This is a genomic window from Terrabacter terrigena, from assembly GCF_042676085.1.
Lineage (GTDB): Bacteria > Actinomycetota > Actinomycetes > Actinomycetales > Dermatophilaceae > Terrabacter > Terrabacter terrigena.
Map to the genome: position 1 here is coordinate 1 of NZ_JBHTKH010000014.1, position 93,825 is coordinate 93,825.

The 93,825-nt window shown below is 71.5% G+C and carries 89 protein-coding genes, 3 tRNA genes, 1 other RNA gene and 1 pseudogene; 42 read left to right on the top strand and 52 right to left on the bottom strand.

What is annotated here, in order from left to right; genetic code table 11:
* Positions 1-219: 219 nt before the first annotated feature.
* Positions 220-948, top strand: a complete 729-nt coding sequence (gene recO, locus ACFQ2V_RS16970) for a DNA repair protein RecO (protein WP_386054038.1) — start codon at positions 220-222, stop codon at positions 946-948.
* Between the two features lie 37 nt (positions 949-985).
* Entirely contained in the window at positions 986-1,774 is a 789-nt protein-coding gene (locus ACFQ2V_RS16975; RefSeq protein ID WP_386054039.1) for an isoprenyl transferase, read from the top strand.
* Here the strand turns inward: ACFQ2V_RS16975 and ACFQ2V_RS16980 are convergent.
* The 5 genes from ACFQ2V_RS16980 to ACFQ2V_RS17000 are packed head-to-tail and all read right to left on the bottom strand — an operon-like array spanning position 1,771 to position 5,398.
* Positions 1,771-2,175, bottom strand: a complete 405-nt coding sequence (locus tag ACFQ2V_RS16980; RefSeq protein WP_386054040.1) for a Fur family transcriptional regulator — start codon at positions 2,173-2,175, stop codon at positions 1,771-1,773. The genes ACFQ2V_RS16975 and ACFQ2V_RS16980 overlap by 4 nt on opposite strands.
* Positions 2,172-3,218, bottom strand: a complete 1,047-nt coding sequence (locus ACFQ2V_RS16985) for a metal ABC transporter permease (protein ID WP_386054041.1) — start codon at positions 3,216-3,218, stop codon at positions 2,172-2,174. Before ACFQ2V_RS16985 ends, ACFQ2V_RS16980 begins: the two co-directional genes overlap by 4 nt.
* Entirely contained in the window at positions 3,215-4,057 is an 843-nt protein-coding gene (locus tag ACFQ2V_RS16990; protein ID WP_386054042.1) for a metal ABC transporter ATP-binding protein, read from the bottom strand. Before ACFQ2V_RS16990 ends, ACFQ2V_RS16985 begins: the two co-directional genes overlap by 4 nt.
* On the bottom strand, positions 4,054-5,052 hold the full coding sequence (locus ACFQ2V_RS16995; protein ID WP_386054043.1) for a metal ABC transporter substrate-binding protein: 999 nt from the start codon (positions 5,050-5,052) through the stop codon (positions 4,054-4,056). Before ACFQ2V_RS16995 ends, ACFQ2V_RS16990 begins: the two co-directional genes overlap by 4 nt.
* 55 nt (positions 5,053-5,107) lie before the next feature.
* A complete protein-coding gene (locus tag ACFQ2V_RS17000) occupies positions 5,108-5,398 on the bottom strand; it encodes a DUF6703 family protein (RefSeq protein ID WP_386054044.1) in 291 nt (96 codons plus the stop codon).
* Positions 5,399-5,477: 79 nt separating this feature from the next.
* Between ACFQ2V_RS17000 and ACFQ2V_RS17005 the strand changes: the two genes are divergently transcribed.
* Entirely contained in the window at positions 5,478-6,872 is a 1,395-nt protein-coding gene (locus ACFQ2V_RS17005) for a glycine--tRNA ligase (protein ID WP_386054045.1), read from the top strand.
* A 169-nt stretch (positions 6,873-7,041) separates the two neighbouring features.
* Here ACFQ2V_RS17005 and ACFQ2V_RS17010 read toward each other — a convergent pair whose 3' ends face one another.
* Positions 7,042-7,881 (bottom strand): sulfurtransferase, encoded by an 840-nt coding sequence (locus ACFQ2V_RS17010; protein WP_386054046.1) that lies wholly within the window; start codon positions 7,879-7,881, stop codon positions 7,042-7,044.
* A 25-nt stretch (positions 7,882-7,906) separates the two neighbouring features.
* Between ACFQ2V_RS17010 and ACFQ2V_RS17015 the strand changes: the two genes are divergently transcribed.
* Together ACFQ2V_RS17015 and dusB are read left to right on the top strand one after the other, a co-directional pair.
* The gene (locus tag ACFQ2V_RS17015) at positions 7,907-8,638 is read left to right on the top strand and encodes an alpha/beta fold hydrolase (RefSeq protein ID WP_386054047.1); all 732 of its coding nucleotides are present in this window, start codon (positions 7,907-7,909) and stop codon (positions 8,636-8,638) included.
* A gap of 30 nt (positions 8,639-8,668) precedes the next feature.
* Positions 8,669-9,877, top strand: a complete 1,209-nt coding sequence (gene dusB, locus ACFQ2V_RS17020) for a tRNA dihydrouridine synthase DusB (protein WP_386054128.1) — start codon at positions 8,669-8,671, stop codon at positions 9,875-9,877.
* A 3-nt stretch (positions 9,878-9,880) separates the two neighbouring features.
* On the opposite strand, the gene ACFQ2V_RS17025 is transcribed toward dusB, so the two are convergent.
* Positions 9,881-10,594: a hypothetical protein gene (locus tag ACFQ2V_RS17025; RefSeq protein ID WP_386054048.1), complete on the bottom strand. Its 714-nt coding sequence runs from the start codon at positions 10,592-10,594 to the stop codon at positions 9,881-9,883.
* Between the two features lie 45 nt (positions 10,595-10,639).
* Between ACFQ2V_RS17025 and ACFQ2V_RS17030 the strand changes: the two genes are divergently transcribed.
* Positions 10,640-11,278, top strand: coding sequence for a YdeI/OmpD-associated family protein (locus ACFQ2V_RS17030; protein WP_386054049.1), 639 nt, complete (start codon positions 10,640-10,642; stop codon positions 11,276-11,278).
* A 12-nt stretch (positions 11,279-11,290) separates the two neighbouring features.
* Here ACFQ2V_RS17030 and ACFQ2V_RS17035 read toward each other — a convergent pair whose 3' ends face one another.
* Positions 11,291-11,425, bottom strand: a complete 135-nt coding sequence (locus ACFQ2V_RS17035) for a hypothetical protein (RefSeq protein ID WP_386054050.1) — start codon at positions 11,423-11,425, stop codon at positions 11,291-11,293.
* A gap of 145 nt (positions 11,426-11,570) precedes the next feature.
* Between ACFQ2V_RS17035 and ACFQ2V_RS17040 the strand changes: the two genes are divergently transcribed.
* The 4 genes from ACFQ2V_RS17040 (at position 11,571) to ACFQ2V_RS17055 (ending at position 15,483) form a co-directional block, all read left to right on the top strand.
* Positions 11,571-12,800, top strand: coding sequence for a deoxyguanosinetriphosphate triphosphohydrolase (locus tag ACFQ2V_RS17040; protein ID WP_386054051.1), 1,230 nt, complete (start codon positions 11,571-11,573; stop codon positions 12,798-12,800).
* A 51-nt stretch (positions 12,801-12,851) separates the two neighbouring features.
* The gene (dnaG, locus tag ACFQ2V_RS17045; protein ID WP_386054052.1) at positions 12,852-14,786 is read left to right on the top strand and encodes a DNA primase; all 1,935 of its coding nucleotides are present in this window, start codon (positions 12,852-12,854) and stop codon (positions 14,784-14,786) included.
* Entirely contained in the window at positions 14,786-15,304 is a 519-nt protein-coding gene (locus tag ACFQ2V_RS17050; RefSeq protein WP_386054053.1) for a hypothetical protein, read from the top strand. Before dnaG ends, ACFQ2V_RS17050 begins: the two co-directional genes overlap by 1 nt.
* Positions 15,305-15,410: 106 nt before the next feature.
* Positions 15,411-15,483, top strand: a tRNA-Asn gene (locus ACFQ2V_RS17055).
* A 113-nt stretch (positions 15,484-15,596) separates the two neighbouring features.
* On the opposite strand, the gene ACFQ2V_RS17060 is transcribed toward ACFQ2V_RS17055, so the two are convergent.
* The 6 genes from ACFQ2V_RS17060 to ACFQ2V_RS17085 all read right to left on the bottom strand — a co-directional run bounded on the left by ACFQ2V_RS17060 (position 15,597) and on the right by ACFQ2V_RS17085 (position 21,257).
* Positions 15,597-16,541, bottom strand: a complete 945-nt coding sequence (locus ACFQ2V_RS17060) for an amino acid ABC transporter permease (RefSeq protein ID WP_386054054.1) — start codon at positions 16,539-16,541, stop codon at positions 15,597-15,599.
* The gene (locus tag ACFQ2V_RS17065) at positions 16,538-17,215 is read right to left on the bottom strand and encodes an amino acid ABC transporter permease (RefSeq protein WP_386054055.1); all 678 of its coding nucleotides are present in this window, start codon (positions 17,213-17,215) and stop codon (positions 16,538-16,540) included. Before ACFQ2V_RS17065 ends, ACFQ2V_RS17060 begins: the two co-directional genes overlap by 4 nt.
* Positions 17,216-17,295: 80 nt before the next feature.
* On the bottom strand, positions 17,296-18,144 hold the full coding sequence (locus ACFQ2V_RS17070; protein ID WP_386054056.1) for a glutamate ABC transporter substrate-binding protein: 849 nt from the start codon (positions 18,142-18,144) through the stop codon (positions 17,296-17,298).
* A 67-nt stretch (positions 18,145-18,211) separates the two neighbouring features.
* Positions 18,212-18,940, bottom strand: coding sequence for an amino acid ABC transporter ATP-binding protein (locus ACFQ2V_RS17075; RefSeq protein ID WP_386054129.1), 729 nt, complete (start codon positions 18,938-18,940; stop codon positions 18,212-18,214).
* 194 nt (positions 18,941-19,134) lie between these two features.
* Positions 19,135-20,673, bottom strand: coding sequence for a M23 family metallopeptidase (locus ACFQ2V_RS17080; RefSeq protein WP_386054057.1), 1,539 nt, complete (start codon positions 20,671-20,673; stop codon positions 19,135-19,137).
* Between the two features lie 510 nt (positions 20,674-21,183).
* A tRNA-Ile gene (locus tag ACFQ2V_RS17085) sits at positions 21,184-21,257 on the bottom strand.
* A gap of 167 nt (positions 21,258-21,424) precedes the next feature.
* On the opposite strand from ACFQ2V_RS17085, the gene ACFQ2V_RS17090 reads away from it, so the two are divergent.
* The 5 genes from ACFQ2V_RS17090 (at position 21,425) to ACFQ2V_RS17110 (ending at position 25,233) form a co-directional block, all read left to right on the top strand.
* Entirely contained in the window at positions 21,425-21,766 is a 342-nt protein-coding gene (locus ACFQ2V_RS17090) for a bifunctional 3-phenylpropionate/cinnamic acid dioxygenase ferredoxin subunit (protein ID WP_386054058.1), read from the top strand.
* Between the two features lie 161 nt (positions 21,767-21,927).
* Entirely contained in the window at positions 21,928-22,443 is a 516-nt protein-coding gene (locus ACFQ2V_RS17095; protein ID WP_386054059.1) for a DUF3145 domain-containing protein, read from the top strand.
* A gap of 309 nt (positions 22,444-22,752) precedes the next feature.
* Entirely contained in the window at positions 22,753-22,899 is a 147-nt protein-coding gene (locus ACFQ2V_RS17100; protein WP_386054060.1) for a hypothetical protein, read from the top strand.
* Positions 22,900-23,002: 103 nt separating this feature from the next.
* Complete coding sequence (locus ACFQ2V_RS17105; protein ID WP_386054061.1) at positions 23,003-23,503, top strand: HNH endonuclease; 501 nt, start codon at positions 23,003-23,005, stop codon at positions 23,501-23,503.
* A gap of 521 nt (positions 23,504-24,024) precedes the next feature.
* The gene (locus ACFQ2V_RS17110; protein WP_386054062.1) at positions 24,025-25,233 is read left to right on the top strand and encodes an RtcB family protein; all 1,209 of its coding nucleotides are present in this window, start codon (positions 24,025-24,027) and stop codon (positions 25,231-25,233) included.
* Positions 25,234-25,306: 73 nt separating this feature from the next.
* Here the strand turns inward: ACFQ2V_RS17110 and fabF are convergent, their stop codons facing one another.
* From fabF to argG, 7 genes are all read right to left on the bottom strand, one after another.
* The gene (gene fabF / locus ACFQ2V_RS17115; protein ID WP_386054063.1) at positions 25,307-26,557 is read right to left on the bottom strand and encodes a beta-ketoacyl-ACP synthase II; all 1,251 of its coding nucleotides are present in this window, start codon (positions 26,555-26,557) and stop codon (positions 25,307-25,309) included.
* A 164-nt stretch (positions 26,558-26,721) separates the two neighbouring features.
* Positions 26,722-26,970: an acyl carrier protein gene (locus ACFQ2V_RS17120; RefSeq protein ID WP_385905824.1), complete on the bottom strand. Its 249-nt coding sequence runs from the start codon at positions 26,968-26,970 to the stop codon at positions 26,722-26,724.
* 114 nt (positions 26,971-27,084) lie between these two features.
* Positions 27,085-28,137, bottom strand: coding sequence for a beta-ketoacyl-ACP synthase III (locus ACFQ2V_RS17125; protein ID WP_386054064.1), 1,053 nt, complete (start codon positions 28,135-28,137; stop codon positions 27,085-27,087).
* Positions 28,138-28,293: 156 nt separating this feature from the next.
* Positions 28,294-29,223, bottom strand: a complete 930-nt coding sequence (locus ACFQ2V_RS17130) for an ACP S-malonyltransferase (protein WP_386054066.1) — start codon at positions 29,221-29,223, stop codon at positions 28,294-28,296.
* A 46-nt stretch (positions 29,224-29,269) separates the two neighbouring features.
* On the bottom strand, positions 29,270-30,592 hold the full coding sequence (locus tag ACFQ2V_RS17135) for a PucR family transcriptional regulator (protein ID WP_386054067.1): 1,323 nt from the start codon (positions 30,590-30,592) through the stop codon (positions 29,270-29,272).
* Positions 30,593-30,706: 114 nt separating this feature from the next.
* Positions 30,707-31,423 (bottom strand): class I SAM-dependent methyltransferase, encoded by a 717-nt coding sequence (locus tag ACFQ2V_RS17140; RefSeq protein WP_386054068.1) that lies wholly within the window; start codon positions 31,421-31,423, stop codon positions 30,707-30,709.
* A gap of 20 nt (positions 31,424-31,443) precedes the next feature.
* Positions 31,444-32,868 (bottom strand): argininosuccinate synthase, encoded by a 1,425-nt coding sequence (gene argG / locus ACFQ2V_RS17145; protein WP_386054069.1) that lies wholly within the window; start codon positions 32,866-32,868, stop codon positions 31,444-31,446.
* A gap of 205 nt (positions 32,869-33,073) precedes the next feature.
* Between argG and ACFQ2V_RS17150 the strand changes: the two genes are divergently transcribed.
* Positions 33,074-34,006 (top strand): type IV toxin-antitoxin system AbiEi family antitoxin domain-containing protein, encoded by a 933-nt coding sequence (locus ACFQ2V_RS17150; RefSeq protein ID WP_386054070.1) that lies wholly within the window; start codon positions 33,074-33,076, stop codon positions 34,004-34,006.
* A gap of 148 nt (positions 34,007-34,154) precedes the next feature.
* Here the strand turns inward: ACFQ2V_RS17150 and aceE are convergent, their stop codons facing one another.
* A complete protein-coding gene (gene aceE, locus ACFQ2V_RS17155; RefSeq protein ID WP_386054071.1) occupies positions 34,155-36,926 on the bottom strand; it encodes a pyruvate dehydrogenase (acetyl-transferring), homodimeric type in 2,772 nt (923 codons plus the stop codon).
* A gap of 436 nt (positions 36,927-37,362) precedes the next feature.
* Between aceE and ACFQ2V_RS17160 the strand changes: the two genes are divergently transcribed.
* From ACFQ2V_RS17160 to ACFQ2V_RS17195, 8 genes are all read left to right on the top strand, one after another.
* Entirely contained in the window at positions 37,363-37,779 is a 417-nt protein-coding gene (locus ACFQ2V_RS17160; protein ID WP_386054072.1) for a DUF3052 domain-containing protein, read from the top strand.
* 43 nt (positions 37,780-37,822) lie between these two features.
* A complete protein-coding gene (locus ACFQ2V_RS17165; RefSeq protein ID WP_386054073.1) occupies positions 37,823-38,347 on the top strand; it encodes a peroxiredoxin in 525 nt (174 codons plus the stop codon).
* A 34-nt stretch (positions 38,348-38,381) separates the two neighbouring features.
* Positions 38,382-38,454 (top strand) — tRNA-Val (locus ACFQ2V_RS17170).
* 1 nt (position 38,455) lies between these two features.
* A complete protein-coding gene (locus ACFQ2V_RS17175) occupies positions 38,456-39,358 on the top strand; it encodes a Nif3-like dinuclear metal center hexameric protein (RefSeq protein ID WP_386054074.1) in 903 nt (300 codons plus the stop codon).
* The gene (locus ACFQ2V_RS17180; protein WP_386054075.1) at positions 39,286-40,095 is read left to right on the top strand and encodes a zinc ribbon domain-containing protein; all 810 of its coding nucleotides are present in this window, start codon (positions 39,286-39,288) and stop codon (positions 40,093-40,095) included. The genes ACFQ2V_RS17175 and ACFQ2V_RS17180 overlap by 73 nt, the downstream gene beginning before the upstream one ends.
* A 7-nt stretch (positions 40,096-40,102) precedes the next feature.
* Positions 40,103-41,083, top strand: coding sequence for a reverse transcriptase-like protein (locus ACFQ2V_RS17185; protein ID WP_386054076.1), 981 nt, complete (start codon positions 40,103-40,105; stop codon positions 41,081-41,083).
* Between the two features lie 25 nt (positions 41,084-41,108).
* Positions 41,109-41,522 carry a rhodanese-like domain-containing protein gene (locus ACFQ2V_RS17190; protein ID WP_386054077.1) on the top strand — a complete coding sequence of 138 codons (414 nt, stop codon included), beginning with the start codon at positions 41,109-41,111 and terminating at the stop codon, positions 41,520-41,522.
* Positions 41,519-42,703: an O-succinylhomoserine sulfhydrylase gene (locus ACFQ2V_RS17195; RefSeq protein ID WP_386054078.1), complete on the top strand. Its 1,185-nt coding sequence runs from the start codon at positions 41,519-41,521 to the stop codon at positions 42,701-42,703. The genes ACFQ2V_RS17190 and ACFQ2V_RS17195 overlap by 4 nt, the downstream gene beginning before the upstream one ends.
* A 72-nt stretch (positions 42,704-42,775) precedes the next feature.
* Here ACFQ2V_RS17195 and ACFQ2V_RS17200 read toward each other — a convergent pair whose 3' ends face one another.
* Together ACFQ2V_RS17200 and ACFQ2V_RS17205 are read right to left on the bottom strand one after the other, a co-directional pair.
* Positions 42,776-43,870 carry an ArsB/NhaD family transporter gene (locus ACFQ2V_RS17200; RefSeq protein WP_386054079.1) on the bottom strand — a complete coding sequence of 365 codons (1,095 nt, stop codon included), beginning with the start codon at positions 43,868-43,870 and terminating at the stop codon, positions 42,776-42,778.
* A gap of 1 nt (position 43,871) precedes the next feature.
* Entirely contained in the window at positions 43,872-44,621 is a 750-nt protein-coding gene (locus ACFQ2V_RS17205) for a YaaA family protein (protein WP_386054080.1), read from the bottom strand.
* Between the two features lie 91 nt (positions 44,622-44,712).
* Here ACFQ2V_RS17205 and ACFQ2V_RS17210 point away from each other — a divergent pair, with 91 nt between their 5' ends.
* Positions 44,713-46,155 carry an RNB domain-containing ribonuclease gene (locus tag ACFQ2V_RS17210; RefSeq protein WP_386054081.1) on the top strand — a complete coding sequence of 481 codons (1,443 nt, stop codon included), beginning with the start codon at positions 44,713-44,715 and terminating at the stop codon, positions 46,153-46,155.
* A gap of 27 nt (positions 46,156-46,182) precedes the next feature.
* Here the strand turns inward: ACFQ2V_RS17210 and ACFQ2V_RS17215 are convergent, their stop codons facing one another.
* The gene (locus tag ACFQ2V_RS17215) at positions 46,183-47,094 is read right to left on the bottom strand and encodes a hypothetical protein (protein ID WP_386054082.1); all 912 of its coding nucleotides are present in this window, start codon (positions 47,092-47,094) and stop codon (positions 46,183-46,185) included.
* A gap of 215 nt (positions 47,095-47,309) precedes the next feature.
* On the opposite strand from ACFQ2V_RS17215, the gene ACFQ2V_RS17220 reads away from it, so the two are divergent.
* The gene (locus tag ACFQ2V_RS17220; protein WP_386054083.1) at positions 47,310-47,654 is read left to right on the top strand and encodes an STAS domain-containing protein; all 345 of its coding nucleotides are present in this window, start codon (positions 47,310-47,312) and stop codon (positions 47,652-47,654) included.
* Between the two features lie 68 nt (positions 47,655-47,722).
* On the opposite strand, the gene ACFQ2V_RS17225 is transcribed toward ACFQ2V_RS17220, so the two are convergent.
* Positions 47,723-48,145, bottom strand: a complete 423-nt coding sequence (locus tag ACFQ2V_RS17225) for an ATP-binding protein (RefSeq protein WP_386054085.1) — start codon at positions 48,143-48,145, stop codon at positions 47,723-47,725.
* 67 nt (positions 48,146-48,212) lie between these two features.
* On the opposite strand from ACFQ2V_RS17225, the gene ACFQ2V_RS17230 reads away from it, so the two are divergent.
* From ACFQ2V_RS17230 to ACFQ2V_RS17245, 4 genes and pseudogenes are all read left to right on the top strand, one after another.
* Positions 48,213-50,015: a SpoIIE family protein phosphatase gene (locus ACFQ2V_RS17230; protein WP_386054086.1), complete on the top strand. Its 1,803-nt coding sequence runs from the start codon at positions 48,213-48,215 to the stop codon at positions 50,013-50,015.
* 89 nt (positions 50,016-50,104) lie between these two features.
* An RNA gene (gene rnpB / locus ACFQ2V_RS17235) (RNase P RNA component class A) lies at positions 50,105-50,500 on the top strand.
* A 383-nt stretch (positions 50,501-50,883) separates the two neighbouring features.
* Positions 50,884-51,225 carry a hypothetical protein gene (locus ACFQ2V_RS17240; protein WP_386054087.1) on the top strand — a complete coding sequence of 114 codons (342 nt, stop codon included), beginning with the start codon at positions 50,884-50,886 and terminating at the stop codon, positions 51,223-51,225.
* A gap of 102 nt (positions 51,226-51,327) precedes the next feature.
* A pseudogene (locus ACFQ2V_RS17245) lies at positions 51,328-51,944 on the top strand (aldo/keto reductase); the annotation flags it as partial.
* A 516-nt stretch (positions 51,945-52,460) separates the two neighbouring features.
* Here ACFQ2V_RS17245 and ACFQ2V_RS17250 read toward each other — a convergent pair.
* The 10 genes from ACFQ2V_RS17250 to ACFQ2V_RS17295 form a co-directional block, all read right to left on the bottom strand.
* Positions 52,461-53,030, bottom strand: coding sequence for a hypothetical protein (locus ACFQ2V_RS17250; protein ID WP_386054088.1), 570 nt, complete (start codon positions 53,028-53,030; stop codon positions 52,461-52,463).
* Entirely contained in the window at positions 53,027-53,584 is a 558-nt protein-coding gene (locus ACFQ2V_RS17255) for a DUF6286 domain-containing protein (RefSeq protein ID WP_386054089.1), read from the bottom strand. The genes ACFQ2V_RS17250 and ACFQ2V_RS17255 overlap by 4 nt, the downstream gene beginning before the upstream one ends.
* Positions 53,581-54,021 (bottom strand): Asp23/Gls24 family envelope stress response protein, encoded by a 441-nt coding sequence (locus ACFQ2V_RS17260; protein ID WP_386054090.1) that lies wholly within the window; start codon positions 54,019-54,021, stop codon positions 53,581-53,583. Before ACFQ2V_RS17260 ends, ACFQ2V_RS17255 begins: the two co-directional genes overlap by 4 nt.
* Positions 54,014-54,193: a DUF2273 domain-containing protein gene (locus ACFQ2V_RS17265; RefSeq protein WP_386054091.1), complete on the bottom strand. Its 180-nt coding sequence runs from the start codon at positions 54,191-54,193 to the stop codon at positions 54,014-54,016. Before ACFQ2V_RS17265 ends, ACFQ2V_RS17260 begins: the two co-directional genes overlap by 8 nt.
* Positions 54,194-54,241: 48 nt before the next feature.
* Complete coding sequence (locus tag ACFQ2V_RS17270; protein ID WP_386054092.1) at positions 54,242-54,553, bottom strand: hypothetical protein; 312 nt, start codon at positions 54,551-54,553, stop codon at positions 54,242-54,244.
* Positions 54,554-54,558: 5 nt separating this feature from the next.
* Entirely contained in the window at positions 54,559-54,744 is a 186-nt protein-coding gene (locus tag ACFQ2V_RS17275) for a hypothetical protein (RefSeq protein WP_386054093.1), read from the bottom strand.
* Between the two features lie 173 nt (positions 54,745-54,917).
* On the bottom strand, positions 54,918-55,400 hold the full coding sequence (locus tag ACFQ2V_RS17280) for an Asp23/Gls24 family envelope stress response protein (protein WP_386054094.1): 483 nt from the start codon (positions 55,398-55,400) through the stop codon (positions 54,918-54,920).
* Positions 55,401-56,468: 1,068 nt separating this feature from the next.
* Positions 56,469-56,885 carry an ester cyclase gene (locus ACFQ2V_RS17285; protein WP_386054095.1) on the bottom strand — a complete coding sequence of 139 codons (417 nt, stop codon included), beginning with the start codon at positions 56,883-56,885 and terminating at the stop codon, positions 56,469-56,471.
* 279 nt (positions 56,886-57,164) lie between these two features.
* Positions 57,165-57,464, bottom strand: a complete 300-nt coding sequence (locus ACFQ2V_RS17290; RefSeq protein WP_386054097.1) for a putative quinol monooxygenase — start codon at positions 57,462-57,464, stop codon at positions 57,165-57,167.
* Between the two features lie 92 nt (positions 57,465-57,556).
* Complete coding sequence (locus tag ACFQ2V_RS17295) at positions 57,557-57,892, bottom strand: DUF4760 domain-containing protein (protein ID WP_386054098.1); 336 nt, start codon at positions 57,890-57,892, stop codon at positions 57,557-57,559.
* A gap of 462 nt (positions 57,893-58,354) precedes the next feature.
* On the opposite strand from ACFQ2V_RS17295, the gene ACFQ2V_RS17300 reads away from it, so the two are divergent.
* Complete coding sequence (locus ACFQ2V_RS17300; protein ID WP_386054099.1) at positions 58,355-59,680, top strand: glutamate--cysteine ligase; 1,326 nt, start codon at positions 58,355-58,357, stop codon at positions 59,678-59,680.
* A gap of 6 nt (positions 59,681-59,686) precedes the next feature.
* On the opposite strand, the gene ACFQ2V_RS17305 is transcribed toward ACFQ2V_RS17300, so the two are convergent.
* Entirely contained in the window at positions 59,687-60,340 is a 654-nt protein-coding gene (locus ACFQ2V_RS17305) for an O-methyltransferase (protein WP_386054100.1), read from the bottom strand.
* A 177-nt stretch (positions 60,341-60,517) separates the two neighbouring features.
* Between ACFQ2V_RS17305 and ACFQ2V_RS17310 the strand changes: the two genes are divergently transcribed.
* On the top strand, positions 60,518-61,792 hold the full coding sequence (locus ACFQ2V_RS17310; protein WP_386054101.1) for a COG4705 family protein: 1,275 nt from the start codon (positions 60,518-60,520) through the stop codon (positions 61,790-61,792).
* Positions 61,793-62,404: 612 nt separating this feature from the next.
* Positions 62,405-63,283: a HAMP domain-containing sensor histidine kinase gene (locus ACFQ2V_RS17315; RefSeq protein ID WP_386054130.1), complete on the top strand. Its 879-nt coding sequence runs from the start codon at positions 62,405-62,407 to the stop codon at positions 63,281-63,283.
* Between the two features lie 19 nt (positions 63,284-63,302).
* Here the strand turns inward: ACFQ2V_RS17315 and ACFQ2V_RS17320 are convergent, their stop codons facing one another.
* From ACFQ2V_RS17320 to ACFQ2V_RS17330, 3 genes are read right to left on the bottom strand one after another with little or no spacing between them, the layout of a single operon-like run.
* Positions 63,303-63,983 carry a response regulator transcription factor gene (locus tag ACFQ2V_RS17320; protein WP_386054102.1) on the bottom strand — a complete coding sequence of 227 codons (681 nt, stop codon included), beginning with the start codon at positions 63,981-63,983 and terminating at the stop codon, positions 63,303-63,305.
* Positions 63,984-63,985: 2 nt separating this feature from the next.
* Positions 63,986-64,501 carry a hypothetical protein gene (locus ACFQ2V_RS17325; protein WP_386054103.1) on the bottom strand — a complete coding sequence of 172 codons (516 nt, stop codon included), beginning with the start codon at positions 64,499-64,501 and terminating at the stop codon, positions 63,986-63,988.
* Positions 64,426-64,857: an ABC transporter substrate-binding protein gene (locus tag ACFQ2V_RS17330; RefSeq protein WP_386054104.1), complete on the bottom strand. Its 432-nt coding sequence runs from the start codon at positions 64,855-64,857 to the stop codon at positions 64,426-64,428. The genes ACFQ2V_RS17325 and ACFQ2V_RS17330 overlap by 76 nt, the downstream gene beginning before the upstream one ends.
* A 491-nt stretch (positions 64,858-65,348) precedes the next feature.
* Here ACFQ2V_RS17330 and ACFQ2V_RS17335 point away from each other — a divergent pair, with 491 nt between their 5' ends.
* From ACFQ2V_RS17335 to ACFQ2V_RS17355, 5 genes are all read left to right on the top strand, one after another.
* On the top strand, positions 65,349-66,929 hold the full coding sequence (locus ACFQ2V_RS17335) for a phospholipase C (protein ID WP_386054105.1): 1,581 nt from the start codon (positions 65,349-65,351) through the stop codon (positions 66,927-66,929).
* Between the two features lie 8 nt (positions 66,930-66,937).
* On the top strand, positions 66,938-68,458 hold the full coding sequence (locus ACFQ2V_RS17340; RefSeq protein ID WP_386054106.1) for a helix-turn-helix domain-containing protein: 1,521 nt from the start codon (positions 66,938-66,940) through the stop codon (positions 68,456-68,458).
* An 84-nt stretch (positions 68,459-68,542) separates the two neighbouring features.
* Positions 68,543-69,514, top strand: a complete 972-nt coding sequence (locus tag ACFQ2V_RS17345) for an ABC transporter ATP-binding protein (protein ID WP_386054107.1) — start codon at positions 68,543-68,545, stop codon at positions 69,512-69,514.
* Positions 69,511-70,887 carry an ABC transporter permease gene (locus ACFQ2V_RS17350; RefSeq protein ID WP_386054108.1) on the top strand — a complete coding sequence of 459 codons (1,377 nt, stop codon included), beginning with the start codon at positions 69,511-69,513 and terminating at the stop codon, positions 70,885-70,887. Before ACFQ2V_RS17345 ends, ACFQ2V_RS17350 begins: the two co-directional genes overlap by 4 nt.
* Positions 70,888-70,895: 8 nt before the next feature.
* Positions 70,896-73,712: an alkaline phosphatase family protein gene (locus tag ACFQ2V_RS17355; protein ID WP_386054109.1), complete on the top strand. Its 2,817-nt coding sequence runs from the start codon at positions 70,896-70,898 to the stop codon at positions 73,710-73,712.
* A 303-nt stretch (positions 73,713-74,015) separates the two neighbouring features.
* Here the strand turns inward: ACFQ2V_RS17355 and ACFQ2V_RS17360 are convergent, their stop codons facing one another.
* Positions 74,016-74,618: a phosphatase PAP2 family protein gene (locus ACFQ2V_RS17360; protein WP_386054110.1), complete on the bottom strand. Its 603-nt coding sequence runs from the start codon at positions 74,616-74,618 to the stop codon at positions 74,016-74,018.
* On the bottom strand, positions 74,615-75,319 hold the full coding sequence (locus ACFQ2V_RS17365; protein WP_386054111.1) for a DedA family protein: 705 nt from the start codon (positions 75,317-75,319) through the stop codon (positions 74,615-74,617). The genes ACFQ2V_RS17360 and ACFQ2V_RS17365 overlap by 4 nt, the downstream gene beginning before the upstream one ends.
* A 191-nt stretch (positions 75,320-75,510) precedes the next feature.
* On the opposite strand from ACFQ2V_RS17365, the gene ACFQ2V_RS17370 reads away from it, so the two are divergent.
* Positions 75,511-75,939 (top strand): BlaI/MecI/CopY family transcriptional regulator, encoded by a 429-nt coding sequence (locus ACFQ2V_RS17370; protein ID WP_386054112.1) that lies wholly within the window; start codon positions 75,511-75,513, stop codon positions 75,937-75,939.
* 13 nt (positions 75,940-75,952) lie between these two features.
* Positions 75,953-76,909 (top strand): M48 family metalloprotease, encoded by a 957-nt coding sequence (locus tag ACFQ2V_RS17375; protein WP_386054113.1) that lies wholly within the window; start codon positions 75,953-75,955, stop codon positions 76,907-76,909.
* A 137-nt stretch (positions 76,910-77,046) separates the two neighbouring features.
* Here ACFQ2V_RS17375 and ACFQ2V_RS17380 read toward each other — a convergent pair whose 3' ends face one another.
* The 3 genes from ACFQ2V_RS17380 to ACFQ2V_RS17390 form a co-directional block, all read right to left on the bottom strand.
* Positions 77,047-77,655 carry an SH3 domain-containing protein gene (locus ACFQ2V_RS17380; protein WP_386054114.1) on the bottom strand — a complete coding sequence of 203 codons (609 nt, stop codon included), beginning with the start codon at positions 77,653-77,655 and terminating at the stop codon, positions 77,047-77,049.
* Entirely contained in the window at positions 77,652-79,397 is a 1,746-nt protein-coding gene (locus tag ACFQ2V_RS17385) for a lamin tail domain-containing protein (RefSeq protein WP_386054115.1), read from the bottom strand. The genes ACFQ2V_RS17380 and ACFQ2V_RS17385 overlap by 4 nt, the downstream gene beginning before the upstream one ends.
* A 191-nt stretch (positions 79,398-79,588) precedes the next feature.
* The gene (locus tag ACFQ2V_RS17390) at positions 79,589-81,487 is read right to left on the bottom strand and encodes a potassium transporter Kup (protein WP_386054116.1); all 1,899 of its coding nucleotides are present in this window, start codon (positions 81,485-81,487) and stop codon (positions 79,589-79,591) included.
* 171 nt (positions 81,488-81,658) lie between these two features.
* On the opposite strand from ACFQ2V_RS17390, the gene ACFQ2V_RS17395 reads away from it, so the two are divergent.
* Positions 81,659-82,504, top strand: a complete 846-nt coding sequence (locus ACFQ2V_RS17395; RefSeq protein ID WP_386054117.1) for a DUF4118 domain-containing protein — start codon at positions 81,659-81,661, stop codon at positions 82,502-82,504.
* Here ACFQ2V_RS17395 and ACFQ2V_RS17400 read toward each other — a convergent pair.
* From ACFQ2V_RS17400 to ACFQ2V_RS17420, 5 genes are all read right to left on the bottom strand, one after another.
* Positions 82,457-83,326, bottom strand: coding sequence for an alpha/beta hydrolase (locus ACFQ2V_RS17400; RefSeq protein WP_386054119.1), 870 nt, complete (start codon positions 83,324-83,326; stop codon positions 82,457-82,459). The two genes, ACFQ2V_RS17395 and ACFQ2V_RS17400, sit on opposite strands and share 48 nt — an antisense overlap.
* 136 nt (positions 83,327-83,462) lie before the next feature.
* Positions 83,463-85,370 carry an asparagine synthase (glutamine-hydrolyzing) gene (gene asnB / locus ACFQ2V_RS17405; RefSeq protein WP_386054120.1) on the bottom strand — a complete coding sequence of 636 codons (1,908 nt, stop codon included), beginning with the start codon at positions 85,368-85,370 and terminating at the stop codon, positions 83,463-83,465.
* Between the two features lie 104 nt (positions 85,371-85,474).
* A complete protein-coding gene (locus tag ACFQ2V_RS17410; protein ID WP_386054122.1) occupies positions 85,475-86,521 on the bottom strand; it encodes an acyl-CoA dehydrogenase in 1,047 nt (348 codons plus the stop codon).
* Between the two features lie 133 nt (positions 86,522-86,654).
* Positions 86,655-87,866 (bottom strand): phosphoglycerate dehydrogenase, encoded by a 1,212-nt coding sequence (gene serA / locus ACFQ2V_RS17415; RefSeq protein ID WP_386054123.1) that lies wholly within the window; start codon positions 87,864-87,866, stop codon positions 86,655-86,657.
* Between the two features lie 151 nt (positions 87,867-88,017).
* Positions 88,018-88,713, bottom strand: a complete 696-nt coding sequence (locus tag ACFQ2V_RS17420; protein WP_386054124.1) for a GntR family transcriptional regulator — start codon at positions 88,711-88,713, stop codon at positions 88,018-88,020.
* On the opposite strand from ACFQ2V_RS17420, the gene ACFQ2V_RS17425 reads away from it, so the two are divergent.
* Complete coding sequence (locus tag ACFQ2V_RS17425) at positions 88,712-91,543, top strand: FAD-binding and (Fe-S)-binding domain-containing protein (RefSeq protein ID WP_386054125.1); 2,832 nt, start codon at positions 88,712-88,714, stop codon at positions 91,541-91,543. The two genes, ACFQ2V_RS17420 and ACFQ2V_RS17425, sit on opposite strands and share 2 nt — an antisense overlap.
* Positions 91,544-91,596: 53 nt before the next feature.
* Here the strand turns inward: ACFQ2V_RS17425 and ACFQ2V_RS17430 are convergent, their stop codons facing one another.
* Together ACFQ2V_RS17430 and ACFQ2V_RS17435 are read right to left on the bottom strand one after the other, a co-directional pair.
* On the bottom strand, positions 91,597-92,151 hold the full coding sequence (locus tag ACFQ2V_RS17430) for a hypothetical protein (protein WP_386054126.1): 555 nt from the start codon (positions 92,149-92,151) through the stop codon (positions 91,597-91,599).
* Positions 92,152-92,177: 26 nt separating this feature from the next.
* Positions 92,178-93,746, bottom strand: coding sequence for an Hsp70 family protein (locus tag ACFQ2V_RS17435; protein ID WP_386054127.1), 1,569 nt, complete (start codon positions 93,744-93,746; stop codon positions 92,178-92,180).
* Between the last annotated feature and the right edge of the window lie 79 nt (positions 93,747-93,825).

Consider the following 93,825-nt stretch of genomic DNA (forward strand, 5'->3'; position numbering starts at 1 on the left):
TACCGACTGCTGCAGCAAGCCGTCGACACCGACCCGCACCCGCTCAAGGACCTGCTGAAGCCAGAAACCGGCATACCGGACTTCACCTAAGCAGATATGCAGAACGGGTGTTCGACTGGCGCGCTCGGGCTCGGCGCTCTGCCGGTCGTCCCCGGTCACTTCCCGGCAACCCGGCGCGTGCGGTGCGACGGCGGCCGGGCGACGGGGGAGAATGGCGGTATGCCCCTCTACCGTGACGAGGCGATCGTCCTGCGCACCCACAAGCTGGGCGAGGCCGACCGCATCATCACGATGCTGACGCGCACCAGAGGCCGGGTCCGTGCGGTCGCCAAGGGCGTGCGGCGCACCAAGTCGCGCTTCGGGTCGCGGCTCGAGCCCGGGATGGTCGTCGACGTCCAGTGCTACGAGGGCCGCAACCTCGACACCGTCACGCAGGTCGAGACGCTCGCCCCCTACGGCGACGCGATCGCCCGTGACTACACCGCCTACACGTGCGCCACCTCGATGCTCGAGACGGCGCTGCAGCTCACCGAGGAGCACGAGCCGCAGACCCAGCAGTACCTCCTTCTCGCCGGCGCACTGCGCTCGCTCGCCGACCGCGCGCACGACCCGGGGCTCGTCCTCGACGCGTACCTCCTGCGTTCGCTCGCCGTCGCCGGGTGGGCGCCGAGCTTCGTCGACTGCGCGCGCTGCGGCGCGAACGGTCCGCACCGCGCCTTCAACGTCCAGTCCGGCGGTGCCGTCTGCTCCGTGTGCCGCCCGCCCGGGTCGAGCGCGCCCGCCCCCGAGACGTTCGAGCTGCTCGCCTCCCTGCTGGCCGGCGACTGGGAGGTTGCCGACGCGAGCGACGAGCGGCATCGTCGTCAAGGCAACGGCATGGTCGCCGCCTTCCTGCAGTGGCACATCGAGCGCGGTCTGCGTTCACTGCGCCTCGTCGAGCGTGCCTGAGCTGCAAGCGAACCCGACCTCACCGATCCGGAGACCCATGTACGCCAAGCCGTTCCCGCACCCGTCCGGCGCCACCCCGCCCTCGATCCCGAGCGAGCTGCTCCCGAAGCACGTGGCGATCGTCATGGACGGAAACGGCCGGTGGGCCAACCAGCGGGGGCTGCCGCGCACGAAGGGCCACGAGGCGGGCGAGGCGTCGCTGCTCGACGTCGTTGCGGGGGCCATCGACGTCGGTGTGACGCACCTGTCGGCGTACGCGTTCTCCACGGAGAACTGGCGGCGCTCGCCCGAGGAGGTCCGCTTCCTCATGGGCTTCAACCGCGACGTCATCCGGCGCCGGCGCGACCAGCTGCACGAGTGGGGAGTGCGCATGCGGTGGGTCGGCCGGACCCCGCGGCTGTGGCGGTCGGTCATCAAGGAGCTCGAGGTCGCCCAGGAGCTGACGCAGCACAACAGCGGGCTGACCCTCTACTTCTGCGTGAACTACGGGGGCCGCGCCGAGATCGCCGACGCCGTCCAGCGAATCGCCCACGACGTCAAGGGTGGTCGGCTGCGGCCGGGGTCCGTCGACGAGAAGACGATCAAGAGGTACCTCGACGAGCCGACGATGCCGGATGTCGACCTCTTCGTCCGCTCGTCGGGCGAGCAGCGCACGTCGAACTTCCTGCTGTGGCAGTCGGCCTACGCGGAGATGGTGTTCCAGAACCGGCTCTGGCCCGACTACGACCGGCGCGACCTCTGGTCGGCCATCGAGGAGTACGTCGCCCGTGACCGCCGCTACGGCGGCGCCGTCGACGCCCCGACCAGCCCGGGGGCTCGTCGCTAGCGGGTGCAGTCGGAGCAGGTGCCGAAGATCTCGAGGGTGTGCGTCACGTCCCTGAAACCGTGGTCCTCGGCGATCTTGTCGGCCCACCGCTCCACCGCCGGCCCCTCGACCTCGACGGTACGACCGCACGCCCGGCACACCAGGTGATGGTGGTGGTGCGTGGAGCACGCCCTGTAGACGGCCTCGCCGTCGTCGGTGCGCAGCACGTCGACCGTGCCGGCGTCGACCATGGCCTGGAGGGTGCGGTAGACGGTGGCGAGGCCGACGCCGGCCCCTGCCTCCCGAAGGCGCGCGTGGACCGTCTGGGCCGACGTGAAGTCGTCGGACTTCTCGAGCAGCTCTGCCACGGCTGCCTGCTGGCGGGTCGGTCTGCGCGTGGCGCCGCTGGCGCGGTCGGTCATGGTCTCGTTCCCGTCGTCGGTGCGGTGGTCCCGGACGCGTTCGCCCCGTCGCGTCCGGCGATGCTGTCCTCGTGGTGGTGCGCGCCGTGCTCGTCGTAGTGCCCCTCGTGGGCCGCGTGCAGGTGGCCGTCGTGCACGTAGTCGACGTGGTCGCCGTGTGGCACGGCCGGGTGGCCGCACCTCGCGTCGTGCTCGTGCTCGTGGCGTTCGGCGACGTCGTGCCGTCTGCCACCGACCCGGCCCAGGACGCCGCTGACGAGGGCTGTCACGACGAACAGGCCGACCGCGAGCAGCACGATCGTTCCGCCGGACGGCGTGTTGAGCGGGTAGGACAGCGCGACCCCGCCGACGGACGACACGAGTCCGAACCCGATGGCCCAGCGCAGCCCGCTGCTGAACGACCTCGCGACAAGCTGGCCCGCGGCGTTGGGCACGATCATCAGGGCGCTGATGAGGAGCAGGCCGACCACTCGCATGGCCACGACGACGGTGGTGGCCGTGAGCACGGCCAGCACGATGTTGAGGGGCAGCACCGGGATGCCGACGGCACGCGCGTACTCCTCGTCGTTGGCGACGGCGAAGAGGCGGGGCCGCAGCACCCAGGTGGTGACGGCGATGAGCAGGGCCAGCCCCGCGAAGAGGTAGAGGTCGGTGCGCTGCGTGGTGAGGATCGACCCGAAGAGGTACTTCATCAGGTTCGCGGGTGTGCCGTCCGGCGACTTGCTGATGATGACGACACCTCCCGCGATGCCGCCGTAGAAGATCACAGCGAGCGCGACGTCACCGTTGGTGCGGCCCCTCGTGCGGAGCAGCTCGATGACCACGGCCGCCACGAGCGCCGCCACGAGGGCCGTCAGCACCGGCGCCGTGCCCGTGACGAGGCCGATGGCGACACCGGCGAGCGCGACGTGGCCCATCCCGTCGCCGATCAACGAGAGCCGCCGCTGCACGAGGAAGATGCCCACCATCGGGGCGACCGTGCCGACCAGGAGCGCCGCGATGAGCGCCCGCTGCATGAAGTCGACGGTGAGCAGGTCGGTCATGGCCGCCGCCCTTCGGGGTGGGTCGAGTCGAGCGGGCCGTGCGCCAGTGACGGGTGCCCGTCGAGCTCGTGGTCGTGGTGGTGGCTGTCGTGGTCGTGGTGCACGCGGTCGCGGGCGTGCGCGTACTCCTGAGGGCTGCCGTCGAAGCGGAGGCGCCCGCCGTCGACGACCACGATGCGGGTGAGCAGCCGCTCGAGCGCCCCGAGCTCGTGGGTGACGATCACCATGGTGACGTCGCGCTCGACCAGGCGCCCGAGCACGTCGGCGAGGACGTGCTGGCTCGCGGCGTCCACCCCGGCGGTCGGCTCGTCCATGATCAGGACGTCCGGCTCGGCGGCGAGGGCGCGGGCGATGAGGACCCGCCGCTGCTGGCCGCCCGAGAGCGTGCTGACCTCGGCGGAGGCGCGGTCGGCGAGCCCGACGACCTCGAGCGCCCGGGCAACGACCTGCCGGTCGGCCGCGCGCAGCCGGCCGAGCCAGCCGATGCGGGCCAGGCGCCCAGTCGACACGATCTCCTCGGCCGTCGCGCGCACGGACGCCGACAACGTATGCCGCTGGGGCACGTAGCCGATTCGCGCGCGGTCGTGGAAGTCGCCGCTGTCGACCCCGAAGAGGCTGACGGAGCCGGCCGTCCGCTCGTTGAGGCCGAGCACACCCTTCATGAGGGTCGACTTGCCCGAGCCGTTGGGCCCGACGATCGCCACGATCTCGCCGCTGTGGATCGTCAGGTCGACGTCGGTGAGCACCGGCCGGTCGCCGTAGCCGAACGCTGCGCCGCGCAGCGTCACGACGGCGTCGAGGGCTTCGGGGTGACGGGGCACGAGCGGCGCGGACCTCATGAGCACCCCTGTCCTTCACGCAGCGTGGCGAGGTTGCTTCGCATGACCTCGAAGTAGTCGGAGCCTCTCGTGGCCGAGGTGATGCCCTCGATGGGGTCGAGCGTCGCGACCTTGGCCCCGGTGGACTGGGCGACCGTCTGGGCGAAGTGCGGCTCGACGAGGGTCTCCTGGTAGATCGTGGTCACCCCCGCGGACGACACGAGGTCGGAGACCGCCTTGAGGGCGGCGGCGCTCGGCTCGGCCTCGGGCGACATCCCGGTGATGCCCTGCTGGTGGAAGCCGTAGCGGGCGGCCAGGTAGGCGAAGGCCCCGTGGCTGGTGACGAGCTGCTTGGTGCGGCACTGCCGAAGGCCGACCCGGAGCTCGTCGTCGAGCTGCGAGAGCTTCTCGACGAAGACCGCGGTGTTGCGCGCATAGGTCGACGCCTTGGCCGGGTCGTCCGCCGACAGGCGCGCGCTGATGGCCTGGGCCACGGCGGCGTAGCGGGACGGGTCGAGCCAGAAGTGCGGGTCGTCGGCGCCGTGACCGTGCTCGTCGTGCTTCGCGTGCTCCTCGTGCTGCCCGGGCGACTCACCCTCGTGACCGGGCTCGTCGGCGCTCGCCGGCACGAGCTTGGCCGCGGCCGCCACGTCGAGCACCTTGGCGCCGTCGACGAGGCCGACAGCCTCGTCGACGGCCGGCTGGAAGCCGTCGGCATAGACGACGAGGCGCGCCCTGGTCATGCCGCCGATGTCCTGAGGCGCCAGCTCGAGGTCATGCGGCTCGGCGCCCGGCCTGGTGAGCACCGTGACCTCGGCCGCGTTGCCGACGACCTGCTGGGTCGCGAACTGGATCGGGTAGAACGACGTCACGATGGGGGAGCCGGCCTCACCCGCCGTGCTCGCGGCGCTGCAGCCACCGAGGGCGAGAGCTGCTGTGGCTGCGACGGCTGCGGCGGCTGCGGCGGTGGCAGCAGCCCTGCGGTGCCGGACGGGTGGTCGAAGGGGAGGCCTCACGACGACCATCCTCACCCAAAGTGAGAATGATTGTCAAAATCGAGTGTGGGCGACGTCAGCTCGCGGGGACGATCCGCACCACGGCGACCGCGAGCGCCAGCGCGAGCACGGCCGCCCGCATCAGCCGCTCCGGCAGCGTCAGCCGCTGCCAGGTGAGGAAGAGCAGCCAGCCCACGAAGGCGGCCACGACGAGGAAGGCGATGCCGGCCCAGGGCCGTGGGGCGAGGACGCCGACGCCGAGGAGGGCGACGAGGACGCCGACCGCCACGGGCCGCGGCACGGCGTTCATCCGCTCGACCCAGGGGGCCGAAGCGTGCTCGACACGGGAACGAAAGCTCAAGGACACCCGACGAGCGTAGGGGACGCGACGGCATACGCAGGACGCGTGGCAAGTGCACCGGCGCCCGCCCGATAGCCTGTCCCGCATGGCCAAGCAGACATCCACCGTGGACACCGTCGTCAGCCTCTGCAAGCGCAGGGGCTTCGTCTTCCCGAGCGGTGAGATCTACGGAGGCACCCGGTCTGCCTGGGACTACGGGCCGCTCGGCGTCGAGCTCAAGGAGAACATCCGCCGCCAGTGGTGGAAGTCCATGGTCACGAGCCGCGACGACGTCGTCGGGCTCGACTCCTCGATCATCCTGCCGCGCGAGACGTGGGTGGCCTCGGGCCACGTCGGCACGTTCACCGACCCGCTCGTCGAGTGCCTCAACTGCCACAGGCGCCGCCGCCAGGACCACCTCCAGGAGGCGCTCGCCGAGAAGAAGGGGATCGACGACCCCGACTCGATCCCGATGACCGACATCGTGTGCCCCGACTGCGGCACCAAGGGCCGGTGGACCGAGCCGCGCGACTTCCAGATGATGCTCAAGACGTATCTCGGCGTCATCGAGGACGAGTCGGGCCTGCACTACCTGCGTCCCGAGACGGCGCAGGGCATCTTCGTCAACTTCCTCAACGTCATGCAGGCATCGCGCCGCAAGCCGCCGTTCGGCATCGCCCAGACCGGCAAGAGCTTCCGCAACGAGATCACGCCGGGCAACTTCATCTTCCGCACGCGCGAGTTCGAGCAGATGGAGATGGAGTTCTTCGTCAAGCCGGGCGAGGACGAGCAGTGGCTCCAGTACTGGCTCGACGAGCGGACCCGCTGGTACGTCGACCTCGGCATCAACCCCGACAACCTGCGCCACTTCGAGCACCCCGCCGACAAGCTGTCGCACTACTCGAAGCGCACCGTCGACATCGAGTACCGCTTCAAGTTCGCGGGCTCGGAGTGGGGCGAGCTCGAGGGCATCGCCAACCGCACCGACTTCGACCTCGGCACGCACTCGAAGCACTCGGGCACAGACCTCGTCTACTTCGACCAGACGACGGGTGAGAAGTACACGCCGTACGTCATCGAGCCGGCCGCCGGCCTGTCCCGCTCGCTCATGACGTTCCTCGTCGACGCGTATGCCGAGGACGAGGCGCCGAACACCAAGGGCGGTGTCGACAAGCGTGTCCTGCTGCGCCTCGACCCGCGCCTGGCGCCGGTCAAGGCCGCAGTGCTGCCGCTCTCGCGCAACGCCGACCTGTCGCCGAAGGCGCGCGACCTGGCGGCCACGCTGCGCAGGCACTGGAACATCGACTTCGACGACGCCGGCGCCATCGGCAAGCGCTACCGCCGCCAGGACGAGATCGGCACGCCGTTCTGCATCACCGTCGACTTCGACACGCTCGACGACCACGCCGTGACCATCCGCGAGCGGGACTCGATGGCGCAGGAGCGCATCGCCCTCGACCAGGTCGAGGGCTACCTCGCGCAGCGCCTCGTCGGCTGCTGAGGCAGCGCACCCCCGATCACGGATGCCGTCCGCCACCCGGGCGGGCGGCATCCGTGCGTCCGGGCGCAGACGGACCGCCACGAGATGGGGCCGCACGCACGCGCCGCTCCTCTGTTCCGTTTCGTGGCGGTCCGTCGATCGTGACGGAGTGTTCTCGATCGCCGTGCCGTCAGCCGGGGAGGCGGCCGGTGGCGACGGGCCGGGACGGGTCGCGGATCCACTCGCTCCACGACCCCGGGTAGAGCACCGTGTCGACGCCCAGCTCGGCGAGTGCCAGCATCTCGTGGGTCGCGGTGACGCCCGATCCGCAGTAGACCCCGACGGGCCGGTCGGACAGGTCGGCGCCGTCGGTCACGTGTGCCCAGTGCTCGGCGAGGTCGCGGCGGAAGGTGCCCTCGGTCGTGACCCACTCGGTGGTCGGGCTGTTGACCGCCCCGGGGATGTGCCCTGCCACCGGGTCGATCGGCTCGGTCTCGCCGGCGTACCGCTCCAGGGCGCGGGCGTCCAGGAGCAGCCCCTCGCGAGCGAGCGTCGCGGCCGAGGAGGCGTCGAGGGTCGGCAGCTGCCCCGGTCGCACGACGACGTCGCCGTGTCGGTCAGCCGGCTCCTCGGTCGACACGGGCAGCCCGGCGGCCGTCCATGCTGCCCAGCCCCCGTCGAGCACCCGGACGTCGCTGACGCCGAGCCAGCGCAGCACCCACCAGGCCCGCGCGGCGGCATACGAGTCCTTGCCGTCGTAGGCGACGACGCGGCTGTGCTCGGTGATGCCCGCCCTCCGCAGGACTGCCTGGACCACCTCGGGGTAGGGCAGCGGGTGCCGGCCGCCCTCCCCGGCCGGTGCCGCGAGCTCGGTGTCGAGGTCGACGAAGAACGCGCCGGGCACGTGACCGGCCTCGTAGTCCTTCCGGCCTGCCGGCGTGTTCGCCGTCGTGAGGGCCCACCGGACGTCGAGGACGACGACGTCCTCGATCTCGTGGGCGAGGTCGGCGGCGCTGATGAGGTGGGTCACGCCGCCATCGTGGCATCCTCACCCTGTGCCCGCTCACCTGGTCCTCGTGCACGGCTCCCGCCTGTCGAGCACGCAGTGGGCGCCCCAGGTCCCGCTGCTCCGCGACCACGTGGATCTGACCCTCGTCGACCTGCCGGGGCACGGCGCCCGAGCCGACGAGACCTTCACGATGGACCGTTGCGTCGCGGTCATCGGCGAGGCCGTGGAGTCCGCGTCGGCGCACGGTGACCCCGTCGTCCTCGTCGGCCACTCGCTCGGCGGCTTCGCCGCGATGGCGTATGCCGCTGCCCGCCCCGACACGCTGGCCGGCCTCGTGCTGGCCGGGTCGAGCGCGACGCCGACGGGACCGGGTGCGACGGTCTACCGCGGTGTCGCCGCGCTCACCAACCGCCTCGGTGAGGCGCGCATGACCCGCGTCAACGACCGTGTGCTGCACCGGCTCTACCCTGCGGCCCGCATCGACCCGGTCATCGCCGGCGGCTACTACTTCGCCGCGACCCCGGCCGCCTGGCGTGAGGTGATGACGCACTGCCGTCCCGCGATGCTGCACGCCCTGCGCTGCCCCGTGCTGCTGCTCAACGGCCAGTACGACCAGTTCCGGTTCGGGGTCCGGGCCTACCTGAAGGCGTGCCCGACGGCGCGCGTCGAGACCATCCGCCGCGCGAGTCATCTGTCGAACCTCGACCAGCCGCAGGCCTTCGCCGCGGCCCTGCTGCGCTTCGCCCGTGAGGTCGCCGATTCGGCCCACCGCTCCTGATCGGGGACAATCGTGCGCGTGACCGACGTGATGACCCCTGCCACCGAGCCGACGGGTGCGGTGCTGCCACCCCTGCGCATCGGGCGACACGTCATCGAGTCGCCCGTCGTCCTCGCCCCGATGGCCGGCATCACCAACCGGGCCTTCCGCCGGCTGTGCCGCGAGTACGGCGACGAGGGCACGGCCATCGGTGGGGCGTCCGGCGCGACGAGCCTCTACGTCAGCGAGATGATCACGAGCCGCGCGCTCGTCGAGCGCACGCCCGAGTCGATGCGCCTCATCGAGCACGACCCCGACGAGAGCCCGCGCTCGATCCAGCTCTACAGCGTCGACCCGGCGACGGCCCGCGCGGCCGCGCGCATGCTCGTCACCGAGGACCGCGCCGACCACATCGACCTCAACTTCGGCTGCCCGGTGCCCAAGGTCACCCGCAAGGGCGGCGGCTCGGCCCTGCCGTGGAAGAAGGACCTCTTCAAGGCCATCGTCGGCGCCGTCGTCGAGGAGGGCGGCAAGCGCGACATCCCGGTCACCGTCAAGATGCGCAAGGGCATCGACGACGAGCACCTCACCTTCCTCGACGCCGGCCTCACGGCCGAGGCCGAGGGGGTCGCCGCCGTCGCGCTGCACGGGCGCACCGCGGCACAGGCGTACAGCGGCACCGCCGACTGGACCGCGATCAAGCAGCTCAAGCAGACGGTCACCACCGTGCCGGTGCTCGGCAACGGCGACATCTGGTCTGCCGAGGACGCCCTGCGGATGGTGCGCGAGACCGGCTGCGACGGCGTCGTCGTCGGCCGCGGCTGCCTCGGCCGGCCGTGGCTCTTCACCGACCTCGCCGCGGCCTTCGCCGGCACGAGCGCCCGCGTGACGCCGACGCTCGGAGAGGTCGCCGACACGCTCCGCACGCACACGGCATACCTCGTCGACTTCTACGGCGAGGAGGAGCGCGCCTGCCGCGACATCCGCAAGCACATCGCCTGGTACCTCAAGGGCTTCCCGGCCGGCTCGACGATCCGCAACTCGCTCGCGCTCGTCGACTCCATGGCCGCCCTCGACAGCCTCCTCGCGACGCTCGACCCCGACGCGCCGTGGCCCGGAGAGGCCGCCGAGGGCCAGCGCGGACGCGCCGGGTCGTCCAGCACCGTGGCGCTGCCCGACCGCTGGCTCGAGTCGCGCGAGCTCTCCGAGGAGCACCGGCGCACCATCGCCGAGGCCGAGCTGTCGGTCAGCGGCGGCTGACGCTCACTTCAGCCAGACGCTGAGCGGGCCGAGGCGCTCGCACCCTGCGGCGACGGCCGCATCGACGCCCACTCCGGCCTCCCAGCCGACCAGCGGTATGCCGTCCGCGACGGTGCGCGCGGCGGCCGACGCGGCTGCCCATGCCCGTTCGTCGTCGCCCTCGCGGGCGAAGACGTTGCCCAGCCCGGCCACCTCGCCCGTGACGTTGACGATCGCCCCGGCCACGACGGGGGCGTCGTCGGAGTCGGAGGCCCGGCCGGCGAGGACGTGGACGCCGGGGACGTCGAGCAGCGACGGGCGCAGGATCGCCTCCGCCTCGGGGTCGCTCGCCCAGGCGGCGACCCACGCGGCCATCGCCTCAGCAGTCTCGACGCGCCGCCACGTCGCGCCCGCGGGGGTGGAGACCTTCGCGGAGGGGTCGAGCCACACCCACTCGCCGACGACGAGGCGGGCGAAGTCCTCGTTCGACAGGTCGAGGCACGACCACGAGTCCTTGACGGAGCAGCCGTCGGAGTCGTCGACGCGCGCCAGCACGTCGTACTCGGCGACCGTGGGGGAGAGGGTGACGGCGTCGGGGTAGTACGGCGGGGTGCGCGTGGCGGCGGTCCACGCCTCGGCATCCGTCGTCGTCACGACACCGTGCGAGCGGGCGACGGCGTCGCACCACAGCGCGTTGTTGCGGGCGGCGAGGACGATCCGGTCGGTCAGGTCGGTCACACCGGTGATCCTCCCAGCGTCGGCGGCGGCTGGCAGGATCGGGGCATGCGACAGGGTGGATCCGCCGAGCGGCCGGCGACCTTCTTCGACGACGCCGACGACTTCCGGGCCTGGCTCGAGGCCAACCACGCGTCTGCCACCGAGCTCTGGATGGGCCTCAACAAGAAGCACGTCGAGCCGCGAGGCCTGCAGTGGGCCGACGCGGTGCGCGAGGCCCTCTGCTTCGGCTGGATCGACTCGGTGGCCCAGCGCATCGACGACGACGCCGTGCGCCAGCGCTGGACCCCGCGCAAGCCCGGCAGCAACTGGAGCACGATCAACATCGACGCCGTCGCCCAGCTGACGGCTGCGGGGCGGATGCACCCGGCGGGCCTCGCCGCCTTCGAGCGGCGCCGCGAGGATCGCTCGGGCGTCTACGCCTACGAGAACCGCGAGCGCACGTGGCCCGACGCCTACGAGGCGCTGCTGCGCGCCGATGCCCGGGCGTCGGCCTTCTGGGACGCCGCGACACCCTCCTACCGCAAGGTCGCGACCAACTGGGTCGTCACGGCCAAGCAGGAGGCGACCCGCGACAAGCGGATGGCCGAGCTGGTCGACGACTGTGCGAACCGCCGGCTCATCAAGACGCAGCGCTACGGCACCGAGCCGGCGTGGGTGCGCCGGGCGCGCGACCTGCTCACCTGAAGGCGCGGCCCGTCAGCGCTTGCCCTTGGGCGGGAGGAACTCGGGATGGGAGCTCTTCTGGTCCGCCTTCGCATGCTTCTCGGCACGCTTCTCCTTGATCGACTTCGACTTGCCCGTCATGTGGGACCTGGGCGACTTGTCGGCCATGATGTGCTCCTGCCTCTCGAGGACGGGCCCGGCCCGCCCCACCCCGCCAGTGTGCGCCGCCGTCGTGGTTCCTGCCATGGGTTTCTGCCCGGTCCCGCGGGCGGGCCTCGACCTGCCGAGGAGGTGAGCGCCCTAGAGTCGCCTCGTGGGCTACGAGGGTCGGGACGCAGAGCGCTGGGTCGCGGAGGACCCTGCCCAGAAACGCGCCGACCGTGACGACTTCGCCCGCGACCGTGCGCGGGTCGTGCACTCGTCGGCGCTGCGACGGCTCGCCGCCAAGACCCAGGTTCTGGCACCCGGCCACGACGACTTCGTGCGCAACCGTCTGACGCACTCGCTCGAGGTCGCGCAGATCGGCCGCGAGTTCGGCGCGGCCCTCGGGTGCAACGCCGACGTCGTCGACACGGCATGCCTCTCGCACGACCTCGGCCACCCGCCGTTCGGTCACAACGGTGAGACGGTGCTCGACGAGATCGCCTCTGGCATAGGTGGTTTCGAGGGGAACGCGCAGACCCTCCGCATCCTGACCCGGCTCGAGGCGAAGCGTGCACACCCCGACGGAACTCCGGCCGGGCTCAACCTCACGCGGGCCAGCCTCGACGCGGCCACGAAGTACCCCTGGGCCCGTGGTGAGGGGCCCTACGAGACAGGCAAGTTCGGCGTCTACCCCCCGGACCTGCCTGTCTTCGAGTGGATCCGTGACGGCGCCAGGGCGCGCGACCGCTGCCTCGAGGCCGAGGTCATGGACTGGTCCGACGACGTGGCCTACTCGGTCCACGACGTCGAGGACGCCATCGCGTCCGGCTGGATCGACCCGCGCGTGCTCCACGCGCGCGACCTGGCCGACGTCATCGACGTCGCCGGCCGCACCTACGCACCAGACCTCGGAAGCGACGCCCTCGGGGCCGCCCTCGAACGGATCATCGCCTCCGGGGCGATCCCCACGGCATACGACGGCTCGCGCGGCGACCTTGCCCGGCTCAAGGACATGACGAGCCGCCTCATCGGGCACTTCGTGTCCGTCGTCGAGCAGGCCACCCGGCAGCGCCACGGGCCGGGCGAGCTGTGTCGCTTCGAGGCCGACCTCGTCGTGCCCGACGACACTCGCGCCGAGTGCTCCGTGCTCAAGGCCATCGCCAACCACTTCGTCATGACCACCGACGAGCGCCTGAGCGTCATGTCGCGCCAGCGTGACGTCGTGCGCGACGTCGTGGAGGCGTATGCCGTCCGCCCCGAGGAGCGCCTCGACGCCGCGTTCCGCGCCGACCACGAAGCCGCGGCCGACGACGGCGAGCGGCTGCGCGTCGTGGTCGACCAGGTGGCCTCGCTGACCGACGTGCGGGCCCTCTCCCTCCACAGCCAGTGGTGCCGGTGACCGGTACCGGGTCGGTGACGAACTAGGATCACGGGCAGCGACAGGAGGCAGATGGCGGGGCTGATCAACAGCGAGGACATCGCGGCGGTCAAGGCGCGGTCGTCCATCGAGGACGTCGTGCGCGAGCACGTGACCCTGCGCTCTGCAGGCCCGGGATCGCTCAAGGGTCTCTGCCCGTTCCACGACGAGAAGACGCCCTCCTTCAACATCCGTCCCGCCGTCGGCGCCTGGCACTGCTTCGGGTGCCAGGAGGGTGGCGACGTCATCTCGTTCGTGCAGAAGATCGACCACCTGACCTTCTCGGAGGCCGTCGAGCGGCTCGCGCAGAAGCTCGGGATGGAGCTGCGCTACGAGGACGGCCAGCGTCCGCGCGAGGAGGGGCTCGGGCGCCGCAGCCGGCTCATCGAGGCCCACCGCGTCAGCGAGGAGTACTACACCGACCTGCTGCTCAACGACCGGGGCCCGGCCCGTCAGGGACGCGACTTCCTGCGCGCCCGCGACTTCAACGGCACCCACGTCAAGCAGTTCGGCATCGGCTTCGCGCCGCGCGGGGGAGAGGACCTCGTGCGCCATCTGCGGGCCAAGGGCTTCACCGACGACGAGCTCGTCACCGCCGGGCTCGCCGGCCGAGGCGCCCGGGGGCTGTACGACCGCTTCCGTGGCCGGCTGGTGTGGCCGATCCGCGACATCACGGGCGACACAGTGGGCTTCGGCGCGCGGCGCATCTTCGACGACGACCGCATCGAGGCGAAGTACCTCAACACGTCCGAGACGCCCATCTACAAGAAGTCGACCGTGCTCTACGGCCTCGACCTGGCAAAGAAGAAGATCTCGCAAGGTCGCCAGGCCGTCGTCGTCGAGGGTTACACCGACGTCATGGCCTGCCACCTCGCCGGCGTCGAGACGGCCGTCGCGACGTGCGGCACGGCGTTCGGTGCCGAGCACATCAAGCTGCTGCGACGCCTCATGCGCGACGAGGCAGGCCTGGCCCCGGCCAAGGTGATCTTCACCTTCGACGGCGACGCCGCCGGCCAGAAGGCCGCGATGCGTGCCTTCGCCGACGACGAGAAGTGGACGTCACAGTCGTTCGTCGCTGTCGAGAAGTCGGGCAAGGACCCCTGCGAGCTGCGCCAGGCCGGTGGTGACCCCGCGGTCCAGGCGCTCATCGAGGACGCCGTGCCGATGTTCGAGTTCGCGGCCCGCACCACGATCAAGCGTTTCGACCTCGCGACCGCCGAGGGCCGCATCCAGGCCGTCCGCGCCGTGGCCCCGATCGTCGCGTCGATCCGCGACCGCTCGCTCCAGCCGGAGTACACCCGCGAGGTGGCCGGCATGCTCGGCCTCGACGTCGAGCAGGTCGCCTCGGAGGTGGCGCGGGCCGGCAGGATCACCGTCGACGACGCACCGCGCACCGTCGAGCGGGGCGGCAGCGGCAGCCGCGACGAGGCTGTCGAACCGACGGCGGGGGAGTCCGGGGCCGGCATGCCCGTGCCCGACCGGCGCGACCCCGTTGTCCTGGCCGAGCGGCAGCTGCTCCAGGTGCTCCTGCAGTTCCCGACGGTGTTCAAGCCCGGCGCCATCGACCGGTTGACGCCCGACGCGTTCTCGGCTCCTGCCCACCGCGCCGTGTTCGACGGCGTGCGCATCGCGCACCACGACGGCGACCAGGCCAACGCGCGGGCCTGGACCTCGGCCGTGACCGAGGCCGCCCCGTCGCCCGTGGCGGGACTCGTGAGCGAGCTGGCGGTCGACACGCTGCCGACCCGGATGGACCCCAACACGGGCCTGCCGACCTCCCGCTACGTCGACGAGCTGTTCGACCGGGTGCGCACCATCGCCCTGACCCGCCGCATCGCCGACGCGATGAGCGAGATGCGCCGCCTCGACCACGCCGAGACGCCCGCGCCCGAGCGCACGAGGGAGCTCGGCATCGAGCTCCAGGCGCTGCAGCGCGAGCTCGCGGCCATCAAGGCAGGAATGGGCTGATGCCCCTCTTCGAACGCCGACGCCGCCCCGGGCTGCCGGCCGAGGTGCGTGCCGCGGTGCCGCTCGACGGTTCCGAGTCGGTGCTCGCGTGGGCCCGCGACGACCTCACGGGCGGGCACGTGGTCGCGACGACGCACCACCTCGTGTTCGTCGGCGCCGACGGCGCGCTCTCGTGGCGTCGACCCTGGCACGAGGCCGAGACGGGCACCTGGCAGGGTGAGAGCTCCCTCCTCACCGTGACCTGGGCCGACCGCACCCCGGCCGCCCAGTGGCGCCTCAGTGAGCCCTCCCTGCTGCAGCAGACGCTCCGCGAGCGCCTCCAGGCCAGCGTGGTGCTCTCCGACGAGTTCCGCGCACCGAACCGGCGGACCGTCCGCGTGGTCATCCGTCACAACCTCGCCACGGGCGACCTCGTCGAGCAGACGATCCCGGGCAAGGGCGTCGACCTCACCGACCCGCGCGTGGCAGCCGAGGCGGCTGAGCGACTCGCCCGACTGCGCTCGGAAGTGGGCCTCTGAGGCGCCGACGGGCGCCGGGCGCACCTGCCCCGGAGGGGCTTCCGGCGACCCGCGCATCCCGATTTCTTGTCGCCGCAGATGCTTTGCTATGGTTGCGCAGCAGCATTCCCCTGTAGCTCAATTGGCAGAGCAGCCGGCTGTTAACCGGCAGGTTATTGGTTCGAGTCCAATCGGGGGAGCACAGCACGAGAAGGGCCCCGACACCACCGGTGTCGGGGCCCTTCTCGTGCTGTGCGTCACCGTCCCGGAGAGCATCCGGGCGCGGCCAGGACGCGTCAGTGACGCGTCCGGGTCACCCGGCCTGGCTCGTCGCGCCGCCCGTGCGCACACCTCGTCCACCGAGGCTGCCGAGGCCGTCGCTCGGGCCGTCGACCGTGCCCGGGCCGGCCACGCCGGTGGCCGGGGCCGCCTTGCGGGGACCGCGACCGCGCCGGTTGAGGCGACGCTCGAGGCGACCCGCCAGCACCGTCAGGCCGAAGTTGATCGCGATGAAGACCGCGGCGGCCAGGATGTACGCGGGAATGACCGTGGCGTACGCCGTGCCCATGTCGCGCATGCTCTGGAGCAGCTCCGGGTAGGTGATCGCCGCACCCAGCGCGCTGTCCTTGAGGATGACGACGACCTGGCTCACGAGCGCCGGCAGCATGGCCGTCAGCGCCTGGGGCAGCTGGATCGAACGGAGCGTCTGCGACGCCGTGAGCCCGATCGACAGGCCCGCCTCGGACTGGCCCTTGGGCAGCCCGTAGACGCCCGAGCGCACGAGCTCGGCGATGACCGAGCCGTTGTAGAGCGTCAGCGCGATCACCACGGCCATGAACGAGTTCAGGCTGGCCACGAAGATGTTGTTGAACGCGAACAGCTGGAAGAGGAAGTACATCATCAGCAGCACGGGTACGGCGCGGAAGAACTCGACGACGATGCCGCTGACCCAGCGGATTGGGCTGTTCGGCGACAGACGGCCCATGCCGAAGAGGATGCCGAAGGCCATCGCCGCCACGATGGAGACGGCGGCCGCCTTGATCGTGTTGATCAGGCCGGGCACCACGTAGGACGTCCAGACCTCGGGGTCGATGAGCGGCTGCCAGAGCGCGCCCGTCAGCTGGCCCTGGGCGTTGAACTTCCACAGCACGGCGGCCAGAGTGGCCGCGAGCAGGACGAAGCCGAGCGCGGTGAGGATGGCGTGGCGGCGGCGGGCCCGGGGACCGGGGGCGTCGAAGAGGACGTTCTGGGCGCTCATCGCTTCACCGCCAGACGTCGCGACATCGACGTGAAGAGCAGGCCCACGGGCAGCGTCAGGATGACGAAGCCGAGGGCGAACACGAGGAACACCGCCACGCTCGCCGTCTCGTTCTCGATGATGACCTTCATCAGGGCTGATGCCTCCGCGACACCGATGACCGAGGCCACGGTGGTGTTCTTCGTCAACGCGATGAGGACCGAGCCGAGCGGCGCGATCGCCCCCCGGAAGGCCTGCGGCAGGATCACCTCGCGCAGGCTCTGGCCGAACGTCAGCCCGATCGAGCGGGCCGCCTCGGCCTGGCCCAGCGGAACCGTGTTGAAGCCGCTGCGCAGCGCCTCACAGACGAACGCTGCGTGGTACACCGCGAGGGCCACCATGGCCCAGCGGATCGCGTTGTCGCGCAGGGAGGTCGACGAGCTGGGGTCGACCAGGTTGATCTGCAGCACGATCCCCACACCCGCGAGGGAGAAGAAGACGATGAGGGTCAGCGGGGTGTTGCGGACGATGTTGACGTAGAACGCGCCCAGTCGGCGCAGCACGGCGACCGGCGAGACACGCATGATCGCGAGGACCGTGCCGAGCACCAGGGCACCGATCGCCGAGAAGAACGTCAGCTTGATGGTCATCCAGAAGGCGGCGAGGATGTCGTACTTCTCGAGGATGTCGAACATGTCCCTCCTTCACGCACAAGGGATCTGGCCCGCGGGGGCCGCGGCGCCGAGTGGCGCCGCGGCCCTTGCGAGGCGAGTGATCACGAGCAGGCGGCGGGAGTGGGCGGGTTGCCCGTGCCCGGCTTGTAGCCGGCCGGCCCCAGGTTGGCGTCGAGCGCCTTCTGCCAGGAACCGTCGCTGATCATCTTCTTGATGGCGTCGGAGATCTTGGTGCACTGGGCCGTGTCACCCTTCTTCAGGCCGATGCCGTAGTTCTCCGTGGAGAACGGCTTGCCGACGACCTTGAACTTGCCCTTGTACTGCTCCTGCGCGGCGTAGCCGGCGAGGATGGTGTCGTCGGTCGTCAGGGCGTCGACGCCACCGGTCTGCAGGGCGGGCAGGCACTCGGAGTACGTTCCGAACTCCTGGAGCTGGACGCCCGGGTACTTGTCCTTGACCTTCTGGGCGGAGGTGGAGCCGGTGACCGAGCACAGCTTCTTGCCGTCGAGGGCGTCGGGTCCGGTGATGGTCGAGTCGTCGGCACGCACGAGGAGGTCCTGGCCCGCGATGAAGTAGGGGCCGGCGAAGCTGACCTTTGCCTTGCGGGCATCGGTGATGGAGTACGTCGCGACGACGAAGTCGACCTGGCCGGTCTGGATGAGCGTCTCCCGCTGGGCGCTCGGCGCCTGCACCCACGTGATGTTGTCCTCGGAGGTGCCGAGCTCCTTGGCGACGTACTTGGCGACGTCGACGTCGAAGCCGCTGTACTCGCTGCCCTTCTTGAGACCCATGCCGGGCTGGTCGAACTTGATGCCGATCTTGAGGCCGCCGCCTCCGCCGCCTCCGCCGGTGCCGCCGCTGCCGCCGCTGGGCTGACCGGATCCACACGCGGCGAGCGTGAGGGCCAGCGTCGCTGCCGCCGCGACGGCTCCGAGTCGTCGTGCCTTCATTGGGGTTCCTCCCTGGTGGTTGCTCACGGCACGCGGTCCTGCGCGCCGCTACCTGTCGTCAGATGGTTCAGTGGGTGAGGATCTTGCCGAGGAAGTCCTTGGCACGTTCGCTCTTCGGGCGCGTGAAGAACTCCTGCGGGGTGCCGACCTCGACGATCTGGCCGTCGGCCATGAAGACCACGCGGTCGGCGGCCTTGCGGGCGAAGCCCATCTCGTGGGTCACGACGATCATCGTCATGCCCTCCTTGGCGAGGCTGACCATGACGTCGAGCACCTCGTTGACCATCTCGGGGTCGAGCGCCGACGTCGGCTCGTCGAACAGCATGACCTTCGGCCCCATCGCGAGCGAACGCGCGATGGCGACACGCTGCTGCTGGCCGCCCGACAGCTGAGCAGGGTACTTCTCGGCCTGCGCCTCGACCCCGACGCGCTTCAGCAGGTCGCCGGCGAGCTTGTCGGCGTCGGCCTTGGACTTCTTGCGCACCTTCATGGGGCCGAGCGTCACGTTGTCGCGGATCGTCTTGTGGGCGAAGAGGTTGAAGGACTGGAACACCATGCCGACGTCAGCGCGGAGCTGCGCCAGTGTCTTGCCCTCTTCGGGCAGGGCCTTGCCGTCGATCGAGATCTTGCCGGACTCGATGGTCTCGAGGCGGTTGATGGCACGGCACAGTGTCGACTTGCCCGAGCCCGACGGGCCGAGCACGACGACGACCTCGCCCTTGCCGACCGTGAGGTTGATGTCGCGCAGCACGTGCAGGTCACCGAAGTGCTTGTTGACGCCCTCGATGACGACCATCGGGTCACGGGGCTCGTCGGGGGTCCGATCGCTCGTCGCCGCGGCGTCGGTTCTCACGTCGTCCATCCCGGAAACCTATCGGCTCCCGGGGCCGTGCGGCATCCCAGGGGGCCGAGCGTGCTCGAATCGTGAGGACTTCTGCGCCGGACGCGCTCGAGGCAGGCGGCTCTCACAGCCGCCTGCCTCGTCACGGCTCAGGCGCCGGTCGCCGTCGGAGACGGCGGCTCGGTGGGCACCACGCTTGTCGTGGGCTCGGACGCAGTCGCTGCGGCCTGCGTCGTGGCCGGCGGCGGGTCGCTCGGCGCGGGCGCCGGTGCGGGTGCCGGTGCGGGTGCCGGTGCCGGGTCGGCCGGCGCGACACGTGCTGTCGAGGGAGCCACGGCCGGCGGCGGTGCAGGCACCGGGTCTGCCGGCGCTGCCGGCGCCGGGGCGGGCGCAGGCGCCGGTGGCGGGTCTGCGGGCGCTGGCGCGGGCGGCGGGTCAGGAACCGGGGCGGGCGCCGGCGCAGGCGCCGCGGCCGGTCGCGGGTCGGCCGGAGCCGCAGGCGTCGTCGGAGGCGCCGTCGTGGTGGCAGGTGGCGGCTCGGTCGTGGCCGGCGGAGGCGTCGTCGTGGCCGGCGGAGCCGTCGTCGTGGCCGGCGGTGTCGTCGTGGTTGGCGGTGTCGTCGTGGCCGGCGGTGTCGTCGTGGTGCCGGGCGGCGTGGTCGTCGACGTCGGAGGCGGAGTCGTCGTGGTCGGCGGTGTCGTCGTGGTCGGTGGGGGCGTCGTCGTGGTCGGCGGGTTCGTCGTCGTGGTCGGCGGGTTCGTCGGCGTGGGCGGCGTCGCCGTCTGGGTGGGGTGGGACGTCGCAGCCGGCGGCGGCGTCTGGCTCGGTGAAGAGGTGTGCGGCGGCGTGATGGTGGCGGCCGGGGCCGACGGGACGACCGACGCGTCGGGGATCGGCACGTCGCCGTCCTCGACGGTCTTGACGACGCGACCGCCACCGTCGATGACCAGGTGCGGGACGACGGCATACGGGACGGACGACGTCGCCGACGGCGCGAAGCCGAGGTACGGGGCCGGGTCGACGTAGCGGTCGTTGACGATGACGTCGAAGTGCAGGTGGCAGCCGGTGGACCAGCCCGTCGTCCCGACGAGCCCGATGACCTGGCCCTGCTCGACGTGCTGCCCCTCGGTGACGAGGAACTTCGACTGGTGGCCGTATGCCGTCTTCAGCGTCGGGGTGTGCTCGATGATGGTGCGGCCGCCCCACGAGTTGGACACCCGCGCGTAGATCACGGTGCCGTCGGCGGCCGCGTGGATCGGCGTGCCGCAGGTGGCGGCGAGGTCGATGCCCGTGTGGAACATCGGGCGACCCAGCACCGGGTGCATGCGCGGACCGAAGGGCGAGGTCTCGCCTCCCGGGACGGGGTGGATGAACAGCGGGCCGCCGCCGGCTATCGGCGCAGCGATGGCCTCGGCAGTGGCCGGTGCCAGGCTGATCGCCGGGAACATGAAGAGGCCGCCACCGACGGCGCTGGAGAACGCGGAGTCGACGGGTGCAATGGCGGCCGTGGGCGTGCCCGTGGCGGCCAGCTCGGACACCTGCTCGCGGACCTCGTCGACGGCTCCGGCGGCGTCCTGGACGGCAGGCTCACCGGCGGCGAGCAGCACGGCGGCACGGGGCGTCTGCGGGGAGCTGCCCGCGAGGAACGGCAGGAGCGCGAAGAGCAGGAGCATGGTGGCAAAGGGCACGAGTCGCCGGCTCATCCTGATGTTCAGGACGAACGGACCCCTGCTCCCGTCGACGTCACGCACCACTGGGCCACCCCCCTGGAGGCAAAATCTGCTGTCGGTCTAGACCATCTCCCGGCGAACCGGGGCCCTGCAACCGGAGGCTCACTCGGACGACCCCCCGCCCGAACGACCGGTCTCGTCAACCATAGGTGGGACGCCCGGGCGCCGGGCGGTTCCCGCAGAATTGCGCCGGCAATCTGTGACGGATGTGGCGCTTGACGGCAATGTCCCGCTCTCCTGGCACTCGACGCACGGACCCTTGCGCGAACCTTGCACAAACGTCGTGTCCAAAATGTCATGCAACTTGCACTCCCGCAGGCACCGTAGTTCTCGGAGGGGAACCGACGCGCGGGGGCAGCATCGGGTGCAAGGCCGGTCGGGGGACCGGAGGGGGTGTGCGCGGGGTGGGTTCCGCCGGGGGAGTCGGCGGGACCCACCCTGCTCGCCGTCACGGGAGTGCTGCATGGGTGGGGCAGCAGGGGCTTGAACCCTGGACCGACGGATTATGAGTCCGCTGCTCTGACCGGCTGAGCTACTGCCCCGTGACCCGGGCGGGCCCGCGAGGGTCCGATGAGGTCGCTGGGAGTCTAACCATGGGGCGGCCGTCGGTCCGCTGGCCCGTCGGCCGGTCAGCACCGGCGTCAGGGCTCCGGACCTCACCCTCTAGGCTCGCGGAGCACCCCTACACCCGAGCTGCGAGGACGAACGCATGAGTGACGGCATCCGCGTTGCCGCCGTCGACGACGTCGACCCCGGCGAGGCGCTCGTGCTCGACACCGAGCTCACGGCGACAGCCGAGCCGATCTCGCTCTTCCGCGACGACGACGGCACCTACTACGCGCTCGACGACACCTGCTCGCACGAGGATGCCTCGCTCGCGGAGGGGTGGGTCGAGGCCGGCGAGGTGGAGTGCCCGCTGCACGCCACCCGGTTCTGCCTGGCCGACGGCGAGCCCATGTGCCTGCCGGCGACCAAGCCGGTGCGCACGCACCGCGTCGAGGTGCGCGGCGACGAGGTCTACCTCTTCCCGGGGGTGCCGCGCGCGTCCTGACCGGACATTTCGGTCATTGCAACTGCTGGTGCACCTGTGTCACATGGTGCACAATGGGCGAGTGCTCGCTGGCGAGCACGTCGTTCGGCACCACGAGAGACCGTCCGGGCTCGAAGTAGCAGGCGTTGGGGAAGACGTCCCTGCAACTTCAGGAGGATCGGATGCCTGTCGCGATGCCGCGCACCACGACACGTGGGGTTCTGTTCGTGCACGGAGCCCCCGCAGCGCTGTGCCCGCACATCACGTGGGCGATCGAGGCCGTCCTCGACCAGCGGGTGACGCTCGACTGGGTCCCGCAGCCCGCCGCGCCCCGGCTCGTCCGCTCGGAGCTGTCCTGGACCGGCGCGCCCGGCACCGGTGCGGAGCTGGCGAGCGCCTTGCGCGGCTGGGACGGACTTCGCTACGAGGTGACCGAGGACCCTTCCTCGGGTAGCGACGGGGCCCGCTGGTCGTACACCCCGCGGCTCGGCATCCACCACGCCATGACGTCCGCCTCGGGCGATGCCGTCGTGTCGGAGGAGCGCCTGCGTGAGGCGGTGCTGCGTGCCCGCGGCGACGTGGAGGAGCTCCAGGACGAGATCGACCTCCTGCTCGGCGTCCCCTGGGACGAGGAGCTCGAGCCCTTCCGCTACGCGGGCGACGGTGCGCCCGTCAGGTGGCTGCACAAGGTCGGCTGAGTTGGCCGGCAACCACTGAGCCGCGCCCTCCGGCGCGGTGGCGGGGCGTCGAGGGCCCGGGCGGTTCGTGCTCCCGGGCCTTCGTCGCGTCCGGATCGCCTTACGTCCGGGTCCACGTCCGGGTCCACGTCCGGGTCCACGTCCGGGTCCACGTCGCGCAGGAGGAGCGGCCTGCCGCCGAACTGCCCGCGGAAATCCACTCGCTGCGCGTCGCTCCCTCCTGTCATCATCGACCGGGCCGCACGTCCATCGCGCGAGCCCGACTCCCCACCGACACCGCGAGCACCGCAACAGCACCGAGAGGCCGACATGGCAACGGGAACCAGCACCGACGAGAAGCGCAACCTCCTCCTCGCCGATGCGGCCTACCCGTTCTCCGGGGAGTGCCGCTTCCGGCACCCGTGGGCCGTCCGACGGCATCCCCACTGCGACCTCGCCGACGTGCATCCAGCCTGAGATGCTCCGTCCATCGAGCCGCCCACCGGGATGACCCGGTCGGCGGCTCTTTTCGTCATATCCATTACAGGTCCGGTCGCGAGACGAGAGAGGAGGGTCGGTCATGACGCAGGTCGAGGTGTGGAACGCCGACGAGACGCTCCTTCACCTGGTCTCGGTACGGCACGCCGTCGGGATGATCTGGCGCGGTGTCGCCACGCCGGTCGAGGTCCACGAGACAGCGCGGTTCGGGCCGTACCAGGTGCCGATCGTCGTCCGGCTCGTGCGTTACGTCGAGCAGAAGTGGCTCTACTCGCGCACCCGGGCGACCTACTCGCGTGAGGGCGTGCTGCTCCGCGACCGCGGGCAGTGCGCGTACTGCGGCCGGTTCACCGCCACGACGATGGACCACGTCACCCCGAGGTCGCGCGGCGGCGCGACCTCGTGGGCCAATGCCGTCGCCGCCTGCGAGCCGTGCAACGCCCGCAAGGGTGACCGCACGCCCGACGAGGCCGGTATGCCGCTGCGCTGGGACCCGTACGTCCCGACCAGGGTGCAGCTGCACTTCGCCCGCACGACCACCACGTTCGCCCCCAACGCCCGAGATCCCGTTCACGTGACGTAGCCCCGGAAGGAGCCCCGATGACCAGGCACCGCACCAGCATTCGCACCCAGTCCCTCGGTCAGCTCGGGCTCGCACCGACGGTCGCGGCAGCGACCGGCCTCGAGCCGTGGATCTTCCGCGCGGCGACGGAGCACCCGTTCGAGCCCGGCGACGCCGTGCCGCGCTGCGCCGAGGAGGACCCGGAGCTGTTCTGGCCGGCGACCGAGGCCGAGGCGCAGGCTGCTCGGCCGTCTGCGGCGAATGCCCGCTGGCCGAGACGTGCCTCGCGGTCGGGCGGGACCGGCTCGAGTGGGGCGTCTGGGGTGGGCAGCTGCTCGCCAAGGGTCGTCCCACGACGGAGCTGCCGGGCAACGTGCGCCCGGCGGCGCAGAAGGCCCGCAGCGCCTGACGACGTGTGCCGGGTGGCCGACTCGCAGCGAGCCGTGCCACCCGGTCCACCGCAGAGCAAGAACCCGACCCGCAGGCAGGGTCCACACCAGCCGGACGGCGAGCGCCGCCGGCACCACGAGAGGATGAGTGTCATGACCACGTTCCCTGTCGCGCTGCCCGGCGCGCAGGCCTCCACCCTGATGTGGGCCGACCCGGCCCAGGTCGAGGACGCCGCGCTCGAGCAGCTGCGCAACATCAGCCGGCTGCCGTGGGTCCACGGTGTGCGCGTCATGCCGGACGTCCACCTCGGCAAGGGCGCGACGGTGGGGTCGGTCATCGCGATGCGCGACGCCGTCTCGCCCGCGGCCGTCGGGGTCGACATCGGCTGTGGCATGACGGGGGTGCGCACCAACCTGACCGCCGCCCACCTGCCCGACGACCTCGGGCCGCTGCGTGCCGCGGTCGAGGCCGTGCTGCCCGTCGGGTGGAACGCGAACGACGGCACGGCTCCGGTGCTCTCGCGCGACGCACACCTCGGCGCCCGGTTCGACGCGCTCATGGGCCGGTTCGCAGGGCTGCGCGCCCCGAGGATCTCCGACCGTGCGGGCCGCGCTGCGGCCCAGTGCGGTTCGCTCGGCTCGGGCAACCACTTCTGGGAGCTCTGCGAGGGCGACGACGGTCACCTCTGGCTGATGCTGCACTCGGGTTCGCGCAACATCGGCAAGGAGCTCGCGGAGCGGCACATCGCCACGGCGAAGACGCTGGAGCACAACCTCGGGCTGCCCGACCGCGACCTCGCAGTCTTCCTCGCGGACACCCGCGAGATGGCGGCGTACCTCCACGACCTGTACTGGGCGCAGGAGTATGCGCTGCTCAACCGTGAGGTCATGATGGCGACGACGCGGGAGGTCGTGGCGCGTCACTTCCCGAACGTGGTGTTCGACGAGCCGGTGCGCTGCCACCACAACTACGTGTCGCAGGAGAGCTACGACGGTGTCGACGTGGTCGTGACCCGGAAGGGCGCGATCCGGGCCGGGGCCGGTGACCTCGGCCTCATCCCGGGGTCGATGGGCACCGGCTCGTACGTCGTGCGCGGTCTGGGCAACGCCGAGTCGTTCAACTCGGCCAGCCACGGAGCCGGTCGGCGCATGTCGCGCAACGCGGCCAAGCGGCAGTTCACGGTCGAGGACCTCCGGACCCAGACCGCCGGCATCGAGTGCCGCAAGGACGCCGGGGTGATCGACGAGATCCCCGCCGCCTACAAGGACCTCGAGTCGGTCATCGCCGCGCAGACGGGGGGTCCGAGCCCGCTCGTCGAGGTCGTCGCCCGGCTGACGACGCTGCTCTGCGTCAAGGGCTGAGGGCGGCACGCAGAAGCCCCTCGTCCGTGGGTCGCTCCACGGACGAGGGGCTCTGTGCTGCAGGAGCGTCGCGTCAGATGCTGCGGATCGCCAGGGCGACGTTGTGGCCGCCGAAGCCGAACGAGTTGTTCAGCGCCGCGATGTCGCCGTCGGGCAGCTTCTGCGCCTCGCCGGTGACGACGTTGAGCGGGATCTCGGGGTCCTGGTCGTCGAGGTTGATCGTGGCCGGCACGAGCCGGTTGTGGATCGACTGGATGGTGATGACGGCCTCGAGCGCCCCGGCCGCACCGAGCAGGTGGCCCGTCATCGACTTCGTCGCCGTGACCGACATGTTCTCGGTGTGGTCGCCGAAGGCACGCTTGATGGCGTTGTACTCGGCGACGTCGCCCACGGGCGTCGAGGTGGCGTGCGCGTTGATGTGGATGATGTCGGTGGGCGACAGGCCGGCCCGCTCGACGGCATACAGCATGGCGCGCGACGCGCCCGAGCCGTTGGGCTCGGGGGCCGTGATGTGGTGGGCGTCGGCCGACATGCCGACGCTCGCGAGCTCGGCGTAGATGCGGGCGCCACGCGCACGGGCGTGCTCCTCCGACTCGAGGACGATGACGGCTGCGCCCTCACCGAGCACGAAGCCGTCGCGGCCGGTGTCGTACGGGCGCGAGGCCTTCTCGGGCTCGTCGTTGCGCGTCGACAGCGCCTGCATCGCGGCGAACCCGGCGATCGGCAAGGCGTGCACCGCCGCCTCGGTGCCACCGGCGACGACGACGTCGGCGCGACCCGTGCGGATCATGTCGATGGCGTAGCCCATGCTCTCGGCGCCGGAGGCGCACGCGCTCACCGTGGTGTGGGCGCCGGCGCGGGCGCCCAGGTCGAGCGACACGGCAGCGGCCGGGCCATTGGGCATGAGCATCGGGACGGCGAGCGGGTAGACCCGGCGAGGGCCCTTCTCGCGCAGGTTGTCCCACTGGTCGAGGAGCGTCCAGACACCACCGATGCCGGAGCCGATGGCGGCGCCGAGGCGCTCGGGGTCGACGTCCGGCTTGCCGGCGTCGGCCCACGCCTCGCGCGCGGCGATGAGGGCGTACTGGCTCGACGGGTCGAGGCGTCGTGTCTCGACCTTGGCGAGGACCTCTTCGGGCTTGGTGGCGATGGTCGCCGCGAAGGTGACCGGGAGCTCGTACTTGGAGACCCAGTCGAAGTCCATCGGGCGGGCGCCGGAGCGGCCGGCGAGCAGGGCCTCCCAGGTCTCTGCGGCAGTGCCGCCAAGGGGCGTTGTGGCGCCGAGTCCGGTGACCACGACGCGTCGGTCGCGATTGGACGTCATGGTGACGTGCTCCTCTGAGTCGGGGGTCGTGCTGCGTGCTGGCTGAGGGGTGGTGCTGTGGTGCTGAGGTGCTGCTGGTTGGTGCCTGTGGCTCCCGTACGCCGCCCCGCCGGGGGCGCTGCCCGCCTGGCCGGACGGCATACGGGAGCTGCCTGATCAGGTGATCAGGACTGCGCGCCGCCGATGTAGGTGACGGCGTCGCGGACGGTCTTGAGGTTCTTGACCTCGCTGTCGGGGATGCGGACGCCGAACTTCTCCTCGGCGTTGACGACGATCGTCATCATCGAGAGGGAGTCGATGTCGAGGTCCTCGGTGAAGGACTTGTCCATCTCGACGGACGCGGTGTCGAGGCCGGTCTCCTCGTTGACGATCTCTGCAAGACCCTCGAGGATCTCCTGCTCGGACTGAGCCATCTGTCTGCTCCTTGTTGGTTGTCGGTGGTGCCTTCGTCTGCCATCCGTGACGGATGTCGTGCCTGGCCCGAATGACCCGTCGGGACCTGCGGGAGTGGGTGGCTGCCCCCGTCGTCAGGGCAGCACGACGACCTGGGCTGCGTACACGAGCCCGGCGCCGAAGCCGATCTGCAGCGCGAGGCCGCCGCTCGGGATCTCCTTCTCGGCGAGCATCCGGGTGGTCGCGATCGGGATCGAGGCGGCCGACGTGTTGGCGGTCGTGACGATGTCGCGGGCGACGGGGATGTCGGCCGGCAGCTTGAGCTGCTTGACCATGGCGTCGATGATGCGGATGTTCGCCTGGTGCGGGATGAACGCGTCGAGGTCGTCGGCCTTGATGCCCGCCTTGTCGATGGCCTGCTGCGCCACGGGGGCCATGCCCCACACGGCCCAGCGGAACACCGTCTGGCCGGCCATGCCGATGGCGGGCCAGACGTTCTTGTCGGCCTGGGCGGCCTGCCACGACTCGCGCACGTCGGTCCACGCCTGCTTCTGCGTGATGGCGTCGCGCTGCGTGCCGTCGGAGCCCCACACCGTCGGGCCGATGCCCGGGGTGTCGCTGGGTCCGACGACGCAGGCCCCCGCGCCGTCGCCGAAGATGAACGCGCTGCCGCGGTCGTAGGGGTCGGTGAAGTCGCTCAGCTTCTCGACGCCGACGACGAGCACGTAGTCGGCCGAGCCGCCCTTGACCATGTCGCTCGCCATCGCGACGCCGTAGCAGTAGCCGGCGCAGGCGGCCGAGATGTCGAGGGCCGGCGCCGTCGACCCGAGGCGCGAGGCGAGCTCGGGCGCGGCAGCCGGGGTCTGGTAGGGGTGCGTCACGGTGGCGACGAGCACGAAGCCGATCTGCTCGGGCGAGACGCCGGCGTGCTCGAGGGCCTGCCGAGCGGCGTGCTCGGACATGTCGATGACGCTCTCGTCGGGCGCCGCGAAGTGGCGGCTGATGATGCCGGAGCGCTCACGGATCCACTCGTCGCTCGAGTCGATCTTGTCGATGATCTCGGAGTTCATGACGACGCGGGCCGGGCGATAGGCCCCGACCCCCATGATCCGCGAGTGGCGCGAGGCGCCGTTGTCGACGAGGGTGCCGGTGCCCTTGGGTTCGGGTGCGGTGCTGGGGGAGGTCACGTGAGGCCTTCTCGGGAGTGAGGGGTCAGGAGGGTCGGGAGGTGTCGCTGCCCGGTGCCGCGACCGACGGGGTTGCCGCCGGTGCGGGCCGTCACCTCGAGCCTGCCCCTCATGGGGTTCCCGCGCCAGTGGTGCGGGTGCTCGTGGTGGGCGCGGTCATGAGCGGTGGGCCTCGACGAGGGCGCGCGCCGCCTCGAGGTCGTCGGGGGTCTTGACCGCGAGCGTCTCGACGCCGGGCATGGCGCGCTTGGCGAGCCCGACGAGGGTGCCTGCGGGGGCCAGCTCGAGCAGACCGGTGACGCCGAGGGAGAGCATCGTCTCCATGCACCGGTCCCAGCGGACCGGGTTGCTCACCTGGCGCACGAGGCGGTCGACCGTGTCGGGGCCGTCGGCGACGGCGGCGCCGTCGGCGTTGGAGAGCAGGCGCACCGTGGGCGTCGACGGCGTGACGTCGGCGGCAGCACCGGCGAGCGCCTCGACGGCGGGTGCCATGTGGTGCGTGTGGAAGGCGCCGGCGACCTGGAGCGGGATGACTCGTGCCTTGGCGGGCGGCGTGCTGCGCAGGGCCTCGATCTGCTCGAGCGTGCCTGCGGCGACGACCTGTCCGGCGCCGTTGATGTTGGCCGGGGTGAGGCCGTGGGTCTCGAGAGTGGCGAGCACCTCGTCGGGGTCGCCGCCGAGGACCGCGGCCATGCCGGTGGGCGTGACGGCGCTGGCCTCGGCCATCGCCCGACCGCGCGTCGCCACGAGCGAGAGCGCCTGCTCGTCGGTGACCACACCGGCGAGGGCTGCGGCCGTGAGCTCACCCACGGAGTGGCCGGCGAGGACCGCGCCGGTGGCTACGAGCTCGTCTCGCGACGGGAAGAGGGCCGAGCCGGTGACGAGCCCGGCCGCGACGATGAGCGGCTGCGCGACCGCGGTGTCCTTGATGGTGTCGGCGTCGGACTCGGTGCCGTGGACGACGAGGTCGATGCCGGCCGCCTGTCCGAGCGAGGTCAGCCGGTCGCGCACGCCGTCGAGCTCGAGCCACGGGGCGAGGAAGCCGGGGGTCTGGGAGCCCTGTCCAGGGCACACGATCGCTAGCACGTGACCAACCCTTCCCGGTTACCGGTGAGGACCTCGCCACCGAATGTCACGAAGTCGACGGGGATAGTTTGGAGGATTCCTCCAAATCGGCGGCATCTGGGGCGTCCGGGCCCGCTCGGCCCGGAGCGGAGGGCGTGGATGCGCCGGACCCCTCGGGCGGCATACGCGAGGGTAGGTCCGTGAGGTGCGCCGTCGGCGCGCTCGACAGACGCCCCAGCGCGAGCGCGATCCGCACGGCCCACGCCTCACGGGGCGTGGTGAGGTCGTAGCCGGTGACGTCGGAGATGCGGCCGAGGCGGTAACGAACCGTGTTGGGGTGGACGAACAGCGCCCGCGCCGTGGCCTCGAGCGAGCCGCCGCTCTCGAGGTATGCCGTCGCGGTCTGCAGCAGAGGGGCGTGCCCCTCGGCGGCGAGCGGTCGGTGGATGCGGTCGACGAGCACCCGACGCGCGGGCGGGTCGCCGGCGAGGGCCCGCTCGGGGAGCAGGGCGTCGGCGTCGAGCACGCGGGGGGCGTCGGGCCAGGCCGCCGCGGAGGACAGCCCGCTGAGGGCGGCCCGGGCCGAGCGCCCCGCCGCGAAGAGGTGGGGGACCGTCGGGCCGAGCACGATCGGGCCCGGTCCGAAGCAGTCGGCGACCTGCTCGACGACACGGGAGGCCTCGCGGGTGCCACCGAGGATCGCGATGAGCCGCGACCTCTGCACGATGGCGAGGGCCTCGACGCCGTGCTGGCGCACCGACCGGCGCAGGTCGTCGACGGCCGGGACCGCCCCGCTCGTCGTGGCCGGGGTGCTGCCGACGACGAACGTCACGTCGGCCACGTCACCCCAGCCGAGGGCGCTGGCGCGCGACTGCATCGAGTCGTCGGCCTCACCACGCAGGACGCCGTCGACGACGAGGGCCTCGAGCCGGGCGTCCCATGCGCCGCGCGCCTCGGCGGCGCCCGCGTAGACCTCGGCGGCGGCGAACGCGATCTCGCGGGAGAAGCGCAGCACCGACTCTCGCAGCAGCTGCTCGTCGCCCGGCCCCGCGAGGCTCTCGACGCGTGACTCGACGACGTCGACGACGGTGCGCACGAGGTCGAGCGTCTGGCGCAGGCTCACCGAGCGGGTCAGCTCCTGCGGTGCGTTGGCGAAGATCGAGATGGCCGAGGGGGAGTGCTGCTCCTCCTGGTGGAACCACGCGATGAACTGAGAGATGCCGGCCTGTGCGACCAGCCCGACCTGCGAGCGCTCCTCCGCGGAGAGCTGGCGGTACCACCGCAGGTGCTCCTCCATGCGGCGCGAGGCGAGCGTGGCGAGCTCACCGGCACTGCGCTCGACGGCGCGCGAGGTCTCCTCGCTCGGGTGCTGCCGCGACCGTCTGCTCACCGCGCCAGCCTAGGCTGTCCGTCGGTCCGGTTTTGTATGCCGTTCACAAAGAAGCCGCCCGGTCCGTCCCGACGTGAGGTCGCCGGCGTCCGTCGCGAGGAGCCGAGCGAGGTGTCAGCGCGCCGTCAGGACGGCGGTGTGGCCGGCATACGTGCGCGGGCCCTCGAACGGTGGCAGGGCGGCGGCCAGGTGCGGTGCGAACGTCGCGAGGTAGGCCTGCGCCGAGGCGTGGTCGGGAAACGTAGCGCGGGTCTCGATGTCGCGCTGGCTCACGGCGGCGAAGTGCCGGCCGAGCACGTCGGCGGCGACCTCCGAGGTGAACTGCGTGACCAGGGGGGCGCCGCCGGCCTCGCGGAGCAGGTCGGCCAGGTGCTCGCGGCCGTTGGTCGCGACGTAGAACGCGCCGCCGTCGCGCAGCACGCGACGCACCTCGCCCAGCGCCGGGTCGAGGTCTGGCACGTGGTAGAGCATCCACGCGGCGACCGCACCGTCGAACGCGCCGTCGTCGAAGGGCAGTGCGTCGGCCGGGGTCGTCAGGGCCGCGACACCCAGGGCGTGGGTCGCCGCGACCATGGCGGGGGAGAGGTCGGTCGCGAGATAGTCGGTGTCGGGCGAGACGTCTAGGACCGATCGGGCGAACTGTCCAGTCCCGCAACCGATCTCAAGAACTCTTCGGTGCTGGCCGGCCACGACGAGCGTGCGCAGGATGTCGACGGGCGAGACGCCCTCGGGGCCCGGGCCCCACACGTCACGCCGGGTGCGCAGGTTGTCCGTCGTGGCGTACTGCTCGGCCACACGGACGTTGTCGGTGAGCTGGGCGGTCTGGTCCATGACCGACCACCATAGACGCGTCAGTCGGTGCCGAACTCCATGGCGGCGCGGTCGAGCGCGTCGTCCTGGTCGTCGACGTCCGCGGCCGCGGGGTTGGCCGAGATGGCCGCGGCACCACCGGGGGCGAGCTCGCCGACCAGCTCGTGGGCGTCGGCCCCGAGCAGGCCCTGGGCGGCGTACAGCTCGAGCTTGGCGCGGGAGTCGGCGATGTCGAGGTTGCGCATGGTCAGCTGGCCGATGCGGTCGACCGGGCCGAACGCGGCGTCCTCGGTGCGCTCCATCGAGAGCTTCTCGGGGTGGTAGCTGAAGGCCGGGCCCGTCGTGTTGACGACCGACCAGTCGTCACCGCGGCGCAGGCGCAGCGTGACCTCGCCGGTGACCGCGGAGGCGACCCAGCGCTGGAGCGACTCGCGCACCATGAGCGACTGGGGGTCGAGCCAGCGGCCTTCGTAGAGAAGGCGGCCCAGCTTGCGGCCCTCGGCGTGGTAGTTGGCGATCGTGTCCTCGTTGTGGATCGCGTTGAGGAGCCGCTCGTAGGTGAGGTGCAGCAGCGCCATGGCCGGCGCCTCGTAGATGCCGCGCGACTTGGCCTCGATGATGCGGTTCTCGATCTGGTCGCTCATGCCGAGCCCGTGGCGGCCGCCGATGCGGTTCGCCTCGTCGACGAGTGCCACGGCGTCGGGGAACGACTGGCCGTTGATGGCGACCGGGCGCCCGCGCTCCCAGTGCACCGTGACGTCCTCGGTCTCGATGGCGACCGAGGGGTCCCAGAAGCGGACGCCCATGATCGGCTCGACGACCTCCATCGACTCGTTGAGGAACTCGAGCGTCTTGGCCTCGTGGGTCGCGCCCCAGATGTTCGCGTCGGTGGAGTACGCCTTCTCGGCGGACGCGCGGTAGGGCAGGTCGCGCGCGGTGAGCCACTCGGACATCTCGTGCCGGCCGCCGAGCTCGGTGACGAAGTCGGCGTCGAGCCAGGGCTTGTAGATGCGCAGGCTCGGGTTTGCCATCAGCCCGTAGCGGTAGAACCGCTCGATGTCGTTGCCCTTGAAGGTGGAGCCGTCTCCCCAGATCGAGACGCCGTCGTCCTGCATGGCGCGCACGAGCAGCGTTCCGGTGACGACGCGGCCCAGGGGAGTGGTGTTGAAGTAGGTCTTGCCGCCGCTGCGGATGTGGAACGCGCCGCACGCGATGGCCGAGAGGCCCTCCTCGACCAGCGCGGACTTGCAGTCGACGAGGCGGCTGATCTCGGCGCCGTACTGGCCTGCGCGGCCGGGGACGGAGTCGATGTCGGGCTCGTCGTACTGGCCCAGGTCCGCCGTGTAGGTGCAGGGCACGGCGCCCTTCTCGCGCATCCAGGCAACGGCCACGGAGGTGTCGAGGCCGCCGGAGAAGGCGATGCCGACGCGTTCGCCGACGGGGAGCGAGGTGAGGACCTTGGACATGGATGCAAGTATATGCATAGCAGCGCATACTTATCCAATCGCGTATGCCGTGTGCCTGACGCGCAGCGAGTGCGCCGGTCCCGCTGCCGCGCGCCCCAGCGCTGCGGCGCCGCTGAGCGGTCCACAACCCCTGAGCGGGAGCCCCGCCGTCCACAGGGTCGGCCCGGGCGCTGACGCGCCGGCGTCCTCGACCGACGCTCGTGCCATGGATCTCGGACTCATCGCTCGCGACGGCGTCTTCTCGACGGCCGACGCCACCGCGGTCGGCCTCGACCGCAACGCCCTGTCCAGGCTGGTCCGTGACGGGCTCTGCGTACGCCTCGCGACGGGCTGGTATGCCATCGCGGGCCCTGAGCCTCCGGATCGCGAGGAGCTGCACCGCCTCTGTTCCCTCGCCATGGGTCGGGCCCTGCGCGACCGCGCCGCCCTCAGCCACCACTCGTCGCTCGTGGCGCGAGGCCTGCCGACCTTCGGGGCCGACTTCGGGACGGTGCACCTCACCTCTCTGGTGCCGGCCCGCGGTGGTGTCTCGGTGGTGCGCAGCGGGGTCGCGGTCCATCGACGCGTGGGGCGGCTGCGCGTCCCTGACCCGGACGACGTCCCCGAGCACCTGCCCCGCCACGTGCCGACTGCCTGGGCCGCCGTGCAGGCAGGACTGCTCGCGGGTCCGGAGGCCTTCCTGGTCCCGGCGGACGCGGCCCTGCGCGCGGGCTCCACGACGGTCGGTGCCCTGCAGCGCGCCGTCCAGATGTTCTCGGGGCACACCGGAGTCGGACCGGTGCGCATGGCCGCCCACCTGCTCGACGCGCGTCATGAGTCGCCCGGCGAGTCGCGTACGGCCTTCGTGGTGTCGGCACTCGGCTACCGGCTCGAGCCACAGGTCGAGATCCTCGCCGACGGGCGGCTGTTCCGTGCGGACTTCCGGATTGCCGGCACACGTGTGCTGGTGGAGTTCGACGGGGCGGTCAAGTACGCGGACCGTATGGCGCTCTTCGAGGAGAAGCAGCGCGAGGACGCCCTGCGCCGGGCGGGGTGGGTGGTCGCGCGGCTCGTGTGGGCCGACCTCGACCGGCCGGGCCTTGTGGCGCGGCGGATCGAAGCCGCCGTCGCGCTCGTCCGTCCCGCAAGGCGCGCGTAGCGGCGCCGGTTCGGCTCAGCGGCGGGGACCGCACTCACCGGCGCCGCAGCGCTTCGGGCGCGGTGAGCGCGACCGGCGCTGCTGGGCGGGGGACGCGTGCGGCCCGGCCCCCGCTCGGGGACCGGGCCACACGGCATACGTCAGCGGGTCAGCTCTCGCCGCCGGCGTTGCCGGACGTGCCGGCGGTGACGTCGTCGAGCTGGTACTTCGCCGCCGCCTTGGCAGGCACGTCGGCAGGCACCTTGCCCTCGCGAGCCAGCAGCTGCAGCGTGCGCACCGCCACCGACGGACCGTCGATGTGGAAGAAGCGACGCGCGGCGGGGCGGGTGTCGGAGAAGCCGAAGCCGTCGGCGCCCAGCGAGGCGTAGGTGCCGGGCACCCACTCGCGGATCTGGTCCTGCACCGCGCGCATGTAGTCGGAGACGCCGACCACGGGCCCCTCGGTGCCCTCGAGGCAGCGGGTCACCCACGGCACGCGCTTCTCGCCGTCGGGGTGCAGGAACTCCTGCTCGTCGGCCGCCAGGCCGTCGCGGCGCAGCTCGTTCCACGAGGTCACCGACCACACGTCGGCAGCCACGCCCCAGTCGTCGGCGAGGAGCTGCTGTGCCTCGAGAGCCCAGGGCAGGCCGACGCCCGAGCCGAGGAGCTGCGCGCGCGGCGCCTCGTGGGTCCAGCCCTCGGTGTCGGCGGCCTTGAGCCGGTACATGCCCTTGAGGATGCCCTCGACGTCGACGTTCGCGGGCTCGGCCGGCTGCTGGATCGGCTCGTTGTAGACGGTGAGGTAGTAGATGACGTTCGACTCGTCGCTCGTGTGGCCCTCGCCGTACATCCGGTCGAGACCGGCCTGCATGATGTGCGCGATCTCGTAGGCGTACGCCGGGTCGTAGTGCACGACCGCGGGGTTGGTCGACGCGAGGAGCGGGCTGTGGCCGTCGGCGTGCTGCAGGCCCTCACCGGTCAGCGTCGTGCGACCGGCCGTGGCGCCGATGAGGAACCCACGGGTCATCTGGTCGGCGGCCGCCCAGATCGAGTCGCCGGTGCGCTGGAAGCCGAACATCGAGTAGAAGACGTAGATCGGGATCATCGGCTGGCCGTGCGTCGCGTACGACGTGCCGGCAGCCGTGAAGGCGGCGACCGAGCCGGCCTCGTTGATGCCCAGGTGCAGGATCTGGCCCTGCTCGTTCTCGCGGTAGGCGAGCATGAGCTCGGCGTCGACCGGCGTGTAGTTCTGCCCGTTCGGGTTGTAGATCTTGATCGTCGGGAAGAACGCGTCCATGCCGAACGTACGCGCCTCGTCGGGGATGATCGGCACGATCCGCTTGCCGAACTCCTTGTCGCGCAGGAGGTCCTTGAGCAGGCGGACGAACGCCATCGTCGTGGCGACCTCCTGCTTGCCCGAGCCCTTCTTCACCTGGGCGTATGCCTCGTCGCCGGGCAGTTTCACGGGCTCGTACGCCACGCGCCGGCTCGGCAGGGTGCCGCCGAGCTTGGTGCGCCGGTCGACGGAGTACTTGATGACCTCGCTGTCGGCACCGGGGTGGTAGTACGGCGGCTGGTAGGGGTTCGCCTCGAGCTGCTCGTCGGTGATCGGGATGCGGAGGCTGTCGCGGAAGGCCTTGAGGTCCTCCAGCGTCATCTTCTTCATCTGGTGCGTGGCGTTGCGGCCGGCAAAGTGCGAGCCGAGGCTGTAGCCCTTGATCGTCTTGGCGAGGATGACGGTCGGCTGGCCGGTGTGCTCACGGGCCGCCTTGTACGCGGCATAGACCTTGCGGTAGTCGTGGCCGCCGCGCTTGAGGTCCCACCAGACCTGGTCGTCGGTCCAGTTCTCGACCATCTTCGCGGTGCGCGGGTCGCGGCCGAAGAAGTGGTCGCGGACGTACTTGCCGTCGTTGGCGCGGAAGGTCTGGTAGTCGCCGTCGCTCGTGGTGTTCATGACGTGCACGAGGGCGCCGTCGCGGTCGGCGGCGAGCAGCGGGTCCCACCCGCGGCCCCAGACGACCTTGATGACGTTCCAGCCGGCGCCGCGGAAGAACGCCTCGAGCTCCTGGATGATCTTGCCGTTGCCGCGCACGGGGCCGTCGAGCCGCTGCAGGTTGCAGTTGACGACGAAGGTGAGGTTGTCGAGCTCCTCGTTGGCCGCCAGCTGCAGCAGGCCGCGCGACTCGGGCTCATCCATCTCGCCGTCGCCGAGGAAGGCCCAGACGTCCTGCTGGCTGGTGTCCTTGATGCCGCGGTTGTGGAGGTACTTGTTGAACTGCGCCTGGTAGATGGCGTTCATCGGGCCGATGCCCATCGACACCGTCGGGAACTCCCAGTAGTCGGGGAGCAGGCGGGGGTGCGGGTAGGACGGCACGGCCCTGACCTTGCCGTCGACGAGGTGGCTCTTCTCCTGGCGGAAGCCGTCGAGGTCGGCCTCGCTCAGGTGCCCCTCGAGGAAGCTGCGGGCGTACATGCCGGGGGAGGCGTGGCCCTGGAAGTAGATCTGGTCGCCGCCGCCCTCGTGGTCCTTGCCGCGGAAGAAGTGGTTCATGCCCACCTCGTAGAGGGTCGCGGCGCTCGCATAGGTCGAGATGTGGCCGCCGACGCCGATGCCGGGGCGCTGCGCGCGGTGCACCATGACCGCGGCGTTCCAGCGGATGTAGCGGCGCATCTCGCGCTCGACGTCCTCGTCGCCCGGGAACCACGCCTCGCGCTCCGGCGGGATGGTGTTGATGTAGTCGGTCGCCGTCAGCGAGGGCACGCCGACCTGCTGCTGGCGCGCACGCTCGATGAGCTTGAGCATGATGTAGCGCGCCCGGGTGCGGCCCTTCTCGTCGAGGACGGCGTCGAGGGAGTCGATCCACTCCTGCGTCTCGTCCGGGTCGATGTCCGGGAGCTGACTGGGGATGCCGTTGAGGATCGGGCCGGCCTCGGATGCCACGTCGTGGGTCCTTTCTCGTCGCGTCCGCCGCGCGCGTGACCGGTCGGCCACGCCGCTGCTCCGCCCATCCTCTACCAATCCGTGGTGACCGTCACACTCGGGTCCAGCGACGGGACTGGGCGATCCGCCCCACGGGGGTCACCGTGGTGGTATGCCGTGTCGCCCCGCAGGCGCGCGAGCGGGCGACGGATGGGCGACGGGCGGGCGTCGAGTGGGCGACGAGTGGCGAGGAGTGGCGTCGAGCGGCCATCGGGTCGACGTCCTTCAGTCGCCGACCGGGCGTTGTGCCGACGCGGGACCTGCGTTCCGCGGTAGCGTCGGAGCCAGTGCACCGGATGTCGTGGCCGTGACGTCACGACGGTGGTGTCACGGGTATGACAGATGCGACCGACCCGAGCCCCGGGCCCGTGGGCCATGACCGAGAGGACCGGTGACAGTGAGCGAGACCGCGGGAGCGGCGTCCTTCAGCAAGCTCGGATTTGCCAACGGGCAGATCATCCAGGAGTTCGGCCATGACGACGACGTCGACGACGACCTGCGGTTCTCGATCGAGGACGTCATCGGCAGCGAGCTCGAGGACGAGGACTTCAACGACGGGGCGGACGGGGTGCTGCTCTGGTACCGCGACGGCGACGACGACCTCGTCGACCTCATGGTCGACGGGCTGACCAAGCTCTTCGACCAGGGCTTCATCGTGCTGCTCACGCCGAAGGCGGGGCGTCCGGGCCACGTCGACGCGAGCGACGTCGAGGAGGCCGCGTCGACGGCGGGGCTCGTCACGGGCGGCCAGGTCAACGTCGCGAGGGAGTGGGCGGCAACCCGGCTGATGCCACCGAAGGGACCGAGGCGCTGACGGCGATTCGGGCGAGCGCGGGTCGGGTGACACACTGGCGGGCATGATGAACGCGCACCCGACCGAGTCGGTCCACGCGGCCGCCCCACTGGGTGTCGGCGAGCTCGCACCCGACTTCACCCTCGTCGACCAGTACGGCGTCGACGTCAGCCTGTCGGCCGTGCGCGACGTCAAGAACGCCGTCGTGGTCTTCTACCCGGCGGCCTTCTCGGGCATCTGCCGCGGGGAGCTCCGCGAGATCCGCGACGGGCTCGAGGACTTCCAGGACGACGACATCCAGGTGTTCGCCATCTCCTGCGACTCGATGTACACCCTGCGCGCATGGGCCGACGCCGAGGGGCACTTCTTCCCCCTGCTGGCGGACTTCTGGCCGCACGGCGAGGTGGCGCGGCGCTACGGGGTGCTCGACGACGAGGAGGGCTACGCGAGGCGTGGGACCTTCCTCATCGACCGCACCGGCCACATCGTCTGGACCGAGGTGCGCGGCATCGGGCACGGACGCGACTTCACGGCATACCGGAAGGCCCTCGCGGCGCTCCGCGCGAGCGCACCGGATGCCGTAGGCTGACCGCCGCCCGCCGGTGAACCCGGCAGGCGCGTGAGGGCCTGTAGCTCAGTTGGTAGAGCACCGCGTTTACACCGCGGGTGTCGTCGGTTCGAGCCCGGCCGGGCCCACGTGGACGACCCAGGCACCGCCCCTCAGGGAGACCTCCGGCTGCGCGACGTCGTCGCGGCGCTGGAGTCCCTCTACCCGCTCGAGAGCGCAGCCGACTGGGACCGCGTCGGTCTCGTCGCCGGAGACCCCGACCAGCCCGTACGCCGTATCCTCCTCGCGCTCGACCCGACCCTCGCCGTCATCGACGACGCGCAGGCGTGGGGCGCAGACCTGCTCGTGACCCACCACCCGCTGCTGCTGCGTGGGGTCCACTCGGTCGCGACGACCAGTGCCAAGGGGGCGTCGGTGACCGCGCTCGTGCGCGCCGGCGTCGCGCTGTGGGTGGGCCACACCAACGCCGATGTCGCGGACCCCGGCGTGTCCGGCGTGCTGGCCGACGCCCTCGGGCTCACCGACCAGCGACCCCTGTCGACGGAGGGCTCCTACGCGATCGGTCGCGTCGGTGTGCTGCCCGAGCCCTCGAGCCTGGCCGGCTTCGCCGACCGGCTGGCCGCGGCCCTTCCCGCCACCGCGGGAGGTGTGCGCGTCAGCGGCGACCCGGACGCCGACGTGTCGGTCGTGGCGGTGATGGGAGGTTCCGGCGACGACCGCTTCGGCGACGTGCGGGCCAGCGGCGCCGACGTCTACGTCACCGCGGACCTGCGCCACCACCCCGTCCTCGAAGCGCGCGAGGAGGCACGCGGTGGTCGTCCCTTCCTCGTCGACGCCGGGCACTGGGCCACCGAGTCCCTCTGGCTCGCCGACGCGCGTGACCGGCTCCTCGCCGCGCTGGAGCACCCCGCGCGAGCGACTAGGGTCGAGGCCAGAGTCTCAGCCATCCGCACCGAGCCGTGGACGTTCGTCGTCGGTGCGAACGCCGCGCGGGAGCACCGCGCGGCCACCGAACCCGGAGGTGTGTCCTGAAAGCCGACCCGTCCCGTCAGTGGCGCCTGCTCGACCTGCAGGCCATCGACACGCGCCTCGACCAGATCGCCCACGCCAAGGCGAACCTCCCGCAGACGCCTGCAGTCGCGGCGGCCCAGCGTGAGCTGTCCACGCTCGAGACGGAGATCGTCAACGCGCGCACGGCCGCCGGTGACGTGCAGCGCGAGCTGACGAAGTCCGAGCAGGACGTCCAGCTCGTCCGCGACCGCGCCGCCCGCAACCAGTCGCGCCTCGACGCCGGACAGGGCAGCGCGAAGGACCTGCAGGCGCTGCAGCACGAGCTGGCCTCGCTGGCCCGCCGCCAGTCCGAGCTCGAGGACATCGAGATCGAGGTGATGGAGCGGTCCGAGACGCTCACGGCCAGGGTCGGCGAGCTCGAGGCGCGCCACTCCGAGCTCGTCCAGAAGGTCGAGGACCTCGAGACCGAGCGCGACGCCGCGCTGGAGAAGCTCGACGCCGAGGCCGTCCAGGTCGGGTCCGGCCGCGCGAACATCGTGGCCGGCATCGGTGACGACCTCGCCGCCCTGTACGAGAAGATCCGCGCGGTCAGCGGTGGCCTCGCCGCCGCCGAGCTGCGCCACCGCCGGTGCGGTGGCTGCCGGCTCGAGCTCGGCAACGTCGACCTCGACCGCATCCGGCGCGCTCCCCAGGACGAGGTGGTGCGCTGCGAGGAGTGCCGCCGCATCATGATCCGCACGGGCGAGTCAGGACTGTGAGCGAGCGGTGACGGGAGCGTCTCGCGGGACGGGCCGACGGCTCGTCGTCGAGGCAGATGGCGGTTCGCGCGGCAACCCCGGGGTGGCCGGCTACGGCGCGCTAGTGCGCGACCCGGCCACCGGCGCCGTGCTCGTCGAGCTCGCCGAGCCGCTCGGCAAGCAGAGCAACAACGTCGCCGAGTACTCCGGCCTCATCGCCGGGTTGCGGGCCGTCCTCGACATCGACGCCGGCGCGAGCGTGCGCGTCCGGATGGACTCCAAGCTCGTCGTCGAGCAGATGTCGGGCCGCTGGAAGATCAAGCACGAGGACATGCGGCGCCTCGCCCTCGAGGCCCGCGACCTCTGTGCCAAGATCTCCGACGGCGGCGGCAGCGTCGACTTCGAGTGGATCCCGCGGGAGAAGAACAAGGACGCCGACGCCCTGAGCAACGCGGCGATGGACGGCAGGAGCGTGCACCGTGTCCTGACGGGTGACGCCCGCGAGGCGGCCGACGTCTCCGCCTCCGAACCGGACGTCGAGCAAGCCGCGGCTCCCGTCACGGCGCGGCCGTTGCGCCTGCTCCTCGTGCAGACACCGCACGACGACGGCCCGGCCGAGGGCATCGTCGGCGCGGTCCGGCGCCTCGTCGGCCCCGGAGCCCTCGTCGTCGGCGCCGACGACGACGAGTCGGCGCGGCTTGCCCGAAGCATCGCACGGGCCGTCGGCACGGAGGCCACGACCTCGACGGACTGGTCCGGCCGGGCACCGGGCGAAGCGGGTGACGTGTCCGTCGTGACGGCATACCGGAGCCTCGCGGGCACGGGCGGCACGGCGGTGGTCGTCACGAGCCGACGCGGGGTGCTCTCGGTGCTCGCCGACGTGCTCGGAACACCCGTCGAACGCTTCTGGGCCCTCGCCACGGCGCCCGGCAGCCTCACCGCCGTCGAGGTCTGGGAGGACGGGTCCGCATCGGTGGCTTTCACCAATCGGACCAACCATCTCGCCTGACGGACGCTGTGCGATATTCGGTTTCATGAGCTACGCCGGTGACGTGACCCCCGAGCAGGCCTGGACAGCCCTGCGCGACGAGCCCGGCGCGGTGCTCGTCGACGTCCGCACGAGGGCGGAGTGGTCGTACGTCGGCCTGCCCGACCTCGGCCCGATCGGCAAGGAGGTCGTCCTCGTCGAGTGGCAGTCCTTCCCCGACGGCCGGGTCAACGCTGCGTTCGTCGACGAGCTGGCTGCAGCCGGCATCGGCAAGGAACAGCCGGTCTACTTCCTGTGCCGCTCGGGCGTGCGCTCGGTGAGCGCTGCCGAGGCCGCGACCGCGGCGGGCTGGACCGAGTCGCGCAACGTGCTCGAGGGCTTCGAAGGCCCGCACGACGCTCAGCGCCACCGCACCGTCTCCGGCTGGAAGGTCGCGGGCCTGCCGTGGGTGCAGGGATGAGCGACGACGTGACGAAGGGCTGGCGCCCCGACACCCTCGCGGTGCGAGGCGGCCTGTCCCGCAGTGGTTTCGAGGAGACGTCCGAGGCGCTCTACCTCACCTCCGGCTTCGTCTACGACACCGCCGAGGACGCCGAGGCCGCGTTCAAGGGCGACATCGAACGGTTCGTCTACTCCCGCTACGGCAACCCCACCGTCACGATGTTCGAGGAGCGGCTGCGCCGGATCGAGGGCGCCGAGGCCTGCTTCGCGACCGGCTCCGGCATGTCGGCGGTCTTCGTCGCGCTGGCGGCGCTGCTCGGCAAGGGCGACCGTGTCGTGTCGTCGCGCGCGCTCTTCGGGTCCTGCTTCGTCATCCTCGACGAGATCCTGCCGCGCTGGGGGGTCGAGACCGTCTTCGTCGACGGCGCCGACCTCGACCAGTGGCGCGAGGCACTCGCCGAGCCGACGACGGCCGTCTTCTTCGAGACGCCGAGCAACCCGATGCAGGAGCTCGTCGACATCGCAGCCGTCACGGAGCTGGCCCACGCCGCGGGCGCCAAGGTCGTCGTCGACAACGTCTTCGGCACGCCCGTCTTCTCCAAGCCCCTCGACTTCGGGGCCGACATCATCGTCTACTCCGCGACGAAGCACATCGACGGCCAGGGCCGGACCCTCGGCGGGGCCGTGCTGGGCCCGAAGGAGTTCATCGACGGTCCGGTGCAGAACCTCATGCGCCACACCGGCCCGTCCATGTCGCCGTTCAACGCCTGGGTGCTCGTCAAGGGCCTCGAGACGATGTCGCTGCGCGTCGAGCGGATGGCCGACAGCGCGCTCGAGGTGGCGCGGTTCCTCGAGTCGCACCCGAAGGTGAGGCGCGTGGTGCACCCCTTCCTCGAGTCGCACCCGCAGCACGACCTCGCGAAGCGGCAGATGGTCGCGGGTGGCACCGTCGTGACGTTCGAGCTCGACGGCGGCAAGGACGAGGCGTTCGCGCTGATGAACGCCCTGCAGGTCATCGACATCTCCAACAACCTCGGCGACTCGAAGTCCCTCATCACGCACCCGGCCACGACGACGCACCGCCGGCTCACGCCCGAGGCGCGCGCCGCCGTCGGCATCACCGACGGTGTGCTGCGCGTGTCGGTCGGGCTCGAGGACGTTCGCGACCTCGTCGACGACCTGCGCCGCGCCCTCGGCTGACCCGGACGGACGGCATACGGGCTCGGCAGCCGGTCACGGACTGCACCGCGGGCCGTATGCCGGCTGGTCGGGTCAGGCGGCCGCGACGAGCGTGAGGGTCGTGGCTGCGACGACCACGACGGCGCACACCGCGCCCGCGCCGGCGATGTGTCGGGCGGAGACCTCGAGGCCGGCCGAACGGCAGCGCTGCGCCCACAGCAGGGTCGCGACCGAGCCCCACATCGTGACGATCGGCCCGGTGTTGACGCCGACGAGCAGCGCCGCCAGACGGGCGGGGGAGTCGGCGACGGTCGGCTCGAGGGCCAGGTACGCCGGCAGGTTGTTGATGCCGTTGGCGGCGAGGGCGCCCAGACCGCTCACGCGCAACAGGTCGCCGATCCTGGAGCCCGAACCCACGACGGAGCGGAGCCACGCCTCGAGGCCGAACCGGAGGGCGGCGTCGACGACGAGGAAGAGCACGCAGACACCGATGACGGTGAGCCACGGCAGGCGGATGCGCCGGAGCAGCTCGGGGGCTCGCCAGTAGGTGGCCGCGACGAGGATGCCGGCGGCCGGCACCGAGGCCAGGGCGGGCTGCACGCCGGCGACGAACGCCACGGCCAGCAGCCCGCACACGACGCCGCACACCTGGGTGAGGAGCCGGTCGTGCGGCTCGGCCAGCGGCGGGGTGTCGTAGGCGCCACGGAGCTCGCGCCGGTGCAGCAGCCACAGCACGGCCACCGTCGCCGCGACCGCGGTCAGGGCCGGCACCGCCATGAGCCTGATGTAGCCGAGCGTGTGGACGTCGAGCGCCGACAGGGGGTGCAGCGCCAGCAGGTTGGTCAGGTTGGACACCGGCAGCAGCAGGGAGGCCGTGTTGGCGAGCCACAGGGTGGTCATCGCGAAGGGCAGGGGAGCAGCGCCGACCTGACGCGCCACCGTGATCGCGACCGGGGTCAGCAGGACGGCTGTCGTATCGAGACTGAGCACGGTCGTGGCGGCCACCGCCAGCACCACGACGAGCAGCCAGAGCACCACGACCCGCCCCCTGGCGACGCGGGCGGCGTAGTGGGCCGCGACGTCGAAGAGTCCGGCGAGGTCGCAGATCTCGGCGACGAGCGTGATCGCGACGAGGAAGACGAGGATCGGCGCCACGCGCTCGACGAGCTGGGCGAGGTCGAGCAGCACGTCAGGGCTTCGGGGTGGTGGCGAGCTGCCACGGCTTGCCGGGGCGTGGCGGCGGGGTGAGCACGACCTCGAAGCGCTCGGACAGCCGCTCGGCCAAGGCCTCGGGGGTGCGTGGAGCCTCGGCCTGGACGAGCTCGCGGGTGACCAGGCCACGCGTGTGCTTCGCCATGTGCGAGGCGCCGGGCACGGTGACCTGGACCCACCGCGAAGCGCGCTCGTCACGCGGACGCCACACGGCGGCATACGTGCTCGACCGGCAGTCGACGATGAGCTCCCGCGGCTTCACCGCGGCGTCGAGCGCGGCCGGCAGCTCGCGGCGCCACTCGTGCGAGAGGTGGCCGACGTCGGGGAGCGTGCTGCAGATGTTGACCCGGTAGGCAGGGACGCGGTCGCCGAGGCGCAGCGCGCCGAAGAGGGCCGAGACGACGACGATCCACCGGTTCGCCCGGCGCTTCGAGGCCGCGTCGAGGGAGTCGACGTCGAGGGCCTGGTAGAGCACCCCCGAGTAGACCCGTGACGCCGTGGCCGTGGGAGCGCTGTGCAGCCTCGTGTTGCCGGCGATGTCGTCGACGAGGTTGGGGTTCAGGTCGAGGACGTCCGCCGCATCGGGCTCGCCGCTCAGCCTCGCCACCGTGTCGACGACGGCCTCACGCAACGGCGTCAGCTGGGGGAAGGACAGGGCGCCGAGGTCGAGCGAGGACCCCCGCCGGGGCCTGGTCTTGCCCTCGGACGGCGGGAGCAGGATGAGCACGTGGGTCAGCCTAGGGAAGGCGCGGGGCAAAGTCCCAAAACGTCCGACGACGCGCGGGGTGACGTGCATCCGCCATGCGTAGGGTGGCGCCATGGCCCAGCGACACATCGTCTTCCGCCCGGCGACCCGGCCCGGCGACGTGGCACGGCAGCTCGCGGAGCGGTTCGAGGCCGTACGCCGCCAGCTCGAGGTGCGTGAGGAGTTCCCGCCCGACGTGGTCGCCGAGGCCGGGGCCGCCGCGGCGAACGCGGACCTGCCAGAGCGTGACGAGACGTCCGTGCCGTTCATCACGATCGACCCCCCGACGTCGATGGACCTCGACCAGGCCATGTGGATCGAACGCGACGGCGCCGGCTACCGGGTGCGCTACGCGATCGCCGACGTGCCGGCCTTCGTCAGGGCGGGCGGCGCGGTCGACGACGAGACGCGCCGCCGCGGCCAGACCGTCTACTGCCCCGACAAGCGGGTGCAGCTGCACCCCGGCGAGCTGAGCGAGGGGGCGGCGAGCCTGCTGCCCGACCAGGTGCGCCCCGCCTTCGTCTGGGACATCCGGCTGGCCGCCGACGGCGAGGGCACCGCTGTGGCTGTGTCGCGAGCCATGGTGCGGAGCGTGCGGCGCTACGACTACGAGCAGGTGCAGAAGGACGTCGACGCCGGCAGCGCGGAAGAGTGCCTGATGCTGCTCAAGGAGGTGGGCGAGAAGCGCATCGCACTCGAGCGCGAGCGAGGGGGCGCGAGCCTTCCGATGCCGGAGCAGGAGGTCGACGAGGGCCCGGACGGCTCGTTCCGCATCTCCTTCCGCCCCGTGCTCCCGGCTGAGGACTGGAACGCGCAGATCTCACTCCTGACAGGCATGGGCGCCGCCGACCTGATGCTCAAGGGCAAGGTCGGGATCCTGCGCACCATGCCGGCTCCCGACCCGCGCGACCTCGAACGCTTCAACCGGCGCACGTCGGCAGCCGGGGTGCCGTGGCCGGACGGCATGGCGTACGGCGAGTTCCTCCGCACGCTCGACCGGACCAACCCGAGGCACCTCGCCGTCATCCACCAGGCGACGACGCTGTTCCGCGGCGCGGGCTACACGCCCTTCGACGGGTCGGTGCCCGAGCAGCCGATGCACGCCGCCGTCGCCAACCCCTACGCCCACGTCACCGCGCCCCTGCGCCGGCTCGTCGACCGTTTCGGCCTCGTCGTGTGCGAGGCCCTCTCTTCCGGGCAGGCGGTCCCTGGTTGGGCCAGGGAGGCCCTCCCGACGCTCCCGGAGATCATGGCGACGTCCGACCGGCGCACCAACGCCGTCGAGCGCGCCTGCACCGACGCCGTCGAGGCCGCCGAGCTGCACCCGCTCGTCGGCCAGACTCTCGAGGGTGTCGTCGTCGAGGAGAGCGACAAGGACAAGGGCGTCGTGGTTCAGCTCGTCGACCACGCCGTCGTCGCCCGGGCCGCCGGCTCGGCCAAGGCCGGCGAGCAGGTGTCGGTGCGGGTCGACACGGCCGACGTCGCGGCCGGGACGATCACGCTCTCCGTCGTCTGAGGTGGCCCGGTCTCACCGGGTGAGCCCTCAGCCTGCCGGAGCGGTTGCGCCGGCAGGGGCTGTGGTCGCCGCCGGGGCGTTCGCCCCGGAGCCGGCGGCAGGTGTCGTGCCGGCGGGCGTCTGCTGGGCCTGGGCTGCCGCGGTGGGGTCGGCCGGGGTCGGGCCGCCTGCCGGTGCCGTGGGTGTGCCCGTGACTGCAGTGTCGGCGCCGGCCGAGGAGTCGGTGCCGTTGTCGGTGGCGCCCGCCGTGGCGGTGCCCGTCGCGGTGCCGGTCGCGCCCGTCGCGGTGCCGGTCGGGGAGTCGGAGCTGTTCGCCGACCCCTGGGCTCTGCGGTCGGTCGTGTCGCTTCGCGCGCTTCCGCCGGCCGAGTCCTCGTCGACCACTGCGCCGGCAGCGGTGCGACTGCCAAGGTTCGTGCCCGTGACCGGGGCGCCGGTGGCCAGCTGCAGTCCCGCGAGGAACGCGGCGGCCAGCGCGAAGACCGCGGCCGTCGTTGCCAGCGCACGCCGGGCTCTCGCGCGGTCCGGTCGCGTCCAGCCCTGCAGGGAGGCCCGCCCGACCCTGGGCACGAGCACCGTCGCGGGGGGCTCTTCGGCGACGCCGCGTCGCGAGCGCACGAGCACCACGACGTCCCTGGCCCGCGCCATGGAGCTCGTGTAGAGGGTGCCGGCGATCGCCGAGACGACGCTGAGCACCGCCGCTCCCGCGATCGTCCCCACCACGCCGAGTCGGGAACCGAGAGCTGCCGCGGTGGCTGCCGCCATGGACCCGCCCAGCAGCTGGGTCAGGGAGAGGTCGAAGAACCTCGACCGCGGCTCCGAGGCGCTCGCGGGGTCGGGTTCGACGGTCGCGGGGCTGCTCGCCCCGGGGTCGGGTTCGACGTGGCGGGTCGGGCGGGTTCTGGGGTCGGGCAGGTCGGCTGTCAACGGTCGCGTCATGTTCCTGGGTGGTTGCGTGCGGCTGCGTGACGTCGTCGTCTCCAAGGCATGACGAACGAGCCGGTCGATTCGTTGACGCCTCCGAGGCAGGGTGACCGGCATCACATTGCACGCACGAGCACCCGCTCGAGAAGACGGCATACCCGATAGTCCTTCTCCACCGAGTCCGGGGGGCCTAACGTGGGCGGTGGTGTTCGTGCGAGGAGGGGGAGCCCGTGAACGTATCGGTCGATGACAGGGGCAGCGTGCTCGTGGCGCACGTGACGGGAGAGCTCGACACGTACACCGTCTCCGACGCGAAGAGGGTGTTCGACGGGCTGCGGGCAACGGAAGGGTCCGAGGTCGTCGTCGACCTTCGCGAGGTGACGTTCCTCGACTCGTCCGGTCTCGGGGCACTCATCGGGCTCTACCACCGGGTGAGCGACGCCGGTGGGCACCTGCAGCTCGTGTGCGCGGGAGTGACGCTGCGGCTGATGGAGCTGATGAACCTCGGCCAGGTGCTCGACATCAGCACCGAGCTGGGCGAGGCGTCGGCCAGCGGAGGCGCCGCCCTCGCCTGAGCGCTCGCCTGGCTGCCTCGGCGTACGGCGACACGGGGATGCGGCGACGGTGGCGCGGGTCAGGCGCGTCAGGCGCGCCCGGCCCCGACCGGGCTGAGGGCGAGGTGGAGGCGTACGCGTGTGTGCCCCGGCGGTGACTCGATCGTCAGCCGGTCGCTGAGCCGCTGGGCGATCAGCAGTCCGCGCCCGCTCGTCGCCTGGCCGGCGGGCTCGCTGACGCGAGGCACCGAGGAGGTGCCGTCGGAGTCCTCCACCGTGAAGACGATGGAGTCTGCGGTGCGGTCGATGCGCAGCACCCCGTGACCGCCGCCGTGGATGATGCTGTTGACGGCGAGCTCGTGCACGGCCAGCATTGCGTCGCTCACGCGCTCCGGGACGTAGTGCTCGGCGACCTCACGAACGGCGTTGCGCACGAGACGGAGGTCCTCCGGGCCGAACTCGACGCGACTGATCCCGCTTTCGCTCTCGCCGGTGATCCTCGGCCCTCCCACATCGCCATCGTGCCACTGATGAGACATCTGTGGGACGTCAGGGCCCTCGCAGTGTCAGGATGACGCCATGGACGCGACGGCGCGGGACGGCGGCAACGAGCCCTCGTCGACCATCGCCACGCGGCTCGTGGAGCTCGGGCGCATGGCGGCTGCCCTCGCCAGCGCCGTGACCATGGACGACCTCACCGCGGTCATCACGGAGCGCGCCTCCGCCGTGATGGGCGCCTCGCGCGCAGTCCTTGCCGTGAGTGAGGGGCCGCACCGACTGCGGACCATCGGAACGCACGGGCTCAGCCCGCACCTGGCCAGGCAGTGGTCCTCGTTCGACATCCGGATGTCGATGCCGATATCCGACGCCGTGCGCACCCGCGAGCCCGTGGTGGTGGCCAACGTCGCGGAGCTGCTCGAGCGCTACCCCGACCTCGAGGACGCCACGGAGCGCTTCACGGTGGCGTTGCCGATGGTGTCGCCGACCAGCGGTGAGGCCGTGGGGGCCGTGGGCTTCCGGTTCGACGGTGAACGCGCGCAGCTGGACGCCGACGAGCTCTCCGTGCTGCAGTTCCTCACCGACATGTGCGCCCAGACGATGCTGCGGCTGCGCGCCGAGGCCGAGAGCGCGGACCGCGCGGCCCGCCTCGAGTTTCTCGCCAACGCCTCCCAGGCTCTCGCCGAGTCCCTGGACTATCGCCAGACGCTGCGCCAGGTCGCCTCGCTCGCAGTGCCCACGCACGCGGACTGGTGCTCCGTGCAGATGATGGACGACGGCGTGCTGCGCACGCTCGCCGTCGCGCACGTCGACCCCGCCAAGGTCCAGCTGGCCAAGGAGCTCGAGACGAAGTGGCCGCCCGACCCTGATCACCCCGGTGGCGCCGCCGACGTGGCCCGCACAGGCAAGAGCATGCTCATCGAGGAGATCACCGACGAGATGCTCGTCGCCTCCGCGCGAGACGACGAGCACCTGCGGGTGGCGAGGGAGCTCGGCCTGCAGAGCGCGATGTCCGTCCCTCTGAGGGCCAACGACCGCGTCATCGGCGTGCTCACGTTCGTGGCCGCAGAGTCCGGTCGGCGCTACAGCTCCGACGACGTCGCCTTCGCCGAGGACCTCGCGCGTCGCGCGGGTCTCGCCATCGACAACGCCGACCTCTACTCGCAGACAAGGCGCGTCGCGTCGGTTCTCCAGGCCACGCTGCTGCCCCATGACCTGCCGGAGGTGCCCGGCTGGCAGGTGGGCATGGTCTACCGGCAGGCGGGCCGCACCGACGTCGGAGGCGACTACTTCGACGTCAGCACGTTGGGTGACGGCCGCGTCTTCGCCTTCGTCGGCGATGTGATGGGTCGAGGTGTCGACGCCGCCCTCGCCGGCTCTCGGATGCGTTCCGCCACAAGGGTGCTCGTGACCCAAGGTCCCGAGCCCGCCGCGCTGGCCTCCGCGATGGACCGCCTCATGGCGTACCAGCCGCCCACGCCGATGGCATCCGCTGCATACGCCCTCTTCGACCCGGCCCACGGCAAGATGTCGACGGTCGTTGCGGGGCACCCGCCGCCCTTGCTGATCCACGAAGGCTTCAGCCGCTACATCGTCGAGGACGGCTCTCCCGTCCACGGCATCGGCATCGTGCAACGCCCCGCTGCGCGAGTGCCGTTCGCGGTCGGTGACCTGCTGCTCCTCTACACCGACGGGCTCGTCGAGCGACGCGGCGAGAGCATCGACATCGGGCTCAAGCGACTCCAGGCCGCCGCCGAGGAGCTGCTCGGTGACGTCAACGACGCCACCAACCTCGACGACGTGCTCCACGAGCTCGCCGAGGCCGTGACGGACCCCGACCGCCACGACGACGTGGCGTTGCTCGCCTTTCGCCGAATGGTCTGAGTCCGGCGCCGGCCCGCCCGGGCGCCGACCGGTGGGGCCGCGATGGCGACGTCGGGCCGGCAGCACGAGGGCCTATGCTGGTCCGCGGATGAGTCGGCCAGGCGGTCGCGTCAGGGCTTCGGCCCTGCCGAGGAACGTCCGGGCTCCACAGGGCAGGGTGGTGGCCAACAGCCACCCGGGGTGACCCGCGGGACAGTGCCACAGAGAACAGACCGCCGGCCGCTTCGGCAGCCGGTAAGGGTGAAACGGTGGTGTAAGAGACCACCAGCGCTCCAGGTGACTGGAGCGGCTCGGTAAACCCCACCCGGAGCAAGTCCAGACAGCGTGCGAACGATGCCCTCGGGCATCGAGGAGGCCGGCCCGGTCGAGTGCGCGGGTAGGACGCTAGAGCCGGCCAGCAATGGTCGGTCCAGATGGATGGCCGTCGCCGCGGCCCTGGTGACGGGGCCGCGGAACAGAACCCGGCGTATCGGCCGACTCATCCACTTTCAGGCCTCTGACCTGCGGTTGTGGGACTCGCCATCGCCGGTGGTCCGCAGATGGTCTGCGCTGTGGCTCCAGCCGTGCTCCGTGCCGTGCAGGCGTGCCCCCAGACACTGCCGGACCTCGCGGCGCTGCTCACCACCGACGGCTCACCGCGCCTGTGTAGCGTCACCTGCGGTGGCCGCTCCGATCATGGCGGCGCTCCGACGAGAGCGTCGTCGTCGTGGCAGCTCGGGCCTGACACAGCGGACTACGGGTAGCCACGTGGTGCTGCACCCACCAGCGCGTCGACCGCTCCTTTCAGCCCGCCTTGAGGATCCTCTGGCACACTCCGCCCTGACGTCCAGCAGCGAGCGTCCGGAAGATCGTTCCTAGGAGGTATGCGTTGGGCACGGTGAAGTCCCTCTGGGCGATGGTGCAAGGCGACCCGGTGTTCATGCGCCGCGTCAACGGATGGCTTGCCGTCTTCTGGATCCTCATGATCCCGATCTCGCTGATGATGGGATGGCTGAACTCGGTGGTCTACGTGTCCGCGCTCTCGCTGTGGGCTCTGGTGTCCGGGCACTGGTCGGCGTGGCAGGCCGCCCGCGTCGAGGTGCAGCAGCAGAAGGAGGCGGCGGACACCAGACGCCAGGACGTCGCCGGCGAGGTCGTCGAGCGCCTCGCCGCCGTCACCGACCTCAACGCGACCGGCGGCTCCTCGGCCAGCCCCACCCCTGCCACCTAGGTCCGCACGGACCGGCACCCGCTTCGCCGAAGGCCTTCTGCCCGAGAGTGCAACCGCCGGTGCTCGGTGAGTCCCCGGTGGGAGGTGTACTGACAGGGCATCCGCGTCGATCCGGACGTGCCGATCGAGCAGGTCGCCGGCACCGTCGGCGAGCTGGCCACAGAGGGCAAGGTGAAGCTGAAGCGCTTCGGGCTCTCGGAAGCCTCGGCGGCCACCATCCGCGCCGCCCATGCCGTCCATCCCGTGACCGCGGTACAGAGCGAGTACTCGCTGTGGACCCGCGACCCTGAGGCCGAGGTCCTGCCCACCCTCGCGGAGCTCGGCATCGGGTTAGTGCCGTTCAGCCGCTCGGCAAGGGCTTCCTGACTGAGATCGTGGATGCGTCCACCATCTTCAGCGAGGGGGACATCCGGCACCGCGTGCCGCGCTTAGAGGCGGAGAACCTTGCCGCGAACCAAGCCCTCGTCGACCACCTCATGGCTCTCGCCGGGGTCAGGGGCGCGACGCCCGGGCAGATCGCCTTGGCGTGGCTGCGCTCGCAGCAGCCGTGGATCGTGCCGATCCCCGGCACCCGTCGCACCGCCAGCATCGAGGAGAACGCCAGCGCCACGCAGGTGACGCTCTCCGCGGGCGACCGTGCCGACCTCGACCCCCTGGCCCTGCGTGTCGGAGTCCGCGGGGACCGTTACAACGCGACGCACATGGCCCACGTCAACCGCTGGGCTCTGAGGAGGACTGCCGGGCTCAGGGTCGGCCCCTTCTGTCATGACCAGGGGTTGTCAGCCTTGTCGCGCATGCGCTTGGTCCATGCCAGTTCTTGCTTGCCGCACCGCTGACAGACCAGCATCTCCTTGTCTCCGGGCTTTCTGCGGAACTGATGCCATCCCATGACGTGGCAGGACAGGGGCCAGATCTTCACATCCCGATTCTCCTCCCGACTGGCGGGTGTCGTTGCGCTTTCTGGCTTCTGGCGTCTGACGCCCACCGAAGGGAGGCTCCACGGTGATCGTCCGCTCCTCCATCGGTGGCACGACCGAGACGGTTGGGTCGCTCCTTCGCGCAGGCGAGGACGTCGTGGCGTCTCCCATGTGGGAGACCGCGACTGATGCTGGTACCGGGAATGCGCTTAGCGCAAGGTCCGTCAGGCGACATTGTGACGCACCACCCGGGGCAGTTGCAGACGCTTCCGAGGCGTCATCTGCCGTGAGCTCGCGCGACGGTCTCTGTTGTGCGGCTCAGTACACCCGGGGCGCCGGCCGGTTGCGGCCGGCGGTCCGGAGCTGCACCCGCGCGGTGAGGTCGTCTCGTTCGAGGGCGGACCGCATCTCGGCGGTGACGGCGTCCGCCACCGACGCCACCGTTTCGAGTTGGGCACCGCGCTCGATGGTGGCGTCGAGGTGAACCACGAGCTGGCCGCGGTCGTGGTCGATGCGGCCGTGGGCCGAGCGCACGCCAGGGGCGTTCGCCAGAGTGGTGGCCGCCGCGTCGACGACCGGTCCCGTCGAGACGACAAGCCGGCCCTCCGGCCCGGAGCCGGGGAGGGACAGATGGGTCACGCCGCGGCGGGGAAGGTGGGAGAGGAGCCAGCGCAGGCCGAGGAGGGCAAGGAGGACGCCCGCCGCACCGAGCGCCCAAGGCCACCACTGCTGCTTGGGTAACCAGCGGATGCCGGACAGATCGATCGGGGCGGGTGCGGACCCGAGCCGGCCTGCCCACCACAGGATTCCGAGGACGCCGAGCGCGGCGAGCAGGAGGCCGCCCAGGGCAGTCATGAGCCGGTCCACGGCCAGCGTTCCACGAGTCATCGGCGAGGCCTCTCTATGCGAACGCGGACGGTCGGTTGGTTCTCGAGCGGAGCGAGGCGAGCCGTGACGGCGTCACGCACTCGCTCCTCGACGCGCTGGTCACCGGTCGAGCGGACGTCGACCGTCACGCGTCGCGGTGTGGAGGACACGCGTACGCCGAGCACGCCGTCGACATCCTCGGCGGCCGTCTCGACGAGGCGGCTGACGTCACGCGGCCCGAGGAAGACGCCCGTCTCGGCGGCTACCGCAGTCGCCTTGACGACGGATGGGCGCAGCGCGGTGACGAGCAGGACAAGCCCCACGAGCGCCAGGACGATGCCGACGACCAGGACCCACGCTTGGGGTCGCAGACCCTGCAGGACATGAGCCAGGTCGTGGACGAAGGCGCTCCCACTGAGAACGCGGCCGTACACGAGGGCGTCGCGCACGGCCAGCGCCCCAGACGCGGTCAACAGAAGTGCCAAGAGGATTCCCAGGGCGCCGACGACGCCGGTTCTGCGAGGCGTCTTGGCCGGAGGCATCGCCCCCTGGACATTGCCGCCGTAGCCGCTCACCGCACTCTCCTTCGCTCGCCTGCAGCGGTTGCAACGACGGAGGCGACGGTGACGTCGACGGCATCCACGGCTACTCCCACCAGAGCCTCCACCTGCTCACGCACCCGGTCGCGCACTGCTCTCGCCGTCTGCCCGAGCTGGCTGGGCCAAGCCACTGCGATGTCCATGCGGATCCTGGCGCGGCCCCCAGCCACCTCCGCCTTGGCCCTCGGATACTGGCGGCCGACGACGCCCTCGAGACCGGTGCCGACTCGGCGCACGCCGCGTACTTCGCCCGCAGCGAACGACGCGACGCGTTCGACGACCTTCTCCGCGATCTCGAGGCGCCCCCGTTCACCCGGTTCGGCGAGAGCGCGAGCGCCGGCGCCGACCAGGCCGTGTACGGCTTGCCCTCGCTCGTCCGCGAGCGGCGGAGTGGTGGTGGCGGGGTCAGTCACGACCACGGCCGCCCAACACCCGCGCGAGGTCGATCTGACCATCGAGCTGGCCACCGACGAGCCAACCGACCGCACCGAGGACCAGGGCGATGAGGAAGCCGGTGAATCCTCCGGCTGCAGCGGCGACGCCGAGCAGCAGGCCGGCGAGCAGACCGATCAGTGAGCTGGGCATGTAGTTCTCCTTTGACAGACGACCTGTTCGGGGACGGTCGCAGTTCGGTCAGATCTCGGTCGTGCGTCGGGCACCCGGGAAGGAACGGGGGAGTCGACTGCGCACGGTCCGCGCCACCCGGCGAGCGCGGCGGGACACCCGCATACGCGATCCACGCCAGCTGTGCCGGACATGCACCTGGAGGTTGGCGGCGGCCTCCCGCTGCACCGCCTCGTCGACGCCGAAGGCTCGGTCGACGGCCGCGAGCGCGGACAGATAGCTCTCGGTGTCGCCGCCGCGGTCAGGATGGTGGGCGGCTGCGGTGCGCCGCCGCTGCCGTACCCATCGGGAACGCAACGCCGGGTCTCGGGGCCCGCTCACGGACATCAAGCCTTTGCCTCGTTCGCGGCGCCGCCGGGTGCTAGGACGTCCTCGACGACGACGTCCACCGGGGTGTGCGTGACGGCCCGGGCGGCCGCACGCACCTTGGCGGCGGTCTCGGCGGCGGAAGCATCCCAAGCCAGGACGACATGGACGGTCGTGACCTCGGGACGCACCTGGATGCCCTTCACTGTGCGTCTTGGGAAGTGGGTGGCAGCCTCGCCGAAGGCTCCGCCATGCAGAGCCGCCACGCCGGGCACGGCGAGGACGGCTGCCTGAACGGCATCCGCGGACTCGAGAGGCTGCGCTTGGGCGGGCCCATCCGCGGCGGGAGGGGCATCGACCCCTGTGCCCGGCTGAAGCGTCACTGGACCCGCGGCTCGGCGCCTTGCGAACCTTGGGACGGGTCGCCGTCCTCCTGTTCGAGGAAGACGTCCTGGACCTCGATGTTCACCTCGGTCACCTCGAGGCTCGTCATGCGCTCGATCGCGGAGATGACGTTGCGACGGATGCCTTGGGCCAGGTCGGCGATGGAGACGCCGTAGTCGGCGATGAGCTGCACGTCGACGGCTGCCTGCCGCTCGCCCACCTCGACAGAGACACCCTGGGAGTGGTTGGTGCGGCCGCCGGGGATGCGCTCACGGAGGGCTCCGACCGCGCGAGCGGTGCCGCCGCCGAGGGCGTGCACTCCGGCCACATCGCGGGCCGCGATCCCCGCGATCTTGGCGACCACGGTGTCGGCGATCGTGGTGCGGCCCTGCTCGGTGACCAGGGCGGACGGCGAGGCCTCGCTGCTTTCGACGGCGGTGGAGGTGTTTGTCGTCTGACGGGTCTTCGTTTCGCTCATCGACTGGCTCCTTGAGGGTGACTTGGTCGCGCGGCAAGCCAGCGCCGGGCCTTGCTGCGCTCTGCCACAAGGACTTACCCGGGGGCGCCGTTTCAACACTGTGAATTCGGTGCACGTACGCCACCACCTCGAACCCGACGAGCTCGTCGACCCTTTCGGCCCTCATGTGTGACGAGCACTCGCCGTCGACGCGGCCGACCTCGGCGGCATCCGGATGTCGTCGAGGTAGTCGGCCACCACGCGTCGCCCTGAGTGGGTACGTGCTCGTCGGCGTCCTGGGCGGGCGCACCGTGGAGGGGGTTCCCGCCCAGGGCGACCGCGGTCGTTCTCGGCGGCGAGCGCGCCCATCGTGTCCACCGCGCCCATCGTGTCCACCGCGCCCACCCCCGTACGGCCGCGACCGGTGCGGTGTCAGCACGCCGGGCTGCGGGTACGTCGCTCCCAGCGTCCCGGTCGTCGTCCGAGGTCCCGCGCAGGGGCTCGGCCGCGACCGGGGCGCCTTCACGCCCCGGTCCGCGGCGACGGGTCGGGACGCCCCGGCCGTGGGTATGCCTCAGGTGGCGGCGTCGTCTCTGGAGCCTCCCCTGTGGCTCCTCTTGGGGCGGCGCCGTCCTCGGCGTGATTCACGATCCTGTCGGCGGGTAGGGAGGCGGCGATGGCGCCGCCGGCCGTGGCCTTCACACTGTCCGAGCCGGCGGCGCCGTCCACGTGCGCGGGTTTGCCCCGGTCGTCGTGACGTCCACGCGGTGAACCCGTTCCGGTGGCGGTGCGCGGGGTCGGGGCGACGATCGGAGCACGGCTCTGAGACGTGTTGCACAAATGGGATATTTCGGGCATCGCCGAGGGTATGAGGACCTCGACGGCGCCGCCACTTGGTCCCACCCCCACCCGGGGAACCCCTGAGGCGGCGCCGCCCTCGTGCACGGGGTGGGTTCATGCGGCGACCTGGTCGACCGACGGGCTCCCCACGAGTCGACCTGCGCCCGCATCGGTCGGCGTCCGTCCAGGGGCCGACGTGATGGATGCGCCGGCTGGTCCTGGACGCTCGGTCGCGAAGCGTGCGCGCGATCAGGCGGTCTCGGCGACGAGCTGGTTGCGCAGTGAAGCAGAGTCCGACTCGAGCCAGCCCTCAGCGGCCTTGCCGTTCTCCATGCGGAAGATCTCGATCCACGTCGTCGTGACCTCGTGACCCGACGCGGGGAACCCCATGAAGGCGCCACGATGAGTCCCCCGGTCGGTGCCGCGGACGACGACCCGGTCACCGTCGACGAGCACGTCCTCGAGCGTGGTGTGCAGGTCCGGGAAGGCCGCCCGGTAGTCGGTGACTGCCGCGCCGTACTCGTGCGGCCCGACGATCCGTACGTCGAGGGCGTTGTGACTGACGAACTCCGGGGCCAGGAATGCCGCGGTCTCGCCGACGTTGCCCTTGTTCCAGACCTCGTCGAAGAAGCGACGGGTGGCCGCCCTCAACTCGTCATCTGACATTTCGCCTCCTCTGGCGCCCCAGAGCCCCGGAGCGCGCGGACGCTCGTTCCTGTCAGTAGACGCTCAGCCGGCACGGTCGGCAAGGGCATGGCACTGCCGGCCTGGCTCAGCGCGCTCGCGTCGCGTCACCACGCTGGTTCCGGAAGACACGGCCGACCGCCCTCCGCGTGCAACCTGGGCCCAGCAGCTCACACGCCTCCACCACACAACCGCCGGGTGTCGACCGCCCCGAAGCCCGAAGGCCCGAGGGCTCGAGGGCTCGAGGGCCGAAGGTACGCCTTATGCCGGAACCTTGTCGGCGATGATGTCGATCTTCTCGATCTGCGGTTCGGAGAAGAGGACGCCGGTGTTGGGGCCCAGCGCCTGCCCGACGCCACCGGCAAGGTGAGCGTCGCGGGCCTCGTCGTCGGGGAAGACGTCGTACACGCCGAAGGTCGTCGGTCCGAACTGGATGGCGAACCAGGCGATGGTGCCTGGCTCGTCCATCACGATCGACCGCGCCTGGGTGAGAAATTCTGAGAGCTCAGTCTCCTTGCCCGGCAGGGCCTCGAGACGCACGAGGAGAGCTTTGGTCAGCATGGGTCTGACTCCTTCGCTTTCGCGGTCGAACGGATGCGGCCGCTCGACCGCAAGGTAGCAGCACCCCGCCCCTCGGGCCGAGGTGCCGGCGATCAAACCTGCTTGTTCGCCAACGCCTCGAAGTTCTCGTAGAGCTCGGGGACGCCGTGCTTCTCGCGGAGCTTGACTGCTGCGGGTCCCACCCGTGACCACAAGCCTGAGACCCAGAGCCAGTCCAGCACGAGATCCGCGTCCAGAAGCCCGTTCTTGGTCAGGGTCGCGATGGTCTCGCCCCAGTTCAGGATCCGTGAGACGAGGATGTCCTCGACGGATGCTGTCCGGGGGTCGAAGTCCTCGGCCCACACCGCTTGCTGCGCTTCCTCGAGGCCCATCGTGGAGCCCCACTGCGCCAGCTGCACGAGCAGTGCCGCGTCTTCGCGATCTGCCATGTCACCCTCCTTCGTCGGGGCAGGAGCACCCACTGGTGACACTACTTCTCGACGCTAGTGGCAGGGGTGAGTACCGCCAGGACCCGAGCGATTCTTCGGCTGCCCACGCCCCCGGGCAGGCCTACCATTTCGTTGAGGGCGTCCTGCGCGTACGACTGCCGCAGGCCGCCTCGGCGACATCCGGGTTCGGTGTCTCCACACGCACGAACCTTGTCAGTACTCCATCAGCTCCCACCCGAGTGAGGAACCGATGTCAGTGACCGATGGCCTTCTCGAGAACAACGAGGCGTACGCCGGCAGCCCCACGGGACCATTGCCCCCGCCACCGTCGAAGCACCTGGGGTACTGGCCCGCATGGACGCTCGTATCGGCGTCCACTCCGTGCCCGGTCCGGCGGAACGCGGGCACGTTGCCGGGCGACGAGTCGACGCGACACTGACCCACCGATCACCCGAGGTGTCGATGACGGATCACAACACGGCATTCGCCGATGTCACCTTCACGCCGTCTGCGGGGAGGACCCTCGGCGTGGAGTGGGAGCTGGGTCTGCTGGACCCGCTGACGCTCGACCTCACCTCACGGGCCGACGACCTGCTGGGCCACGCGAATGCACCGGAGGCCAACAGCCACGCCCGACCGACGAAGTCACGCTCCACCGTGACCAAGGAGCTGCTGCGCAACACGGTCGAGATCGTCACCGGCGTCTGCGCGAACGCCGAGGAGGCGTCAGCCGACCTGAGTGGCGGACTCGAGACGGTGCAGAACGCCGCCGAGCAGCTGGGAATCCTGCTGTACGGGGGTGGCGCCCACCCGTTCGCGCGCTGGGAGGACCAGCAGGTCAGCGAGGGCCAGCGGTACGCCACCCTCATCGACCGCACCCAGTGGTGGGGACGCCAGATGGTGATCTTCGGCGTGCACGTGCACGTCGGGGTGAGATCGGCGGCCAAGGTGTGGCCCCTCATCAACGGACTGCTCACCTTCCACCCGCACCTGACGGCCCTCTCGGCATCGTCGCCCTACGGCTCCGGCGCCGACACCGGGTACGCGAGCAACCGGACCATGCTGTTCCAGCAGCTGCCGACGGCGGGACTGCCGTTCCAGTTCGAGACCTGGGCGCAGTACCGCGAGTACCTGCGCGACGTCTACACGACCGGTGTCATCACGGACCCCAGCGAGCTGCGGTGGGACATCCGGCCCTCCCTGCGCCTGGGCACGATCGAGGTGCGTGCCTGTGACGGGCTGTCGCGGCTGCAGGACGTCGCAGCCGTCGCCGCCCTGGTCCACTGCCTCGTGACGCACCTCGAGCAGCAGCTCGACGAGGGGATTCTCGCCCGACCGCTGCCCCCGTGGCACGTGCAGGAGAACAAGTGGCGGGCTGCTCGCTACGGACTCGACGCCATCCTCATCCGTGACGCGGACAATCGTGAGGTGGATGTCGTCGACGACATCCACGACCTCCTCGAACAGCTGCAGCCGACGGCTCGTCGGCTCGGATGCACCCAGGAGCTGGCCAAGATCGAGGACATCCTGCGCGACGGCGCGGGATACCAGCGGATGCGGTCTGCCGTCATGGCCGACGGTTCCGGCGACCTCCGGGCAGCCGTCCGCTCCATGCTCGTCCCTGGGCCCGGCAGCGCTGCTCCATCCTCGGCGGGCATCCCGGTCACAGCCAGATCCACCCCGAGGTCGGCAGGCTCGAGCGCGCCGGACTGGCCGAGGTCCCGAGAGCAGGTGCCGCCGGCCGCTCCGCGCGGAGCGGGGGAGCCCCAAGGCTCTCCGTCGGAGTGAGCGGGCTCAGCGCCGTCGCGCGATGGTCAGCCCGTCGAACGCCGTCAGCACGACCGCGTCGACGCGATCGTCCGAGGCGACGAGGTCGTTGAAGGCGCGCAACGCAGTCGTGTTCTCGTCGGTGGCCTCCGGATCGGCGATCCGGCCACCCCACAGGACGTTGTCGGCGAGGAGGAGGCCCCCGGATCGCACGCGCGGCACCAGCTCTTGCCAGTACGCGGCATACCCGGGCTTGTCCGCGTCGATGAAGACGAGGTCGATGTCTGCCGCGTCGGGGAGGGCTCTCAAGGTGTCGAGCGCGGGTGCGATGCGCAGCTCGATGCGATCAGCGAGTCCTGCTGCGGCCCAAGCGCGTCGGCCGATCTCGGTCCACTCCTCGCTCACGTCGCAACACAGCAGCGAACCTCCCTCGGCCAGACCCCGGGCGACGCAGATGCTCGAGTAGCCGGTGAACGTCCCCACCTCGACGGCCCGGCGTGCGCCGACCAGCCGGGTCAGCATGGTGAGCAGCTGCCCCTGGTCGTCGCCGATCTGCATGCCCGCCGCATCGCCCAGCCGAGCTGTCGCGCCCTGCAGCGCACGGACCACGAGGTCGGGGCGCCACGACCCGTGATCGACTGCGTATGAACGGATCTCGTCTGTGACCGCGAAGCTGCGCATCCTTGGACGTTACGCCACCTGCCGCCGTCGACCGTGGTGTCGACGTCGAACGGTTCGGTCGGCCCCGGGGCGGCGACGCGTCCGCCGGACCCTCGATCTCTCGGGCTCTCAGCCCGGCCTCAGGGGCGCTCGGGAAGCCTCTGGATCGCAAGTCCGACCCGACCCAGAGGAATCCGCATGCCTGGAAGCGTGAGTACCGCGCTCGACCGCGCCCGTCCGATGTCAGGCTCTACCCTGCTCAACAAGGTCCCGGCCATCACAGCCACGTTCTGGCTGATCAAGGTGCTGTCCACGACGATCGGTGAGACGTTCGCCGACTACCTGGCCGTCGACGTCGGCCTCGGCACAGCCGCCACCGACGGGGCGATGGTGACCCTGCTGGCCGTCGCCCTCGTCGCGCAGCTGCGCGCCAAGCGGCTCGTCCCGTGGCTCTACTGGCTCACGGTCGTGCTCGTGAGCATCGTCGGCACGCAGATCACCGACTTCTTCACCGACACCCTCGGGGTCAGCCTCTACGTCAGCACGGCCGCCTTCTCGGTCGTCCTGGCCGTGGTCTTCACTCTGTGGTGGCGTCAGGAGCGCACGTTGGCGATCACCGCGATCGACACCCCGCGACGGGAGCGCTACTACTGGGGCGCGATCCTGACGACGTTCGCCCTCGGCACCGCGGGCGGTGACCTCGCGACCGAGGCGCTGTCGCTCGGCTTCCGGAACGGGGCCCTCATCTTCGGCGGCCTGATCCTGGCAGTCTGGCTCGGGCGGCGCCTCGGGCTGGACGCGGTGCTCGCCTTCTGGATCGCCTACGTGCTCACGCGGCCGCTCGGCGCCTCGCTGGGCGACCTGCTGACCCAGGACCGTGACTTCGGCGGTCTCGGTCTGGGGGCGAGCCGGACGAGCCTGCTGTTCCTCGGCGTGATCATCGCCCTCGTGGCGCGCGAGCAGGTCAACGCCAACCGGCACGGCATACGCGCCAAGGGCGAGGCGCCCGCGGTCAGCCCGCACCGCGACTACGTCTGGGCTGCGGCCGCCGCCGTTGCCGTCGTGGCAGCGGCCTTCGTGCTCGCGCCGGCTCCCACGCCCGCAGCGGCCGCGCCCGCAGCGGGGACGGGGGCGGATGCGGGCAAGGGCCGGCATGTCAACCCCCTGGAAGCCGATGCGACCTCCCCGATCGGCGACCTCCGCCCGTTCGCCGTCATCGTGGATGACGTCGCGGGCAGGACGAAGGCCGGGGACCTGGCGGGGGCGACGGCGAGGATCAAGGACCTCGAGGTCGCGTGGGACAACGGCGAGGCAGCCATGAAGCCGGCCTCTCCGGACGACTGGCACTCGCTGGACTCGGCGATCGACGGTGCCCTCACAGCCCTGCGCGCCACGCCGCCGACGAAGCAGTCGAGCCTGTCCGCGCTGACCGCCCTGCAGTCCACGATCGGCGCGCTGGAGAAGAAGCAGTAGGTCGACTGAGGCACAATCGACACGGCTGTGTACCAGGGCCGCCCACGGCCGTGGCGCATCCCGGCGTGACCGGAAGGAGGCTCGATGACGGCTCTCCTCCGGTCGCGTTCGGGCGTGCGGCGGCAGGCAACCGTGGCCGCCGCCGCGGTCGTCGCCGTGGCGCTGCTGCTGGGTGGCGCGCTCCTGGTGCTCGTGCTGCAGCGCGCCCTGACGCAGGCGCTCCAGGACAGCATCGTCGCCATCGTGGACGAGGACGCGAGCGTCCTCGCGTCCACCGGCACGGCGGGGCTGGAACGCAGCGAGCGCGACGAGGGGCCGGACAACGTCCTCGTGCAGGTGATCTCGCTCGAGGGCGGGGCGGGGGAGCGGGTCGTCTACACCTCCCGGCCGTCCCGCCCCGACGCAGTCACCGACCTGCGGCCGGGGGTGGGGGAGACGCGCGTCAGCGGGGCGTCACTCGTGCCGATGCCTCTCGAGGGGCAGAACCTGCTCGTCGTCGCTCGCGGTGTCGAGAACGCGGGGAGGTCGTACGTGCTGCTGGGGGCTGCATCTCAGGCCTCGCGGACGGAGGCGGTGCTCACCACGGCCGCCCTGCTCGCGGCTGCCCTGCCGATGCTCGTGGCTCTCACTGGGCTGGTCACGTGGTGGCGTGTCGGACGTGCGCTTGAGTCGGTGGATGCGATCCGCCTGCAGGTCGAGCGCACGACCGCTGCCCACCTGCACGACCGGGTGCCCGTGCCGCCCACCGATGACGAGATCGCCCACCTGGCCGAGACCATGAACTCCATGCTGGAACGGCTCGACTCCTCGCAGCGCGCCCAGCGCAGGTTCGTCGCCGACGCCAGCCATGAGCTGCGCTCGCCTCTGGCAACGATCCGGGCCTCGTTCGAGGTCGCTCACCCGTCGAGCCCGGAGACGTCGTGGGAGGAGCTCGGCCCGATCGTGCGGTCGGAGACCGAGCGCATGGCCCGGCTCGTCGACAACCTGCTGCTGCTGTCACGCGCCGACGACGCGTCGCTGGCCGAGGTGCGCGACGAGGTAGACCTCGACGACCTCGTCGACGCCGAGGCCCGACGGCTGCGCCGACTGGTCCGCCTCACGGTCCGTCTCGAGAACGCACCCGTACGCGTCCTCGGGGACGAGCTCCAGCTGCAGCAGGTCGTGCGCAACGTGCTGGACAACGCCGCCCGACATGCCCGCTCGACCGTGCGGCTCCGCGTCTCGACCCAGGGCGGGTGTGCGCTCGTCAGCATCGACGACGACGGGGCGGGGATCCCTGCGCGCGACCGCGACCGCGTGTTCGAGCGTTTCGTGCGCCTCGACGAGAGCCGGTCCCGCGACTCCGGTGGGGCGGGCCTGGGTCTGGCCATCGCGAGGGAGCTCGCGGTCGCTCACGGCGGGACGCTCCTCGTGACCGACTCGGCCCTCGGCGGGGCCCGGTTCGAGCTCTCAGTGCCGTGCCGACCGTCCGGCACCGCTGACGTCCCGTAGCGCCGGGCCGCCCCCGGGCTCAGGCCTCGTCGGTGTCGACGAGCCGATACCCCGCCCCTCGGACCGTCTCGATGCTCGTCACGGAGAACGGGACGTCGATCTTGCGCCGCAGGTAGCCGATGTAGACCTCGACGATGTTGACGTCGCCGTCGTACGCGGGATCCCACACCGACTCGAGAACGGCGGTCTTGGTGACCACTTCGTCCTTGTGCTGCATCAAGAAGGTGAGCAGGGCGAACTCCTTGGCGGTCAGCGAGATCTCGACGTCGCCACGATGTGCCCTGCGTCGCACCGGGTCGAGCGACAAGGATCCGGCCCGCAGGACGACGGGCCGTTCCGGCGCCCCTCGGCGGATGAGCGCGTGAAGCCGGGCGACCAGGACCACGAAGCTGAAGGGTTTGGTCAGGTAGTCGTCGGCGCCCAGGTTGAAAGCCTCTGCCTGGTCGTGCTCGCCGTCCACCGCCGTCAGCATGAGGGTGGGAGTCCACACGCCGGCCTCCCGGAGCCGGCTGACGACCTGGTAGCCGTCGAGCTTCGGCAGCATGATGTCCAGCACCACTGCGTCGTAGGTGGACTCGGTCGCCGCCCAGAGGCCGTCCTCCCCGTCGTGGAACACGTCGACGACGAATCCCTCGCGGGAGAGACCGCGGCGTACGACCTCGGCCAGGGGCCGCTCGTCCTCGACGAGCAGGATGCGCATGGTCAGACCTGCCGCAGGCGGCGGGGTCCGGTGCCGTCGTCTCTCACGACCCCGACCCTACGGGCCGGCACCTGAACCTCCGCTGAGACCGGGCTGCACCGTGGTACGGCTGCCCTGGCGCAGGACGGCGGACGCGCAAGGCGGCCCGCCCACGTCGGGGACGGGTCGGGCTGCCTCATGAGGGGCGCGCTCTGGCTGTGCCTCGTGGTGCGCGTGTCGAGAAGGATGAACGCCGTGCCGTCCGAGAGGGCCTTGCTGACGGTGGGTTCGGTTGTCATGCCGCAGGCGATGGTCTTCTGCTTCATCGCGGCGAGGAACGTCTGGCCGGCCCCGACGCCGCGGCGGGTCTCCTGCGTCGGGTCGACGCCGTTCTTCTTGCTGAGGTACTGCCTGAGGAAGTCGGTGGAGGAGCCGGTGTCGGTGATGCCGAGCGACTGGCCCTTCAAGTCGACCGGGCTCTTGATCGTGCCCTTGAGGTCGCTGCGGCAGAGCTCGACCTCGCCGGGGATCTGCAGCATCGACCGACGGCCTCTGACGACTTGCCCTGCGCCTGGAGCGCGATGTTGTGGTCGTAGAAGCCGCCGACGCCCTGCACCTGGCCGGCGAGCATGTTCTGCGTCGCGTCGCCGCCGGCCGGCTCGTCGACGAGATTGACGTCGACGCCGGCCTTCGCGTAGTAGCCGAGCTGCTTGGCGAGCATGAAGGGCAGGTAGATCTGCTTGCTCATGCCGCCGACCATGATGGTGACGGTGGGTGCGCTGGGGTCGACGGGGCCGCCGGCCACGCTCGCGCCGGACGCGTTGTTCGCGCAGGCGGCCATCGTGGACGCGGCGAGCAGGGCTGCGCCGATGGCGCCGATTCGCTTGGTGTTCAAGGGAACTCTCCTTCGAGTCGTGTGGTCGTGCTGTTCTTGCTGGTCGTGCGGCTTGCTGGTCCCGCGGGTGTCGCCGGGGCGTGTCGCGGGTTACTCGTGCGGCCTCACCCAGGTCGATCGGCGCCGCGGAGGTGGCCGAGCTCCTCGGCGCCAGTCGCCCGACGGCCCAGCGCTGTCTCGCGACCCCGGTCAGGAAGCAGCTGATCGACCTCGACCTGTCGTACGGGGCCACGGGCCGACCCGAGCACCGGTACCTGCCCCGTCGTCGGTGACCATCGGCTTCCGTCCACCTCGGTCCAGGTCGGCCCTGTAGCCCCAGCCGAAGGGGTCGTCCACCGGACGTCGATGAACGGTCGTCGACTCACGGCCGTCAGGGGTTCGCGCAGCGTTCATGCCCCGGCCCCCGGCGGTGGAGGGTTTTCTCAGGCGCCGACGAAAGCGTACGAAAGCCGCTTTCCCGTGGCGGCGAAGCCTCACTCCCAGGAGTCCTCATGAGCGTGTTCCCCCTGCGCCAGGCGCGCGGCCCACTGGCCGCTGCAGTCGGCGCCCTTGCCCTGCTGGCAGCCTCCGTCCCGGCCGTCGCCGCGGACCCCGGCGCCGCAGGCGCGCCCGCCGTCGGCCGCGACCGGGTGGCCGCGACGACCACCCCGGTCAAGCACCTGGTGGTCATCTACCAGGAGAACGTCTCGTTCGACCACTACTTCGCGACGTACCCGCACGCCGCGAACGCCCCCGGCGAGCCGGCGTTCCGGCCCGCGCCGGGCACACCGTCCGTCAACGGGCTCGGGGCCTCGCTGCAGGCGCCGAACAACCCGAACTCGGTGCAGCCGTTCCGGCTCGGCCGGTCCCAGGCGCAGACCTGCGACCAGGACCACACGTACACCGACGAGCAGAAGGCCTTCGACCACGGGGCCATGGACAAGTTCGTCGAGACCGTCGGCCGCGGCGCCGGCACGTGCGCCGACTACGGCCACGGCAAGGGCCTGGTGATGGGCTACTACGACGGCAACACCGTGACCGGCCTCTGGAACTACGCGCAGCACTTCGCGATGAGCGACAACTCGTACAGCACCACGTTCGGACCCTCCACCCCCGGCGCGCTCAACCTCGTCTCGGGACAGACCCACGGGTTCACCCCTGACGGGGGTGCGGTGCCCGCGACGAGCACCACGGTGATCGGGGACCCACAGCCGACGGGCGACCGCTGCGACTCCCGGGACACCAGCGCCTCGGCTGACGGCCGGAACAAGAACATCGGGGACCTGCTGAACGCCAAGGGCGTCACCTGGGGCTGGTTCCAGGGCGGGTTCGCCGACTGCACCGCCACGCACACCGACGCCGGCGGCGTCGTGAGCAAGGACTACATCCCGCACCACGAGCCCTTCCAGTACTACGCCAGCACGGCCAACCTCGACCACACCCGACCGTCGTCGACGGCGGAGATCGGGCATGCGGGTCCGGCGAACCACCAGTACGACCTCACCGACTTCTGGTCCGCGGTCGGCGCCGGTCGTATGCCGTCGGTCAGCTACCTCAAGGCGGCCGCGTTCCAGGACGGCCATGCGGGGTACTCCACGCCCCTGGACGAGCAGCGCTTCCTCGTCGACACCCTCAACCGGCTGCAGAAGACGCCGGAGTGGAAGGACACGGCGGTCGTCGTCGCCTACGACGACAGCGACGGCTGGTACGACCACCAGATGTCCCCGATCGTGAACCACTCGCAGGAGGCCAACGACGCCCTGACCGGCCCCGGCACGTGCGGCGACAACCCGGCCGACGTCTCCGGCGGCTACCAGGACCGGTGCGGCTACGGCCCCCGGCAGCCGCTCCTCGTCATCTCCCCGTTCGCGAAGAAGAACTTCGTCGGCCACACCGTCACCGACCAGACCTCGATCCTGAAGTTCGTCGAGGACAACTGGAGCACGGGCCGGGTCGGCAACTCCTCCTTCGACACGAAGGCCGGGCCCCTGACGAACCTGTTCGACTTCTCCACCGCGGCTGACGGTGACCGCCGGGGCCGCACCGCGCACCTCGTCCTCGATCCCGACACGGGTCAGCCCGTCAGGGGCTGACGCAACGCGTGACCGTCCCCGTCCGTATGCCGCGTGCCACCGGCCCACAGTCCGTGCTGACGTCACCGGGATCGTTGCTGCGGGCGTGGCGAAAGGGAAGCGGCCTGACCCAGGTCGAGCTCGGCGAGCAGGTCCACGTGAGCGCGGCCGCCGTCAGCGCGTGGGAGACGGGCGTCCGGGGGATCCCGGCGCGAGCGTTGGACCAGCTCGACACCGTCCTCCGCGCCGGCGGCTGCCTCGCGGGCCTGTCCAGGTCGATCGGGACCTCGGCCCTGGAGCCCCGGACGCGCTGGAGCCACGCCTTCCACGGCTCCGCCGGCCCGGTGTGGGCCTGGGTCAGGCCCCCGCGCGCCGGGCGAGTGCAGGGACTCGCGCGTCTCCGGGTCTTCGCCCTCGGCATCGACCACGAGGTGGGTCCGGAGGGCCTCTTCGTGCAGGCCCCGCGGCTCGACCCGAACTGGGCCGTCACGGTGCACACGCAGACCCCGGTCTGGGTGGACTTCGGTGAGGGCGTGCCACCGGACTGGCTCGGTGTGCCCAGGATCTCGTCAGCGGCCCTGCGCGACGTCGTCCTGAGCCACCCGGGCGACCCCATGCTCACGCTCGTGGTCGACAGCGTCCAGGGGCTGGCCGGAGGCAACACGGGGGCGCTGCGGACCAGGCTGCGACGGCTCGTCGACGCGCAACGGTGGGATCTTCTCGAGGCGCAGTGGCGGCGCGGCGAGGATGCGGCGCCCCCGCCCGTCGCGTCGGACGGACCCAGGCCGCCCCGCTCCGCCGAGGGGCAGCGCGCACTGCATCGTCGGCTGCGCAACGCCCGGGGCATGTCCCAGGCCGAGACGGCTGCGGCCGTGACCCGGCTGCTCCACGAGCGCCTTCCAACCGCGCCGGTCACCGGCCACAGGAGGCCGGCCGTGTCGATGATGCAGATCCACAACTACGAGTCGGGTCGGCGGGCTCGGGTGCCCCACCTGCCTGCGCTGCTCGACAGGGCGTACGACGCGTACGGCTTCAGCTGCTTCGAACCGGTGCGGACGTCGCGCGTGAGGCACGACACCGTCGCGACGATCTTCCCGGACTTCTGGCTCGGGCCGGTAACCCTTGCCGTCAGGGCGGTGACGGAGGAGGCGGGGCCGGGACCCCTGAGGCTGAGCTGGCGCAACCGCCGGATCGAGGTGCCGCTCGCTTCCGCGTCGCTCTCCTTGGGCTGCCTCCGATTCCCGGAGGACGGCGACCTCACCGTGCGGCTGCCGCAGGGCTGGACGGCGGACGTGCGAATGGGCTACGACCCCGACGCGGTGGAGCTGGTCACCGACTGGGTGCCCGTGAGCCCCGAGGTGGGTCTGGCCGTCGTCGACAGGGTCGTCTCCAGCCTGGGTCTGGCCGTCGGTGTCTCGGAGAGCGACCTCCAGTGGGCCGTCCGCCTGGAGGAGGACGGCGCGGACCGGCGCGTGTCCGCAACCGGCGCGGTGCTGCCCGCCGGCTCAACAGGTTCTTGCACGTCCCGCCAGTACGCCCCTGGCCCTTAACGCAAGGTTCCGTTCAGCGCCCCGTCGATGCCTGCGGCCGAACCTAGTTTCCTCGGTGTCCGCTCCTTCGTCGACGGGATCGATATGCAGACGCCACTCGCGGTCCGGGCCCGCGGCATCGCCAAGACCTTCGGTGACGTCGTCGCGCTCGATGCGGTCGACCTCGACGTCACCGAGGGCGAGGTCCACGGCCTCGTCGGACCCAACGGCGCCGGGAAGACCACGTTGCTCGGGCTGCTCCTGGGCCTCGCCGGCGCCGACAGCGGCACGCTGCAGATCCTCGGGGCGCCTGTCGGGCGGGCGCTCGCCGTGCCCGACGGTGTGGCGGGGTTCGTCGACGGTCCAGGTCTCTACCCGACGCTCACGGCGCGGCAGAACCTGGCCGCCCTCACGCGGCTGCGCGGCCGGGGCGTCGCGGCGCGGGAGGTCGAGGAGGCGCTCGAGCAGGTCGGTCTCGATGCGGTCGCCGACGATGCGCTGCGCGGGTTCTCGCTGGGAATGCGTCAGCGGCTGGGACTGGCGGCCGCCCTCCTGACGCGACCGCGCCTCCTCGTGCTCGACGAGCCGGCCAACGGGCTGGACCCGGCCGGCAAGAACCACGTGCACGGGGTCATCACCGGTCTGGCCGCCACGGGCACCGCGGTCGTCATGTCGAGCCACCGGATGGACGACCTCGCGGCGCTCTGCGCGGAGGTGACGGTGCTGGCGACGGGGAGGGTCGTGTTCTCGGGGACGCTGGGCAAGCTCGCGCTCGAGAGTGGTGAAGTCGACTACCGGGTTGCCACCACGGACCGCGCCGGGGCCGCCCGGGTGGCCAACGGCATACGTGGTCTGCGGGTCCTGGACCAGGACGAGGCGGCGCGCCGGCGAGGCGAGTGCGAGCTGCTCGTACGCGGCGGCGTCGCGGCGATGGACGAGCTCGTCATCCAGCTGGTCGGCGCCGGACTCAGCGTGCGTGAGCTGGCACCGGTCGTCTCGCCGCTGGAGTCCGCCTTCCTCACGCTCACCGGCACCAGCGCCGGGAGCTCGGCGCCCGACATCGAGGAGTCCCGTTGACCGCGACCGACGTCGCCCCCGCGCCGCTGCCCGGCCCCCACCCGGCTGCGCGACCCCGCTCGGCGCCCCTCTACGAGACCTACCGCTTCGAGCTGCTGAAGATCCTCTCGTTGTGGCGGATCCGGCTGCTGCTGCTCGCCTGTCTCGTCGGGCCGGCGGTCTTCGTGGCCGTCATGGGCAACCAGAGCTCGCTGCCGGCCGACACCGTCTTCGGTCGGTGGATGGGGGCCACCGGGTGGGCCGGCTCGCTCGTCGTGCTCGACGCCGCCTGCTCGTACGGCCTGCCGCTGCTCACATCGCTCGTCGCGGGCGACGTCTTCGCGGCCGAGGACCGGACCGGCACGTGGCGCCACCTGCTGATGGCCGTCCGGTCGCCGCGGCGGATCTTCGCCGCCAAGGCCCTCGCGAGCAGCACCGTCATCCTGCTGACGGTCCTGCTCCTCGCCGTCTCCAGCGTCGTGGGCGGTCTGGCGGGCGTCGGGGACCATCCGCTCGTGGGCCTCGACGGCCGCGTCATCGAGCCGGCTGAGGCCGCTCGCATCGTCCTGCTCGCGTGGCTCTGCGTGCTGGCGCCGACGGCGGCCTTCGCAGCGCTGGGCCTGCTCGGCTCCGTCGTGGTCGGTCGGTCACCGATGGGCCTGCTGGTGCCGGCTCTGGTCGCCTCCGTGATGGCGCTGGTCCAGCTGCTGCCCCTACCCGTGGCGGTTCGGCTGGCATTGCCGACCCAGGCGCTCGTCGCATGGCGCGGGCTGTCCACCGACCCCTCGCAGACCGGGCCGTTGCTCCTGGGACTGGGCATCAGCCTCCTCTGGGCGGCCGCGGCCACGGCCACGGCATACCTGTTGTTCCTGCGGCGCGACTTCACCGACCTCTCGTACGACGGGTCGGGTCGCCGCGCGCTGGCGGCGGCCGCGCCCCTGTGCGGCGTCCTCGCCGTCTCGTGCCTGGCGCTCGCGGTGGCGTCTCCCGCCCGCGGAACCGGCATCGACAGGCCGAAGCTCGAGGCCTCGCTGGCCACCTCGTTCGCGCACCTCTACCGGCTGCAGACCGCCGAGCTGCACCGGACCGACGTGACCGAGTCGCAGCTGGCCACCACGGCGGCGTGCGACAGGGGCGGCAGCCGCGTGGAGGACGACGGACCGGGCGCCGACTGGCGCTGCGTCGTCAGCTGGCACCTCCCCGGAGCCTCGGCGGTCGGCACCGCCATCTACCAGCTCGACGTGGCCGCCGACGGGCGGTACGTCGCCGACGGTGACGGACCCAAGGAGGTCAACGGCAGCTTCACCGTCAGGACCCTCCGCGGCGACGCACCGAACCCGCTGTGGCAGCTCGACGGCATCGTCGACCTGCTCGACCCCACCCCGAAGGGATAACCACGCACATGCATGTCACGAGACAACGCCGGGAAGACTCTCGGCAGAGCGCCTCGGCCCTCGTCCGCGGCCGCCGCGCCCGCATCGTCCTCGCCTCCACGGCCGCCCTGGTCGTCGCAGGCTCGGCTGTCGAGGCCTACGCCAGCACCGTCGGTTTCGGTGACCAGCAGGTCGGCACCGAGTACAGCTCCGGGATCCAGGTCTCCGACAACCAGGTGGTCAAGCCGATCGGTGACCGCCTTCTCACCCAGCTGGGCAAGTTCATGGGATCGACCGTGAGCGCCGACGGTCGCTACCTCGCGGCGACGAGCAACGACCGCTCGATCTCCGTGCAGATCTTCGACCTGCAGACGTACAAGCTGATCTGGACGGTCGGCAGCGCCGCCTCGGCGAACCAGAAGGTGTCCGACAACACCGTGGGCCAGGAGGGGCCGACGTACTCCCCGGACGGCAAGTTCCTCTGGGTGCCGCAGGCGACCGGCCTGACCCGGTATGCCGTCAACCCCGACGGCACGCTCGGGGCCGCCACGAAGGTCGACATCCCCACGGTCGACGGCGCCAAGGCCCTGACCGGCAAGGCCGCCTTCTCGCCCGACGGCTCGAAGCTCTACGCCGCCGTCAACGGCCAGAACCGCGTCGTGCTCATCGACCCCGTCGCCGGCACGGTCACCCAGAGCTGGGCGGTGGGCACCGCACCGCGTCAGCTGGCCCTCGTCGGCGACAAGCTCTACGTCAGCAACGAGGGCGGGCGGTCCGCCGAGCCGGGCGAGACGACGATCAACTCGTACGGCACCGAGGTCCCGGCGGACGGCCGGCTCGGCACGTCGACGACCGGCACCCTCAGTGTCATCGACACGAGCAAGCCTGCGGCACAGGTTCGCTCGATCTCGGTCGGGCTCCACCCGACCGCGATGCACGCGGCCGGAAAGGCCCTGTTCGTCACCAACACGTTCGACGACTCCGTGTCCGTGCTGGACACCGACTCGGACAAGGTCGTCCAGACGATCAGCACGCAGCCCTGGAAGGGCTCGGACGTGGGGTACCAGCCCAACGGCGTGACCCTGACGCCCGACGGGCACCTGCTCGTGACGCTCGGCCGCGCCAACGCCGTGGCCGTGTACCGCTACCACGGCGACCCGCAGGAGCCCGTGAGCTTCGTCGGGCTGCTCCCGACCGACTACTACCCGACGGAGCTCGCGTCCGTCGGCGGGCAGGTCGTCGTCACCAACACGCGTGGGATCGACGCACGCGGGCCGCTGCTGACCTTCAAGCAGGGTCCAGGCACCTCGCCGGCGACGGGGCACGGCACGCACGGCACGACCGCGTCGCTGACCCGTTTCACGCTGCCGAGCGACAAGCAGATCGAGGAGACCAGCGCGACCGTCTTCGCCCAGAACGGCTGGGGTGACAGCGACACCGACGTGAAGGTGGCCACGGGCAACAGGCAGAAGGCCGTCCCGGTCCCGAGGCGCATCGGCGACCCGTCGACCATCAAGCACGTCTTCGTCCTCGTCAAGGAGAACCGCACGTACGACCAGGTGTACGGCGACGACGCCCGCGGCAACGGCGACGCCACGCTGGCGCAGTTCGGTCGGACGGTCACGCCGAACCAGCACGCGCTCGCCCGGCAGTTCGGCCTCTACGACAACACCTACGACGTGGGCACGAACTCGGCCGAGGGCCACAACTGGCTCATGCAGGGCGACAACCCGGAGTACACCGAGTCGAGCGCGGGGGAGTACACCCGCAGCTACGACACCGAGGACGACGTCCTGGGCCACCAGCGCTCGGGTTTCCTCTGGACCGCGGCGCAGGCCGCCGGCAAGACGGCCCGCAACTTCGGGGAGTTCATGGCCTGGGAGAACAAGCCCGCCGGCGCCACGTGGCAGAAGTACTACTGCGCCGCCCAGAGCGTCGAGCACGGCGGCGACCCCGGCCAGCTCGTCGACCCGTCGCTGCGGCTCGACGTGCAGTCGCCGATCCCGTCGCTCAACGCGATCTCGAACCACGAGTCGCCGATGTTCGACACGAACATCCCCGACGTCTACCGCCACCAGATCTGGAAGCAGGAGTTCGCGAAGAACGGGCCGGCCAACCTCAACATGATGTGGCTGTCGAGCGACCACACGGGTGGGGCCCCGGACGCCCGCGCCCAGGTCGCCGACGGTGACCTCGCGGTGGGCCGGATCGTCGACGAGATCTCGCACAGCGCGTACTGGAAGGACTCGGCCATCTTCGTGGTCGAGGACGACAGCCAGAACGGCGCCGACCACGTCGACGGGCACCGCGCGCCGATCCAGGTGATCAGCCCGTATGCGGCGCACGGCAAGGTCGTCAGCACCTACTACTCGCAGATCTCGATGATCCGCACGATCGAGCAGATCCTCGGTGCGCAGCCGTTGAACCAGAAGGTCGCTGCCGCCTCGCCGATGTTCGACGCGTTCCAGTCCACGCCGGACTACACGCCGTTCACGGCGCTGCCCAACGAGGTGCCGCTCACCGAGGGTGTCGCGACGCCCCCCGCCTGCGGGCCGGACACGCTGGGCCAGACCGGTGCAGCCGCTCAGGCCGTCAACGCAAACGTGGCTGCCGAGACCGCGGTGCCGGAGTCGCAGAAGCCCGTCGCTGCGGCGTGGGGCCGGTGGAAGGAGTCACAGCGCCTCAGCGGGAACGGCGCGGTGGCCGACTTCGCGAACCCGGAGCAGATGAACCGGTTCACCTGGTACCAGGCCCATGGGTGGAAGACGCCCTACCCGGGTGACGGCAAGGTCCTGGCCCCGTCCGAGGTCCCGGGCGCCAACCTCCCGCCGGCTGAGAACGACTGACGACGACTGACGACTGACGACTGACAGGGACTGAGCAAGCCACTCGACCGGGGCAGGGCCTGATGCGGCCCTGCCCCGGTCGCCGTCGCGCCGCTGCGGCGCTCGAACAGCCCCCAGGTCCGCGCAGGTGGGGAGGATGACCGCCTGCGACCCGCCGGGGTGCCTGTCACTTCCACGGCACTGGTCTCCGTGCTGCGCACGCGACAGAGCGCGAGAGTTGAGGAGGTGGCGACTCCACGCCCACTCCGGCACCCCACCAGCGATGGGGCCACCGGTGTCGCTCGACGCTGCTCAGGATGGTCCTCAGGTGCCCGGGTGGGGCTCGCACCATGCACGGACCGGCGCGAGCCGGCGCACCCGCGAGACCGCCAGGACGAGCGGTGCGCGCAGGACCAGCCAGCCGACGCCGGCCACGGCGGAGCCGACGGCCAGGCCGGCGACGACGTCGAGGGGGTAGTGCGCGCCGACGTAGACGCGGGCGGCAGCCATCAGCAGCGCGGCCCCGGCCGCCACGGCGCCGAGGCGTCGCGAGGCGACGAGGAGCCCGACTGCACAGGCACCGGCCATGACGGAGTGGTCGGACGGGAAGGACCAGTCTGTGCTGCGGGTGACCAGCACGAGGATGCCCGGGTGCGCCTGGTAGGGGCGGGGCTCGGCGACCAGGGAGACGATCGGCTGGTTGATCCCGACGGCCACGAGGGTCGCGACGCCCGCCCAGAGCGCAGCCGCGAGCTTCGCGTGCGGCGCGTGCCGGGACTGCCACACGGCGACCAGGACCAGTGCACCGAAGAGCACGACGCCGTACTTCGCGTAGCCGGCGGTGATGCCGTGCAGCCACGGAGTGTGGCGGGCGAGGTCGTTGACCTGGCTGAAGAGGGTCTGGTTGGCGTCGGTGGGTGCGGTCACGTGGACGCTCCGGTCTGGTCGGAGTGGTCGGGCTGGTCGGTCTGGTCCGTCGGGTCGGACTGGGGCTGGTCGGTTCGGGGGCTGCGGTCCCGGCGGTGCCGGAGCCACTCGACGGCCACGGGGACGAGGGAGAGTGCGACGATGCCGACGACGAGCAGGTCGATGCGGTCCTGAAGGCCGGGGAAGGCGCGCCCGAGGTAGTAGCCGAGCAGGGTCAGGGTGGTGACCCAGATCGCGGCCCCGATGGCCGACCACGTGAGGAAGTGCCGGCGGCTCATCCGGCTGGCCCCGGCCACGACCGTGACGAAGGTGCGCACGACGGGCACGAACCGGCCCAGCACCAGGGCCTTGCTGCCGTGGCGTTCGAAGAAGGCGTGCGACCGGTCCAGGTGCTCGCGGCGCAGGAACCTGCGGTCATGCCGGTAGAGGCTCGGCCCGGCGGCCCGACCGATCTCGTACCCGGCGGCGTTGCCCCCGATGGCCGCGAGGAACAGGGCAGGCAGCGCGAGTGCCAGCGGCAGGTGCAGGTGTCCGTCGGCGATGAACAGGCCGGTGGCGAAAAGCAGCGAGTCGCCGGGGAGGAACGGGAACAGCAGCCCGCACTCGATGAAGACGAAGACGACGCCGACCCAGAGGAACGCGCCGCCGAAGCGGGTCAACAGAGTGGCCGGGTCGAGCCAGCCGATGGCAGCGGCATGCACGTGCAAACCTCCTGGAGGTCAGAAACCGGCGAACGCGTGCGGACGACGCGGACGCTTCGGGCCGGCCCGAGACGGTCGGTCCGGGTGCACTGACGATTCGGCGAGACCATCCGTGCGGGGGCATCATGGTGAGGAACCACGATCATCTACTATCTTCTTTGTAGTAGCAACGATGGCGGAAGGCAAGTTTCATGACGTCCGGTGAGCGTGGCGCCCGTGCGCGGGGTGGGCTCGAGCGCGAGGTCCTCGCGACGGTGGCAGCGGCGACCGCGCCGATGTCGACGGCGCAGGTGCACGCCCAGCTCGGGCCGCAGCTGGCCTACACGACGGTGATGACGACCCTGGCCCGTCTGCACGAGAAGGGCGTGCTCCGGCGCGAGAAGCGTGGCCGGGCCTTCGCCTACGAGCTGGCCACGCGCGTCGAGGACGTCGATGCCTCGATGACGGCCCACCGCATGCACCGGCTGCTGGAGGCCGAGGCCGACCGCGCCGGGGTGCTGGCCCGGTTCGTGGCCGACCTGTCCAGCGAGGACGAGGCACTGCTGACGGGCCTGCTGTCCGGGTCGCCCGATGACCCCGGCACGCAGCCCGGCGCTCCGCGCCCGGCCGCGGGAGACTGAGGCGGACCCGGGCGTGGTCACCGTGCTCTGGCTCGTGCCCGTCCTGGCGGGGACGCTCCTCGTGCGCCGGTCCCGCCTGGTCGCATCGCTGCTGCCGCCCGCCGCGACCGTCGTCATCGTCACGACGGCGAGTTTCCTCACGGCGGCCGCCACCGGGTTCGTACTGTCCGTGGCCGCGTTCGCCGCAGCCGCCGCTGTACCTGCCGTGGCGCGCGCTGCCCTGTGGTCGCCCGACGTCGCGGCCGGCGCGCCCCCGCCGTGGCTGGGCGCCGTGGCCGGTGTCGTCGTGGTGTGGCTCCTCGTCGCGGCGCTGCGGCGGTTCGTCGCGGCGGGACGCTCGATGGCCGACGCGGGCCTGGCCTGCCGAGGCCTCCCGGCCGCCGACCGCCTCGTCGTCGTCGACGACGAGCACCCTGACGCGTATGCCGTCCAGGGCTTGCCGGGCCTCCCGGGCCGTGCCGTCGTCTCGACCGGGATGCTCCGGGCGCTCACGCCGGGCCAGCGACGCGTCCTGCTGGCCCACGAGGACGCGCACCTGGCCGGGCACCACCAGCTCTTCATCCAGGCCGCGGAGCTCGCCGCCGCCGCCAACCCGCTGTTGCGCCCCGGCGTCGAGGTCGTGCGAGAAGCGGTCGAACGCTGGGCCGACGAGACCGCCGCCACGCACGTCGGCGACCGACGCGTGGTCGCCCAGGCGCTGGCCCAGGCGGCCCTCGCCCGCACCACGAGCCGGACCCGTGACAAGGCCGCGGTCGCTGCGGTGCTCCAGCTCGACGGGGCCCCCATCGCGGCCCGAGCGCGCGCGATGCTCGTTCCGGCACCACGACCGCGACGGATCCTCGCGGTCGCCCTCACCCTTCTCGCGCTGTCTCCGGCGATGAGCGCGCTGGGCATCGGCCTGAGAGCTGAGGCCCACTTCGAGCGTGCCCATGACCGGTGTGCGTCCGTGTCGGCGACCTGGTGCACGTGACGGCGTCAGCTCCACCCGGCGGCCCGGCGGCCCGGCGGCCCGGCGGCCCGGAGGCGGCGGCGGTGCGCCGCCGGGACAGGTGTCCTGACGGCGCCCGCGTGGAGCGCGGTCGCAGCCGCCAACGCCTCCCTTGGTGCTCAGTGACCGTGTGAGTGTCCGGCGGTGGCGTCCGACGGAGCCGACCCGCAGCCGTGCCTCGGTGCCAGCTCGTGCACGGCACCGCGGGTGACCCATCCGGTGGCTGCCCCGTGGAGGAGCTGCACGCGTGCACGCCCGGCTTCGACGTCGAGGACGACCGCCTGCTCGCCGGCGGGGAGCGCGCGCCCGTCGAGCTGAGCCCGAGACGTGGGTGCGGGGCCGACGAGGTGGATCGGGCGCCGGAGGTGGAAGTCGTCGACCCAGCCTTCGGCCTGCGCGCCTTCGCGGGTCTTGACACGAAGCCACGTGCCCTCGACCGCCACGACGCGTGCAAGCGTGCCGTCGTGGACCTCCGCCACCGGCCGGTGACTGCCCGGCGCGGCATAGAGCGCGACGTGCGTGGAGGCGAGCTCCCCGTGGTCGTCGCGACCACTGACCAGCACCAACGGCGTCGCGGGGGAGACCGGCACGACGGCGGGGGCGGCCGCAGTGTGCCGCGGCGGGGCAGTGGGACCTGTGTCCCCGCCCTCCGCCGTCGCCGTCGTGGCGACGCCGAGGACCGCGAGGACGGCGAGCCCGGCGAGGCCGGCCGTCAGTCGGCGCTTCACGGGCAGGTCGCGGGGTTGGCGGTGCCCTTGGTGACGTTCGCGGAGATGGTGGCGCACCAGGCCCCGCCGTCAGAGCTCCGGTGGAACACCTTGTCGTACTGGGTGGACCCGAGCGAGTACGTGTAGCTGTCGTAGACGGTCTCCACCCCGCCGGCGATCTTGAGGAAGCGCACAGACTCCGAGCCGGTGTTGTTGAGGTAGCCCGTGCCGACGTCCATCACCCAGCGTCCGCCCGCGGGGATCGTCGTGCCGGCCGGGACCGCCTTCGGGGCCCCGCCACCGCCCGCGAGGTCGTCGACGTAGTAGCCGCCGACGTCGACGGGGCCCGTCGTCGGGTTGTAGAGCTCGACCCACTCGGTGCCCGTGCCCGAGGGGGCCATCAGGAACTCGTTGACCTGGACCTGGGTGGGGTCGCCGGTCGACCCGCCGCCTCCGCCGCCCCCGGCTCTGGTCGTGTACGTCTTGGTGCCGGCGTCGTAGTCGACGGTGAAGCCCGCTCCGGAGCCGGTCGTCGCGAGGTGCACGGTTCCGTTGTCGTTCAGGGTGCCGGTGTAGTCGATGGGCGCGCCGCTCGGGTCCGTCGTGTCGCACGGGTCGTTCGCCAGGAAGATGTCGGCGCCGACGGCTCGGAACGCGTCGAGTGTGCGGTTGCCCGGATGGCCGTAGGAGTTGGCGCCGCAGGAGATGAACCCCACCTGGGGCCTGGTCGCGTTGAGGTAGGCGTCGGACGACGAGTGGCCCGAGCCGTGGTGGTTGGCCCGGAGCGCGTTGACGGCGCCCATCTTCGTGCTGAGCAGTGCCTCGATGTTGTTGTACGTGTAGCTGTTGGCGCTCGTCGCGTACTCGCCGTCGCTGTCCCCGGCCGTGGCGTAGACGAAGGGGCCGAACGCCGTGCGCAGACCGATGGAGTAGTCGTTCTCGCTGGGTGGGAGTGCGTCGGTGCTGTGGTCGCCGCTGACCGGCGTGACACCGTCGGCCTCGGTGACGTCCTTGCCGTTCGCCTCCACCACGGTCGACGTGACGCCGGTGCCCAGGTCGAGCGTCGGCCATGCCGCGGCGTTGCTGAGGCGCAGGACCTTGCCGTCGATGTTGGCGCGGTCGGGCTGGGCGGTCGGGCCGTAGAGCCAGCAGATCCAGCGCTTCGAGGTCTGCGAGGTGGTGCCCACGTTGTGCCAGGCGGTCTCGGTGCTGGGCGCGGCGGTCGTGCCGACGTCGCAGTCCTTGTCGCCGTTGCTGTCCGTCCAGACGCCGCCGTCGTGGTCCATCACCTGGCCGACGGTGAAGCCGAGCCCGCCGGCCGATGTCGGTGTGAGCAGCTGGTAGAGACCGTTGCCGTATGCCGTCGGCGCGTCGTTGGGGTTGCCCGGGTAGCCGATGTGGTCCAGGTGATGGTGCGAGGCCATGACGTAGTCGAGGTGGACGGGTCCGGAGGCGATGCCGCAGATGGAGCGGATCTGGGCCGCGACAGACGTGGCCCTGGTGCCCGATCCGGTTGAGTTCCAAGCAGTTTCGCCCAGATCGATGAGCAGGGTCTTGCCGCTCGGGCCGACGACGAGCTGGGAGTCGCCCTGCTCGACGTCGAACCAGTAGACGTTGAGCTCGCCCGGGCGCCAGCTGCCGGACGTCGAGCAGTGTGGTGCGTCGGCGGCCGCGCCGACGGCCGGGGCGGTGGTGAGCAGGGTGGCGGGAGCCGCGGCGGCGGCACCCATGAGCAGGAGGGCGGCAAGGCGGGGTCGGGGCACGGACGGTCCTCTGGGGTGCGTCTCTTCGGTGGCGTGGGGATCCACGCGGGGAGGAACGTATCGGCGGGAATGCGGCCGGCGAGGAAACGAGGTGTCCGGATTGGGTGGGTTTTGGGTAAATCTCCCGTCGCCGGCGGGCCCGTCGCTCTGCCGAGGCGAGCCGCCCGACGAGGGCGCTCCGGGCCCTGTGGCTAGAGGACCACGGCTGCGCCCATGGCAACGGTTCGGTCCTCGGGGAGTCGGAAGTACTCCGTGGGGGAGGCCGCGTTGTGTGCCAGCCCGAGGAAGAGCCGCTTGCGCCACCCACCCATCTCACGGCCGGAGCCGCGCTGGATGGTGATGCGGGAGAGGAAGTAGTAGGCCGTCTCGGGGTCGACGTCGATGATCTCGAGCTCACGCGCAAGGGCGAGGGCGCCGGGGATGTCCTGGTCCTCCTGGAAGCCGAACAGCAGGGTCAGGTGGGTGATGGCGTCGTAGGGGTCGCCCAGGTGGTCGAGCACCACCCGCTCGTCGTCCGCCACGAAGGGGACGTCGAGCGAGGCCGTGCTGACGATGAGGACGGTCTCGTGGATGACGTGGTTGAAGGTGGCGTTCTCGCGCAGTGCCAGGGGTGTCGACTGCTTGTCGGGATGCAGGAAGACGGCGGTGCCGGGAACCTTGTCGACGGGGTCGTCGTGCAACCAGTCGATGAAGGGCTCGAGCGGCCCCTCCATCGACGCGCGTCGCTCCGTCACGAGCTCTCGGCCGCGCTGCCAGGTCAGCATGACGGTGGCCACGGCGAGCGCGATGAGAACGGGCAGCCAGCCGCCGTGCGCGAGCTTGGTGAGGTTGGCCCCGAAGTAGGTCAGCTCCAGTCCCGCCAGCGGGACACCGAGCAGCAGGAGCTGCCAGCGGTTCCAGCCCCAGTGCGCCTCGGCGTAGATGAGGAAGAGGGTCGTCGTGATGAGGAACGTGCCGGTCACCGCGAGGCCGTATGCCGTCGCGAGACGTTGCGACGACTGGAAGGTCACCAGGAGCAGGATGACGCCGAGGTAGAGGGTCGTGTTGATGGCCGGGACGTAGATCTGGCCCCGTTCGTGGGCGGAGGTGTGGCGCACGGTCAGGCGCGGCAGGTAGCCGAGTCGTTCGGCCTGGCGTGAGACCGAGTAGGCCCCGGAGATCACGGCCTGCGACGCGATGACCGTCGCAACCGTCGCGAGTACCACGAGGGGCAGCCTGAGGGCGTCGGGCGCGAGTCGGAAGAACGGGTTCGTGGCCGCCGAAGGGTCCTCGAGGAGCAGGGCTCCCTGCCCGAGGTAGTTCAGTGTCAGGGCGGGGAACACGACGAAGAACCAGGCGCGCCGGATCGGTTGCCGGCCGAAGTGACCCATGTCCGCGTAGAGCGCCTCGGCACCGGTGATGGACAGCACGACCGCCCCCATCGCCACGAACGCGACGACCGGGTGCTCGATCACGAAGAGCAGCCCGTAGTGCGGCGACAGCCCGGTGATGACCGCAGGGTCACGAAGCACCTGTCCGAGGCCCAGCACCGCGAGGACGACGAACCAGAGCGCCATGACGGGGCCGAAGAACCGACCGACGACCTGCGTGCCGAAGCGCTGTCCGGCGAAGAGCGCGGTGATGATCACCGCTCCGATCGGCACGACCAGGTGGGCGAGTGAGGGCGTCGAGACCGAGAGGCCCTCGATGGCTGACATGACCGAGATGGCCGGGGTGATGACGCTGTCCCCGTAGAACAGCGACGCGCCCAGCACGCCGAGCAGCATCACGAACCCGAAGCGTCTCCCACCGGGACGCACCGCGGTACGGGCGAGGGCCGCCAGGGCCATGACGCCGCCCTCCCCGTCATTGTCGGCGCGGAGGATGAACGCGACGTACTTGACCGACACGATCACCGTGATCGACCAGAACACCAACGAGATGACGCCGTAGACGTCTCCCGGGGTGGCGGCGACCGTGTTGTGGTCGATCGAGAACACCGTCTGCAGGGCGTAGAGAGGTGAGGTGCCGATGTCGCCGAACACGACACCGAGGGCACCCAGTGCCAGCCCGACCACGCCACCTCGTGAGTGCTCCGATTCGTCTTCCACGACCCGAAATCCTTCCAGCCTCCGATCGACGACGCCCCCACCTGCAGGCCGCGGAGGCGTCAAGATCGCGTCAAGATCGCCGACAGCGGACCCGTCAGGATGCCGTCAAGATCGCGTCAGGATCCGCCGTTCGCGGGCTGCGAGGCGACCGTCCGGGTGTGCGCTTGAGGCATGGACGGCAACCACCTCGCACGACGACGATCCTGGATCAGGTGGGCGGCGCTCCTCTCGCCCGTGGCCGTGGCGGCCTCCCTCGCTGCCGTCCGCGACGCCGTGCAGGGCAGCACGGCAGCGATGGCGCTCGTGGTCGTCGTCGTGGCCGCCTCCGCCTACGGCGACCGGCTGGCCGGCGTCGTCTCGGCCCTGTCGGCGGCCCTGAGCTTCGACTTCTTCCTCGTCGCCCCCTACCACTCGCTCTCGATCAGCAGCCACGACGACGTCGAGCTCGCCGTCGCGCTTCTCGTGGTGGGAGTGGCAGTCACCGAGATCGCCTCGTGGGGACGGCGTCAGAGGACCGCCGCCCAGGTGCGGGAGGGGTACCTCCGGGGCCTCGCGCAGCTGCTGGAGCTTCCGCCCACCGCGACCGTCGACCATGCGGCGCGCACGATCGCGACGGCGATCACCCAGGCGCTCGGAGCCGACCGCGCCGAGTGGGTCGCTGGTCACCCTGCCTGGAACGACGCGGTGGTGACGCTGAACGGCCAGGTCCGGTTCGGTGGCCGAGTACTGCCGGCCGGTAGGGCAGCCCTGCCCACCGACGCCTTCACCGCCCTGCCGGTCTGCGCACACGGTCGTCTGATGGGCCACTTCCGGGTCGTGTGCTCCACGCACATCGTCCGTCCGACCGAGGAGCAGATGCGGATCGCGCTGCTGCTCGCCGATCGCATGGCGGCGGCCTGGCCCGCGGCGTCCGGACCCGTGGACGGCGACCGGGAGGAACTGGTCACGCCGTCAGAGCGGTTGCACCGGCTACCGGGGCTGGGTGCCCGTCGCGAGCAGCGCGATCGCCTGCAGTGACTCGGTGCCGGCGACGAGGTAGCCGTTGTGCCCGTGTGCACCACCGACGGGAAGGGGTCGGGCGCCGAAGGTCGGCGCCGTGGGGTCGGCGGCATGGCCGAAGCCGTCGACGCGGGTGTGGGGCACGAGCCCGATCGGGTCGTCGGGTGCGACGCCGGCCCACACGTCGGCCCGGGTGTGGAGTGCGGACCGGGTCCACACGTCCATGCCGGGTGACCCGACGACGATGAGGTTGGCGATGCGCAGGTGGGGTGCGGCACGGGCGCAGACCACCGAGCCGTAGCTGTGGCAGACCACGCTGACGGTGGCCGAGCGTGGGAGCCGGTCGACGAAGGATGCGAGCCGAGGTGCGCCGTCCACGGCACGAGCCGACCGCGCGGCGTCGGCGTCGATCCAGGCCGGGGGGTCGTAGTCGAGCCAGACCACCACCGCGACCGGAGTGCGCGGGGACGACCGCTGCATCTCGGCGAGGAGGCTGCGGGCCTGCACGGCAGGGTGCCGGCGTCCTGCCTCCGTCTCGTCCTGGAGCAGGGACGCGTTCCAGCCCACGCCCGGCACGATGACTGCGATGCGGCGTGCGCGGCGGACGTCGCCGAACGCCTCGACGAGACGGCCCTGGCCGTGGGGGTCGGTGCTGAGCACCGTGGCCGCCGGGCCGGTGACTGCCACGGGTACTCCGTCGCTCACCGACTGGGCGACGGCGGGTGCCGCTCCGACGACCAGGGTCAGCAGCGCGACGCAGGCGAGGGCGAGCCGCTCGCGCAGCGTCCCGCGTGAGCGGCGTCCCGTCGGCGCCGGGCGTCCGGGTGGTGGTCGGTCCACTGAGCATCCTTGTCGTGCGTCGTAGCAAAGTCGGCAGTCTGACCGACCAGCCTGTGAACAGCGTGGGGAGAAGGCGCGTCCGTGCACCTCCGGCCGGTGGACGTGGGAAGTGTCACGCCGGGCAGTGCGCGGACGGTCAGGCTGCCTCGACGGTCGAGGTCAGGGGGAGGGCACGTGCACCGTCGATGAACTCGCGCAGCCAGAGCTCGACGTTGATCAGGCGCCAGAAGGCCATCGAGTCCAGGTCGCCGGCACCGTCGAGCCAGCGCTCGAAGGCCGTGAGCGCCGCGGCGGAGTCGAAGTACCGCCGTTGCCCGAACGAGGGCGACCGGAACACCTCGCGGGCGAACTCTCGCTGCTCGTGGAACCACTCGTTCTGCGGCGTCGTGAACCCGATCTTGTTGCGGCGTCGGCTGATCGACGCCGGGAGCAGGTCGTCGGTCGCGTCGCGCAGGACGCGCTTGTTCCACCCGCCCTTGATGATCGCGTCGTCGCTGAGCGTGAAGACGGTGCGCACGAGGTCGGGGTCGAGGAAGGGCACGCGGCCCTCGATCGAGAAGCGCATCGTGTTGCGGTCCTCGTAGCGCAGCAGCGCGGGGAGCGACCCGACGAACAGGTCGTGCACCAGGCGCGCGCGCAGGCTCCCAGTCGGGACGGCATACGACTCGGTCGCGTGGGCCTGGGAGAACTCGGGTCGGAGCAGGTCGGGGGTCGTGTTGCGGCGGGTGAGGAGGGTGCGGGTCCTCGAGGTGGCGAGGCGGGCGAGGACGTCCCTGGATGCGATGAGCTCGCGGAGGGCGGAGCGACGGTCGCGGGAGAGCAGGTCGCGCAGATGGACGACGAGCTGGGGCACGTACCCGGCGAGCAGCTCGTCCGCTCCCTGCCCGTCGAGCATCACGGTGACGTACTCGCTGGCGTCCTTCATCACCCGGTACTGGGCGTACGGCCCCATCGAGATGACGGGCTCCTCCTGTGCCCGCACGAAGTCCGTGACGTCCTGCAGGAAATCGGCGGAGGTGGGACGGGTCTTGTGCGACCTGACCCCGTGGGTGCACGCGCCGACGGCGGCGTCGACGTAGCGCTCCTCGTCGTTGCGGTAGCCCGGGAAGACGGCCGAGAACGTGCGCTGTCGCGGACCGACGGCCTCCGTCGAGCCGGCGTCCTCGGCGAGGAGGCGGTCGATGGCGACGGTGATGGCTGAGCTGTCCAGGCCGCCCGAGAGGGACGTACCCACCGGCACGTCGGACCGCAGCCGCAGCGCAACCGCGTTGGTCAGCCGCTGGCTGAACGCTGCCGCGACAGCGTCGTCGTAGCCCTCCGTCGTCGCCTCGCTGCTCGTCAGGTCGTCGCGCAGGCTGGTGAACATCTGCCGCCGTATGCCGTCCGCCGACAGTGTGACCATCTCGCCGGGGAGGACCCTCTCGATGCCGTCGAAGAAGGTCTGGGCGCCGTCGTCGTGGACCCGGTAGCGCAGGTAGCGGTAGATGGTGCGGTCGTCGGGCCTCGCCTGGTAGAGGCCGCTGGCGAGGATCGGCTTGATCTCGCTGGAGAAGAGCCACGCGTCGGCGGACTGCGACCCGTCGCCTGGCTCACGGGACGGCACACGGCACAGGTGCAGCGGCTTGATGCCGAAGTGGTCTCGCGCCAGGGTGAGCGTCCGGGCCTGGCGGTCCCAGATCGCCAGGGCGAACATGCCGTTGAAGCGGTCGAACGCCGCGGGCCCCCACTGTGCGAACGACTGGAGCACGACCTCGGTGTCACTCTCGGTCGCGAAGGTCCTCGAGAGGCCCTCGAGCTCGGTGCGCAGCTCGCGGTAGTTGTAGACCTCCCCGTTGTACGCGAGCACGTAGCGGCCGGCGGACGAGGTCATCGGCTGGGCGCCGCCGGCCCGGTCCAGGATCGCGAGACGCTGATGCGCCAGACCCACCGGCGCATCGACGAGGATCCGGGCGTCGTCAGGTCCACGATGACGCTGCTCGAGCGCCATCCGCTCGAGCAGCGCGGGATCCCTGTCGAGCCCGAAGTAGCCGGCAATGCCACACATGCGTTCCCTCCGGTCCCCGGTCACGGGGGTGTCAACGGTCGAGAGACATCATGTGGGGCTGTCGCTGAAAGGACGCTGAGCCGCGTCACCGAGGATTCTGACCGTCACCACGGGGGTCTGGTCACGCCGTTCGGGAGCAGGACGCGCCCGAGAGCCGCGGCGTCACGCTCGGCATGCTCCTGCCGCACGTAGAGCTGCAGGTCGGCCACGCGGCGGGCGTGCTCCTCCTCCAGCGCGAGCGGGGCGGGGCCGGTCGCGTGTGCCACCCGCTCGAGCACGTCCTCCGCAGCCGCGGCGACGACACGGCGCACGCGCAGGGCCAGGACCGCGCCCTGCGCCCCGCCGGCGCGGCCGTCGTCGATGCGGGCGGCAGCCTCGGCGAGCACCGCCCGGGCAGCCCAGAGGGTCGCGTCGACGGCACCGACGTGCATGAGCGCGACCTGGTCGGGCTCGCGGCCGCCAGCGGTGAGGCGTCGTGCCACTCCGACGGCCCCGCCAAACCAGATGGCGGCGACTCCCATTCCGCCCCAAGCGAATCCGGGCCTCTTGAGATACCACCCGGAGGGCCCGACAGCTGTCGCTGCCGAGCCGTCGAAGCCGACAGGACCGCTGGGCACGTCTGCCAGCCCACGGGCAGCCCAGCTCGCGCGACGGACGGTCACGTGGTTCGCCTGACCCAGCTCGACGGCATACAGCCGGCGGGTCGTCTCGGTGTCCCAGGCCGTGACGAGGGCATGGCTCAGCCGGTCGGCGAGGGAGCACCAGGGCTTCTCACCGGAGAGCCGGACCCCCGGGTCGTGGTGGTCCGCCGTGAGGCGCGCACCTGGCCCTTCCGCGGCGAAGACACCCCAGGTCGACCGGTCGGGAACGGCCGGCACGGCGTGGCCGGCCCGTCTCGCCTCGTCGAGAATGGCGCCGGCGTCGAGGTGCGGCTCGATCGCACGAGCCGCAGTGAGGCTCGTCGCGGCGACGGTGGCGAGCGACTCCCACAGTGCCACCGTGTGGCCCGAACCGGGGTGCGGGAACGCCTCCGGGCGTCGGTCGGCGAGCGCGATGGCGTCGAGAGGGTCCTTCGTCTCGCCGACCTCCGAGGCCAGGCGTTCGAGCGCATCGTCCGACCCGTCGCGGAGCCGGACCGCCGAGCTCAGCACGGATCCCCCCGCAGGGTGTCGGGCGAGGGAGGCACGTGGGCGGTCACGCCCGTTCCATACCCACGGCCACGGGCGGGCGCCGGCTCGGCCCGGCACCCGCCCGGCGATGCGTGGTGTCGCCCGACTCAGGCGGTCACCGAGGGGCGTCCTCGGGCCACGTCTCGAGGTGCACGGCCTCCGCGACGTGGCGCAGCGACTCCAGCGTCTCGGCCGACATCGGCACGTCGGTGTCGGTGATTACGTAGCCGAGCTCCCCCCGTGTCGCGAGCGACTGGCCGACCACGTTGGCGCCGGCCTCCGCAAGGGTGCGGTTGATCGAGGCCAGCACGCCCGGGACGTTTCGGTGCAGCAGCGCCATCCGGAAGGAGCCCTCGCGGGGAGCCGGGGCGACGGTGGGGAGGTTGACCGACAGGGCGGTGGCGCCGTCCGCCATGTACGCCGAGAGCTTGCCCGACACGAAGGTGCCGATCTCCTCCTGCGCCTCACCGGTCGAGCCCCCGACGTGGGGCGTGAGGATGACGTTGTCGAGCCCGCGCAGCGGCGACTCGAAGAGGTCGCCCTGGGCCTTGGGCTCGACGGGGAACACGTCGATCGCGGCTCCGGAGAGGTGGCCGCTGAGGATGTGCTCGCGCAGGGCGACGTCGTCGACGACCATGCCCCGGGAGGCGTTGATGAACACCGAGCCGGGCTTCATCCTGGAGAACTGCTCGGCGCCGAAGAGGCCTGCGTTGCCGGGACGGCCGTCGACGTGGATGCTGACGAAGTCGGACGCCTCCAGGAGCTCGTCGAGCGATCCCATGCGCTGGGCGTTGCCGTGCGCGAGGCGGTCGGCGGTGTCGTAGAAGGCGACGCGCAGGCCGATGGCCTCGGCCATGTTGGACAGCTGGGTGCCGATGTTGCCGTAGCCGACGATGCCGAGCGTGCGGCCGCGGGTCTCGTAGGCGCCCTTGGCCGACTTGTCCCAGATGCCGTCGTGCATGCGCTGCGTCTTCTCGGGGAGACGCCTCGCCAGGGCGAGGATCTCGCCGATGACGAGCTCGACGACGCTGCGGGTGTTGGAGAACGGCGCGTTGAAGACGCCGACGCCGAGCTTGGTGGCGTGGGTGAGGTCGACCTGGTTCGTGCCGATGCAGAAGCAGCCGATGGCCCGCAGGTCGGGCGCTGCGTCGAGGACGGCCTGGGTGACCTTCGTGTTCGACCGGATCCCGAGGACCGAGACTCCGGACAGGGCCTCCACGAGGTCCGACTCGCTCAGCGACCCGGCCTGGACCTCGACCTCGAATCCGTTGCGGCGGAACGTCTCCGCAGCGACGGGGTGGACGTTCTCCAACAGGAGTACCTTCACGCTCTTCTCCCTTGGGGCTCCCGGTCGGTGCCGGAGTCCCGATCTCGTGGTTGCTGTCGGTCGTGGTGCTGTCGGGCCTCAAGGGTGCCCGGAACTGAGGCGCAGGCGCGAAGCGGTGCGCGGGTTGAGACGGTCTCGCCGGGCATTGCCGTCACGGACCTCCGGAGGACGTCGTGCGGGCCACGCTGCGGGCCAGCAGCTGTCCGGTGTGCTCGAGGTGGTCGCGCATCGCCCGCTCGGCCGCGGCGCCGTCGCGGGTCAGGATCGCGGTCACGATCGGCTCGTGCTCGTCGCGGATCTCGCGCAACGTGCGCCCGGCAGTCGTGGTGGGCGGCCCGAGCAACGCCGTCGTGGCACGGAGCCGGTCGATGATGGTGGCGGCGCGCTGGTTGCCGCTCGCGCGCATCAGACGGTCGTGGAGGGCGTGGTCGGCGACCCAGAACCGCTCCTCGTCGTCCAGCGCCGCGTCCATGGCCTCGAACGTGTCACGGATGGCCGCGTGCTCCTCGTCGTCGGCCATTTCGGCCACGCGCCGGGCAGCGGTCGGCTCGAGGGCGAGGCGGATCTCGATGATCTCCTCGATGTCGTGGGCGCTCGGTGTCAGCACCCGGAAGCCTCGGTTGCGGTCGATCCGCACGAGCCCGGCCTCGGCAAGGCGCAGCAGGGCCTCGCGCACCGGGCTGCGCGAGACGCCCAGCAGGTCTGCCAGCTGGTAGACGGAGTACGTGTCGTCCGGGACGAGCTCGCCGGCGGCCACCCCAGTGCGCACCGCGTCGACCACCGCTTCGGCGAGGGAGGGAGCGCCATGGGGGAGCGCCAGCTGGACCATGAGTAACATGTTACCCATGGCTGAGCTCTCCACCGACGTGACCCGCGCGTTGGTCGGCGCCGGACTCGAGGTACGGGCGGACGCGGGGACGCGCAGCATGTACGCCTCCGACGCGTCGCTCTACCGCATCCTCCCGCTCGCGGTCGTCCGCCCGCGGGGGGTAGACGACGTCGTCGCCGCCCTCACCGTCGCGCGCGAGACGGGCGTCCCGATCACCGCGCGTGGTGCCGGCACGTCGGTGGCCGGAAACGCCGTCGGGCGCGGTGTCGTCCTCGACTTCTCGCGCCACATGAACCGGGTCCTGTCCGTCGACCCCGAGACCCGCACCGCCGTGGTCGAGCCGGGCACGGTCCACGCCGTGCTGCAGAAGGCAGCCGCGCCCCACGGCATACGCTTCGGGCCCGACCCCTCGACGCACCCGCGGTGCACGATCGGCGGGATGATCGGCAACAACGCCTGTGGCTCCCGGTCGCTCGCGTACGGGCGTACCTCCGACAACGTGGCCGGCCTCGAGCTGCTGACGGCTGCGGGTGTTCACCTCGCCACCGGCTACGACCCGAGCGGTGTGCCGTTCGCCCGTGGCGCCGACGACCTGGTGGCGGACGTCCGCACCGCCATGTCCCGGCACCTCTCGACGGCCCGCACCGAGTTCGACCGCTTCGGTCGGCAGGTGTCCGGCTACGCGGCCCACCACCTGCTGCCCGAGCGGTTCGACCTCACCCAGGCGCTCGTCGGGTCCGAGGGCACGCTCGGCGTCATCACCCGCGCGACCGTGAAGCTCGTCGTCGACGCCCCGGTCCGCGTCGTCGTCGTGCTCGGCTTCCCCGACATCGTCGCTGCCGGCCGGGCCGCGCCGGCCGTCGTCGCTCACGGGCCGACCTCGTGCGAGGGCCTCGACTCCCGCCTCATCGACGTGCTGCGGGCGCGGCGAGGTCCCGATGCGATCCCGCCCCTGCCGAACGGGCGGGCCTGGCTCTTCGTCGAGTTCGCGGGTGAGGACCTCGAGGAGGTCTCGACCCGCGCCCGACGCCTGGCGGGCGAGGGCCTCGGCGAGGACGCGGAGGTCGTCGACGACCCCGTCACCCAGGCACGGCTGTGGCGGATCCGTGAGGACGGCGCGGGCCTGGCCGGTCGGGCGCCCTCCGGCAAGCCGGCGTGGCCCGGGTGGGAGGACGCCGCCGTCCCGCCCGAGCGCCTGGGGGAGTACCTCGCGGCCTTCGACGACCTCGTCAGCGCGTACGGCATGACCTCCGCACCCTTCGGCCACTTCGGCGACGGCTGCATGCACGTGCGGCTCGACCTGCCGCTCGACCGGCCCGACGGGACGAGCGTCATGCGCGAGTTCCTCACTGAGTCCGCCGAACTGGTGGGGGGATTCGGCGGCTCGTTGTCGGGGGAGCACGGCGACGGTCGCGCCAGGTCCGAGCTGCTGCCCCACATGTACTCCGCCGACGCGATCTCCTTGTTCGGTGCGATCAAGCACGCGTTCGACCCCGACAACCTGCTCAACCCCGGAGTGCTCGTCGAGCCCGACCCCCTCGACGCCGACGTGCGGCCGGCCGGGCGCTTCCCGGTGCGCAACCTGGCGATGGCCTACCCGCACGACGGCGGCGACCTCGCCCAGGCGGTGCACCGCTGCACCGGGGTCGGCAAGTGCCGGGCCGACAACTCGGCGGCCGGCGGCGTCATGTGCCCGTCGTACCTCGCCACCCGCGAGGAGAAGGACTCCACCCGAGGGCGCGCCCGGGTGCTGCAGGAGGTCGTGCGGGGCGAGCTGCCCTGGTCCGACCCCGCGGTGCACAACGCGATGGACCTGTGCCTGTCGTGCAAGGGATGCGCGTCCGACTGCCCGACCGGCATCGACATGGCGACCTACAAGTCCGAGGTGCTGCACCAGACGTACCGGCGCAGGCTGCGGCCGCGCTCCCACTACTCGCTCGGGAAGCTGCCGATGTGGGCTCGCCTGGGCGGCCGCGTGCCGGGCCTGGCCAACCGGGCGCTCACCCTCCCCGTCGTCGGCTCGTTGTCGTTGTGGCTCGCCGGGGTCGACCGGCGGCGGTCGATCCCTGCCTTCGCCCGCCGGCCGTTCCGGCGCACCTTCCAGCGGGCTGAGTCGGACCTGAAACCCGTTGTGCTGTTTGCCGACTCGTTCACCGACGCGTTCTCTCCCGAGGTCGCCGAGGCCACGGTTCGCGTCCTGCGCGACGCCGGCTACGAGCCGCGCCTGCCGAGCGGCTCGGTCTGCTGCGGACTGACGTGGATCACCACGGGCCAGCTGGACTCGGCCAGGACCATCCTGCGCCGGACCGTGGCGGCCCTGGCCGACGACGCACGCGCCGGTGTGCCCATCGTGGGGATCGAGCCCTCGTGCACCGCCGTGCTGAGATCCGACGTGCACGAGCTCCTTTCCGGTGACGAGGACGCCGCGCTGGTCTCGTCACGGGTGCGCACCCTCGCCGAGCTGCTCGCCGAGACCCCGGGCTGGACCGGCCCCGACCTGACCGGCACCTCGGTCATAGCCCAGCCGCACTGCCACCACCACGCCGTCCTCGGCTGGAAGGCCGACGCCGACCTGCTCGCCGCCACCGGTGCGACCGTCGAGACCCTCGCGGGGTGCTGCGGGCTCGCCGGCAACTTCGGTGTCGAGATCGGCCACTACGACGTGTCGCTGGCGGTGGCGGAGCAGAACCTGCTGCCCGCCATCGACGCCAGACCCGACGCCGTCGTGCTCGCCGACGGGTTCTCCTGTCGCACGCAGGTCGCAGACCTTCGTCAGCGACGCAGCCTGCACCTCGCCCAGCTGCTCGACCCCGACGCGTCTCGCCGCCCGGCGACGACGGAGGGCTGAGCGCCCGGGTCGTCACGGCACCGACTCGCCACGGTTGCCCGCGGCCCGAACGGTCACGCGGCGACCCTACTCCACGTTGCGCAGTCCCTGGTCTGGAAGAAGGCGTCGGTCCGCAGGATCGTGACCCGCGCGGGTCCGTTCGTCGATCCGGAGGCGACGACGTCGGCCGGCCGCCCGGTCAGGCCCTTCAGCCGGAACCAGTGGCAGGTGCGGCCGGCGTGGCCGCCGGCCGACTCGTACGTTCCCGGCGGTATGCCGCGCCCGACGAGGTAGGTGCCCACGTCGCCGACGAACGACGGGCCCTGGGGCAGCCCCGGTCGGCCCGCCGTCTGCTGGGCGGTGGCGTCCTCGCTCGCGGCGATCCTGTCGCGGTCCTTCGCATCCTTTCCGCTCACCCGGCCCGGGCGCTGTCCGGTGCTGCTGCCGGTGGCCTGCGCAGGTCGCTGCGCCGCCGCCGAGCTGCCCGGTGGGTCGCCGGCCGTGGCCTGCGTCCGCGCCGGACCGGCGCCGAAGGCCCAGACAGCGAGCACCGCCCCCAGACACAGGGCCAGAACCGACCCGGTCGCAAGCAGCGCAGAGCGACGCGTGCCCCCATCTCGAGACTGCATGACCTCACCCCCCAGCAAGGACCCGCTCAGGCGCGGAGTACGTGCTCCTGACGATAGCCAGTGGTGAGGTCGGTGAGGGAGAGTTCGATGATCCCCGCGGGGTCCACGGTGTAGCGCTCCTCGAGGAGCGGGCCCGACTCGAGCCGCACGATGGGCAGCTCGCGCAGCTCCGAACCCTCGTCGACCGCCTCCTGGAGGGCCGGGTCGAAGGGGAAGACGATCTGGGCCACGGGAGCGAGGTCTCCGCGGGGCTCTCCCTGGTCGTCCACGGAGGAGTACTCCACGAAGCGGAACCAGCCGATGTTGTGGGCGGCCCGGTAGCGGCGCGTCACGACGACGGGTTCGGCGTGCTGCGAGTCGGCGAGCGCTTCGCCGGTGTGCAGCGACCGGTCCAGCACCGGGTCGAACGACACCGCAGCACCACCGTCACGCTCGCGGAAGACGCCGAAGCCACGCGAGAGCCGGTCGCGCAGTGAGAACCCGGCGTCGGGGTCGGCGGCGATGGCGAGGCCCACGGCTGTGGAGGCGCTCGGCATGGGGGAGCGGTGCACGCGGCGACCGAAACGGGTCCGCAGCTGACGGGGGACCAGGGGCAGGCCGCTCGCACCGCCGACGATGTAGATGCCGGCCACGCCTTGCAGCTCGTCCCCGTGACCGTCGGACGCCTTCAGGGACTGCACGAGCGGCTCCATGGCCTCGGTCGTCGCCGTGACCAGTGGCGTCACCGCGGCGTAGTAGTCGTCCACGGGAACGGTCACGGTCGTGGTGTCCTGGCCGTCCGCGTCGGGCACCTCGACGGCGATGCGGCGCGACTGCGGGCCGACGCGCTCCTTGGCCTCGCGGCACTCCTCGAGCAGGGCCGCCCACGCCGCCTCGCCCAGACCTGCCCGTGCCCGGCCCGAAGCGAGCAGGACGGTCGTGGCGAGGGCCTCGTCGAAGTCGTCTCCGCCGAGCCGGTTGACGCCGAACGAGTCGAGCACCTCGTGGTGGGTGCCCGAGAGCCGCAGCAGCGACGCGTCGAAGGTGCCGCCTCCGAGGTCGTAGACGATGACGAGGTCGCGGCGCGACGTGATGGAGCGGGCCTGCCGGTGCGCGAACTCGAAGCTGGCAGCCGAGGGCTCGTTGACGAGGCCTGCGACGTCGAACCCGGCGCGTCGGCACGCCTCCAGGGTGAGGAAGCGCTGGGCGCTGCCCGCTTGCGCGGGCACTCCGAGCATGGTGCGCGGCGCCTCCGAGGGGTCGAGCCGTTCGTCGATGCTCGAGGCGGTGCGGAGCGCGTCCAGCACGGCGGAGAACAACCCGGTGAGCACGTCGAGGAGCGGGACCTCGCGCTCGCCGACGCGCATCAAGGTGTGGGGCGTGACCCGGGGCTCGGCGAGGAGGCGCTTGAACGACCGGGTGGACGGCATACCTCGTCCGGCCGCCGCGAGCGCCGCGAAGCCGTAGACGAGTCGTCCGCCGTCGTCCGCGACGACAGAGGGGAAGTGGTCACGGGCGTCGCCCTCCTCGTCGAGGAAGGTGACCACGGGGTAGTTGCCCCGATCTCCGTGGGCGACGACCGTGTGCGTGGTACCGAAGTCCAGGCCGAGATCCATGCGTTTCTCCTATGTCAAGCCGCTGCCGGCAGGCAAGAGGTTTGACGGTTGTGGTGGTCGGCGGTCAGGAGGTGGAAGA

Bases quoted from the DNA above. Each gene is read 5' to 3' on its own strand.
- ACFQ2V_RS17290 (WP_386054097.1), bottom strand. From the start codon at position 57,464: ATGCTGACCAAAGCTCTCCTCGTGCGTCTCGAGGCCCTGCCGGGCAAG.
- ACFQ2V_RS17315 (WP_386054130.1), top strand. From the start codon at position 62,405: ATGCTCGTGGCTCTCACTGGGCTGGTCACGTGGTGGCGTGTCGGACGT.
- ACFQ2V_RS17215 (WP_386054082.1), bottom strand. From the start codon at position 47,094: ATGACGCGACCGTTGACAGCCGACCTGCCCGACCCCAGAACCCGCCCG.
- ACFQ2V_RS17100 (WP_386054060.1), top strand. From the start codon at position 22,753: ATGGCAACGGGAACCAGCACCGACGAGAAGCGCAACCTCCTCCTCGCC.
- ACFQ2V_RS17425 (WP_386054125.1), top strand. From the start codon at position 88,712: ATGGCTGAGCTCTCCACCGACGTGACCCGCGCGTTGGTCGGCGCCGGA.
- ACFQ2V_RS17370 (WP_386054112.1), top strand. From the start codon at position 75,511: ATGACGTCCGGTGAGCGTGGCGCCCGTGCGCGGGGTGGGCTCGAGCGC.
- ACFQ2V_RS17120 (WP_385905824.1), bottom strand. From the start codon at position 26,970: ATGGCTCAGTCCGAGCAGGAGATCCTCGAGGGTCTTGCAGAGATCGTC.
- recO (WP_386054038.1), top strand. From the start codon at position 220: ATGCCCCTCTACCGTGACGAGGCGATCGTCCTGCGCACCCACAAGCTG.
- ACFQ2V_RS17165 (WP_386054073.1), top strand. From the start codon at position 37,823: ATGATGAACGCGCACCCGACCGAGTCGGTCCACGCGGCCGCCCCACTG.
- ACFQ2V_RS17280 (WP_386054094.1), bottom strand. From the start codon at position 55,400: ATGAGCGAAACGAAGACCCGTCAGACGACAAACACCTCCACCGCCGTC.
- ACFQ2V_RS17320 (WP_386054102.1), bottom strand. From the start codon at position 63,983: ATGCGCATCCTGCTCGTCGAGGACGAGCGGCCCCTGGCCGAGGTCGTA.
- ACFQ2V_RS17355 (WP_386054109.1), top strand. From the start codon at position 70,896: ATGCATGTCACGAGACAACGCCGGGAAGACTCTCGGCAGAGCGCCTCG.
- ACFQ2V_RS17395 (WP_386054117.1), top strand. From the start codon at position 81,659: ATGGACGGCAACCACCTCGCACGACGACGATCCTGGATCAGGTGGGCG.
- ACFQ2V_RS17105 (WP_386054061.1), top strand. From the start codon at position 23,003: ATGACGCAGGTCGAGGTGTGGAACGCCGACGAGACGCTCCTTCACCTG.
- ACFQ2V_RS17435 (WP_386054127.1), bottom strand. From the start codon at position 93,746: ATGGATCTCGGCCTGGACTTCGGTACCACGCACACGGTCGTCGCCCAC.
- ACFQ2V_RS17065 (WP_386054055.1), bottom strand. From the start codon at position 17,215: ATGTTCGACATCCTCGAGAAGTACGACATCCTCGCCGCCTTCTGGATG.
- ACFQ2V_RS17095 (WP_386054059.1), top strand. From the start codon at position 21,928: ATGCCTGTCGCGATGCCGCGCACCACGACACGTGGGGTTCTGTTCGTG.
- ACFQ2V_RS17150 (WP_386054070.1), top strand. From the start codon at position 33,074: ATGGATCTCGGACTCATCGCTCGCGACGGCGTCTTCTCGACGGCCGAC.
- ACFQ2V_RS17250 (WP_386054088.1), bottom strand. From the start codon at position 53,030: ATGACTCGTGGAACGCTGGCCGTGGACCGGCTCATGACTGCCCTGGGC.
- dusB (WP_386054128.1), top strand. From the start codon at position 8,669: ATGACCCCTGCCACCGAGCCGACGGGTGCGGTGCTGCCACCCCTGCGC.
- ACFQ2V_RS17265 (WP_386054091.1), bottom strand. From the start codon at position 54,193: ATGCCCAGCTCACTGATCGGTCTGCTCGCCGGCCTGCTGCTCGGCGTC.
- ACFQ2V_RS17305 (WP_386054100.1), bottom strand. From the start codon at position 60,340: ATGCGCAGCTTCGCGGTCACAGACGAGATCCGTTCATACGCAGTCGAT.
- ACFQ2V_RS17195 (WP_386054078.1), top strand. From the start codon at position 41,519: ATGAGCGACGACGTGACGAAGGGCTGGCGCCCCGACACCCTCGCGGTG.
- ACFQ2V_RS17420 (WP_386054124.1), bottom strand. From the start codon at position 88,713: ATGGGTAACATGTTACTCATGGTCCAGCTGGCGCTCCCCCATGGCGCT.
- ACFQ2V_RS17210 (WP_386054081.1), top strand. From the start codon at position 44,713: ATGGCCCAGCGACACATCGTCTTCCGCCCGGCGACCCGGCCCGGCGAC.
- ACFQ2V_RS17230 (WP_386054086.1), top strand. From the start codon at position 48,213: ATGGACGCGACGGCGCGGGACGGCGGCAACGAGCCCTCGTCGACCATC.
- ACFQ2V_RS17060 (WP_386054054.1), bottom strand. From the start codon at position 16,541: ATGAGCGCCCAGAACGTCCTCTTCGACGCCCCCGGTCCCCGGGCCCGC.
- fabF (WP_386054063.1), bottom strand. From the start codon at position 26,557: ATGACGTCCAATCGCGACCGACGCGTCGTGGTCACCGGACTCGGCGCC.
- ACFQ2V_RS17310 (WP_386054101.1), top strand. From the start codon at position 60,518: ATGCCTGGAAGCGTGAGTACCGCGCTCGACCGCGCCCGTCCGATGTCA.
- ACFQ2V_RS17070 (WP_386054056.1), bottom strand. From the start codon at position 18,144: ATGAAGGCACGACGACTCGGAGCCGTCGCGGCGGCAGCGACGCTGGCC.
- ACFQ2V_RS16975 (WP_386054039.1), top strand. From the start codon at position 986: ATGTACGCCAAGCCGTTCCCGCACCCGTCCGGCGCCACCCCGCCCTCG.
- ACFQ2V_RS17035 (WP_386054050.1), bottom strand. From the start codon at position 11,425: ATGGCCGACAAGTCGCCCAGGTCCCACATGACGGGCAAGTCGAAGTCG.
- ACFQ2V_RS17295 (WP_386054098.1), bottom strand. From the start codon at position 57,892: ATGGCAGATCGCGAAGACGCGGCACTGCTCGTGCAGCTGGCGCAGTGG.
- ACFQ2V_RS17075 (WP_386054129.1), bottom strand. From the start codon at position 18,940: ATGGTCGTCATCGAGGGCGTCAACAAGCACTTCGGTGACCTGCACGTG.
- ACFQ2V_RS17190 (WP_386054077.1), top strand. From the start codon at position 41,109: ATGAGCTACGCCGGTGACGTGACCCCCGAGCAGGCCTGGACAGCCCTG.
- ACFQ2V_RS17335 (WP_386054105.1), top strand. From the start codon at position 65,349: ATGAGCGTGTTCCCCCTGCGCCAGGCGCGCGGCCCACTGGCCGCTGCA.
- ACFQ2V_RS17345 (WP_386054107.1), top strand. From the start codon at position 68,543: ATGCAGACGCCACTCGCGGTCCGGGCCCGCGGCATCGCCAAGACCTTC.
- ACFQ2V_RS17005 (WP_386054045.1), top strand. From the start codon at position 5,478: ATGGCCAAGCAGACATCCACCGTGGACACCGTCGTCAGCCTCTGCAAG.
- ACFQ2V_RS17140 (WP_386054068.1), bottom strand. From the start codon at position 31,423: ATGGACCAGACCGCCCAGCTCACCGACAACGTCCGTGTGGCCGAGCAG.
- ACFQ2V_RS16980 (WP_386054040.1), bottom strand. From the start codon at position 2,175: ATGACCGACCGCGCCAGCGGCGCCACGCGCAGACCGACCCGCCAGCAG.
- ACFQ2V_RS17285 (WP_386054095.1), bottom strand. From the start codon at position 56,885: ATGTCAGATGACGAGTTGAGGGCGGCCACCCGTCGCTTCTTCGACGAG.
- argG (WP_386054069.1), bottom strand. From the start codon at position 32,868: ATGTCCAAGGTCCTCACCTCGCTCCCCGTCGGCGAACGCGTCGGCATC.
- ACFQ2V_RS17030 (WP_386054049.1), top strand. From the start codon at position 10,640: ATGCGACAGGGTGGATCCGCCGAGCGGCCGGCGACCTTCTTCGACGAC.
- ACFQ2V_RS17090 (WP_386054058.1), top strand. From the start codon at position 21,425: ATGAGTGACGGCATCCGCGTTGCCGCCGTCGACGACGTCGACCCCGGC.
- ACFQ2V_RS17050 (WP_386054053.1), top strand. From the start codon at position 14,786: ATGCCCCTCTTCGAACGCCGACGCCGCCCCGGGCTGCCGGCCGAGGTG.
- ACFQ2V_RS17325 (WP_386054103.1), bottom strand. From the start codon at position 64,501: ATGCTGCAGATCCCCGGCGAGGTCGAGCTCTGCCGCAGCGACCTCAAG.
- ACFQ2V_RS17110 (WP_386054062.1), top strand. From the start codon at position 24,025: ATGACCACGTTCCCTGTCGCGCTGCCCGGCGCGCAGGCCTCCACCCTG.
- dnaG (WP_386054052.1), top strand. From the start codon at position 12,852: ATGGCGGGGCTGATCAACAGCGAGGACATCGCGGCGGTCAAGGCGCGG.
- ACFQ2V_RS17300 (WP_386054099.1), top strand. From the start codon at position 58,355: ATGACGGATCACAACACGGCATTCGCCGATGTCACCTTCACGCCGTCT.
- ACFQ2V_RS16985 (WP_386054041.1), bottom strand. From the start codon at position 3,218: ATGACCGACCTGCTCACCGTCGACTTCATGCAGCGGGCGCTCATCGCG.
- ACFQ2V_RS16990 (WP_386054042.1), bottom strand. From the start codon at position 4,057: ATGAGGTCCGCGCCGCTCGTGCCCCGTCACCCCGAAGCCCTCGACGCC.
- ACFQ2V_RS17430 (WP_386054126.1), bottom strand. From the start codon at position 92,151: ATGCAGTCTCGAGATGGGGGCACGCGTCGCTCTGCGCTGCTTGCGACC.
- asnB (WP_386054120.1), bottom strand. From the start codon at position 85,370: ATGTGTGGCATTGCCGGCTACTTCGGGCTCGACAGGGATCCCGCGCTG.